Source organism: Mesorhizobium sp. WSM4830, assembly GCF_055811495.1.
Window position 1 is genome coordinate 51601 of the sequence record NZ_JBVVQI010000001.1, and the last position, 110708, is coordinate 162308.

Annotated in this window: 116 protein-coding genes (2 of these 116 only partly in view); 52 read left to right on the plus strand and 64 right to left on the minus strand. The window is 63.2% G+C overall.

Annotated features, from left to right (window positions below):
- The 5 genes in view from AC0L2Y_RS00345 to AC0L2Y_RS00365 are tightly spaced (at most 14 nt apart) and all read right to left on the minus strand, a layout consistent with a single transcriptional unit that may run on beyond the window.
- On the minus strand, positions 1–717 hold the 5' portion of the coding sequence (locus tag AC0L2Y_RS00345) for a TIGR04290 family methyltransferase (protein WP_473552875.1). The gene continues 45 nt to the left of window position 1, outside the view; only the first 717 of its 762 coding nucleotides appear in the window; it begins with the start codon at positions 715–717; its stop codon lies beyond the left edge, outside the window.
- A gap of 2 nt (positions 718–719) precedes the next feature.
- Positions 720–1520 (minus strand): nucleotidyltransferase family protein, encoded by an 801-nt coding sequence (locus AC0L2Y_RS00350; protein ID WP_473552878.1) that lies wholly within the window; start codon positions 1518–1520, stop codon positions 720–722.
- A complete protein-coding gene (locus tag AC0L2Y_RS00355; protein ID WP_473552879.1) occupies positions 1520–2623 on the minus strand; it encodes a CgeB family protein in 1104 nt (367 codons plus the stop codon). Before AC0L2Y_RS00355 ends, AC0L2Y_RS00350 begins: the two co-directional genes overlap by 1 nt.
- Positions 2624–2637: 14 nt before the next feature.
- Positions 2638–3234: a histidine phosphatase family protein gene (locus tag AC0L2Y_RS00360; protein WP_473552883.1), complete on the minus strand. Its 597-nt coding sequence runs from the start codon at positions 3232–3234 to the stop codon at positions 2638–2640.
- On the minus strand, positions 3231–4334 hold the full coding sequence (locus tag AC0L2Y_RS00365) for an inositol-3-phosphate synthase (protein WP_473552885.1): 1104 nt from the start codon (positions 4332–4334) through the stop codon (positions 3231–3233). The genes AC0L2Y_RS00360 and AC0L2Y_RS00365 overlap by 4 nt, the downstream gene beginning before the upstream one ends.
- 159 nt (positions 4335–4493) lie before the next feature.
- On the opposite strand from AC0L2Y_RS00365, the gene AC0L2Y_RS00370 reads away from it, so the two are divergent.
- Positions 4494–6326 (plus strand): hypothetical protein, encoded by a 1833-nt coding sequence (locus tag AC0L2Y_RS00370; RefSeq protein ID WP_473552886.1) that lies wholly within the window; start codon positions 4494–4496, stop codon positions 6324–6326.
- Here the strand turns inward: AC0L2Y_RS00370 and AC0L2Y_RS00375 are convergent.
- The 9 genes from AC0L2Y_RS00375 to AC0L2Y_RS00415 are packed head-to-tail and all read right to left on the minus strand — an operon-like array spanning position 6263 to position 15537.
- Positions 6263–6556, minus strand: coding sequence for a hypothetical protein (locus AC0L2Y_RS00375; RefSeq protein WP_473552888.1), 294 nt, complete (start codon positions 6554–6556; stop codon positions 6263–6265). The genes AC0L2Y_RS00370 and AC0L2Y_RS00375 overlap by 64 nt on opposite strands.
- A gap of 24 nt (positions 6557–6580) precedes the next feature.
- A complete protein-coding gene (locus tag AC0L2Y_RS00380) occupies positions 6581–7627 on the minus strand; it encodes a UDP-glucuronic acid decarboxylase family protein (protein WP_473552891.1) in 1047 nt (348 codons plus the stop codon).
- A 23-nt stretch (positions 7628–7650) separates the two neighbouring features.
- Positions 7651–8760 carry a CgeB family protein gene (locus AC0L2Y_RS00385; protein ID WP_473552893.1) on the minus strand — a complete coding sequence of 370 codons (1110 nt, stop codon included), beginning with the start codon at positions 8758–8760 and terminating at the stop codon, positions 7651–7653.
- A complete protein-coding gene (locus AC0L2Y_RS00390; protein ID WP_473552896.1) occupies positions 8757–9851 on the minus strand; it encodes a CgeB family protein in 1095 nt (364 codons plus the stop codon). Before AC0L2Y_RS00390 ends, AC0L2Y_RS00385 begins: the two co-directional genes overlap by 4 nt.
- Entirely contained in the window at positions 9848–10978 is a 1131-nt protein-coding gene (locus AC0L2Y_RS00395) for a CgeB family protein (protein ID WP_473552898.1), read from the minus strand. The genes AC0L2Y_RS00390 and AC0L2Y_RS00395 overlap by 4 nt, the downstream gene beginning before the upstream one ends.
- 2 nt (positions 10979–10980) lie before the next feature.
- Complete coding sequence (locus tag AC0L2Y_RS00400) at positions 10981–12081, minus strand: glycosyltransferase family 4 protein (RefSeq protein ID WP_473552900.1); 1101 nt, start codon at positions 12079–12081, stop codon at positions 10981–10983.
- Positions 12066–13358 (minus strand): TIGR04295 family B12-binding domain-containing radical SAM protein, encoded by a 1293-nt coding sequence (locus AC0L2Y_RS00405; protein ID WP_473552902.1) that lies wholly within the window; start codon positions 13356–13358, stop codon positions 12066–12068. Before AC0L2Y_RS00405 ends, AC0L2Y_RS00400 begins: the two co-directional genes overlap by 16 nt.
- Positions 13355–14434, minus strand: coding sequence for an NAD-dependent epimerase/dehydratase family protein (locus AC0L2Y_RS00410; RefSeq protein ID WP_473552905.1), 1080 nt, complete (start codon positions 14432–14434; stop codon positions 13355–13357). Before AC0L2Y_RS00410 ends, AC0L2Y_RS00405 begins: the two co-directional genes overlap by 4 nt.
- Complete coding sequence (locus AC0L2Y_RS00415) at positions 14431–15537, minus strand: NAD-dependent epimerase/dehydratase family protein (RefSeq protein WP_473552907.1); 1107 nt, start codon at positions 15535–15537, stop codon at positions 14431–14433. Before AC0L2Y_RS00415 ends, AC0L2Y_RS00410 begins: the two co-directional genes overlap by 4 nt.
- A gap of 257 nt (positions 15538–15794) precedes the next feature.
- Here AC0L2Y_RS00415 and AC0L2Y_RS00420 point away from each other — a divergent pair, with 257 nt between their 5' ends.
- The gene (locus AC0L2Y_RS00420; protein ID WP_473552910.1) at positions 15795–16064 is read left to right on the plus strand and encodes a hypothetical protein; all 270 of its coding nucleotides are present in this window, start codon (positions 15795–15797) and stop codon (positions 16062–16064) included.
- A gap of 24 nt (positions 16065–16088) precedes the next feature.
- Here the strand turns inward: AC0L2Y_RS00420 and AC0L2Y_RS00425 are convergent, their stop codons facing one another.
- Entirely contained in the window at positions 16089–16685 is a 597-nt protein-coding gene (locus tag AC0L2Y_RS00425; protein ID WP_473552912.1) for a response regulator, read from the minus strand.
- Position 16686: 1 nt separating this feature from the next.
- Complete coding sequence (locus tag AC0L2Y_RS00430; RefSeq protein WP_352660374.1) at positions 16687–16884, minus strand: hypothetical protein; 198 nt, start codon at positions 16882–16884, stop codon at positions 16687–16689.
- Between the two features lie 166 nt (positions 16885–17050).
- Here AC0L2Y_RS00430 and AC0L2Y_RS00435 point away from each other — a divergent pair, with 166 nt between their 5' ends.
- Both AC0L2Y_RS00435 and AC0L2Y_RS00440 read left to right on the plus strand, forming a co-directional pair.
- Positions 17051–20155 carry a CheR family methyltransferase gene (locus tag AC0L2Y_RS00435; protein WP_473552915.1) on the plus strand — a complete coding sequence of 1035 codons (3105 nt, stop codon included), beginning with the start codon at positions 17051–17053 and terminating at the stop codon, positions 20153–20155.
- Positions 20152–20511 carry a response regulator gene (locus AC0L2Y_RS00440; RefSeq protein WP_473552917.1) on the plus strand — a complete coding sequence of 120 codons (360 nt, stop codon included), beginning with the start codon at positions 20152–20154 and terminating at the stop codon, positions 20509–20511. The genes AC0L2Y_RS00435 and AC0L2Y_RS00440 overlap by 4 nt, the downstream gene beginning before the upstream one ends.
- A 67-nt stretch (positions 20512–20578) precedes the next feature.
- On the opposite strand, the gene AC0L2Y_RS00445 is transcribed toward AC0L2Y_RS00440, so the two are convergent.
- Positions 20579–22879 carry an FdhF/YdeP family oxidoreductase gene (locus AC0L2Y_RS00445; RefSeq protein WP_473552919.1) on the minus strand — a complete coding sequence of 767 codons (2301 nt, stop codon included), beginning with the start codon at positions 22877–22879 and terminating at the stop codon, positions 20579–20581.
- Positions 22880–23023: 144 nt separating this feature from the next.
- On the opposite strand from AC0L2Y_RS00445, the gene AC0L2Y_RS00450 reads away from it, so the two are divergent.
- From AC0L2Y_RS00450 to AC0L2Y_RS00470, 5 genes are all read left to right on the plus strand, one after another.
- Positions 23024–23242 (plus strand): hypothetical protein, encoded by a 219-nt coding sequence (locus AC0L2Y_RS00450; protein ID WP_254818791.1) that lies wholly within the window; start codon positions 23024–23026, stop codon positions 23240–23242.
- Between the two features lie 27 nt (positions 23243–23269).
- On the plus strand, positions 23270–23707 hold the full coding sequence (locus AC0L2Y_RS00455) for a GFA family protein (protein WP_473552922.1): 438 nt from the start codon (positions 23270–23272) through the stop codon (positions 23705–23707).
- Positions 23708–23840: 133 nt separating this feature from the next.
- Complete coding sequence (locus tag AC0L2Y_RS00460) at positions 23841–24014, plus strand: hypothetical protein (RefSeq protein WP_473552923.1); 174 nt, start codon at positions 23841–23843, stop codon at positions 24012–24014.
- Between the two features lie 136 nt (positions 24015–24150).
- Positions 24151–24330: a hypothetical protein gene (locus AC0L2Y_RS00465; RefSeq protein ID WP_473552926.1), complete on the plus strand. Its 180-nt coding sequence runs from the start codon at positions 24151–24153 to the stop codon at positions 24328–24330.
- A 3-nt stretch (positions 24331–24333) separates the two neighbouring features.
- A complete protein-coding gene (locus tag AC0L2Y_RS00470) occupies positions 24334–24552 on the plus strand; it encodes a hypothetical protein (protein WP_473552928.1) in 219 nt (72 codons plus the stop codon).
- 43 nt (positions 24553–24595) lie between these two features.
- Here AC0L2Y_RS00470 and AC0L2Y_RS00475 read toward each other — a convergent pair whose 3' ends face one another.
- Positions 24596–24871 carry a hypothetical protein gene (locus AC0L2Y_RS00475; RefSeq protein WP_473552930.1) on the minus strand — a complete coding sequence of 92 codons (276 nt, stop codon included), beginning with the start codon at positions 24869–24871 and terminating at the stop codon, positions 24596–24598.
- 444 nt (positions 24872–25315) lie between these two features.
- Here AC0L2Y_RS00475 and AC0L2Y_RS00480 point away from each other — a divergent pair, with 444 nt between their 5' ends.
- From AC0L2Y_RS00480 to AC0L2Y_RS00520, 9 genes are all read left to right on the plus strand, one after another.
- The gene (locus AC0L2Y_RS00480) at positions 25316–26032 is read left to right on the plus strand and encodes a GntR family transcriptional regulator (RefSeq protein ID WP_473552932.1); all 717 of its coding nucleotides are present in this window, start codon (positions 25316–25318) and stop codon (positions 26030–26032) included.
- On the plus strand, positions 26032–27126 hold the full coding sequence (locus tag AC0L2Y_RS00485; protein WP_473553661.1) for an LLM class flavin-dependent oxidoreductase: 1095 nt from the start codon (positions 26032–26034) through the stop codon (positions 27124–27126). The genes AC0L2Y_RS00480 and AC0L2Y_RS00485 overlap by 1 nt, the downstream gene beginning before the upstream one ends.
- Positions 27126–27671 (plus strand): flavin reductase family protein, encoded by a 546-nt coding sequence (locus tag AC0L2Y_RS00490; protein WP_473552936.1) that lies wholly within the window; start codon positions 27126–27128, stop codon positions 27669–27671. Before AC0L2Y_RS00485 ends, AC0L2Y_RS00490 begins: the two co-directional genes overlap by 1 nt.
- A gap of 89 nt (positions 27672–27760) precedes the next feature.
- Entirely contained in the window at positions 27761–28738 is a 978-nt protein-coding gene (gene dctP / locus AC0L2Y_RS00495) for a TRAP transporter substrate-binding protein DctP (RefSeq protein WP_473552938.1), read from the plus strand.
- Positions 28739–28815: 77 nt separating this feature from the next.
- On the plus strand, positions 28816–29328 hold the full coding sequence (locus AC0L2Y_RS00500; RefSeq protein WP_352488503.1) for a TRAP transporter small permease: 513 nt from the start codon (positions 28816–28818) through the stop codon (positions 29326–29328).
- 3 nt (positions 29329–29331) lie between these two features.
- Positions 29332–30642 (plus strand): TRAP transporter large permease, encoded by a 1311-nt coding sequence (locus AC0L2Y_RS00505; RefSeq protein ID WP_473552940.1) that lies wholly within the window; start codon positions 29332–29334, stop codon positions 30640–30642.
- 24 nt (positions 30643–30666) lie between these two features.
- Positions 30667–31380 carry a hypothetical protein gene (locus AC0L2Y_RS00510; RefSeq protein WP_473552942.1) on the plus strand — a complete coding sequence of 238 codons (714 nt, stop codon included), beginning with the start codon at positions 30667–30669 and terminating at the stop codon, positions 31378–31380.
- 43 nt (positions 31381–31423) lie between these two features.
- Positions 31424–32182, plus strand: a complete 759-nt coding sequence (locus tag AC0L2Y_RS00515; RefSeq protein WP_473552945.1) for an HpcH/HpaI aldolase family protein — start codon at positions 31424–31426, stop codon at positions 32180–32182.
- 12 nt (positions 32183–32194) lie between these two features.
- On the plus strand, positions 32195–33151 hold the full coding sequence (locus AC0L2Y_RS00520) for a C-terminal binding protein (RefSeq protein ID WP_473552947.1): 957 nt from the start codon (positions 32195–32197) through the stop codon (positions 33149–33151).
- Positions 33152–33382: 231 nt separating this feature from the next.
- On the opposite strand, the gene AC0L2Y_RS00525 is transcribed toward AC0L2Y_RS00520, so the two are convergent.
- The 8 genes from AC0L2Y_RS00525 to AC0L2Y_RS00560 all read right to left on the minus strand — a co-directional run bounded on the left by AC0L2Y_RS00525 (position 33383) and on the right by AC0L2Y_RS00560 (position 40711).
- On the minus strand, positions 33383–33862 hold the full coding sequence (locus AC0L2Y_RS00525) for a MaoC/PaaZ C-terminal domain-containing protein (protein ID WP_473552950.1): 480 nt from the start codon (positions 33860–33862) through the stop codon (positions 33383–33385).
- Between the two features lies 1 nt (position 33863).
- Entirely contained in the window at positions 33864–34940 is a 1077-nt protein-coding gene (locus AC0L2Y_RS00530) for a Gfo/Idh/MocA family protein (protein WP_473552952.1), read from the minus strand.
- The gene (locus tag AC0L2Y_RS00535) at positions 34933–35262 is read right to left on the minus strand and encodes an L-rhamnose mutarotase (RefSeq protein ID WP_023676093.1); all 330 of its coding nucleotides are present in this window, start codon (positions 35260–35262) and stop codon (positions 34933–34935) included. Before AC0L2Y_RS00535 ends, AC0L2Y_RS00530 begins: the two co-directional genes overlap by 8 nt.
- Positions 35263–35271: 9 nt before the next feature.
- Positions 35272–36384, minus strand: coding sequence for a mandelate racemase/muconate lactonizing enzyme family protein (locus AC0L2Y_RS00540; protein WP_473552955.1), 1113 nt, complete (start codon positions 36382–36384; stop codon positions 35272–35274).
- Positions 36385–36388: 4 nt separating this feature from the next.
- Positions 36389–37486 carry an ABC transporter ATP-binding protein gene (locus AC0L2Y_RS00545; RefSeq protein ID WP_473552957.1) on the minus strand — a complete coding sequence of 366 codons (1098 nt, stop codon included), beginning with the start codon at positions 37484–37486 and terminating at the stop codon, positions 36389–36391.
- Position 37487: 1 nt separating this feature from the next.
- On the minus strand, positions 37488–38354 hold the full coding sequence (locus AC0L2Y_RS00550) for a carbohydrate ABC transporter permease (RefSeq protein ID WP_352465970.1): 867 nt from the start codon (positions 38352–38354) through the stop codon (positions 37488–37490).
- 2 nt (positions 38355–38356) lie between these two features.
- Positions 38357–39253 (minus strand): carbohydrate ABC transporter permease, encoded by an 897-nt coding sequence (locus AC0L2Y_RS00555; protein ID WP_473552960.1) that lies wholly within the window; start codon positions 39251–39253, stop codon positions 38357–38359.
- Positions 39254–39394: 141 nt separating this feature from the next.
- The gene (locus AC0L2Y_RS00560) at positions 39395–40711 is read right to left on the minus strand and encodes a type 2 periplasmic-binding domain-containing protein (protein WP_473552962.1); all 1317 of its coding nucleotides are present in this window, start codon (positions 40709–40711) and stop codon (positions 39395–39397) included.
- Positions 40712–40868: 157 nt separating this feature from the next.
- Between AC0L2Y_RS00560 and AC0L2Y_RS00565 the strand changes: the two genes are divergently transcribed.
- Complete coding sequence (locus AC0L2Y_RS00565; RefSeq protein ID WP_473552964.1) at positions 40869–41657, plus strand: IclR family transcriptional regulator; 789 nt, start codon at positions 40869–40871, stop codon at positions 41655–41657.
- 67 nt (positions 41658–41724) lie between these two features.
- Positions 41725–42561: an amidohydrolase family protein gene (locus tag AC0L2Y_RS00570; RefSeq protein ID WP_473552967.1), complete on the plus strand. Its 837-nt coding sequence runs from the start codon at positions 41725–41727 to the stop codon at positions 42559–42561.
- A gap of 5 nt (positions 42562–42566) precedes the next feature.
- Here the strand turns inward: AC0L2Y_RS00570 and AC0L2Y_RS00575 are convergent, their stop codons facing one another.
- Genes AC0L2Y_RS00575 through AC0L2Y_RS00610 form a run of 8 tightly spaced genes read right to left on the minus strand, consistent with a single transcriptional unit; the run spans position 42567 to position 50104 of the window.
- Complete coding sequence (locus AC0L2Y_RS00575) at positions 42567–43532, minus strand: ABC transporter permease (protein ID WP_473552969.1); 966 nt, start codon at positions 43530–43532, stop codon at positions 42567–42569.
- 5 nt (positions 43533–43537) lie between these two features.
- Complete coding sequence (locus AC0L2Y_RS00580) at positions 43538–44488, minus strand: ABC transporter permease (protein ID WP_473552971.1); 951 nt, start codon at positions 44486–44488, stop codon at positions 43538–43540.
- Positions 44485–45228 carry an ATP-binding cassette domain-containing protein gene (locus tag AC0L2Y_RS00585; RefSeq protein WP_473552972.1) on the minus strand — a complete coding sequence of 248 codons (744 nt, stop codon included), beginning with the start codon at positions 45226–45228 and terminating at the stop codon, positions 44485–44487. The genes AC0L2Y_RS00580 and AC0L2Y_RS00585 overlap by 4 nt, the downstream gene beginning before the upstream one ends.
- A complete protein-coding gene (locus AC0L2Y_RS00590) occupies positions 45221–45958 on the minus strand; it encodes an ATP-binding cassette domain-containing protein (protein ID WP_473552974.1) in 738 nt (245 codons plus the stop codon). Before AC0L2Y_RS00590 ends, AC0L2Y_RS00585 begins: the two co-directional genes overlap by 8 nt.
- 57 nt (positions 45959–46015) lie before the next feature.
- A complete protein-coding gene (locus AC0L2Y_RS00595; RefSeq protein WP_473552976.1) occupies positions 46016–47203 on the minus strand; it encodes an ABC transporter substrate-binding protein in 1188 nt (395 codons plus the stop codon).
- 22 nt (positions 47204–47225) lie between these two features.
- The gene (locus AC0L2Y_RS00600) at positions 47226–48368 is read right to left on the minus strand and encodes an extracellular solute-binding protein (protein WP_473553662.1); all 1143 of its coding nucleotides are present in this window, start codon (positions 48366–48368) and stop codon (positions 47226–47228) included.
- Between the two features lie 20 nt (positions 48369–48388).
- Entirely contained in the window at positions 48389–49549 is a 1161-nt protein-coding gene (locus AC0L2Y_RS00605; RefSeq protein WP_473552978.1) for a CaiB/BaiF CoA transferase family protein, read from the minus strand.
- A gap of 3 nt (positions 49550–49552) precedes the next feature.
- Positions 49553–50104: a MaoC family dehydratase gene (locus tag AC0L2Y_RS00610; RefSeq protein WP_352660477.1), complete on the minus strand. Its 552-nt coding sequence runs from the start codon at positions 50102–50104 to the stop codon at positions 49553–49555.
- 190 nt (positions 50105–50294) lie between these two features.
- On the opposite strand from AC0L2Y_RS00610, the gene AC0L2Y_RS00615 reads away from it, so the two are divergent.
- Positions 50295–51392 carry a lactonase family protein gene (locus tag AC0L2Y_RS00615; protein WP_473552981.1) on the plus strand — a complete coding sequence of 366 codons (1098 nt, stop codon included), beginning with the start codon at positions 50295–50297 and terminating at the stop codon, positions 51390–51392.
- A 7-nt stretch (positions 51393–51399) separates the two neighbouring features.
- Here the strand turns inward: AC0L2Y_RS00615 and AC0L2Y_RS00620 are convergent, their stop codons facing one another.
- Positions 51400–52113 carry a GntR family transcriptional regulator gene (locus tag AC0L2Y_RS00620; protein WP_473552983.1) on the minus strand — a complete coding sequence of 238 codons (714 nt, stop codon included), beginning with the start codon at positions 52111–52113 and terminating at the stop codon, positions 51400–51402.
- A 258-nt stretch (positions 52114–52371) separates the two neighbouring features.
- Here AC0L2Y_RS00620 and AC0L2Y_RS00625 point away from each other — a divergent pair, with 258 nt between their 5' ends.
- The 6 genes from AC0L2Y_RS00625 to AC0L2Y_RS00650 all read left to right on the plus strand — a co-directional run bounded on the left by AC0L2Y_RS00625 (position 52372) and on the right by AC0L2Y_RS00650 (position 58335).
- Complete coding sequence (locus AC0L2Y_RS00625) at positions 52372–53460, plus strand: ABC transporter ATP-binding protein (protein ID WP_352488532.1); 1089 nt, start codon at positions 52372–52374, stop codon at positions 53458–53460.
- 35 nt (positions 53461–53495) lie between these two features.
- The gene (locus AC0L2Y_RS00630; protein WP_473552990.1) at positions 53496–54782 is read left to right on the plus strand and encodes an ABC transporter substrate-binding protein; all 1287 of its coding nucleotides are present in this window, start codon (positions 53496–53498) and stop codon (positions 54780–54782) included.
- A gap of 236 nt (positions 54783–55018) precedes the next feature.
- Entirely contained in the window at positions 55019–55927 is a 909-nt protein-coding gene (locus AC0L2Y_RS00635; protein WP_473552992.1) for an ABC transporter permease, read from the plus strand.
- Between the two features lie 4 nt (positions 55928–55931).
- Positions 55932–56750, plus strand: coding sequence for an ABC transporter permease (locus AC0L2Y_RS00640; RefSeq protein WP_473552995.1), 819 nt, complete (start codon positions 55932–55934; stop codon positions 56748–56750).
- A gap of 2 nt (positions 56751–56752) precedes the next feature.
- A complete protein-coding gene (locus tag AC0L2Y_RS00645) occupies positions 56753–57493 on the plus strand; it encodes an aspartate/glutamate racemase family protein (RefSeq protein WP_473552996.1) in 741 nt (246 codons plus the stop codon).
- Between the two features lie 5 nt (positions 57494–57498).
- On the plus strand, positions 57499–58335 hold the full coding sequence (locus tag AC0L2Y_RS00650) for a GNAT family N-acetyltransferase (protein WP_473552999.1): 837 nt from the start codon (positions 57499–57501) through the stop codon (positions 58333–58335).
- Between the two features lie 51 nt (positions 58336–58386).
- On the opposite strand, the gene AC0L2Y_RS00655 is transcribed toward AC0L2Y_RS00650, so the two are convergent.
- The 6 genes from AC0L2Y_RS00655 to AC0L2Y_RS00680 all read right to left on the minus strand — a co-directional run bounded on the left by AC0L2Y_RS00655 (position 58387) and on the right by AC0L2Y_RS00680 (position 63327).
- Positions 58387–58533: a hypothetical protein gene (locus AC0L2Y_RS00655; RefSeq protein ID WP_023716676.1), complete on the minus strand. Its 147-nt coding sequence runs from the start codon at positions 58531–58533 to the stop codon at positions 58387–58389.
- Between the two features lie 76 nt (positions 58534–58609).
- Positions 58610–59902 carry an NAD(P)/FAD-dependent oxidoreductase gene (locus AC0L2Y_RS00660; protein WP_473553001.1) on the minus strand — a complete coding sequence of 431 codons (1293 nt, stop codon included), beginning with the start codon at positions 59900–59902 and terminating at the stop codon, positions 58610–58612.
- Positions 59899–60882 (minus strand): branched-chain amino acid ABC transporter permease, encoded by a 984-nt coding sequence (locus AC0L2Y_RS00665; protein ID WP_352564867.1) that lies wholly within the window; start codon positions 60880–60882, stop codon positions 59899–59901. The genes AC0L2Y_RS00660 and AC0L2Y_RS00665 overlap by 4 nt, the downstream gene beginning before the upstream one ends.
- On the minus strand, positions 60879–61787 hold the full coding sequence (locus tag AC0L2Y_RS00670; protein WP_473553003.1) for a branched-chain amino acid ABC transporter permease: 909 nt from the start codon (positions 61785–61787) through the stop codon (positions 60879–60881). Before AC0L2Y_RS00670 ends, AC0L2Y_RS00665 begins: the two co-directional genes overlap by 4 nt.
- The gene (locus tag AC0L2Y_RS00675) at positions 61784–62533 is read right to left on the minus strand and encodes an ABC transporter ATP-binding protein (RefSeq protein WP_473553006.1); all 750 of its coding nucleotides are present in this window, start codon (positions 62531–62533) and stop codon (positions 61784–61786) included. The genes AC0L2Y_RS00670 and AC0L2Y_RS00675 overlap by 4 nt, the downstream gene beginning before the upstream one ends.
- Positions 62530–63327 (minus strand): ABC transporter ATP-binding protein, encoded by a 798-nt coding sequence (locus tag AC0L2Y_RS00680; protein ID WP_473553007.1) that lies wholly within the window; start codon positions 63325–63327, stop codon positions 62530–62532. The genes AC0L2Y_RS00675 and AC0L2Y_RS00680 overlap by 4 nt, the downstream gene beginning before the upstream one ends.
- 126 nt (positions 63328–63453) lie before the next feature.
- Here AC0L2Y_RS00680 and AC0L2Y_RS00685 point away from each other — a divergent pair, with 126 nt between their 5' ends.
- The 6 genes from AC0L2Y_RS00685 to AC0L2Y_RS00710 are packed head-to-tail and all read left to right on the plus strand — an operon-like array spanning position 63454 to position 67833.
- Positions 63454–64191: a GntR family transcriptional regulator gene (locus AC0L2Y_RS00685; RefSeq protein WP_473553011.1), complete on the plus strand. Its 738-nt coding sequence runs from the start codon at positions 63454–63456 to the stop codon at positions 64189–64191.
- Complete coding sequence (locus AC0L2Y_RS00690) at positions 64188–64676, plus strand: DUF3830 family protein (RefSeq protein WP_473553013.1); 489 nt, start codon at positions 64188–64190, stop codon at positions 64674–64676. The genes AC0L2Y_RS00685 and AC0L2Y_RS00690 overlap by 4 nt, the downstream gene beginning before the upstream one ends.
- Entirely contained in the window at positions 64677–65036 is a 360-nt protein-coding gene (locus AC0L2Y_RS00695) for a TIGR04076 family protein (RefSeq protein ID WP_473553015.1), read from the plus strand.
- Positions 65033–66088, plus strand: a complete 1056-nt coding sequence (locus AC0L2Y_RS00700) for an aldo/keto reductase (RefSeq protein WP_473553017.1) — start codon at positions 65033–65035, stop codon at positions 66086–66088. The genes AC0L2Y_RS00695 and AC0L2Y_RS00700 overlap by 4 nt, the downstream gene beginning before the upstream one ends.
- An 8-nt stretch (positions 66089–66096) precedes the next feature.
- Positions 66097–66525, plus strand: coding sequence for a DUF4440 domain-containing protein (locus tag AC0L2Y_RS00705; RefSeq protein WP_473553019.1), 429 nt, complete (start codon positions 66097–66099; stop codon positions 66523–66525).
- Between the two features lie 48 nt (positions 66526–66573).
- Complete coding sequence (locus AC0L2Y_RS00710; protein WP_473553022.1) at positions 66574–67833, plus strand: ABC transporter substrate-binding protein; 1260 nt, start codon at positions 66574–66576, stop codon at positions 67831–67833.
- A gap of 72 nt (positions 67834–67905) precedes the next feature.
- Here AC0L2Y_RS00710 and AC0L2Y_RS00715 read toward each other — a convergent pair whose 3' ends face one another.
- The 3 genes from AC0L2Y_RS00715 to AC0L2Y_RS00725 all read right to left on the minus strand — a co-directional run bounded on the left by AC0L2Y_RS00715 (position 67906) and on the right by AC0L2Y_RS00725 (position 70048).
- The gene (locus tag AC0L2Y_RS00715) at positions 67906–68712 is read right to left on the minus strand and encodes a sigma-70 family RNA polymerase sigma factor (RefSeq protein WP_473553025.1); all 807 of its coding nucleotides are present in this window, start codon (positions 68710–68712) and stop codon (positions 67906–67908) included.
- A 121-nt stretch (positions 68713–68833) separates the two neighbouring features.
- A complete protein-coding gene (locus AC0L2Y_RS00720; RefSeq protein ID WP_473553027.1) occupies positions 68834–69373 on the minus strand; it encodes a dihydrofolate reductase family protein in 540 nt (179 codons plus the stop codon).
- Between the two features lie 135 nt (positions 69374–69508).
- The gene (locus tag AC0L2Y_RS00725) at positions 69509–70048 is read right to left on the minus strand and encodes an Lrp/AsnC family transcriptional regulator (RefSeq protein WP_473553030.1); all 540 of its coding nucleotides are present in this window, start codon (positions 70046–70048) and stop codon (positions 69509–69511) included.
- A gap of 48 nt (positions 70049–70096) precedes the next feature.
- Between AC0L2Y_RS00725 and AC0L2Y_RS00730 the strand changes: the two genes are divergently transcribed.
- Positions 70097–71278 carry an MFS transporter gene (locus AC0L2Y_RS00730; protein ID WP_473553032.1) on the plus strand — a complete coding sequence of 394 codons (1182 nt, stop codon included), beginning with the start codon at positions 70097–70099 and terminating at the stop codon, positions 71276–71278.
- Between the two features lie 49 nt (positions 71279–71327).
- Positions 71328–71756, plus strand: coding sequence for a GNAT family N-acetyltransferase (locus AC0L2Y_RS00735; protein ID WP_473553035.1), 429 nt, complete (start codon positions 71328–71330; stop codon positions 71754–71756).
- Here the strand turns inward: AC0L2Y_RS00735 and AC0L2Y_RS00740 are convergent, their stop codons facing one another.
- From AC0L2Y_RS00740 to murA, 9 genes are all read right to left on the minus strand, one after another.
- Entirely contained in the window at positions 71757–72887 is a 1131-nt protein-coding gene (locus AC0L2Y_RS00740; RefSeq protein ID WP_473553038.1) for an anhydro-N-acetylmuramic acid kinase, read from the minus strand. It abuts the gene before it with no gap.
- A gap of 5 nt (positions 72888–72892) precedes the next feature.
- The gene (locus AC0L2Y_RS00745) at positions 72893–73894 is read right to left on the minus strand and encodes a serine hydrolase domain-containing protein (RefSeq protein ID WP_473553040.1); all 1002 of its coding nucleotides are present in this window, start codon (positions 73892–73894) and stop codon (positions 72893–72895) included.
- Between the two features lie 70 nt (positions 73895–73964).
- Positions 73965–75713 (minus strand): ABC transporter ATP-binding protein, encoded by a 1749-nt coding sequence (locus AC0L2Y_RS00750; RefSeq protein WP_473553043.1) that lies wholly within the window; start codon positions 75711–75713, stop codon positions 73965–73967.
- Positions 75710–76549, minus strand: coding sequence for an ABC transporter permease (locus tag AC0L2Y_RS00755; protein ID WP_473553045.1), 840 nt, complete (start codon positions 76547–76549; stop codon positions 75710–75712). The genes AC0L2Y_RS00750 and AC0L2Y_RS00755 overlap by 4 nt, the downstream gene beginning before the upstream one ends.
- Positions 76549–77508, minus strand: coding sequence for an ABC transporter permease (locus tag AC0L2Y_RS00760; protein WP_473553048.1), 960 nt, complete (start codon positions 77506–77508; stop codon positions 76549–76551). Before AC0L2Y_RS00760 ends, AC0L2Y_RS00755 begins: the two co-directional genes overlap by 1 nt.
- A 33-nt stretch (positions 77509–77541) precedes the next feature.
- Positions 77542–79062, minus strand: coding sequence for an ABC transporter substrate-binding protein (locus AC0L2Y_RS00765; RefSeq protein ID WP_473553050.1), 1521 nt, complete (start codon positions 79060–79062; stop codon positions 77542–77544).
- A gap of 99 nt (positions 79063–79161) precedes the next feature.
- The gene (murQ, locus tag AC0L2Y_RS00770) at positions 79162–80085 is read right to left on the minus strand and encodes an N-acetylmuramic acid 6-phosphate etherase (protein ID WP_473553664.1); all 924 of its coding nucleotides are present in this window, start codon (positions 80083–80085) and stop codon (positions 79162–79164) included.
- A gap of 189 nt (positions 80086–80274) precedes the next feature.
- Positions 80275–81162 (minus strand): glucosamine kinase nucleotide-binding domain-containing protein, encoded by an 888-nt coding sequence (locus AC0L2Y_RS00775; RefSeq protein ID WP_473553053.1) that lies wholly within the window; start codon positions 81160–81162, stop codon positions 80275–80277.
- A complete protein-coding gene (gene murA / locus AC0L2Y_RS00780) occupies positions 81159–82415 on the minus strand; it encodes a UDP-N-acetylglucosamine 1-carboxyvinyltransferase (protein WP_473553056.1) in 1257 nt (418 codons plus the stop codon). The genes AC0L2Y_RS00775 and murA overlap by 4 nt, the downstream gene beginning before the upstream one ends.
- 186 nt (positions 82416–82601) lie before the next feature.
- Between murA and AC0L2Y_RS00785 the strand changes: the two genes are divergently transcribed.
- Positions 82602–83450 carry a MurR/RpiR family transcriptional regulator gene (locus tag AC0L2Y_RS00785; protein WP_473553058.1) on the plus strand — a complete coding sequence of 283 codons (849 nt, stop codon included), beginning with the start codon at positions 82602–82604 and terminating at the stop codon, positions 83448–83450.
- A gap of 43 nt (positions 83451–83493) precedes the next feature.
- On the opposite strand, the gene AC0L2Y_RS00790 is transcribed toward AC0L2Y_RS00785, so the two are convergent.
- Positions 83494–83802 carry a FadR/GntR family transcriptional regulator gene (locus AC0L2Y_RS00790; RefSeq protein ID WP_473553665.1) on the minus strand — a complete coding sequence of 103 codons (309 nt, stop codon included), beginning with the start codon at positions 83800–83802 and terminating at the stop codon, positions 83494–83496.
- Here AC0L2Y_RS00790 and AC0L2Y_RS00795 point away from each other — a divergent pair.
- The 3 genes from AC0L2Y_RS00795 (at position 83775) to AC0L2Y_RS00805 (ending at position 86430) form a co-directional block, all read left to right on the plus strand.
- Positions 83775–84293 (plus strand): zinc-binding dehydrogenase, encoded by a 519-nt coding sequence (locus AC0L2Y_RS00795; protein WP_473553666.1) that lies wholly within the window; start codon positions 83775–83777, stop codon positions 84291–84293. The genes AC0L2Y_RS00790 and AC0L2Y_RS00795 overlap by 28 nt on opposite strands.
- An 85-nt stretch (positions 84294–84378) precedes the next feature.
- Entirely contained in the window at positions 84379–85488 is a 1110-nt protein-coding gene (locus tag AC0L2Y_RS00800; protein WP_473553060.1) for a carbohydrate kinase, read from the plus strand.
- Positions 85489–85500: 12 nt separating this feature from the next.
- Positions 85501–86430 carry a pseudouridine-5'-phosphate glycosidase gene (locus AC0L2Y_RS00805; protein ID WP_473553063.1) on the plus strand — a complete coding sequence of 310 codons (930 nt, stop codon included), beginning with the start codon at positions 85501–85503 and terminating at the stop codon, positions 86428–86430.
- Positions 86431–86465: 35 nt separating this feature from the next.
- On the opposite strand, the gene AC0L2Y_RS00810 is transcribed toward AC0L2Y_RS00805, so the two are convergent.
- From AC0L2Y_RS00810 to AC0L2Y_RS00840, 7 genes are all read right to left on the minus strand, one after another.
- Positions 86466–87881, minus strand: a complete 1416-nt coding sequence (locus AC0L2Y_RS00810; RefSeq protein WP_473553066.1) for an FAD-binding oxidoreductase — start codon at positions 87879–87881, stop codon at positions 86466–86468.
- An 81-nt stretch (positions 87882–87962) separates the two neighbouring features.
- Entirely contained in the window at positions 87963–89243 is a 1281-nt protein-coding gene (locus AC0L2Y_RS00815) for an amylo-alpha-1,6-glucosidase (RefSeq protein ID WP_473553068.1), read from the minus strand.
- Between the two features lie 40 nt (positions 89244–89283).
- Positions 89284–90324, minus strand: coding sequence for an ABC transporter ATP-binding protein (locus AC0L2Y_RS00820; protein ID WP_473553070.1), 1041 nt, complete (start codon positions 90322–90324; stop codon positions 89284–89286).
- A gap of 21 nt (positions 90325–90345) precedes the next feature.
- The gene (locus tag AC0L2Y_RS00825) at positions 90346–91188 is read right to left on the minus strand and encodes a carbohydrate ABC transporter permease (RefSeq protein WP_473553073.1); all 843 of its coding nucleotides are present in this window, start codon (positions 91186–91188) and stop codon (positions 90346–90348) included.
- Positions 91185–92030, minus strand: a complete 846-nt coding sequence (locus AC0L2Y_RS00830; RefSeq protein ID WP_473553076.1) for a carbohydrate ABC transporter permease — start codon at positions 92028–92030, stop codon at positions 91185–91187. The genes AC0L2Y_RS00825 and AC0L2Y_RS00830 overlap by 4 nt, the downstream gene beginning before the upstream one ends.
- A 71-nt stretch (positions 92031–92101) precedes the next feature.
- The gene (locus AC0L2Y_RS00835) at positions 92102–93370 is read right to left on the minus strand and encodes an ABC transporter substrate-binding protein (protein WP_473553078.1); all 1269 of its coding nucleotides are present in this window, start codon (positions 93368–93370) and stop codon (positions 92102–92104) included.
- Between the two features lie 38 nt (positions 93371–93408).
- Positions 93409–94452 carry a LacI family DNA-binding transcriptional regulator gene (locus AC0L2Y_RS00840; RefSeq protein WP_352489458.1) on the minus strand — a complete coding sequence of 348 codons (1044 nt, stop codon included), beginning with the start codon at positions 94450–94452 and terminating at the stop codon, positions 93409–93411.
- Positions 94453–94679: 227 nt separating this feature from the next.
- On the opposite strand from AC0L2Y_RS00840, the gene AC0L2Y_RS00845 reads away from it, so the two are divergent.
- The 10 genes from AC0L2Y_RS00845 to AC0L2Y_RS00890 all read left to right on the plus strand — a co-directional run bounded on the left by AC0L2Y_RS00845 (position 94680) and on the right by AC0L2Y_RS00890 (position 106422).
- Complete coding sequence (locus AC0L2Y_RS00845) at positions 94680–95654, plus strand: sugar-binding transcriptional regulator (RefSeq protein WP_023676028.1); 975 nt, start codon at positions 94680–94682, stop codon at positions 95652–95654.
- Between the two features lie 44 nt (positions 95655–95698).
- Positions 95699–97144: an ABC transporter substrate-binding protein gene (locus AC0L2Y_RS00850; RefSeq protein ID WP_473553081.1), complete on the plus strand. Its 1446-nt coding sequence runs from the start codon at positions 95699–95701 to the stop codon at positions 97142–97144.
- A 152-nt stretch (positions 97145–97296) separates the two neighbouring features.
- A complete protein-coding gene (locus AC0L2Y_RS00855) occupies positions 97297–98220 on the plus strand; it encodes a carbohydrate ABC transporter permease (protein WP_292653833.1) in 924 nt (307 codons plus the stop codon).
- 9 nt (positions 98221–98229) lie between these two features.
- Entirely contained in the window at positions 98230–99087 is an 858-nt protein-coding gene (locus AC0L2Y_RS00860; protein WP_023676025.1) for a carbohydrate ABC transporter permease, read from the plus strand.
- A 4-nt stretch (positions 99088–99091) separates the two neighbouring features.
- Positions 99092–100210 (plus strand): ABC transporter ATP-binding protein, encoded by a 1119-nt coding sequence (locus tag AC0L2Y_RS00865; RefSeq protein WP_473553084.1) that lies wholly within the window; start codon positions 99092–99094, stop codon positions 100208–100210.
- Positions 100207–101331, plus strand: coding sequence for an ABC transporter ATP-binding protein (locus AC0L2Y_RS00870; RefSeq protein ID WP_473553086.1), 1125 nt, complete (start codon positions 100207–100209; stop codon positions 101329–101331). The genes AC0L2Y_RS00865 and AC0L2Y_RS00870 overlap by 4 nt, the downstream gene beginning before the upstream one ends.
- Positions 101331–102893 (plus strand): FGGY-family carbohydrate kinase, encoded by a 1563-nt coding sequence (locus AC0L2Y_RS00875; protein WP_352489462.1) that lies wholly within the window; start codon positions 101331–101333, stop codon positions 102891–102893. Before AC0L2Y_RS00870 ends, AC0L2Y_RS00875 begins: the two co-directional genes overlap by 1 nt.
- Positions 102894–102900: 7 nt before the next feature.
- Positions 102901–103941, plus strand: coding sequence for a 2-hydroxyacid dehydrogenase (locus AC0L2Y_RS00880; RefSeq protein WP_473553089.1), 1041 nt, complete (start codon positions 102901–102903; stop codon positions 103939–103941).
- A gap of 19 nt (positions 103942–103960) precedes the next feature.
- Positions 103961–105478, plus strand: a complete 1518-nt coding sequence (locus AC0L2Y_RS00885; protein ID WP_473553090.1) for a glycerol-3-phosphate dehydrogenase — start codon at positions 103961–103963, stop codon at positions 105476–105478.
- Entirely contained in the window at positions 105478–106422 is a 945-nt protein-coding gene (locus AC0L2Y_RS00890; RefSeq protein WP_473553668.1) for a sugar phosphate isomerase/epimerase family protein, read from the plus strand. Before AC0L2Y_RS00885 ends, AC0L2Y_RS00890 begins: the two co-directional genes overlap by 1 nt.
- Positions 106423–106457: 35 nt before the next feature.
- Here AC0L2Y_RS00890 and fba read toward each other — a convergent pair whose 3' ends face one another.
- Positions 106458–107522: a class II fructose-bisphosphate aldolase gene (fba, locus tag AC0L2Y_RS00895; RefSeq protein ID WP_352489465.1), complete on the minus strand. Its 1065-nt coding sequence runs from the start codon at positions 107520–107522 to the stop codon at positions 106458–106460.
- Between the two features lie 253 nt (positions 107523–107775).
- On the opposite strand from fba, the gene AC0L2Y_RS00900 reads away from it, so the two are divergent.
- The 3 genes from AC0L2Y_RS00900 to derI are packed head-to-tail and all read left to right on the plus strand — an operon-like array spanning position 107776 to position 109779.
- Positions 107776–108540 carry a DeoR/GlpR family DNA-binding transcription regulator gene (locus tag AC0L2Y_RS00900; protein ID WP_352489466.1) on the plus strand — a complete coding sequence of 255 codons (765 nt, stop codon included), beginning with the start codon at positions 107776–107778 and terminating at the stop codon, positions 108538–108540.
- Between the two features lie 10 nt (positions 108541–108550).
- Positions 108551–109309, plus strand: a complete 759-nt coding sequence (locus tag AC0L2Y_RS00905) for a triose-phosphate isomerase (protein WP_473553092.1) — start codon at positions 108551–108553, stop codon at positions 109307–109309.
- A 26-nt stretch (positions 109310–109335) separates the two neighbouring features.
- Complete coding sequence (gene derI, locus AC0L2Y_RS00910; protein ID WP_473553094.1) at positions 109336–109779, plus strand: D-erythrulose-4-phosphate isomerase; 444 nt, start codon at positions 109336–109338, stop codon at positions 109777–109779.
- Here derI and dhaL read toward each other — a convergent pair.
- Positions 109776–110414 (minus strand): dihydroxyacetone kinase subunit DhaL, encoded by a 639-nt coding sequence (dhaL, locus tag AC0L2Y_RS00915; RefSeq protein WP_473553096.1) that lies wholly within the window; start codon positions 110412–110414, stop codon positions 109776–109778. The two genes, derI and dhaL, sit on opposite strands and share 4 nt — an antisense overlap.
- Positions 110415–110423: 9 nt before the next feature.
- A protein-coding gene (locus AC0L2Y_RS00920) for a dihydroxyacetone kinase subunit DhaK (RefSeq protein ID WP_473553098.1) crosses the window boundary here: on the minus strand, positions 110424–110708 show its 3' portion. It continues 723 nt past the right edge of the window; the window shows 285 of its 1008 coding nt (coding positions 724–1008); its start codon lies off the right edge, out of view; its stop codon occupies positions 110424–110426.

The following is a 110708-nucleotide window of genomic DNA, read 5'->3' on the forward strand; positions in this document are numbered from 1 at the left end:
GGCCGGCGCGTCGGCGGTGCGGCAGAAATAGACCTCCTGCTCGGGTTGCAGCACGATCTCGAAGCCGGCGCTGCGCAGCATGGCTTCGGTGCAGGCGCGATTGGGAATCCACCAGTTGGTCGGGTCGTCGGCGTAACGATGCTCGATGAAATGCAGCTTTGGGAACTCCGGCCGGTCGAACAGGTCGTGAGTCCAGAAATGATAGTTCTGCTCGAGCGCCGGCACGTTGGTGCTGCCACGCTGCATCGACTGGAAGATCATCAGGTCGTCGGCGACATGCTCCCGGATCAGATCGAGAGCGAGCAAAGGATGGCGCAAGTGGTAGAGCACGCCCATGAACAGCACGATGTCGAACCGCTCGCGCAGCGCGCCAACGTCGTAGACCGAGAGCTGCCGGAATTCGATGTCGCAGTCCGCTACCTCGGCGGCAAAGCGCGCCTGCGCCAGGTAAGCCTCATCGAAATCGATGCCAAGCACGCGGCCGGCGCCGCGGCGTTTCATCTCGATCGAATAGAAACCCGCATTGCAGCCTATGTCGAGCACCGCCTTGCCGGAAAGATCGGCGGGAATCGCGTCGGCGAATTTGCGCCATTTGATTAGCGGATAGTTGCCAAGGAAATGGTCGGGAGCGGTTTCGATGCCGGCCAGTTCCATATTGTGGAACCATGGGCCGAGCGCGTCGATACGGCGGCGGATTTCGGCATCGGAATGCAGCATGGCTAGCCTCCTTCGCCTGCGAGGATAGGAACGTGCTGGTGGCCTGGCAGCGTAATGGCGGCTTGGTCGTCCTTGGTACCGGCGGCGCTTTCAAGCAGCCGCAGTGCGGTGCGGTAGCCGTTGAAGGTGCCGACGTCGACATAGGCGTTGCCTGCCTTGATGCCATAGGCTTCGCCTCCGGCGGCGAGATAGGCGTTGACCAGCGTGCCGATGTATTCGTCGCACCGGTCCCGTTCCCGCCACAGCGCGGCGAGCCGGTGAAGGGTGCGGCCGGGCATCTTGAACGCACCCCAGATCCAGTTCGATTGGGCATTCTGCTGCTTGACCTGGATTTGCTTCACCCGATCGTCCTGGTCGACAACGACGGCATCGAAGAACTCCGGCTGGTCCACCGGAAACAGCAGGAAGGACAGGCCGTCGTCCGGGAGGGCCAGGAAACCGTCTTCGGGAAACCAGATTGTATCGGGCAGCCCGACCAGAACGGTCTCGTCGGCTGCGACGAGCGGCGCGGTGCGGAAGATGGCGTCGCAAAGGCCGACCGGAGAGGGCTGCACCACAAACAGTGCAGTCGCGTCGGCATAGCCGGCAGAATAATATTCGAGGATATCCGACTTACCCGAGCCGATGACGAAGCAGATCTTGTCGGCCCCCGCGCGCACCATGCGGCGCACCAAATATTCACTGACCGCGCAAGGCCGCTCGGTGTTGCCGTCGATGCGGCTGCCGACCGGCAGAAGCTCCTTCGAAAAGCCGAGCGGCTGGATGCGGCTTCCCCGTCCGGCTGCGGGCACGATGCCCAACATCAAACTGCCTCCTTCAACGGCTCGCCATGCGTGGAGCCGTGCAGTGCATCGGACAGGATGCGGTCGAATTCCTTCGCGCGCCGCGCCGAGGTGTGTTCGTCCAGCACCCGCTCGCGCGCACGGCGGCGGATCGCGTCAAGCTCGGCGTCGGACAGGTCGAGCGCGGCGACCACGTCGTCGGTGCTGTTGGCCACGACGATCTCTTCACCGGGCCGGAAAAAGGCCTCCAGTCCGGGCCATGTGTCGCTCACCATCGCAGCACCGCAAGCGGCGGCTTCGAACAGCCGGCCGGAAGGACACCAGCCCCGTTCGGCCATCGCCTCGCGGGTCACGTTCAGGGTCAGTCGTGAAGATGAAAAGAAGGCGGGGTGGTCGGCCGGCGGCAGATGCCGGACGAAGAAGATATTGTCGCTCCACGGGAATTCTTGCGGATATTGTGCGCCGCCAATGATGAAGCGGCGATCCGGCAGGCGCGCAGCCGGACTGACCAGCAGCCTTTCGACCCCGGCCTGGCGGTCTGCCGCATAGGTCCCGAGATAGGAAAGGTCGCCGGCAAACTCCGGCCTGGGCGGGGCGGGCCGGTGTCGCTCTGGATCGACGTGGCCGTAGAGCGGCATGACGCGGCGTGCACCCAGCATCGACCTCAATGCGTCGATCGCGGTTCCTCCCGTGTAGCTCAGCACGAGATCGAAATCGCGAAGCCCTTCCGGCCCGAAATAACCCGGAGGCTCACCTTGTTCGATCCGGGCCAGCGTCACCGGCGTGTCCAGATCGTAGAACACCTTCAGCCCGCGACAGGCCTGGTGGGCAAGGCGCGACGCGCTCACGGCATCGGGGCAATACGAGGTGACGATGACGACATCGGCCTCGTTCATCGCCTGCTCGGCAACGTGCTGGACGTCCTCCCAGTCCGGGTAAAGGACAAGGCTGCCGCCATCCAACTGGTCGAGGTCGCGCGTCCCGGCATAATAGGGAGTGTTGCGTTCAAAGAAGGTGATGGACCAGCCCAGCCCGGCCATCGCCCGGATCAATCCGCGCCACAGCGTGGCGTGCCCATTGCCCCACGACGATGTCACGGTAAGACCGAAAATGACCATGCGCATCCGGCAATTCCTCGTCAGGCAGCTTCGTTGAGTCTAATCAGCTTCGACCCCCAATCTCCCCAAACAACCGTGGTGATCGACGCTGGGTCGATATCGAAGCGAAAGCAGTTCCCCAGCGACAGGCCGAGCACTTTGCACACGGCGGCCTTGATGACATCGGCATGGCTGACCAGTGCAACGCACTGGTTCTGGTAAGTGCCGCGGACCTGCTCGATCAGCGAGACGACGCGTTGCTGCACGTCCAGCATGGTCTCGCCGCTCGGTGTTCTCGCCTGCTGGCGCTGGTCGTTCCACACCCGCCAGTCGGCATCCTGGTTCAACTCCTCGAAGGTCTTTCCCGACCAGGTGCCGAAGTCGATCTCATCGAGTTCCTCGCGGATCACGATTTCACCGGCATTGCAGGCGAGCGCGATCGGATTGGCCGTCTCCTGCGTGCGTTCGCGCGGGCTGCAGAAGATTGCCGCTATCGCCTCGCGTGCCATGCGGTCTGCCAGGTGCGAGGCCTGTGCCTTGCCGGCTTCGCCGAGGCACACGCCAGCCATCCGTCCGGCAAGATAACGGCCGACATTGTCGTGCGCGGCGTGGCGCACCAGAAAGAACGTCGTCGTCATTCCGCGGCATCGAGCATCGGCTCGTCCTTGCCGGCGATGAAAGAGAGCGTGCGCTGGCGGGCTTCCGCGTCGGTGAACTGCTCGGGCGGCGATTTCATGAAATAGCTGCAGGGACCGGTCAGCGCGCCCGCGATACCGCGATCGAGCGCCAGCTTGGCGCAACGCACCGCATCGATGACGACGCCGGCCGAATTGGGCGAATCCCACACTTCCAGCTTGAGCTCGGCATTCAGCGGCACACCGCCGAAGGTCGTGCCTTCGACCCGGATATAGGCCCACTTGCGGTCGGTCAGCCACGGGACATGGTCGCTCGGCCCGACGTGAATATTGCCGGGCTCCAGAGGAACGTCGATCTGGCTGGTCACGGATTGCGTCTTTGAGATCTTCTTCGATTCCAGCCGCTCGCGCTCCAGCATGTTGAGGAAGTCGGTGTTGCCGCCGAAATTGAGCTGGTAGGTGCGATCGATGCGCACGCCGCGCTCACGGAACAGGTTGGCGAGCAGCCGGTGGACGATCGTCGCACCGACCTGGCTCTTGATGTCGTCGCCGATCAGCGGCAGGCCGTGCTGCTCGAAGCGTCGGCGCCACTCCGGCCGCGAGGCGATGAAGACGGGTATGCAGTTGACGAAGGCGCAGCCCGCCTCGAGCGCGCACTCGGCGTAAAAGCGCGTTGCCTCCTCCGAACCGACTGGCAGATAGGACACCAGGATTTCGGCGCCGCTCTCGGCGAGGATCTTGCCGACGTTGGCGACCGGCTCGTCGGCCTCCTCGATCTCGTCGCGCAGATATTTGCCGATGCCGTCCAGCGTCGGTCCGCGTTCGACGCGAGCGCCGACAGGCGCGACATTGGCAAAGCGGAAAGTATTGTTCGGCGCGCTGTAGATCGCGTCTGCCACATCGCGTCCGACCTTTCCCTTGGCGACATCGAAAGCGCAGACCACCTCAATGTCCTTGACGTGGTAGCCGCCAAGATCGGCATGCATCAGCCCGGGTATGGGTTCATTGCTCCTTGCGTCGCGGTAATAGGTGATGCCCTGTACAAGAGAGGAGGCGCAGTTGCCCACGCCTACTATTCCGATCCGAACTTTCTTCGATCCCACGAAACCGCTGCCTATGCTGTTGAAGGTAAGTTCTTCGTGCCAAACCACCTGCCTCGCTGATTGTTCCTTGCCGGCTGCAAAAATCGTGCAACCGATGGTGGATCAAAGTAGCGCCCACCGAGTTTGTGCAGCTGGGAGTGAGGCCAACCGGGACCGACAATGATCGTCTATGGCGACCACAAGCAAATGCGGAGCGCGCGATATGTTCGCGCCTCGGCCTGCGAAGCGGCCGGGCACATTGCGGACATGCCAAGCGGGATCGGACGGCACGCAGCACTGGTCGGCCTGTTCATCAAGGCTTCGGAATTGGTCCAGGGCCTTGCCGACGCGGAATTCGAGGCCAACGGCACGGACAGGATTTCCCCGCAGCGGATCGTGGGCGCGAACCTCCTGGTCGGCTTGGCCCGGGACGTGGGCAGATCGTGGGACGCCGGATTCGCTATCGACGGCCCGGTCGATGCCGAAGTGCCGCGAATGCTGGCCGAACTCGATTGCGATGGCGAAATCCTCATCGGCACGGCCGAGGGCTACGCCCATTACGCGCTCTATCCGGAGAGCTATTTCGTCGCCGCACGGCAGTCGGGTCTCGATGCTAACACATGCGTGATCGGCATCCGCAGCATCGGCCTGGGGCTGGCAGCGATGGTGGCGGCGGCCATCGGCGCACCGGCACCCGTCAGCGTCCGACCGGCCGGTCATCCGTTTCGCCGGCGGCTTGCCGCCGATCCAGAGTTGATCGGCGGCTGGAGGACAAGGCCGTCGGCCCATTTCGCTGTCGTCGATGAGGGCCCAGGCCTGTCCGGCAGCTCGTTCCACGCCGTCGTCACATGGTTACAAGCGCTGGGCATCGGTGCCAGGCGCTTCCATCTGTTCCCCAGCCATTTGGGTGGCCCGGGTCCCGAAGCATCGGCGGACGGCCGTGAGGCGTGGACTGTTTGCCAAAAACACACGGCGGATTTCGAGCGGACTTTCACCACTGGATCCGCTGTCCCGGCGCTGCGGGATTGGGTGGCCAGGACGATCGGCAGCACAGCGGTCAAGCTGACGGAAACATCCGCCGGGGAGTGGCGTCACTTGCACTATGGCTCGCAGGATCATTGGCCCCCCGTCCACCGTGGCTTCGAGCGGCGAAAGTTTCTTGCTTCTGCGGCCCGGGAAAAATGGTCGGTCAAATTCGTCGGCCTCGGTGAAATCGGCAGGCACAAGGCCGAGACTGCAAGGAGGCTGCATGATGCAGGCTTTGGCCCGGAAGTCGCCGGGCTGTGCCATGGCTTTCTCGTCGAACGCTGGATCGACGGAACAACGCTGGACCGGGCAAGGCTTTCGAAAGAAAAAGTAGTCGCGCATCTCGGACATTATCTGGCCTGGCGCGCAGCCAATCTGCCCGCCTCCGAGCCGGGCGCCTCGCTGGAGGCGCTTGCCGACATGGCCGTGCAGAATACAAGTGAGGCGCTTGGCGAAGGCCGTGCCACGGAGTTGCGGAACTGGTCCTCGAAACAGGTTCCACCCAAGACCATGCAGCGGGTCGAGATCGACGGGCGGCTTCATCCGTGGGAGTTCATCGTTTCGCGCAGTGGAACGCTCGTCAAGACGGACGCCCTCGACCATTGCCGATCGCACGATCTGATCGGCTGCCAGGACATCGCCTGGGACATTGCCGGCGCCCGTGTCGAGTACAGCCTCTCCAATGCAGCGACTGCGGCAGTGTGCAAAGCTGTCGAGGCGACTACGTCTCGTCCCGTCGATGCCAATCTGGTCCACTACTACGAGCCCTGCTATCTCGCCTTCCAGCTTGGCTTGTGGAGCATGGCTCAGCGATCGGGCGATGATCGGGAACAGATCCGGCTGGCGGCCGCGGCAAGGCGTTACGCTGCCGCGCTGCTTCGCTTCTTGGAAAGCCAAGGCGACCTGCCGCCGCTCGAGCGGGATCAGTCCAGCCGGCGCAGCATATCCGCTTCCTTTTCGAGGATGGCCGCTACCTCCTCGCGCTGAAGATGCGTCAGCATCAGACTCACGCAACATTCCAGATAGGTGATGGAGGCGCGCCGCAGGAAGGCAGCCGTCTCTCTTGCGGCCATTTGCTCGATGTCTTTGGCAGATCGTTTGGGATGCACAATCGTCTCCACGCCGGTACCTTGGCAGAACCAGAAGCTGGACGGGTTGTTCCCGCGACGAGAAAAAGTGACCAAATCCGAAACGAGGGCGCTTTCCGTCGTGACCAAGCAGCGGCCAGACGCTCCCCGCCATCAGGCCGTCAGATTTTGCAGCCGGCCTGATGCAGAACGCACGGCGGGGGCAATTCGACGTCTTCTGTCGATCATCTGCGCCGCCTCAAGCTCGGCAAAATAGCCGATTGTGCGCATCAAACCCTGCCTGAGCGGCACTTTTGGCGACCAGCCGAGAAGCTTCCTCGCGCGGGAAATGTCGGGTTGCCGACGACGAGGATCGTCTTGCGGCAGCGGCAGGAATTTCAAGCCCGATTTGGTTGCGGTCATGCCTCTCACCAGGCTCGCCAGTTGCAAGATGGTGAACTCCCCCGGATTGCCCAGATTGACGGGCTGCCGCGGATTGGGATCGACCTCCATCAACCGCATCAAGCCGTCGACCAGATCGGAAACATAGCAGAACGACCTGGTCTGCAGTCCATCGCCGAATATCGTCAGCGGCCGTCTCTCGAGTGCCTGCATGATCAGATTGGAAACGATCCGTCCGTCCGCAGGGTCCATCCTGGGACCATAGGTGTTGAAGATGCGCGCGACACGGATATCGGCCTTTCCCATTCTCAAATAATCAAAGCACAAGGTTTCGGCGGTGCGCTTGCCTTCGTCATAGCAGGCGCGGGGGCCGATGCAGTTCACGTGGCCGACATAGTCTTCCTTCTGCGGATGCTGTTCGGGATCGCCATAAATTTCGCTGGTGGACGCCTGCAGGAAGCGGGCGCCGTTGCAGGCGGCGAGCTCCAGCAGATTGAGCGTCCCGATGACACAAGTCCGCGTCGTGTGCACCGGGTCGGCCTGGTAACGCGGCGGCGAGGCGGCGCATGCCATGTTGAAGATGCGGTCCACCGGTTCGCCAAGCTCCAACGGCCGGCAAATGTCTTGCTTGATCAGCCGAAAATCCGGACGATCGGCGATCGATGCTATGTTGTCCATGCGGCCGGTAAGGAAATTGTCGACGCAGATCACGCGCCAGCCTGCCTGGAGCATTGTCTCGCAAAGATGCGAACCGAGGAAGCCTGCGCCGCCGGCGACAAGCACGGTCCTGGTCCGTTGCGCCTTTCTTGATAGCTGCATCTCTATCTTCTCCCGTCTGCGGGTCATGCTGCGCTCTCGACGTCCAGATCGAGAACAGAACGTGGCGATTTGGCCTGCGCCAGCAGCGAAACGAATTCGCGGGCTCTTGCGATGCTTGTGTGAGCTGCCAGGATGAGCACGCGCGCCTGCTTGGCCATGGCAAGCCGGGCGCCGTCGGATTCCCCAGACAGGATACCGATTACGTCCTCGGTCCTGCGCGCCGTGTGGATCGTCCGCTCTGGAAACAGGCTGTCCAGTCCGGCCCAGCTATCGCTGATGATCGCCGTGCCGCAGGCGGCCGCCTCGAAGAGTCGCACGCTGGGCGACCATCCGGCCGCGATCATGGAACTGCGCGTGATGTTCAAAGTGTAGCGTTGGCGGCTGTAAAAGGCGGCGTGATCTGCCGGCGGCAGGTGTTCGATGCGATCCACATTGTCCGGCCAGGCGATTTCGCGCGGATATTGCGAACCTGCCACGACGAAGCGGCGCTCCGGCATGCGACGCGCCGGTTCGAACAGCAGGGCCTCCAGCGTCGCCTGGCGGTCGAGGCTGTAGGTGCCGAGATAGCCGAGATCCCAGCGGATTGGATCGCCGGTTCCGTGATGCCGCTCCGGGTCGACGGAGCAGTAGAGCGGCTCGGCGCGCCTGGCGCCGAATTCCGCCGTCAGACGGGCAAGCGTCGGCCCGCCGGTGAAGGAGAAATAGACGTCGAAATACGGGACCTGCCGCCTGGCAATATACTCGCAATCATCGGTTGAAAGCTTTGCCAGCGTGACCGGCGTGTCGATGTCGTAGAAGCAGAACTGACCCGTGCACAGCGATGCCACGACGTCGATGATTTCAGGGCCTTCAGGAACGAAGGAGCCGACGACCACGATATCGGCCTCGCCCAGGCAGCGCGCAAAATTGCGGCGGAGATCATCGGTCGTTTCGTAGTAGCGCAGGGCGCAGAACTCGGGATCGCGCAGGTCCCGGTGACTTGCGTACCACGGCACATCGCGTTCGAGAAAAGTGACGCGGTGGCCGAGTTCGTGGAGACCTTTGAGCAGCCCCCGAAAGGTGGTGGCGTGGCCGTTTCCCCAGGATGAGGAGAGCGACAGGCCAAGAAAGACGATGTCGAGCGGCTTCGTCATTCGGCCGCCTCCACGGTCGGACGCTCGAAATGGCGCCTGAAGATGGCGTCGGCCAAAACGGCCCGTGTCGTATAGGTATGTTCGCCAAGCACCCGCCGAAGCGCCGACGCCCCGATCGCCTTGGCCCGTTCGGCGCTAAGGCCTTGCATGATTTCGGCGACATCGTCGCCATCGCGCGCGACCAGGATTTCCTCGCCGGGTTTCAGGAACAGGTCGACACCGAGCCAGGCGTCGGTGATGAGGCATGCGCCGGCGCCCGCCGCCTCGAAAACGCGCGTCGCAGGTGAAAAGCCATTGGCCGCCATGCTGTCGCGGCTGATGTTCAGCACCGCCTTGGCCGTGACGTTCAATGCATTGTGGTCGCGCGTGCCGACATGGCCGAGCCATCGGACATTGGCGGGCATCTGCTTGTCGCCCCAGCCCGATCCGCCGAGCAGGAAGCGCTGATCGGCCGAGCGGCCGGCCGGGTCGAGGAAGAAGGCCTCGACGCGCGCCTCGCGGTCCGGCAGCCGGTTGCCGAGAAAGGCGAGATCGCAGTCGAAGCGCCTATCCTTGCCGACCGGATGATGCGTTTCCGGATCGAGCGCATTGTAGATCGGCACGCATTCGGCCGCCCCCATTGCCCGATAGGCCCAGACCACCGGGTCGCCGCCGCCATAGGTCAGCACGAGGTCGATTTCCTGCAGCGCGCGATGCAGCGGATGGTCGGGCTCGTCGCGCAACTGGCCAAGCGTCGCCGGCGCATCGACATCCCAGAATACGGTGAGCGCATCGGCACGGGCGTGATCGAGCACCGCCCGCAACAGCGCGTCGTCGGCGAAACCGACGCCACTCGCCTTGACGACGACATCTGCCTCCGCCGCCCGCGCCGCCACCTGCATCATGGCATGCGGAGTGGCCTCGTAGACGACGACGGCACACCAGTCGGGCGCCTCGATATCGCGGTTCTTCTGGCGATCGTAGACGTCCGGCTCGTAGAAGGTGATGTCATAGCCCAGCCTTGCCAGGGCCTTGAGCAGTCCACGGTAATAGGTGGCCGCGCCGTTCCAATAGGACGACAGCAGGCTCGACCCGTAAAATGCGATCTTCATTCGGCGGCCTCCTTTGCAAGGATCGTATCGGCGGCTTCGCGGTGCCCGCATTCGGCGAGCACGCCGAACAGCTCATCCGCCCGGTGCCGGCATGTGTGCCGTGAGCGAATAGTCTCGAGGCCCGATGTCGCCAGAGAAGCGGCGAGATCCGCGTCACGCAGCACGGCGCGAAGATGATGCCGCATCTCGAAACCGGTGTTTGCAAACAGGAAATCGGTGCCCGGCCTGAACAGACGTTCGACATCGGACCACGGCGCCGAAACGAGTGGGATGCCGCAGGCGAGCGCTTCGAACATGCGGATGGTCGGGATGCCGGGCAGGCTTTCGCGATATGGACGCCGCGGGATGTGAACTGTGATGCGGTTCGCCGCGAATGCCTTCGGCACGTCGGCATTGGCGATCCAGCCTTCGTAGCGCAGTCCGGCGGCCGCAAGGTCGGCGAGCGCCTCGCGCGGATAGCGAACGCCGTGGACGGTTCCGCTCAGGCCGAGCTCACGCACCGGGTCGACCAGGAACTCGCTGATTTCGGCAGTGCGCTCGTCGTCGCCCCAATTGCCGATCCAGATAAGGTCGGAACTACGCTCGATTTCAGGATAGGGCTGGAACAGGTGGTCATCGGCTGCCTCGTGCCAGGTGAAGACCCGCTTGCCCCATCCGGCGCGGAGATAACTTTCCCGCAGCGCCTCGCCGAAGGCGAGCACGCCGTCATAGTGTTCAAGCCGCAAGGCGGAAATCGCTTGCGTGGCCGAGATGGCGCGATGGTGCGTGTCGTGGAACAGCAGCGTGAAACGCCCCCCAATTGCTTTCGCCCTGCCCAGCCGCGCGACAAGGTCCGGCGCGGTCCACTCATGCACGATCACCACATCGGCATCGGAGATCCAGGCTTCGTGGTCGAAGGCGGCGTCATAGGTGACCGGCATCAACTCGGGAAAATCCTTCCGGAATCGCTCGATCGCGAAGGACCCTTTCTCGGCCAGCAGGTTCGACCGGCTCCAGCCGTCGGCGGGCTCCAGCGCAATCGCCTGGTGCCCGCGCGCGACCAGCTCGCGCATGATGCCGCGCAGGAAATGTGCGTTGCCGTGGTTCCAGTCGGAAACGATCGAATGGGTGTAGAATAAAAACCGCATGATCAACTATCCGCCATGGTGGCCAGGGCCGCCTTGTCGTAGACGCCGCGCATGGCGGTCGCCTGTCTTGCCAATGAAAATCTGCGGCTTCGGCGGGCCGCTGCCTCACCGAGTTCTCGGCGGCGCTGCGCGTCGCTGCAAAGGCTGTTGATGCATCTGGCGAGATCGTCCGAATCGCGGGCGTCGTAGAACATGGCCGCGCCGCCCCACAATTCGCGATAGGTCGAGATATCGGCGAGCACCAAAGGCGTTTTCGACATCGCGGCTTCCAGCGTGGCCAGGCCGAACGGTTCGTAGAGCGACGGCGATACGAAAATGCCAGCCCGCGCCATCAGCAAGCGCACTTCCTCGTGTGGCACCGGCCCGACGGGAACGGCGTGGCTGAAGCCAACATGCTGGCCGTCCGGGCCTTGCAAGGAGCCGGCAACGAAGATCGGCCACTGCGTCAGGGAGGCGGCCTGGTCCAGTACCGCCGCATTCTTTCCTTCGTCCCACCAGCGCGCGGCGGCGAAAACGACCGATTCTGGTCTTTCGCTCTTGGGGCCGGGCCGCGCGCCGTTGCCGACGACGCTCAGCCGCGTGATCGGCCCATAGCAGGTTTCCAGCATGTCGGCATGGCTGCGGCTCGGTGCAACGACAATGCCTGCTTTGTCGAAACCGCGCCGGTTGCGGTCCTTCTGCCAGGCCCATTCGCCGTCCGCCGCCTGTCCTTTGACGGCGTGGAACCATGTCACCACGCAGGAATGCGACACCGCCACGACCGGGCAGGGCACATCGAGCCCCGCCGCCTGCGTCGGCGCGTTGAGATGGACGACGTCGATAGCGTAGTCACGGATGAGTGGATGCAGCTCCTGCTGCAATGCGTCGAGGTCGTGCTCGTTGCGGGTCATCCAATCGGGCGGCGTGTTGAGCCATGTCAGCGCCGCGAACGACTGGGCTTCTTCGGCCTGCTGCGTGGACGGTTGCGGACCAAGCCCGGCAAGCACGACGCTGTCGCCGCCGGCGACCAGTTGCCTGGCCAGATCGAGCGCATAGCGCCAGACGCCGCCAACGGCATCGACAGTCATCAGGATACGCCGCGGCGGGCTCAGTGTCCGCAACATGTTGCCTCCAATTCGGCCAGCGGACGCGGACGCTTCTCCTGGATGTCGCTGAACGTTCGGAAGGATGCGAGATAATGTTCATGCGCGCGCTCCCAGGCGAGGTCGTCGGGCTCGCCCCAAAGTTCGCGGTAGCTCGGCGAACTCGGATAGGGATAAAGCGGCACCGGCTCGTTGGCCCAAACGCCGTTGTCGATCAGGTGCTTTCGCCAATAGTCGACCAGCGCGGGGTCGTCCTCGACCACGCCGATCAGATTGGCCTGCACGAACGGCACGTGGCGCCTTGCGTCGACCAGCAACGCGGCCAGTTCCTCGGTGCCCAGCCGGCAGCGTTTTGCCAGCATGGCGCGGCCCTCCACCGTCAGGCTTTCGAGCCCCGCTTCGATCGAGACGCAGCCGGCGGCGCCGAGCAGTTTCAGCAGTTCCGGCTTCCAGAGGTCGATACGCGTCTGCACGCCGAATTTCACATCACGATCGACCAACGCTTCCAGCAACGCCTTTTGCGGCAGGAAGATCTCGTCGATGAAGTAGATGTAGCCGACGCCCTGTGCGATCAGCCGGTCGATCTCTGCGATCACCGCCTCGTGGTTCCTGCGGCGGTAGGCATCGCGGAAATCGATCTTGGCGCAGAAGCTGCAATTATACGGGCAGCCGCGCGACGCCTCGACCTCGGCCCCGAAACCGACCTGGTCGTCGTCGAAGCGGTGATGATGATGCTGATGCGCGGCAATCCAGTCCGACGGCCATTTGAGCGCTGGGTGATCGATGAACGAGCTGGCATGGACGCCGCCGTTCGAGACCAGTTCTCCATCCTTGAAATGGGCGGTGGACGGCACAGCGCTCCAGTCTTCGCGCCGGGCAAGTTCCGCGACAACTTCCTCGCATTCGCCGCGCACGACGATGTCAACGCCGAGCTTGCGCAAAGTCGGCGTCGGCGTCGCCGAACCATGCGGCCCGACGGCGACGGTGCGGCCGCCGCGCCCGGCAAGATGGTTGAGGAAATCGGCCGGCACGCGCAACTCGGGCGGTGCGCAGCGCCAGAACAGGTAGGTCGGCGCGGTGCTGACGACGGTCATGTCAGGCTCGAAGGCGGCGACGCGATCGGCTAGCGCGGCGTTGTCGAGCTTCTGGATCTGCCCGTCCAGCATCAGCGCATCGTGGCCGGCGGCTTCGAGCAGCGCTTTCGAATAGCCGAGTTCGAGCGGCAGATGCGGCTGGCGGCAGCCGAAATAGATGCTGTCCTGGTACGTCCAGGACGGATTGACCAGAGCGACCTTCATGCCACGTACCTCGCCGGTTCGGGATGCGGGTCGAGGCGATGACGCTGCAGCCAGTCGGCGAGGTCGCGAATGCCGTTTTGCCACGAGACGTGCGCTTTCCATCCCAGCGCCGCCTCGATCGCGCGCGTGTCGGCGACGAAGAACGGTTGATCGCCAGTGCGTTCGCGGTCGTAACGAATCGGAACGTCCCGTTTCGTTACGTCGCGAATCTCCTTCAGCAGCATGCGCAGGCTGACGGCGTTTTCCGGTCCGCCGCCGAGATTGAATGCCTGGCCCTTGACCGCCTCGATCCGGTCGAGCACGGCGCGGTAAGCCGCGACCGCGTCGGCAACGTGGAGGATGTCGCGCACCTGCTTGCCGTCGCCATAAATGGTGATCGGCCGGTCGGAGAAGGCGCTAAGCAGGAAATGGGCGACCCAGCCCTGATCCTCCGTCCCGAACTGGCGCGGGCCATAGATGCAGCTCATGCGCAGCACCGCCGTCGGCAAATCGTATGACTTGGCGTAGTCGAGGACATATTGGTCCGCCGCGCCCTTGGAGCAGCCATAGGGCGTGCAGAAATCGAGGCCGCGCGTCTCGTCGATGCCGTGCGCACGGATGGCCGCGTCGCGAGGCACGTATTTGGCGTCCTCTTCGCGCATGGCGAGATCGGCGAGGCGGCCGTAGACCTTGTTGGTGCTGGCGAAAACGACGGGGATGCGCTTGCCGGTGCGGCGAGCGGCTTCCAGGACGTTGAACGTTCCGCGCAGGTTGATGTCGAAATCCTCGTCCGGCCGAACCAGGCTCGTGGTGACGGCGGTCTGCGCGGCAAAGTGGAAAACCGCCTTCGAACCAGCCACCAGCGGCATCAGCGCCTCGGCGTCGCGGATGTCGGCTATTTCGACGGTGAGGCGGCTGCCGTGCCTTTGCGTCAGCCATTGCAAGTTCTGCTCGACGCCGGGACGGCTCAGATTGTCGATGACCAGCACCGGCTCACCGTCCGACAATAGGCTGTCGGCGAGATTGGAGCCGATAAAGCCGCTGCCGCCGATAATGGCGACGGGCGCTTCGCGAAAATTGTGTGAATCCGGTCTCATGACACCAGCCCTCGCGCTTCAAGTTCCCGCTTCATCTCGGCGCTGCGATCGATGGCGACGGTGTTGCGCACCCATGCGACGAAATCGCCGAGCGAATGCTCCAACCGGTACTGCGGCTGGAAGCCGAGCAGTTCGCGCGCCTTGGAGATGTCGGCAAAGCAGTTGCGGATATCGCCGGAGCGTGCCTTGCCGAGGATTTCCGGCTGGCGGCCAGGCACGCCCATTGCTTCGGCGAGCAGCCGGGCGACGTCGCTGACCGCGTAGGCTCGCCCGCTGCCGATGTTGATGACGTGGCTGCGTGCCTGGGGCTGTTCCAGCGCCAGCCGGAAGGCGCGGGCAACGTCGCGCACATGCACGAAATCGCGCTGCTGCTCGCCATCCTCGAAAATCAGCGGCCGCTGGCCATTGGCGATGCGCGAGGCGAAGTTCGCCAACACGCCGGTATACGGGTTCGAGAGCGCCTGTCCGGCGCCGAAGACATTGAACAGGCGCAGCGCCACCGCGTCGACGCCATAGGCTTCGCCGAAGATCAGTACGGCGCGTTCCTGGGCGTATTTTGTCAGTGCGTAGATCGAGGCGAGGTCGACCGGTTTCTGCTCGTCGGTGGGCAGCGGCGACAGGACTTCACCTTCCGGCGACAGGGGATTCCATTGGCCGCTGCGGATGTCGTCCGGCTGCCGTCTTGCATTGTCGATGCGCCGGCCGTCTGGCGTGGCGTAGAGACCCTCGCCATAGACGCTCATCGAGGAAGCAACGACGATCCGTTCGATCGGCCGTTTGATCAGTGCCTCCAGCAACGTGGCGGTGCCGAGGTCGTTGGCGCCGACATAGCGGGCGATCTCGTACATGGACTGGCCGACGCCCACTTCAGCCGCCAGGTGAATGATCGCGTCGACATCCTCGACCGCCTCTGTGATGGCGTCGCGATCGCGAACGTCGCCTTTGATCAGCTTGGCGCCCGCCGGCAGGCTGATTGCCTCGCCGCCATGCACCTGGTCCAGCAGCACATCGAGAATTGAAACTCCATAAGCATGTTCAACGAGTTCCTGGGCGACGTGGCGGCCGATAAAACCGCAGCCTCCCGTGACCAGTATACGTTTCACGACAACTCCTCATATGAATGGCTTTGCCGCCCCAAACTTCCGGGCGAAAGGTTTGTTCCCTTGCTTCAACAAAGTTCCCGGAGCGCCGCGCTCGCGAAAAGCATCGTTGCCTTGGGCACGGGAACATCGAAGCGCGCTTGGTGTTAGGAGCCATAGTCGACCAACCGCGCGCACATGCCGGCCGGCGATGCATCTGCTGGTTGCAGGAAGGCGGACCGGGATCTCGCGGTGTGCGGTGGAATCGAAGGGAGATTGGAATGTCTGAATCGAAGACGACCACCGATCATGATGAAATCCGCCGTTGGGCCGAGGATCGCGACGGCCGGCCGGCGGTGGTGCGCACCAAGGGCGAGGGCGGCATACTGCGCATCGACTTCGGCGAGCCTGAAGAGACGTTCGACCCCGTCGAATGGGATGAGTTCTTCAGGATATTCGATGAGAACGAACTGGCCTTCCTCTACCAGGATGAGACCAGCGGCGGAAAAACCAGCCGCTTCAACAAATTCGTCGAACGCAGCCGGAAGTAAGGTCGCGGCCAACAGCGGCTGCGGTCAGTGCAGCAGGTTTGGCCCGCGTGCCCTGACGATGCTTCGCATGATGCCGTTGAGCCAGTCCTCGGTGGAGGAGCCGGATCGTCTCTTGTCGATTTCGCCGATGGCCTGTTCGAGCGTTCGCTCGACCAGCCGGTCGGAGGCCTCCACATCTCCCAGCAGCAGACGCGCCGCGAGCCTGAGCTTGGGAAGCAGCGAAAATACGTCATCCGAGGGCTCCGACGCTCGAGCTCCTTTCGACGACGACGTCTCGGCTGGGAAGAGAGCATCGAAAACAGCCTGGCCGTCCGAGGATTTTCGGAGGCTGCTGGCATACCGAAGGCGCTCGGGAATAACGATGTCTTCATCGCCGCTGAAAAACACGAACGGCACGCCACGGCGCATCAGTTCGTCGGCGATCGGGAATACCCGTCGTCCGTTGAGATTGACGTCCAGGATCGCGGCCTCCGCCTCGTCCGTATGTTTCGATGCCTGTTCGACTGTCGCCACCGGGCCAAGCACGACGGCGCCCATCTTGCTGAAATAACGTGCAAGATCGCCCGCCAGCATCCATTCGTCTTCGACGATCAGGATATGCAAGCCTTGCAGGTCGCGCACCTCATTGTTCCTTCTTCCTGCGGGATTTACGGCTGTCGGCGCGGACTTCTGCAAAGTGGCGAGCCAGTACCTCTTGCAACCGTTCCGCGAGCGCGAGCAGGCGAGGCGGAATATTTTCAGAAACCGGGAACTTGGTCAGATCCGGCGAAGGCAGCAGGATTCGCTTTGCCGGCTTTATTTCAGGTGATCGTTTTGCCATTGGAACCGCCTCCAAAGTCAAATGTTAATGCCCACCGGCGGTACTTTGTTCCGTTGGTGGACTATTTACTGGCCTCAGGCCCGGCCCGGTCTTAATCTGAGGCGCGATTTGGGTCTAAGGCCCGATTTGACGGCTTTGTGTTTGCGGCTGTTACCAGGGGCTTGGCGTGGCATCCCAGAATGGAAGATTTCCAATTGTCGGCGTCGGTGCATCGGCCGGCGGCATTCCCGCGATGGAGGGCCTGTTCAAAGGGCTGACCGACGGCACCGGCATGGCGTTTGTCGTCGTCACCCATCTCAGCCCGGAACGGGAGAGCCTGCTGCACGAGGTCATCCGGCGTTACACCGAAATGCCGGTCGTCGTGGCCGAGGAGGGCGTGACGGTCCAACCCGACCAGGTCTATGTGATGCCGCAAAACGTCGTCCTCACCATCCGTAAGGGTGCGCTTTCGCTGCGCCGGCCGAATACGCTCAACCGGGAGCGCAAGCCAATCGACATCTTCTTCAGCGCATTGGCCGAGGACCAGGGCGAGTATGCCGTCGGCATTATCTTGTCGGGTGGCGATTCGGACGGCACGCTCGGCGCCAGGGCAATCAAGGAGCATGGCGGGCTGACGATTGCCCAGGCGTCCAACGGGTACGGCCCCCGCAACCCGGACATGCCGCAGAGTGCGATTTCGAGCGGCCTGATCGACATAGCGGCGCCCGCCGAGCAGATCGGTGCAAAGCTTCAGGCGTTTGTCCGCGGCTTCGATGTGCTGAGTGGACTGGCCGAAGCGGATGACGAGCACAAGGCCGACCTGGATCGGGCCCGCGATGAAATCTACGCCATTTTGCGCAGCCATTCCGGTCACGACTTCTCCGGCTACAAGACCAAGACGTTCCTGCGTCGCGTAAAGCGGCGCATGCAGATCACGCAGCTGCAGTCGATCACCACCTACATAGAACGGCTGAAGAGGGACACCGACGAGGTGGCGAAGCTGTTTCGCGACCTGCTCATCAACGTCACCAGCTTTTTTCGCGACGCCGAAGCGTTCAAATTGCTGGAGGAAAAGATCATACCGCAGATTTTTGAAGGCAGGAACGCCTCCGATTCGGTGCGTGTCTGGGTGCCCGGCTGCGCCACCGGCGAGGAGGTGTTCTCGATCGGCATGCTGATGCGCGAGCGCATGGAAAAGCTTTCCGCGCCGCCGCGCGTCCAGATATTCGCGACCGACATCGATGAGCGGGCTCTCGCCGTGGCGCGTGCGGCGCGTTATCCCGAAGCGCTGCTGCACGGGCTATCGGCAAAGCGCAGGCAACGGTTTTTCCACAGCGACGGCGAGAGCTATGTGCTCGGCAAAGAGGTGCGCGAACTGTGCATTTTTTCCCCGCACAGCGTTATCCGCGATCCTCCTTTCTCGCGCATGGACATGATTTCGTGCCGCAACCTGTTGATCTATTTCGGCCCGCAGATCCAGAACCGGGTCATCCCGATCTTCCATTATGCGCTGCGGCCGGGCGGTTATCTGTTCCTCGGCACGTCGGAGAGCGTCGGTCAGCACGGCGACCTGTTCGCCACGGTCGACAAGAAGCAGCGGATATTCCAGGCGCGGGAACATGCCACGCCGCGGCCGCTGGTCCTGATCGGCAATGGCCGCACGGGTGCCCTTCCGGTCGGAAGCGGCGGCTCGAAGAAGGACGCCGCCAGCCATTCACTGCGTCAGGCGATCGAGGCTCAGGTGCTGGAGCGGTTCGCCCCGCCTCACGTTCTGGTCAATGGCGATGGCGACATCGTCTACTATTCGGCGCGCACGGGCAAATATCTGGAAGCGCCGCAAGGCGCCCCGAGCCGGCAGTTGCTGACCCTGGCCCGCCGCGGGCTGAGACTTGAGCTGCGCGCCGCATTGCGGGAAGCAGCCACGACGCGCCGCACGGTCGTTCGGGAAAACATAGCGGTCGAGGAAGACGACGGACAGCTTCAGTTCATTACGCTGACAGTCGAGCCCTACACGGAACGCGGCAAGGGCGAGCCCCTCTACCTCGTCCTGTTCAATTCGGTGGCACAGCCCCGGATGCGTTCCGAGCCGGCACGCGAAAACCGCGGCGCCGACGACGCAGCCGATCTCGAACGGGAGTTGCGCGACACGCGCGAACGGCTGCAGTCGACCATCGAAGAATACGAAACCGCGCTGGAGGAGGTAAAGTCTTCGAACGAGGAACTCGTCTCCGTCAATGAAGAGGCGCAGTCGACCAACGAGGAGCTTGAGGCCTCGAAGGAGGAGATGCAGTCGCTCAATGAAGAGCTCAACACCATCAACGCGGAGCTCACCGGCAAGATAGAGGAGCTCGACCGCGCCAACAGCGACCTCAGAAACCTGTTCGAAAGTACGGAAATCGCCACCATCTTTCTCGACCGCAACCTTGTGGTGCGGACCTTCACTCCCGCCGCATCATCCTTCTTCAATTTGCGTCTTTCCGATGTCGGCCGGCCACTGACCGATCTTTCGAGTCAACTCGACTACCCCGAGCTGAAACGGCACATCGAGGCGGTGTTCGAGACCGGAGAGACCCTGAACCATCATCTTGCGCGCGACCACAACGGCCGGTCTCACCTGGTTCGCATCAATCCCTACCGGGACAAGAGCGGCAGCATTCAGGGCGTGGTCGTGACGCTGATCGACGTGACGACGCTGGCGCAGGCGGAAGAGCGTCAGCAGGTGCTCATCTCCGAGCTGAACCACCGGGTCAAGAACATGCTGGCGGTTGTCGCCAGCATCACCAACCGGACGCGTGAATACTCGGCGTCGAAAGACGAGTTCGCCGAAGCCTTGATCGGTCGCCTGCAGGCAATGTCACGAGCCTACAGTCTGCTCTCGCGTGAGAGCTGGACGGAAGCCTCTGTCGAGGAATTGCTGCACCAGGAACTCGATCCTTTCGGGCCTGAACGGTTTAAGCTTGATGGCGAGAGAGTGAGCCTCAAGCCAGCACAAGGGCTTTCTTTCGGCATGGCGATCCATGAGCTGGCGACCAATGCCGCCAAATATGGTGCACTGTCGAAGCCAGCCGGGCGGATAGTTGTTAAATGGTCGGTGGTCGACGGGACCTTCAAGCTCACCTGGCGCGAGAAGGGCGGTCCCCGGATCAAGGAGCCAACCGACATCGGCTTCGGCCTAACCCTCCTGCGCGGAGAAATTGGCTACAGGCTGGGCGGAAAGGTTGAAACAACTTTCCACTCAAATGGTTTGGAGGCGCATATTGCATTCCCTCTGACCCGCGAGGGCTCGTCGTGACCGGACAGATGCGCGTGCTGATCGTCGAGGACGAATGGCTGATTGCCGACGACGCGGCGGCCTACCTGCGCAAAGCCGGCCATCAGGTGGTTGGACCGGTTTCGTCGGTAACGGCAGCCCTCCGGCTCGTCGGCGAAGGCGGCATCGACGCGGCGCTGCTGGATATTCAGTTGAACGACGAGACCAGCTATCCGATCGCGGAAGCGTTACGGACGCGCGGTGTTCCGTTCGCCTTCCTCTCCGGGTATGGCGAACGCGAAATTCCGGCAGGTTTCCGCACTTGCAGGATCGTGCAGAAGCCGGCGAGCCAGAGTGCGATCCTGAATGCCGTGGATGAACTCGCGCGAGCCTGCTGAGGTCGCGATTTGAAAGTCGCGCCGGGTCACATCGGCGTGGTGCGTGCCTGCCGCGAACAACGAACGCCTATGGCAAGATCCGCACCGGTACCGATTTGACTGCCGGAACATGAGCCTTCTCGGCTCTGTGCCACAAAGGAACCAATGGGTTGAGCTCGGGATAGTAACCGGCGCAATTTCCCTCCGGCACCGAGAAAGGCGTGATGCGCAGCCCGTGCACGCGGCGCTCCACGCCATCATGCGCATTGGCTTCGAGATCGACCTCCTGTCCGGCGCTCAAACCGAGGCGCTGGATATCCTTTTCATTCATTAACAGCACCATACGTGTGCCGCTGATGCCGCGCAGCCGGTCGTTGTAGCCATAGACGGTCGTGTTGAACTGATCGTTGGAGCGCACCGTGATCAGTGTCAGCACATCGCGGCCGGCGACATCGATGTCAGGGTCGGTTTCAAGGCCGCTTGGCAGCTTGAAATTGGCCTTCTTGTTCGGCGTCTCCCACACCCGCTTGCTCGCCTTGATGTCGCGATGGAAGCCGCCGGGCGTCAGGAAGCGCTTGTTGAAGTCGCGGAAATGTTGGGGATAGCAGCGCTCGATCTCGTCGCGGATGCGCGAATAATCCCCAACCCACTCATCCCATGGGATCGAACTCCTGCCCGGCACTGTCGCCTTGGCGAGCTCGGCGACGATCCTGGGCTCTGAAAGCAGATGCGGCGAAGCCGGAGGTCGCGATCCGAACGAGCCGTGGATGCAGGCGGTGGAATCCTCTACCGACACCCTCTGATCGCCGCTCGCCTGATGGTCTCTTTCCAGCCGCGACAGGCAAGGCAGCAAATAGGTTGTCCGGCCGGCGATCAGGTGGCTGCGGTTGAGCTTGGTCGCGATCTCGACATGCAGGTCGAGCCCACGCCAGGCTTTTTCGACCAGGCCGGTTTCCGGAACGGCCCGCACGAAATTGCCGCCCAGCCCGACGAAGCCCTTGACCGATCCGTCGATGACGCCTTCGCAGGTCTCGACCGTATCGAGACCTTTTTCGCGCGGCGGTTCAAAGGCGTAGAATTCGGCGAACTTGTCGAGCGGGACGAGCTCGGGTTTTTCCGATATGCCGACCGTGCGCTGCCCCTGGACATTGGAATGGCCGCGCAGCGGCGAAATGCCGGCGCCGGGTTTTCCGATATTGCCGCGCATCATCAAAAGGTTGCACAGCATCTGGACGTTCTCGGTGCCGTGCCGATGCTGGGTCAGGCCCATGCCGTAATTGCCGATCACCGCGTTGGCATGGCTGTAGACCTCGGCGACATGCTCCAGATCGGCCTGTGCGATGCCCGATCGTGCGACGATATCGCTCCACTGGGTGTTGCGCAGGAAAGCTTCGAACTCGGCGAAGCCATGCGTGTGCTCGGCGATGAAAGCCGTATCGAGGACACGCGTCCTGCCGCTTTCGCGGGCGGCATCGTCGAGCGCCAGCAACGCTTTGGCGATGCCCGTCATCGCGGCGATGTCGCCACCGGAACGAACCTGGAAGTAATCGCTGGACATTTTGGTGCCCGGCCCGGGCGACAGCATGTCGATGGGGTTTTGCGGGTTCTTGAAGCGCTTCAGTCCCCGCTCGGGCAACGGATTGAAAGTGAAGACGGGCACGTTGCGTTGACGTGCCTCCTGCAGCGGATGCAGCAGGCGCGGCGCCGTCACCCCGGTGTTGTGCCCGAAGAAGAACATCATGTCGCATTTCGCAAAGTCTTCGAGCTGCACGGTCCCGACCGGCGAGCCGATCGATTCCGGCAAGCCGACCGAGGTCGATTCATGGCACATGTTGGACGAATCGGGCAGGTTCGAAGACCCATAGATCCGCGCAAAAAGCTGGTACATGAACGAGGCCTCGAGCGAGGCGCGGCCGGAGGTGTAGAACACCACCGATTTCGGATCGAGCCGCCGCAATTCGGCAGCTATGTCGCGGAATGCATCGTCCCAGGAAACCGGCTCGTAACGGTCGACGGCGGCATTGTAGCGCATGGGCGCGGTAAGCCTGCCCTGCTTCTCCAGATCGTGGTCCGGCCAATCGAGCAAGTCCGCCACCGAGTGCTCGGCGAAGAATGCGGGTTCGCAGCGCAGTTTGGTCTGGTCCCACATCGTCGCCTTGGCGCCGTTTTCACAGAACTCGAAAGGCCTGGGCTGGGCTGGCTTTGCCCATGAGCAAGACACGCACATATAGCCGTCGGCCTTGTTCTGCTTGAGCAGCGTGCTCCATATCCCGGACAATAGCAGGCCTTCGCCTCGCGCCTTGCGGACCAGGGATTTGAGCGATCCCCAGCCGCCTGTCGGGTGGTCGTATTTCTTGGTTTCGATGCGATCGGTTACGGCGGGTCTCATGCAAGCCACTCCCTGTAGAAGAGCACTCATACGAACCCGCGGTGAGGCTGAATGTTCCCGGCCGGCTCCGTCCCGTCACGCCGTCCGTCTTACCGGAACCATTTCTGCCATCGTTTGTTCGGCTCGGAGAAAGGAGCCGTGCGAATGGAGCGACGTAACGCGTTAATTGCAATGGTGATTTCGGCCATCATCATCGTCGGCTTTCTCATAGGCTTTTTGTACGGCGATATGGGCTGGCAAACCTCGCCGCTCAAAAGAGCCCCTGAGCAGAACCAGGGTGGCAATGCTCCAGCCGACACCTCGCCTGCCGCCGGCATCAAGAAGAACCCCAAGGAAAATACCGAAATGCCGGGCCAGCAATGAAGGCCGGTCCAGCAATGAAGTTAGCCAATGCTACGAACTGAGACGGGTTCCTGTTTTTGCGGCGCCATAACGGCGCAAATGCGCGGCGAGCCGTTCTGGGTTTGCTCCGATCATGATGACGACTGTCGCAAGGCGATAGGAAGCCCGCTAACGGTGTGGGTCGGTTATCGGCCTTCTGAATTCACATTGCTCACCGGCACACCGAAGACCTTTTCGAAAACCCCCGGCGTGCTCCGGTCCTTCTGCGCGGATTGCGGAACATCGATCGGCTATGTCGACCAGGGCCTGCCCGACGAACTCTATCTGGCGATCGGCTTTCTCGATCACCCCGAACGGTTTCCGCCACAGGCCCACGCATATTGGAACATGAGGCTTCCCTGGGTCGAGTTTCCAGACGAGCTGCCGCGGGTCAGGACGTATTCGAGGCAGCGCGACCCGGCGTTCGGAAATCCGGCAGACCGCTAGCTTTCGATCCCCTCGCTGGTTGGAAAACGTGCCATTCGGGCTTGCGTACGAAAACGACGATTGGCGCGCGGCCGAAAACGCGCAATTATCGGCCGATGGGCCGCCGTTTGGATCACAAGCTCGATTGCAAGGCGTGCGGGACGATCCTGATGGAGATTCCCGACAACCGAAGGATTCGACGCCGATCTATTGCAGCAATTGCGGCGCCTATCTCGGCGAATGGGGCGATCTGCAGGAGGATTTCTTCAGGCAGGCTTTCGGCGCCCAGGCCTTCGATCTGAACAACGGAAACATCATCAAGAAATAGTCCTGGATTGTGCCGGCCTCCCGCCGGCCAAGCCACGGCCTGTGGACCCGACTCGTTGCGGCAACCGCCCTTCGTATCGGACCCTGGGGAACCTTTCTCCCGAGCCGCTTGTTTGGGTTGCGGAAGGAGACACGCCATGAGCACAAAACCTCCCCCTGTGCCGCCGAAGAATCTGAGCCCGAAGGGCGCCGGCGACAAAAAATCGGTAGCGGCCGACCAGGCACTGCAATCCACCGTTCCGGATCCCGACAAGCAGGGCCAGCAAGGCAATACGAAGGTAAACACCACCCATCAAGGCAACGTCCAAGATCGCTAGGCCATGTCCACGTCGAAAAAAACGCCTGCCAGCATCCGCCAGGGCGGTCCTGGCGCCGCGCACGAAAACGCCAAGAAGCCGCTGAGCGTCGAAAAGCCGCCCGCCGCGCCCGACCGTCGCAGCCACAGCAAGGTCTCCGGCGGCGGCGGCGAACGCGACAGCCACCATACCCACGACCCCGAAAAGAAAGGCGACACCCGGCCCGCGGATCAGGACAAGTGAAGTCGGGCAGCGAGGCGGAGATCGGTAGAGTTCGAGCGAAATGTCAGCGGGGACGTCGCGCCAAAGCAATCGGCACGACATTGTCGACATTTACTACCGGGACCATCGGCAAGTCGAACAGCATCGCAAGCCCCCGCGTCGCGGCCATTTCCACGATCAGCTCCTCGATGGATTGATCGGTCAGGCGGGTCTCGATGCTCCGCCGGATCATCGCTGCAAGCTTATGGACCGGCACCGGCACCGACTTCGCCCGGTCGTCGAGCAGCTTGCTGATCTCTATCACGACGTCAGCGTCGATATTCCTGGGCAAGTCTCGCACAAGCGCCTCCCCGCCAAACGAAACGAAAAGCCCGCCGCACCTTTCGATACGGCGGGCGATCCAGTAGTGCGCACCGGCGAGGGGATCGGGTGGGCGTGCCGGCGCGCGCAGATCGCAAGTAATTTTAGTTAAATCCGCCAGCTTCGATGTGTCACGGGAAAACGTCTGTACGTTTTTTACCGAACCGCGCCGATCGTCAGCTGTCCCGCCGTCGCGCGGCGTGGCAGCACGGATGGCGCGATCCTCTGCCCTCCGGACAGCGAACTCAAACAGTATACACTATAAACTTAAAACATCTTGCCAGGCGATCCAGCCTGTGCTCCACTTCGCATTGGAACGTGGCCTGCAGATCGAATTCTATCGACATGTGGCTGCATTTCAACGGATCACTGCGGGAAGACCAGCCTCAAACGATATACGAAATCTTCGCATGGGAAGGCGTGGATGACGGAAACGATAGAGCTCAAACGAGTTGGCGATGGCAATCTGCGTGCCCAGGTCTATCAACAAATCCGGCTGACCATTCAGCATGGCGATTTGGCGCCTGGCCAGAAGCTCGTAGATGTCGACATTGCCGCCCAGCTCGGTATTTCCAGAATGCCTGTCCGCGACGCCTTGATGCAGTTGGTGCATGAGGGCTACCTCGTCGGCACCACACGCGGCTTCACGCTACCCACACTTACCGCAACGGATGTCGCCGACATCTTTGAGGTCCGCCGCTTGCTCGAGCCGCGTGCCGCCGCACACGCTGCGCGGACACTTGACGCCGCTGGCCTCAAGACGCTGGCAGCCGCGCTTCGGGAGGCGGAGGCTGCGGCCGCAGCCGGCGATGCCGACCGCTTTTTCCAGGCCAATTCGGCATTCAGGAATTGTTGGCTCGGTGCCGTCGAGAACGAGCGCCTTTCACAAACGATTGCCCGCTTCGCCGACCACGTGCTCGTCGTCCGTTTAAGGACGCTGTCGCACCAGCCGACACAGGCCGTCGTCGTGGCCGGGATGCGCGCCATCTACGAGGCATTCGTCAAGCGCGACGCCGTCGCCGCCTACGACCGCATGACGCACTTCATTCAGAACGCCGAGGAGCGTTTCATGAAGCTGAGCCCACCGGCTCAACGTTCCAGCGGTGAAGGTGAGAGCATGTCGCAGCGGGGGAAATCATGATCAGGAAGCAGCACCCGCTGAAAGGGCCGAACCGGTTCAAGCTCGGCGTCTTTTCCATGAACGCCGATGGCGGCCTGGCAATGACCACCGTCCCCGAGCGCTGGCGCGCCCGCTGGGAGGACAATCTCAATTCTGCCTGCATCGCCGATCGCGCCGGCCTCGAGTTTCTGCTGCCGATCGCCCGCTGGCGCGGCTTCGGCGGTTTGACGCATGTGCGGGAATGGTCGTTCGAGACTTTCACCTGGGCGGCGGGTCTTGCTGTCGCCACGGAAAACATCGGCCTGTTCATGACGGTGCATGTGCCGCTGGTTCATCCGCTGCAGGCTGCAAAAGCGCTGGCGACGGTTGACCACATCTCCAACGGGCGTGCCGGCTTGAACATCGTCTGCGGCTGGAACCCGGACGAGTTCGCCATGTTCGGGCAGACGGTCGGCGATCGAACCTACGATCAGGCCGAGGAATGGATCAACATCATCGTGCGTGCCTATCAATCGAGGGAGCCGTTCGACTTCAGCGGCGAGTTCTATGATCTGAAGGGTGTCGTCAGCCGGCCGCCGAGCCTGCAGGCGCCGCGACCGGTGACCATGAACGCCGCCTTCGGCGCGCCGGGGCGCAACTATGCGGCGCGCCACTGCGACTATCTGTTTTCGACTTTTTCCGAAATCGCCGACGGCCGTGCGCATGTGGTCGACATCACCAACCGAGCGGCCGAAGTCGGACGCGAAGTCGGCGTCTATACGGTCTGTCATGTCGTCTGCCGGGAGACCCAGCAGGAAGCCGAGGATTATTACCGGCACTACGCGCTGGAATGCGCGGACGAAGGCGCTGTCGACGAGCATATGCGCAAGAAGAAGGAATTCGCGAACTCGCACGACGCGAAGGCCTTCACCGAATATCGGCAGAGGTTCGCCGGCGGTGCTGGAACCTTCCCGCTCATCGGCACGCCGGAAAAGATCGTCGACGACCTCACTGCGATCATGGAACAGGGTTATTCCGGCGCCGCCCTCACATTCGTCAACTACACCTACGAACTGCCCTTCTTCTGCGACCGCGTGCTGCCGCTGATGCGCCAGGCCGGGCTTCGAGTAAATTGATGCCGGCGGCCGCCATTCCGACGCCGTGGGTGCATGGGCACGACGCCATCAATCCGCGCGCCTTCAAGCAGGCGATGCGGGCCGTGGCGGGCTCCGTCGCCATCCTCGCCTCGGAGCATGACGAGATCGGCTTCTGCGGTATCACGGCGACGGCCCTCTGCTCGTTGAGTGCCGAGCCGCCGTCCCTGCTGGCCTGCGTCAACCGCAGCAGCACCTTTGCCTCGGCCATTCGCGAAGGCTTGCCCTTTTCCGTCAATCTGCCCGCCGGCGACCAGGAGAACGTTGTGCGTGCCTTTGGCGGCTTGACCAAAGCCAGGGGCGCCGCGCGGTTCTCGTCCGGATCATGGGTGCGCGGCGAAACCGGCGCGCCCTTGCTTGTCGGCGCGCGGGCAATGTTCGAATGCCGGGTCGCCGAAATCATCGTGCGGGCGTCGCACATGATCGTCATCGGCATCGTCTCAGGCGTCGCGCTGGATCGCGCTCACCGATCGCCGGTCTTCTACGCGCGTGGGCGGTTCCTGACAGTAGGAGATGATGTCAACTAACCGCCGTTCGTGTGGCGGCGCAGCGTGCAATTTCAGATCGGCCCGATGATGGGCCCCGGCGAAGTGAATCTATCAGAGGGAGTACGGCAATGCGCATTTGGAAATCCCTTGTTCTGGCGGCAGTCATGTCGGGTGTAGCGGGTATCGCCACGGCCGAAGAGGTCGTCCTCAATGCCGTGCATTTTACGCCGACGCAGAACGGCTACGCCCAGAGCTTCCTGAAGTTCGTTCAGAAGGTGAACGAAAAGTGCAAGGGCGTGGTCCAGATCAACGTGCGTGGCGGGCCGGAGGTCATTCCACCGATCCAGCAGGGCGCGGCGCTCAGGAGCGGCCTGATCGATGTGATCGACACACCGGCAGGGCAGTTCCTCGAGCTCGTGCCCGAAGGCGAGGTGTTCTCCGCATCGACGAAGACGCCGTGGGAGGTTCGCGAGAATGGCGGCTGGGACTTCATCAGCGGGATTTTCGAGAAGAAGGCCAATGCCCATCTGCTGGCGCATGTCGACGCGGGCTCGGGCTTCAACGTCTTCACCATCGATGAACCCAAGCTCAACAGCGAAGGCAGCATCGACTGGAGCAGCCTGAAGATCCGCTCGTCGCCGCTCTATCGCGATTTCCTCGAATCCCTGGGCGCGACGGTCATCGTGCAAGCGCCGGGGGATGTCTATACCTCGCTCGAGCGCGGCGTCGTCAATGCCAACGCCTATACCGTATTTGGTTATGCGTCCTTCGGCTGGGACAAATTCACCAAATACCGCGTCGATCCGCAATTCTTCAAAACCGACGTGCTGATCTCGATCAACAAGGCGAAATGGGACACGCTGTCGCCCGAGGCGCAGAAGCTGCTTGCCGAAACGGCCGTCGAGTACGAGCGCGCGAGCTATGACGCCAACCTTGCCGAGTCCGAAAAGCAGGCACAGGCGATGATCGCCGGCGGGCAGAAGGTGATCAGCTTGACCGGCGCCGGCCGCGACAAATTCCTGGCGGCTGCCACGCAGGCGAGCTGGGCGAGAATGGCCAAACGCGATCCCACCAACATCGATCAGTTGAAGAAATTCTTTCAGTAGCCCAAGCCGAGGGTGCCTTGTGTGCCTCCATCAAAGCTGGGCCAAGGGGACGAAGGTGGACATGAGGGTCGTCGGGCATGGATAGATTGTTTGCAGCGATTGGGAGGCTGAGCCTGGCGTTGGCGGCGGCGGCAAAAGTGGTGCTTGGCCTCATCATCGTCGCGGTGGTTGCTGATGTATGCGTCCGCAATCTGGGCCTGAGGCCGCTTGCCTGGGCGGTGTCGGCGACGGAATACGGCCTGCTCTACGCGGCATTCCTGCCGATGCCCTGGCTGGTCCACAGCAAGGGCCATGTCTTCGTCGAGTTCCTGCGCAAGGCGCTGCCGGTGCGGGCACGGTCGGTGCTTGAAAAGCTGGTCTACCTCGCCTGCATCGGCGTCAGCCTCTACCTTGGCAGCGTCGCTCTGTCGTCCCTGACAAGTGCCGTTGCGGGCGGCGAATATGAAACGCGCAGTTTCGATATGCCGAAATGGCTGGTGTTTCTGCCCATCATGCTCGCCTTCTACCTCTCGGCGCTGGAATGGCTCAGATATCTGCTCGGCCGTGACACGCTGTACACGCTCGATCCGCTGGAAATGGAAGGGCTCTGACCGGTGGCCTGGCTGTTTCCATTCGCCGTGCTCGTTGGCACCATCCTGGTGTTGATGGGGCTTGGGCTGCCGGTCGCCTTCGCGTTCTTCGTCACCAACGTGATCGGGCTGTACCTGTTCTTCGGCGGTTCGATCGGCGTGACGCAGATGGTCGCCAACTTCTCCGACGCCGTCTCGACCTATGCGCTTGCTCCGCTGCCGATGTTTCTCGTCATGGGCAGCCTGTTCTTCCGCTCCGGCCTGGGCGAGAAAGTCATCTACGCGCTCGACCTGTGCGTCGGCAATCTGCGCGGACGCCTTGCCTATGTCGTCCTCGCCGCCGGCACGATCTTTTCCGCGCTGTCGGGCTCGAGCCTCGCCAATACCGGCATGATGGGCTCGCTGATGGTGCCCGAGATGCTGAAGCGGGGCTACAAGCCGCATATGGCCTACGGCCCGGTGCTTGGCGCCGGAAGCCTTGCCGTCATCATCCCGCCATCCTCGCTCGCCGTCTTGCTCGGCTCGCTGGCCCAGATCGACGTCGGCGCGCTGCTCATAGCGGGGGCTTTGCCCGGGCTGCTGCTCGTTGTCATGTACGCGGCCCTGATCTTCGCACAGACCAAGATCGATCCGGACGCCGCTCCCCACTATCCGGTGCCCGCCGTCCCCGCGGCCGAGAAGGTGAGGGCGGTCGCCGTCAACATCATTCCGATGAGCGTCATCGTGTTCATGGTGGTCGGCACGATCATCCTTGGGATAGCGACGCCGACGGAATCGGCGGGACTCGGCTGTGCAGCCGTCGTCGCCTTGTTGTTCGTCTACCGGCGGTTCAGCTGGTCGGTTGTCTGGAAGTCGCTGGACGATGCGATGAAGGTCACCGGCATGACCTTCCTGATCATCTCGGCTTCGACGACGTTCTCGCAGATATTCGCCTTCTCCGGCGCCTCCAACGGCTTTATCCAGTTCATCGTGGGCTACGATCTTGGACCGTATCCCATGCTGCTCATGATGGTGCTCGTCATCCTGCTGCTCGGCATGTTCATGGATCAGGTCTCGATGATGCTGATCACGCTGCCGATCTTCCTGCCGATCGCCCAGCAATTCGGCTACGAGCCCGTATGGTTCGGGCTGATCCTGCTGCTCGCCTATGAGGTCGGCTTCACCACGCCGCCCTTTGGTCTGCTGCTGTTCATCATGATCGGCGTTGCGCCGAAAGGCACATCGCTCAAGACGGTTGCCATGTCAGCGGCGCCTTACATCGCGCTGACGCTTTTGCTGATCGTGCTGATTGTCCTCTTTCCGCAGATCGCTCTCTTTCTTCCGAATTTGATCTAGTCGAACTCGATCCAGAGGTTCCACATGCGCTTTGCCTATCTTGCCTTCTTCCATGATGACCGCGAGGCAAATTTGGCCATCGCCGGTGAAGATGTTGACGCTGTGCGCCGTGTGATCGCATCGACGCCGGGCCTTGCGCTTGCAAACATCTATCTGCCCGAAGTGGCGACGGACATGTTCAACAACGATGGTCCACCGCCGGTCTTTGGCTTCCAGCTCTATTTCGACGAATTGGCGGACATGGAGGCGGCGCTGGCGCCGTCCGGCCATCTGCAGGCGCTTGCCGGACCGGGTATGCTGTCGAGCATCGCCGGTTCGAGGCCGACGCAACAGGCAATGTGCGTGCGTCCGTTTCCCGTCGACGACGCTGGCGTCAAGACGTCCGGGCTGCCCTGCAGCTATCTTGTCCACTATCCCGGGCCGGCCGAAGACATGAATGTCTGGCTCCACCACTACGTGACGCACCATCCGCAATTGATGCGGGGCTTCCCCGGCATTCGCCACATCGAGGTTCTGTCGCGACTGGATTGGTGCGGTTCGCTGCCCTGGCCGCGGATCGACCATATGCAGCGCAATCGCGTCATGTTCGACAGTCCCGCGGCATTGACGCACGCGCTGCAATCGCCGGCGAGGCTGGAGATGCGCGCCGACTACAAGACATTCCCGCCGTTTTCAGGCGGCAGCCGGCATTTCCCGATGTCGACGGAAGCCGTGCATCCTTCGTCAAGGGCCACATAGCGCAAACAGGTTTTGCCGACGCCGAAAAATTTCTGGAGATTTCATGTACGACTTTCGCAAGAAATGTGTTTCTCTCGATCGCCTCATCGGCACCTTCTGCGCCATCCCGCACCCTGTGGCGGTAGAAGTGGCGGCCGCGAGCGGGGTCGATTTCCTGTGCATCGACTGGGAGCATTCGCAGATCGGCCGCGAACGGCTCGAGGATCTGGTCCGCGCCGCCGATGTCCACAAGGTTCCCGCGATGGTGCGCGTTCCCGGCCACACGCCGGAGTGGATGGCGGCCGCGCTCGACGCGGGCGCGTCGGGCGTCCTGGTACCGCGCGTCTCGACGGCCGAGCAGGCCCGCATGGCGGTCACGGCCTGCCGTTACCCGCCGGTCGGCGCACGCGGTGTCGGCCCAGGCCGCGCCGCCGGTTATGGCTATATGATTCCGGACTACCTCAAATCGGCCAACGAGGTCCTGACGGTCGCCATCCAGGTCGAGACGGCCGAGGGCCTCGCCAATATCGACGACATCGTCCAGGTCGACGGCGTCGACGTGATCTTCATTGGCCCCGGCGACCTCTCGGTCTCGATCGACGCCATGGGGCCGGCCGGCCAGGACAAGCTCAATGCCGCTATCGTCAGGATCGCGGCCGCAGTGCGCGCAGCCCGCAAGGCCGTCGGCATCTTTCGTCCTTCGGCGGATGATGTCGGCAAATGGTCGCGGCACGGCATCAGCTTCTACATGCTCGCCAGCGACACGATGTTTCTCGGCGCCGGCCTTGCCGCCGGTGTCGTCTCGGCGCGCAGCGCCTCATAGCAAGAGTTTGCCATGAAGATCATCAAGACCGACGGCGTATTGTCAGTCGAGGAAGAGCAGCTGCGCTACCTCGACGGCTTGAGCGCCGAGTTTGTCGAAAAGACGCTGCTCACAGAAGATGCCCTGATCGAACACTGCCGCGACGCCGACGCATTGATGGTATTGCGGGAGCCGATCACGGCTCGCGTTTTGGCGGAACTGAAGAGGCTCAAGGTCATCGGCCGGTTCGGCGTAGGGCTCGACTCGATCGACGTCGAGGCCGCCAGCTGTGCCGGTGTTCAGGTGACCTACGTGCCGGACGCCAATCTGGTTGAAGTCAGCACCCACGCCATGGCCCTGATCCTGGCCTTGACGCGCAGGCTGAAGCAGTTCGACAGCGCGGTGCGCGCCGGCCGCTGGGCTGCAATGACCGACGGCGCCGGCATCATGCGGCCCGACAGGCAGATCCTCGGCCTGATCGGCTTCGGCCAGATCGGGCGGCTGACTGCCGAGCGGGCGCGGGTCTTCGGCTACCACATCATCGCCTACGACCCGCACATGCCGGCAGAGCGCATCGCGGCCGGCGGTGCCGAACCGGTCGGCTTCGACGAGCTGCTGGCCAGGGCCGACATCGTCTCGCTGCACGTTCCAGCGACACCGGAAACCAGAAACATCATGTCGGCACAAGCCCTGTCGCGGATGAAGCAAGGGGCGATACTCATCAACGTGTCGCGCGGCGGCCTGGTCGACGAGGTCGCCTTGGCGGATTTGATCCGGAGCGGCCATCTGGCAGGCGCCGGCATCGACACGTTCGAGCGGGAGCCGCCTTCGCCCGACAATCCGCTGCTGGCGCTGGACACCGTCCTGGTCAGTCCACACGCGGCGCACTACTCGACCCAGTCTTACGCGGAGGTTCGCAACAAGGTGTTTGCCGATGTCGCATCGGTCCTGCGCGGCGGCAAGCCGGTCTATCCGGTCAACCGGGTATGACCAATTCCCGATGTCGGCGCCGCCCCTCATCCGCCTGCTCTCTCCCGCTCCGCGGGCGAGGAACCCAAGTCCTGCAAGCCGGCGTTCGCAAGGCGATGAGGGGCGGCGCAAACCTATCAAGATTGTCCGGATTGCCACATTTTGTTCTTGCTTTGTGCCGGCAGCTATGCTACTAATTTGGGTATGGTGCTGATTCGGACCGAGGACCCGCCGCAAGGCGGTTTTTTGTCTTTAGGTTTCGGCGCCATCCGTCGAGGCTCTGCTCGGCTTGTCGCGGCGCTCGACAATGTAGATGTGGTCGGCGACCAGCACCACGTCGCCATGCTGGTTGATCACCTCGCAGCGCTCGACGACCCGGCCTGAATCGGGTCGCTTCGGGTCGTCCTCCTTGGCCGAGATGGTGGTGCGGGTCCTGATCGTATCGCCGATGAACACCGGCTTGATGAAGCGCAGCCGGTCGTAGCCATAGGAGAAAGCAACCGGGTTGACGACGCTTGCCGTCAGCCCGACGCCGACCGAAAAGACCAGCGTGCCGTGGGCAATGCGCTGGCCGAACGGCGTCGTCTTCATGAACTCGGCGTCCATGTGGTGGGGAAAGAAATCGCCGGTATGGCCGGCATGGACGACGAAGTCGGTCTCGGTGATGGTGCGCCCGCTGGTCATGCGCGACGAGCCGATCCGGTAGTCCTCGAAATAAACAGTCTGCTCCATGTCAGGGCCTCGCCGCGATCGGTGTTGCCGGCGCCGCGCTCGATTGATAGGCGGCTTCGACCAGCGCCATGGTGTTCCAGCCGTCCTCGACGGAACTGACAAGCTCGGCGTCCTCGCCTGACGCGTAGCGCTGGACATTGGCCATGCGGCCGGCAAAGGCGTCCGGAAACCATGCGCCGACGAGCGGAACCGTAATCCAGTCCGTGCCGCCTTTGGGGTAGATTTCGAGAATGTCCGGCTCGCCGCGCGGATAGTCGAGGTTGACGCCCAGTTTGAGGTAGGCGGCGCCTTCGGTGCCGCAGATGCGGAATTCGCAGGCCTGGTGTTTTCGACCGAACTTGTGATCGTGGTTGATCGACAGCGCACAGCGCACCGTGTCGCCATAGTCGAGGATCGCGCTGGTGCGCGTTTGCGCAACCTTATGGCCGGGGTGGCCGAGCGTCTTGGCGTGAACCCCCTTGGGGTCGCCGAGCAATTGCCGGATCAGGTCGAGATAATGGATCGAATGCATGGCGATCTCGACGCGCGGCGCCTGCAACAGGAATTCCCAGAGCTGCCAGGGTGTCGCCAGCGCCAGCCATGCGTCGAAATCGACCACGTCGCCCAGCCAGCCCTTGGCGATCGCATCCCTGAGCGCCAGCATCATCGGTGCGAAGCGCAGCTGGAAATTCACCGCCGCCTTGAGGTCTTTGGAGCGGCAGATTTCGAGGATCTCGGTCGCCTCGGTGAGATTGCTGCCCATTGGCTTCTGGATCAGCGCCACCGCACCATCGGGCAGCGCGCTGAGCACGCCGGCATGATAGGCCGGCGGCGTCGCCAGATCGAAGATGGCGTCCTTGATTGCAGCGGCTTCCCCGACCGACCGGTAAGCGGTGACGCCCCATTTCTGCGCCAGTTTTTCCGCCTTGGCCAGGTCGGGGTCGAAAAGCCCGGCAACCGGGAAACCGGCTTTCCCATAGGCCGGGAAATGCGCATCGCCGACGATCGAGCCGGCGCCGAAAATCACGATCGGCCTGGGCTTTGACGGCTGTGCCCAGGCCTGGGAGAGCGAGGAAGGATCGAAAATGTCATCAGTCATAGTGGAAGACTTCGTCCATCGACGCCCACCACTCGCCCTCCTTGCGGGTCGGCAGTGGCTCCTGGCACGGCATGCACAGCGCCCACCATTCCTGCGTCGTGGGATCGGCAGCCATCTTGGCCATGTCGGCGGCATAGTCGGTGCCGTGGTACTCGAAGGTGCTGAACAAAAGGTGCTCCGGCTCCCTCAGATAAATCGAATAATTCTTGATGTTGCAGGCGGAAATCATCTTGAGGACGTCCGGCCACACGGCAGCGTGAAGCCGCACATACTCGGCGACTTTCTCCGGCTTGAGGCCGAGCACCATTCCCATTCGCTGCATGTCCGCCTCCTATTTCACTATCGTCGTGGTGAATTCCGCGATGCTCTTCGCCTTGATCGCATCCCAGTCCCAGTCGATGCCGATGCCGGGCTCGTCCGGCGCCAATGCGTGCCCGTCCTCGATACGCATTTTCTTGCCGGTCAGCTCGTCGAGCTGGGGAATATACTCGACATATCTGCCGTTCTGAACGGCGCATGTCAGGCTGACATGCAGTTCCATCAGGAAATGCGGGCAGACCGGTATGTCGAACGCCTCGGCTGCATGCGCCACCTTCAGCCACGGCGTGATACCGCCGATGCGACCGACATCGACCTGCACGATCGAACATGCGCCCTTTTGCATATATTCGCGGAAATGCCGGATCGAATAGAGCGACTCGCCGACGGCGATCGGCGTCGATGTGGCACTCGACAGCCGCACATGGCCGTCAATGTCGTCGGCCGGCAGCGGCTCCTCGATCCAGGCGAGGTCGAGTTCCCGCAGGCGCTCGGCCCGGCGGATTGCCTCGTCGACCGAAAAGCCCTGGTTGCAATCGGTCATGATCTCGTAGGAGTCTCCAACCGCCCGGCGCACCGCCGTCAGCCGGGCAAGATCCTCGGAACCGTGCGGCTTGCCGATCTTGACCTTCGAGCCGCGAAAACCCTTGGCCTTGGCGGCCAGCGCATCCTCGACCAGCGCCTCGGTTTCGATATGCAGCCAGCCGCCTTCTGTCGTGTAGAGCGGGCAGCGGTCCTTGGCGCCACCGGCCAGTTTCCACAGCGGCAGGCCCTGCTTCTTCGCCCGCAGGTCCCAAAGGGCAGTGTCGATGGCCGCGAGCGCGATTGCCGTGATCGCGCCGATCGTCGTGGCGTGGGTGGCGAATTCCAGCTCGTGCCAGATCGCCTCGATCATGTCGGCGTCGCGGCCGATCAGCCGCGGCGCAAGGTGGTCGGCCAGCAGTCGCATCACCGAGGAGCCGCCGGTGCCGATCGTATAGCTGTAGCCGGTGCCGACCGCGCCGTCGGCGTCGGTGATGGTGACGATCGGTGTTTCCTGGCTGACAAAACTCTGGATGGCATCGGTGCGCTTGACCTTAGGCACCAGGTCGACCATCCGCAGTTCGATTTTCTCGATCTTTGCCATGATTTTAACCTCGCAATGTCTTGCCTGTTTCGGCAGAAAACAGATGGGCCTGCGACAGGTCCAGGCTCATCTTGACCCGGTCGCCGGCTTTGAGCGGCTTTGGATTGAGCATCCGCGATACCCAGTCGCTGCCGTTGAATTCGGCGAACACCAGCGTTTCGTTGCCGAGCGGTTCTGTAACCGTCACCGGCAGTTCCACCTGGTGCACGTCGACCTCTTCGCCGGAGCTGATGCCGTGCCCCGTCGGATAGATGTCGTCGGGCCTGAGGCCGAACACGACTTTGTCGCCGGTTCCGACATTTGCCTTGAACTGGCTGGGCAGGGGCAGCCTCTCGCCGCTGGCGAACAGCAGCTGTCCGTCGTCGACGTCAGCCTCATGCAAATTCATCGGCGGCGAGCCGATGAAGCCCGCCACGAAGCGGGTCTGCGGCCGGCGGAAGACCTCGTCGGGCGTGCCGACCTGCTCGATGAACCCGTCGCGCATGATGACGATGCGGTCGGCCAATGTCATCGCTTCGACCTGGTCGTGGGTGACGTAGATCACCGTCGACCGGACCTTGGCGTGCAGTTTCTTGATCTCGGTGCGCATCTGCGTCCGAAGCTTGGCGTCGAGATTGGAAAGCGGCTCGTCGAACAGGAAGACGTCGGGATCGCGCACGATGGCGCGGCCCATGGCGACGCGCTGGCGCTGTCCGCCGGACAGCTGCGACGGCCGGCGGTCGAGCAATTGGTCAAGGCCGAGAATGCCCGATGCCTCTGCGACACGGCGGTCCATTTCCTCTTTCGCGGCGCCGGCAATCTTCAGCGAGAAGCCGAGGTTTTCGCGCACCGTCATGTGCGGATAGAGCGCGTAGGACTGGAACACCATCGAGATGTTGCGCGACCGCGGCGGCAGGTCGTTTACCATGCGGCCGCCGATCTCGATGACCCCGTCGCTGATCGCCTCGAGGCCGGCGATCATTCGCAGGGTTGTCGACTTGCCGCAGCCGGACGGCCCGACCAGCGCGATGAACTCGCGGTCGGCGACCTCCAGGTCGATGCCGTGCACCACCGCCACCGGACCGTAGCTCTTGGTGAGTTTCTTGAGCGATACAGTTGCCATGTCAGCCTTTCACCGCGCCGGAAGTGAGGCCGCCGACGAGGTGTTTCTGGACGATGAAGGTAAGCGTGAGCGCCGGTATGATCATGACCACGGCCAGCGCGCACATGCCGCGCCAGTCGATGGTGAATTCGGCCGTATAGTCGAGCAGGCCGACCGGCAGGGTCTTGGAGTTGATCGAGCGTGTCAGCTGCGAGGCGAGCGCGAATTCGTTCCAGGAGGTGAGGAAGGCAAAGATGCCGGCCGAGGCAATGCCGGGGCCGGCGAGCGGAAACTCGACCTGCCAGAAGGCCTGCCAGCGCGTGCAGCCGTCGATCTGCGCGGCTTCGGCGAGGTCCTTTGGCACCTGGCGGAAAAAGCCGTCGATCAGCCAGACGGTGAACGGCACGTTGAGCGCGACATAGACCAGGATCAGCCCGAAATGCGTATCGATGATGCCGAGCCGCGCAAAGACGAAGAACAGCGGCAGCGACAGCGCGATGCCGGGCACGGTGCGCGTCAGCATCAGGCCGAGGAACATCGCCGACTTGGCGCGGAAGCGGTAGCGCGCAAAGGCATAGCCGCCGGCCATACCGATGACGATGGCGATCACCGTCGAGGTCACCGAGATGATCAGCGAATTGCGGAAGTAGTCGAGCACCGGAATGCCGCCCTGGCCGACGCCGCTGAACATGGCGATGTAGGCGTCGAGCGAGAGTTGCTGCGGGATCCACACCGGCGGCTTGGCCATGATCTCGACAGTCGGCCTGAGCGACGACAGCACGATCCAGATGCCGGGCAGGCAGATGACCAGCATGGCCAGGAACAGTCCGATGCCGTGAACGATGCCGAGCGCTTTGTTGCCGACGCGATGCAGGCTGTTCTGGTCCATCCTCACCACTCCGCCGCGATCTGCGTGCGCGCCGCGGCGAGCTTGCGGTAGAAATAGACGGTGAACAGGATGGACAGCAGGATCGAGAAATAGGCCATGGCATTGGCCATTCCCATCCTGGCGTCGCTGTAGGCGGTGCGGGCGATCAGCGTCCAGACCAGTTCGGTGCGGCCGGCAGGGCCGCCGTCGGTCATGATCTTGACGATGTCATAGGCGCGCGCGACGTCGAGCGAGCGGATGGTCATGGCGATGAAGGCAAACGGCATGATGAACGGCCAGGTGACATAGCGGAATGTCTGCCAAGGCGTACAGCCGTCGACGCGGGCGGCCTCGACCGGTTCGCGCGGCATCGCCAGCAGCCCGGCAAGGATCAGGATCGCGAACACCGAAGTCGACGACCAGATCTCGGCGATCAGGATAGCGATGAAGGCGAGATTGCCGTCGATCAGCCACGGGATGGCGCGGTCGGTCAGGCCGAGCCCCTGCAGGGCGTTGTTCACCAGTCCGATATTGTCGTTGAACATGAATTTGAACTGGAAGCCGACGAGGATCGGCGAAAACATCATCGGAAACATCATGATGGTCCGCAGGATCCGCTGGCCGCGCGATGCCTTCTCCACCAGCAGTGCAAGCCCGAGCCCGATCAGCATTTCCAGGTTGAGCGCCACCGTCAGCAGCACCACGGTGCGGGCAAAGGCGACCCAGAAAGCGCGGCTGGTCAGGATGGCGACGTAGTTGCGCGCGCCGATGAAGACCCAGAACGTCTCCGGCCTGGTCAGCCGGAACGGCGTGAAGCTGGAGTAGAGCGATAGCAGCAACGGCACTACCACCACAGCCGCCAGCACGATCACAGCCGGCAGCAGGAGCAGCAATGGCGGCGAAGGTCTCCAGCCTTTCATGGCGATCCGGTTCTGGTTGGTGCCCGGACACCGTAGGCCGCCATTGGCGAGCCGGGATCAAGACAAAGCGTGTTGCGCATGGTTCGTAAAAAGTTCGGGGGCGCCGCTCTTCGATGAGCGCGGCGCCCCTTGGGAGAATGGTCAAAGCTTGCCGGCGTCTTCAAGAATCTGGGTAGCCTTGGCGGCAGCGTCGTCCAGCGCCTGCTTGGAGGTCTTGTCGCCGAGGATGGCGGCCTGCAATTCGGGATAGACGGCGTTGGAGATTTCGATCCATTCGGGTGTCTGCGGCACGGCAAAAGCGTGCTTTGCCTCCTCCTGGAAAGCCGCCAGCACTTCCTTCTTGTAAGGATCGCTGGCCGCCTGCTGGATATCCCAGTCCCACACCGCCGTACGGGTCGGCAGTGGGCCGCTTGCCGCCTCGAGCTTCTGGCTGTCCTCATTGGTCAGGAACCAGACCAGCGACGCCGCAGCCTCCTTGCTGGCGCAGTTCTCGGTGACCGAAAATCCGTGGTGCCCCGACCAGCCGGTGCGAATGCCGGCCGATCCCTTCGGCGCTACCTTCACCCCGACATTGCCGGCGACCTTCGACGACTTTGGATCATTGAAGAAGCCTGCCCAGCCTGGCCAGTCGAGGTTGATGGCGACGGTACCCGAGGCAAAGCCCTGGCCGAGATCGTCCCAGAGATAGTTGGTGGTGCCGGCCGGCACCGCCTTGGCCTTGTAGAGATTGACGAACCAGTCGAGCGCGTGCACGCCGGCTTCCGAGTTGAAGGCCGGCTTGCCGTCCTTGTCGAGGTATTCGCCGCCGTCGGCGATGAGCATCTCGTAAAAGCGGCCGTTGATCGCCTCTTCCTTGCCGGCGAACTGGGTGCCGTAGAAATCCGGCGGGCTGGCGAAGAATTCCGCCTGCTGGGCGACCTCGTCCCAGGTGTCGGGCGGTGTCAGCTCCTTGCCGTACTTGGCCTTGTAGGCGGCCTTCTTGGCTTCATCCTGATAGAGGCTCTTCTGGTAATAGAGCGCCGAGACGTCGAATTGTGCGCGCGGCAGCATCACCAGCTTGCCCTCGAGCGTCGAGGCCTTGATCGTCGACGGCACGAAGGCGTCGATCTCCTCCTTCGGCAGCAGCTTGTTGAGGTCGGTGTAGATATCAGGATATTGCGGCGCGAAGGACGAGTGGTTCGAGCCGACGCACCAGTTAATGCTGCCGGAGGCGATGTCCGACTTGATCTCCTTGTCGAGCTCGAAGTGGTTCTTCTTCGAGATCACGTTGACCTTGGCGCCGGTCAGTTTTTCCCATTCGCCGATGCGCGCGTACAGCCCTTCATATTGCTGGCCGCCGATCAGCTTGGCGTCGATGGTGACGCCGTCGAATTTGCCGGGCAGTTCGGCAGCAAGGGCACTCGCACCCATTGCGAGCAGCGTTACGCCGGCCGACAGGCCGCAAAACAGTTTAGTCATTGGTATCCTCCCAAGAGTCTGCGTCGATCCATAGCGAGGGCTGATCGGCAGCTTCATTCATATACAAACAAAATATTTATAGGATCGTCAAGCCGAAAGTTCTTCCGGAAGCAACCGTTATGCGTATATGAAATGTGAAATTCACTGGAGAAGCCCAATGGCAGAGGACGAGGAAGACGAGCGCTATCGAGCCCCGGCGTTGGACAAGGGGCTCGACATCCTCGAGCTGCTGGCCGGCGTCGATGGCGGCCTGACGCAGGCGGAAATCGCCAAGAAACTCGACCGCAGCCCGAACGAGTTCTATCGCATGCTGGATCGGCTGGTGCGGCGCGGCTATGTCACGCGGCCGGATGGCGACCGTTATTCGCTGACGCTCAAGCTGTTTGGCCTGGCGCAGCTGCACGCGCCGGTGCGCCGGCTAGCCTCCTATGCGACGCCGCTGATGCGCGAACTGGCCGAAACCACACAGCAGGCAAACCAGCTGGTCGTCTTCGATCGCGGTTCCGCCGTGGTGATCGCACAGCAGGAGGCGCCGGATTACTGGGGCATCTCCATCCGCGTCGGCTCGCATATCAGCCTGTTCGACACCGGCTCCGGCCACGTGTTGCTGGCGTTCCGCCCGCCGGAAGAGCGGCAGATGATGATCTCAGAACATCTGCGCAGCACCGACAAGCCACCGCAGTCGCCGGAATTCTTTGCCCGCCTCGACCAGATTAGGGAACGCGGCTACGAGATGATGGCATCGCTGCAGACGGCCGGCGTGTTCAACCTGTCGACGCCCGTTCTCGGCTCGGACGGCAAGGCGATCGCCGCACTGTCGATCCCCTACATTACCCTGGTCAACGCACCCAAGGCGCCCGACATTACCAGGACGATCGAGCTGTTGCTGACGGCGACCGAAAAGCTGTCGCAACTGGCGGGATCGACCGTCAAGCAATCGCGATGAATTCTTATTTGAATGAAGAATTTCTCCGTGAGATGATCTCGAAGTCGCCAAGGAGGAGCGCGCCACCATGATCTTCGACACCCATCTGCACCTGATCGACCAGTTCGCGCTGCGCTACCCCTGGCTCTCCGGCGTGCCGGCGCTCAACCGCGATTTCTCCTACGACGAATATGCACTCCAGGCGCGCCGGGCCGGCATCGAGGGCGCATTGCATATGGAGGTCGATGTCGATCCAGCCGACATCGAGGCCGAAACCAGCCGTGTCAAAGCGCTGTCGCAGCAGAAGAACAGCTTGCTACGCGGGGCAATCGCCTCCTGCCGTCCGGAAGAGCCCGGCTTTGCCGCCTATCTCGAGCGCCAGCGTGCCGATCCTTTCGTCAAAGGCTTTCGCCGCGTGCTGCACGTCATGCCGGACGAGCTTTCGGAAGGCGCGCTGTTCCGCGAAAACATCAAGCGGCTTGCCGGCAGCGGCCTGACCTTCGACCTTGTCGTTCTGCCGCACCAGATCCCCAAGGCGATTGCACTCGCCGACCTCGCGCCGGATGTGCAGTTCGTGCTCGACCATTGCGGCGTGCCCGATATCAAGGGCGGTGCCGAGCACCCCTGGCGCGAGCACATGGCGGAGATCGCGCGGCGCCCGAACGTCGTCGGCAAAATTTCCGGTGTGGTCGCCTATGCGGATGCCGGATCCTGGACTGTCGAAACGCTGCGTTCCTATGTCGAGCACACCATCGAATGCTTCGGCTGGGACCGTGTCGTCTGGGGCAGCGACTGGCCGGTCTGCACGCTTGGCGGCGGGCTTGCGACCTGGATTGCGACAACGCACGCGCTGCTCAGCGGCGCTAGCGCTGACGAACGGCAAAAGCTGCTGTCCGCTAATGCGAAGCGGCTGTGGAGTTTGTAGGCGCCTCAGATTGTCGCCGACACGTGCCGCTCGCGGCCGTAGAGCGAAACCAGGAGCACGATGACCAGGCCAAGTGCCGCCTGCACCGTTGACGGCCTGAAGCCGAGGCCGATCAGCAGCGTGTTGATCTCCGTCAGCACCAGCACGCCGGCGATGGTGCCGAAATAGCTGCCGCGGCCGCCGACAAGGGCGGCGCCGCCGACCACCACTGCCGCGATCGTCTGGAACAGATAGGGCTGGCCGACATCGCCATAGGCAGAGCCGGTGAAGCCGAGCAGCAGCACGCCGGCCGCGGCGGCAAAGAAGGCGCTCGCGGCATAGGTGACCGTCCACATGCGGACTGGATCGATCAGCGCCAGCGGCGCAGCACCTGGGTTGCTGCCGAGGGCATAGAGACGGCGGCCATATGGCGTACGCGCCAGTACCAGCGCTACCAGCAAGGTCAGCACCACGACGCATGGCACCAGCCCCGGCACCGGCAGCGGTCCGACCGAACCGCCGATCGAAACGAAGGCGGAAACCGCAGCAGGCGCCGATCCGGATGGAAAGCCGCCGGTCCACAACAGCACGGCACCTTGCACGATCATGCCGACGCCGAGCGTGACAATCAGCGGGTGGATGTCGAGCCCGCGCGAGATCAGGCCGTTCAGCGCCCCGATCAGTATGGCGAGCGCGACGACGACCGCGCAGACAAGAGCAAAATTCCAACCGCTGCCGTAGAGCTGTGCGGCAACGACATTGGCAAAGCCGATGATGAAGGGGATCGACAGATCGATGCCGCCCAAGATGACGACGAGGGTCTGGCCGATCGATGCCACCGCCAGCAGCGAGGCGATCACCAACAGTGCCCGGATGGCGAAGGGCTGGGAGTAGCCCGGAATGAGCAAGGTGCCAAGGAGATGCAAGGCGACAGCGACGGCAAAGGCACCGGCGACGCGGGCATTGGTGGATTGGAACCAGGTCTGGCGCATGCTTCTCAGCCTTTCCGCCCTGATAGCCGCTCCTGCAGCGCCGTCATGATCACGGCCACAACCAGGATCGCACCATAGGCGATCTGCAGCACATAGGTGGAGACGTTGAAGGCGGTCAGCACGCTCTGCAGCAGGAAGATGTCGATGGCGCCGATCGCGGCCCCGGCGAGCCCGCCGCGCCCGCCGGCAAGGCTGACGCCGCCGAGCGCCACCGCGGCGATCGCGATCAGCGTGTAGGTTGGCCCGATATTGGGGTCGGCCGAGCCGATCAGCGCGGTCAGCATCAGGCCGGCACAGGCGGCGAGAATGCCGGTCATGACATAGGCGATGAAACGCACTTTCGTCACCGGAACGCCCGCCGTGTAGGCGGCGCGGTCGTCGCTGCCCACCGCCATCAGCTGGTTGTAGTAAGGCGTCTGCCGCACCAGCCACCAGAACAGGAAGATCAGCGCTAGCGGCAGCGCCGACCAGGGTCCGGCCATTGCCTTCAGCCAGCCCGGCGCCGGCCCGATCGGCGCCGGCAGGACAGTCAGCGTCATGCCGGTGAGGATCAGGTAGGTGCCGAGCGTCGCAACGATCGGCTGGATGCGGACGATGGTCGCCAGAAAGCCGTTGGCGGCGCCGACGATCGCGCCGATCAAAAGCGCCGCCGGCACAATGACCAGCGGCGAAGACATCCCAAGCCTGAGGAACAGCAGCTGGATCACCATTGCATTGACGAAGCCCATCAATGGCCCGACGGAAATGTCGATGCCGCCGCGCCCGGCGAGGATCACTGGAGCCGAGGCGAGCGCTGCGCCAACCAGCGGCGCGGCGAGCCCGATCAGCGCGCCCCAGGCGGCAGGATGGAAGCGCGCCGGATTGAGCAGCAGATTGACCGCGATCAGGATCACCAACAGCACTGCCGCAAAGCCCGCGCCGCGCCATCGCGCCGCCATGCGCCGCAAGCCGCTCATGCGGCGCGCCCGAACATGGCGGCGATCACCGCATCGCTTTTCATTGCGTCTCCGGTGATTTCAGCCGCCACCTGCTGTTCGCGGAACACCAGCACGCGATGGCAAAGCAGCAGGATCTCCTCGATCTCGCTCGACAGGATGACCAGAGCCATGCCGTCCGCCGCCAGTCCACGAAACACATCGTAGAGGACATGGCGCGTCGCCACGTCGACACCGCGCGTCGGATCGTTGAGCAGCAGGATCGCCGGTTCCAGCGCCAGTGCACGGGCCAGCAGCACCTTCTGCTGATTGCCGCCGGAGAGCGTTGTGATCGGGGCGTCCGGCTGTGGCGCGACGATGGAGAGTTTTTCGCGATAAGCGTCATAGCGCCGCCGCCGTGCGGCGAAGCTGAGCAGGCCGAAACGTATATCGCGCGACAGCGTCGAGACGGCAAAATTGTCGAGCACCGATTGCGTCGGGAAAATGCCGGTGGTGCGCCGGTCGCGCGGCAAATAGGCGATGCCGCCGGCGACTGCCTTGCGGAAATTGATGATCGCGCGCGCTCCGGTTGGCGCCTCGACGGTCACCTCGCCGCCAGCCGGGCGTTCCAGGCCGGCCAGCACTTTCAGGAACCGCTCCTGGCCGTGGCCGTCGAGGCCGGCAAGGCCGACGATCTCGCCCGGCGCAATGGTTTGCGTCACGGGGCTTGCGCCCGGCGCGATCACCAGGCCGCGCACCGAAAGGCTGGCGCGATCAGCCATGCGCCAGTTCCGCCGCCGTGCGTGGCGCCATCGCCCTGAGAAGTTCGGATGCGGTGGACGTGCCGCGTTCCTCAGTCGTCACCACGCTGCCGCCGCGCAGCACGGAAATCCGGTCCGAAAGCGCCATCACCTCGTCCATGCGATGGGTGATGAACAGGATCAGGCAGCCTTCCGAGGCAAGCTTGCGCATCATGGCGAAAACCGCCTCGCGATCGGCAAAGTCTAGCGCCGCTGTGACCTCGTCGAGGATGAGAATGCGCGGGCTGCGTACCACGGCGCGGGCGAGCACCACCAATTGCTGAACCGCCAGCGGCAATTGCCCGGCCAACTGGTCGAGCGGGATCTCGGTCACTGCGAAGCGCTTCAGCACCGCTTGCGCGCGTTGCCGCCGCTCGGCGCGGGGCACCGTGCGCGTCAGCAGGCCGTCGAGGCCGAGCAGGATGTTGTCGGTCACCGAACGGTCAGGCGCGATCAGCACTTCCTGGAACACGGTGGCGAACCCGGCGCCCTGGAAGGCCGCCGGCGAGAGGCCGGTGAAGGGCGCTCCGTCGAGCAGGATCGCGCCGCTGTCCGGCTGGACGATCCCCGACAGCAGCTTGACCAGCGTGCTCTTGCCCGAACCATTCTCGCCCAGGATGGTGTGGATCGTGCCGGCACGGAACGCAATGGAGGCATTGGCCAGCGCAATCGTTTCGCCGTAGCGCTTCGAGATGGCCTGGACTTCCAGCATGAGCAATCCTGATGGAGAAAGCCGGCACCGCTGGTGCGGAGCCGGCTTTCATAAATGCTACTTGGCGCAGGCGTCCGGCACCTTCGAATAATCCCAGCCCTTGGTCGGTGCCGGATTGGCGAAGTAGGCATCGAGCCATTCCTCCGGCATCGGATCCTTCGGCGGGACCGGGAAGATCGAGACGGCGTCCGGCGTCATGCAGTCCTTGTACCAGGTGCCGAGGTCGGCATTGTGCACCGGCGGAATCGGGATCAGCAGCGTGTTGAGCTTGGGCTTCTGCCCATCCAGCATGCGCGTCCCGACACGAAACAGCGTCTCGGCCGTCCAGTGCGGCAGAACCGCATGGCCTTCGAAGCGGTATTTGTCGGGATTGGCCTTCCAGTAGCCGAGCGCATCTCCGGTGATCGAGCCTGTGATCAGCGGGGCAGGGCGGCCGGCCTCGGCAAAGGCCTCGGCAACGACGCGGCTTTCGCTGCCGGTCGTCCACACCGCATCGATCGGCGCCGGATTGGTGGCGATCGCCTGCAGCACCGCCGTCTTGGTGACGTTAGCGGTCCAATTGCCGTTGACGCTGCGCGAGACCTTGAGCTTTGAATTTTCGGCCAGCGCCTTGTCGGCGCCCTGGCGCTCCTGCACGACGATCGGGTGACCGGCAATGCCCTCGACCAGAAGCACGCTGCCGCCGTCCGGCATCGCTTTGCCGATCGCCGTCATCATGTCATAGCCCCAGCGCGCATAGTTGGAATCGACGTTGATCGCATTCGGGCTGGTCACTGACCCAGCTGCCGTGATGAAGGGGATGCCGGCTTTGGCTGCGGCATCGATGGCATCGTCCAGCGCCGTGGCCGAGCCGGGGATCGAGGTGATGATCGAGCATTTCTTGTCGATGAAGGCGCGGATCTGGTTGATCTGCTGACTGGCGTCGTTGTTGGAATCCGACACCTCGAAGCTCGCCACGGTGCCGTCGGCGATCAGGCCGTCGACCAGCCGCTTCAACTCCTTGGTGACGGTGACGCGCCACGGATTGCCCTGGTAGGACTCAGAGTGGCACCATTTCCACGGCTTTGGCGGCGGCGTGAAATTATCCCAGGCCGACGGCAGCACCTTCTGAGGCGCGCCGTCATATTGCGCCTTCAGTTCGGTCGGCAATCCAGCAATCACGCCCGAAACGTCTTGAGCGCAGGCTATGGTCGTGACCGATGCAAGTGCGGTTGCGGCCATAAGGCCGCGGATCAGGCTGTTCATGTTCTCCTCCGTTCGCTTGTTTTCAGGCTCCTCCGCCGGCAACGCCGGACACCTGCGTCGAAAGGCTCTCCCGAAACAGGCGATTGAGATCGGCAACGACGCGAGCCGCATTGTGCCTTTCGCTCAGGCCGAGATTGATGCGATCGGACGCCGCCTGCTGGAACGCCATGTAGCCGTCATGCCGCGGCCTGACCCAGGCACCTTCGAGCGTGGCCCGCGTGTCCTTGTAGAAATTGCCGGCGGCGGCATTGACGGCGGCATCCTCCCAGGCCGCGGCGTGGCCGGGCTGGCCGCCGGCCGCGGCGTAGAGGCCGCGCTGCACCTCGCCGCTGGCGATCCAGTAGGCGAAGTCGATGGCTGCCTGCCTGGCCTTCGAGAAGGCCGACACGGCGAGGCCGGTCCCGCCGAGCGCCGAGCCTTTGGGGCCGGCATTGCCTGCGACCGGGATATCCGCGAAAGCCAGGCGGTTGGGTCGAAACCCTGCAATGGCATAGGAGACGTAGCCATAGATCAGCGGCGCGCAGGCGATCCGCGAGCCGGATCCGGCCATTTGGTCCAGAACCGCGATCGGATCCATGCCAAGACAGGCCGGGTCGACGAGGGCTGCGATCTCGCGCATCATCTCGAAGACCTGCTTGCCCGTTGCCGGATCCACATGGTCGCCAGGGCCTTCGCCGGCGGGCCGGCCGAGATTGCCGGCAATCGTGTAGAACGTCATCAGCGAATGCGGCGGCCTCAGCGGCAACAACACGTGGCCTTGCCGCGCCAGATCGAGCGCGTCGGCCCAGCTCGCCGGCGCGGCCGAAAGCATGTCGGGCCGCCAGGCCTGCACCTGGCTCGCCGCGTCGATCGGAAACGCCCACTGCCGGCCTTGCCAGTTGTAGCTCGGAAAGGACCGGCCGACACTGCCCGCCGCAAGTGCCGCGCGTTCGGCTTCCCGGCCGGCGACATCGAGCGGCGTCAGGCAGCTCTCGGCGGTGATCTGGCCGACATGCGGATGGTCGATGACGATCAGATCATAGCCACGAGCCAGTTCCTCGACCGGGAAGGATTCGAAATCCTGCAGCGAGCGCTTGCCCCATTCGATTACGACGCCGGTCCGTTCCGTCCATAGCGCCGAACAGGCGACCAACGGGTCATAGCCGCGCGGATGGCTCCAGGTCATGCCTTTGAGCGTTAGGTCGCTCACAGCCCGAACTCCGCGCGGATCTTTGCGCTGTGCTCGCCGATGCGCGGCGCGGCCCGCTCGACCTTGGCGCGGATGCCGTCGACCCTGAGCGGCGAGCGCGTGGTGAGGATCGAAACGTCATCCTCGCGCGTCACCGTCTGCAGCATGTCGAGGACCTGGAAGCCTTCGCTGGCCATCATCTCCGGCCATGTCAAAACCTTAGCGCACCAGATGTCGGCAGGCTCGAGAATGCCGAGCCACTCGTCGACCGTCCTGGTCGCGATCTTTTGCGCGATGACCGCCTTGATCTCGTCGCGGGCGGTGAACCAGGTCGACGGCTGGTCGCGGTAGGGCGCAAGTTCCTCGAGCCCGAGGAGATCGGCGAGTTTCGAGATCGGTGTCATCGCGATCGCCAGATAGCCGTCCTTGGCCGGATAGACGCCGTAGGGCGCCGACAGATAGGCGTGCGCGCTGCGGAAGCTCGACCGCCGCGGTAGCCGGCGCCCGTCATTGAGATGCGTGGTCAGCACCTCGAACTGGAAGTCGACCAGCGCTTCGAGCAGGCTGGTCTCGACGTGGCTGCCCTTGCCGGTCATGCCGCGCCGCACCAGTGCCGCAAGAATGCCTTGCGCGGCGGCGGAGCCCGCCAGCATGTCGGCGATCGCCAGCCCGAAGGGCACCGGCCCCTGGTCCTCGTCGCCGTTCAGCCACATCACGCCGGAGCGGGCCTGCGCCAGCAGATCCTGCCCGGGCCGTTTGACCCACGGGCCTTCCTCGCCATAGCCGCTGATCGAGGCATAGACCAGGCGCGGATTGATCTTGCGCACCGCCTCGTAATCGAAGCCCAGGCGTTCGATGACGCCGGGCCTGAAATTCTGGATCAGCACGTCGGCCTTGGCCAGCAGGCCGCGCAGCGCCGCAAGGTCAGCCTCGTCCTTCAAGTCGATTGCAAAGCTTTCCTTGGCGCGGTTGATCGCGTGGAAAATAGTGGAATCGCCGCCGATCTCGGTGTCACTGAGATAGAGCCGGCGCGACAGGTCGCCGCCATCCGGCCGTTCGATCTTGATGACGCGAGCACCGAGGTCGAGCAGTCTGAGCGAGCAGTAGGGCCCGGACAAGAACTGGCTCATATCGACAACGATGAGCCCGGTCAGCGGCAGTTCGGCAATGGCCGCCATTGCCTATTTCTCCGTCTTGCCGGCGAAATCGGCCGGATTGCGGTACTTCACCGTCTGCAGGTGCTCGCAATAAAGCACGAGCTCGCCTTCACCCTTGAAAACTTCGTAGCTGGCGCGGATCAGCCCCATTTCCTTGTATTTTGGCTTCTTGTCGAGGTTGGAGCGGATCGAATAAATCGTGTCGCCGATGAACACCGGCTTGATGAAGCGCAATTTGTCGTAGCCATAAGAAAAGGCGTTGATGCAGTTGGTGGCGACCAGCCCGAGCCCGGCCGAGAACACGAAAGCGCCGGCGACCAGCCGCTTGCCGAAAATGCCTTCCGTTTCGGCGAACATCTGGTCCTGCACGTATGGATGGATATCGAGTACCAGCGTGTTGAAGAGATGGCTGTCGCCCTCGGCAATGGTCCGGCGCAGCGAGCGGATCTTCTGGCCGACCGGCCAGTCTTCGTAGAACCAGTTCTCCGCATTCCAGACAGGAAGGTCGGCATGATCCCTAGGCATATTGGCGGGGTGTGTCGATGCCACGCCCACGGTTGGCGCGAAACCGCTCATGACGGCTTCCCCGGGCAGCGGGAATCGTCCATCAGGGCGCGCCGCAGACCAGCGAAATGCATGATCGATCCTCCCGTCAATCTTCTTTTGTGAATAGTATTTTCACATATGGGGTTGTGTTGCAAGCGAGTCTCGGCGAAATTTTGCCTGCTCCGTCGCGGCCAATGCCGGCGGAACAAGGGAGGAAGCGATGCAGAATGCCTGTCTGGTTTTCGTCGGCAGCCTCAATCGCGACGCCCCGTATTTTCAGGGCGCGCGCGGTGTCGGGTTGGGCGTCTACAGTTTCGACGAGGGGACGCTGGAGACAAAGAAACTGGCCGAGACGGAGGACATCGACAATCCGACCTTCCTGTCGGTGACGCCGGACGGCTCCCACGTTTACGCCAACTCCGAAGTGTTCACCTGGCGCGAAGGCGTGGTCTCGGCCTACCGTTTCGACAGGCAGACCGCCACGCTGTCCTACATCAACAAGCAGCCGACGCTGGGCAGTATCACGGCGCACAACACCATCACGCGCGACCGGACAAAGCTGCTGGTCGCCAATTACGGCATGGGCGAGGGCGGCCCCGATCGCTCGGTCGTGGTCTTGGGGCTGCGCGAGGATGGCGGCCTGACAGCGCCGTTGTCGAGCGTCGCGCATAGCGGGACCGGACCAGATCCTGCCCGCCAGGAGCGGCCGCATGCCCATAGCGTAACCGAGACGGTTGCCGGCGGCATGGCGATCGTCGCCGACCTCGGCATCGACCGGCTGGTGTCTTATCGCATCGGCTCAGACGGCAGCCTGACGAAGCTCGCGGCGTCGGCGCTCGCGCCGGGCGCCGGTCCGCGCCATTTGGCGCTGCATCCGGGCGGCCGCTTCGTGTTCGTCATGAACGAGCTGGATTCGACAGTCGTCTCGCTGGCGCTGGATGAAGCATCAGGCAAGCTTACGGTGATCGACAGCAAACCGGCCGTGCCGCCCGAGGCACGCGACGGCAATCACTGCGCCGACATCCAGATCTCGCCCGACGGCCGCTTCCTCTACGGCTCCAACCGCGGCCATGACAGCATCGCCGTGTTTTCGGTGGACCAGCAAGCCGGCAGCCTTGCCCTTGTGGGCTATACGCCTTGCGGCGGCGCCACGCCGCGCAATCTGGCCCTGACACCCTCGGGCGGCCATCTGTTCTCGGCCAACCAGAATGCCGACCGCATCTCGATTTTCGCCCGTGATGCCGCAACCGGCCGGCTGACCGACACCAGCCGATCCATCGACATTGGCACGCCGATGTGCGTGAGGATCGTGCGTTGACGTGATCTCAGAACTCGAGCGCCTGCCTGAGTGCCGGGCCGCTCCTGACGCGCAAATCGAGGTCGGCCTCGATATGGTCGATGTGGTGCAGCATCAGCGCGCTGGCGCGTTCGGTATTGCCGTTTTCCAGCGCCTCGAGGATCTGCGTGTGTTCGTTGTGGCCGCAGCTCGAGATACCCGAGCGGCCATAGAGTGCGATCACCAGCGATGAACGAGCGACCAGCTCCTCCATGAAGCGCTGCAGGATGACGTTTCCCGCGACCGACGCCAGAAGCAGGTGAAAATCCCCCGACGCCTTGATCTCCGATCGCCTTGCGTTCGGTCCGCGCTCGGCGATGAAACGGCCTTCTTCGTCGAGCTGAGCCTTGAACGCGGCGACATGCACCGGCGTCATCCGTCCGGCGGCGGCAATCGCGATGCCTGGTTCGATGAGGCGGCGCGAAGCAAAAACCTGCCGCGCCTCCTCCGGCGACGGATTGGCGACGAAGGCGCCGCGGTTGCGCTCGGTGCGCACCAATCCCTCGAAGGAAAGCATCTGCAGTGCGGCGCGCGCCACGGTGCGGCTGACATCGAACAGCGTGCCGACTTCGCCTTCGGAAAGCTTGGTTCCCGGCGCCAACCGGCGATCGACGATCGCGTCGCGCAACTGGTCGCGGATCGCCTGCGCGCGATCCTCGTTGACGGCCTCGATAGCAGGGAAAGTCTGGTCGGCAATGTTCATGGCGGTGATCCTGCGTACTTCTACCCTGAATCGCATCGCTTGGACGAGAGACAAAGTGAATACAGGGATTAAAAAGATTGCATACGATTTCTGCGAGGATCGGCGGCAATCGCCTATAATTTGTGCATTGCACAAGGATGCCGTATCGGCAGCCACGTAGATACAGCCCCGATTTCTTCGAGGATTCAGTCGGTTGGTGCGGCGGCGCGCAACTGGCACGCATGATGCTTTGGCTAATCCGACCAAAGGGGAAGCTGGATGTCCAAAGCCGCCGAAATCGACATTGTGTCCGTTTCGAAAGTCTATGGCGCGACGACTGCCGTCGAAGGCATCAGCCTGAAAATCCCTGCGGGGACCTATTGCTGCCTGCTCGGTCCGTCCGGCTGTGGCAAGACCTCGACGCTGCGCATGATCGCCGGGCACGAGAGCATATCGAGCGGCGATGTGCGGCTCGGCAACACAGTGGTTACCGACCTGCCGCCGGCCAGGCGCGGCACTGCCATGATGTTCCAGTCCTACGCACTGTTTCCGCATCTCGACCTGATCGACAATGTCGCGTTCAGCCTGAAGATGAAAGGCGTGGGCAAGGAGGAGCGCCGCGCCAAGGCACTCGACATGCTGAAGCTGATGCAGATGGAGGCCTATGCCAGCCGTCGTCCGGCGCAGCTTTCGGGCGGCCAACAGCAACGCGTTGCTCTCGCCCGCGCACTGATCACCGATCCCGAGGCGCTGTTGCTCGACGAACCGCTATCGGCGCTCGATCCGTTCCTGAAAATCCGCATGCGGGCCGAACTGAAGAAGCTGCAGACGTCGCTCGGCATCACTTTCGTCCACGTCACTCACAGCCAGGAAGAGGCGATGGCGCTGGCCGACCTGATCGTGGTGATGAACGACGGCCGTATCGAGCAGGCGGCGCACCCCCGCATCGTGTTCGAGCGGCCGGCCACTGCCTTCGTCGCCCGTTTCATGGGCGACCACAATGTCATCTCCGGCCGCGTCACCGGCAGTCGCGACGGCATGGTCGTTTTCGATGTGTCCGGCGGCGTCACGCTCGCCGCCAGCGGGCAGGGCAGGGAGACCGGGGAGCCCATCGATATCGCCATTCGCACGGACCACGTGCGCATCGGCGAGCCGCCGGCAGCCGGGCTCGGCTTCACCGGCATCGTTTCAAACGTCGAGTACCGCGGTTCGACCGTGAAGCTCTCGGTCAATGGCGCCGGCATCGACGATTTCACGGTGATCGTCGACGACACCAGCTTCTTCGCCAGGCCGGTTGCCGTCGGCGACGCCGTGCAGATCGCCTGGGACGCTGAGGACGCGATCGTCCTTGGCCGTCTCCATTCCTGAATCCAGCATAACCAACCAAAACAGGGGAACTGAACATGACCAAGACCACCGACAAGAAGACTGGAATATCGCGACGTTCGCTGCTCAAGACAGGTGCCGCCGTCGGTTTTGCCGCCGGTTCCGGCGCCATATCGGGCTTTCCGACCATCTGGGCGCAATCGAACATCACGCTGCGCCAGTTCGGCACCGGCGTGTCTAACCTCAATGCCATCGCCGACAAGTGCAAAGCCGATCTCGGCATCACGCTGGAGATGACGGCAACCGATTCCGACGCCGCCGCGCAGCGCGCCGTGACGCAGCCCGACAGCTACGACATCGCCGACATCGAATACTGGATCTGCAAGAAGGTGTTTCCGACAGGCGTCCTGCAGCCGATGGATGTCACCAAGCTGAAATACTACGACGAGCTGGTGCCGCTGTTCAAAACCGGCAAGCTGACGCCGGACAGCGTCATCGCCCAGGGCACCGCGCCGCACACGGTCGGTTACGTCGAGGCGCAGGACAGCAAGGCCTTCGCCAAGGCGCCGACCAATTGGTTCACCATGGTGCCGACGATCTACAATGCCGATACGCTCGGTATCCGCCCCGACCTCGTCGGCCGCGATATCACCACCTGGGCCGACATCATGGATCCGGCCTTCAAGGGCAAGACCGCCATCCTCAACATCCCATCGATCGGCATCATGGATGCGGCGATGATCATGGAAGCCACCGGCAATATCAAGTATGCCGACAAGGGCAACATGACCAAGGAGGAGATCGACAAGACGATCGATTTCCTCATCAAGGCCAAGCAGGACGGCCAGTTCCGCGCCTTCTGGAAATCCTTCGACGAGAGCGTCAACCTGATGGCTTCAGGTGAAGTGGTGATCCAGTCGATGTGGTCGCCGGCCGTGGCCGCGGTCCGCTCCAAGGGCATCGCGTGCCGGTTCCAGCCGCTCAAGGAAGGCTACCGCTCCTGGGGTGGCGGGCTTGGCCTGGCAGCCCACCTCTCCGGCGCCGAACTCGATGCCGCCTATGAATACATCAACTGGTACACGTCCGGCTGGGTTGGCGGCTATCTCAACCGCCAGGGCTACTACTCGGCCAACATGGTGTCGGCCAAGAAGTTCATGTCGGAGGACGAGTGGGGCTACTGGATCGAAGGCAAGCCGGCAAAGGGCGATATCCTGTCGCCGGACGGCAAGGTCATGGAAAAAGCAGGCGCCGTGCGTGACGGCGGCTCGTTCGAAGAGCGCATGGGCAAGGTCGCCTGTTGGAACTCGGTCATGGACGAGGACCGCTACATGGTGAAGCGCTGGAACGAGTTCATCGCTGCTTGATGCCAGGCGATAACTGAGATGTTGCATTCCTTCGCGCCCCCCTCTGTCCTGCCGGACATCTCCCCCACAAGCAGGGAGATCGGCTGTGGCTTTCTTCAGCACTCTTCGTCATACGGCGATGATTGGCGAAGGCCGGCTTGCAAGCCAATCTCCCCCCTTGTGGGGGAGATGTCCGGCAGGACAGAGGGGGGCGCGAAGGATCACAGCCCGGCAAAATACCACCGAGGCTGTTCCAGATGACAGTGGCACTCGATCAGCCCGCAACCATTGCCACAAAGCCGGCCAGACGTAAGCGCTCCTTAGCCGGCCTCGCACCCTATCTCCAGGCGGCACCGCTGGCGCTGATCCTCGGCGCGTTTCTCCTGCTGCCGATCCTGATGATCGCCGTGGTCTCATTCTGGGACTACGATTTCGCGGCGATGTACCCGGATTTCCTGACCACCAACTACGCCGACACGCTCGGCTCCTGGGTCACCTGGAAGACCTATCTGAACACGCTGAAATACGCCGCCATCGTTTGGGCGCTGACGCTGTTCATCGGTTTCTGGGTCGCCTATTTCCTCGCCTTCCATATCAGGACCACGGCCATGCAGATGGTGCTGTTCCTTGTCTGCACGGTGCCGTTCCTGACCTCCAACATCATCCGCATGATCTCTTGGATTCCGGTGCTTGGCCGCAATGGCCTGGTCAACTCGACGCTGGTGCAGATGGGGCTGGTCCCGAAGCCGATCGAATGGCTGCTCTATTCCGAATTCGCCGTGGTGCTGGCCATGGTGCATCTCTACACGCTGTTCATGGTGACGCCGATCTTCAACACGCTGATGCGTATCGACAAGTCGCTGATCGAGGCCGCGCGCGACGCCGGCGCTTCCGGCTGGCAGGTCCTGTGGAACGTCGTCATTCCGCTCGCCAAGCCCGGCATGGCGATCGGCACCATCTTCGTCGTCACCCTGGTGATGGCCGACTTCTCGACGGTGCAGGTGATGTCCGGCGGGCAGAGCGCCTCCGTCGCGCTGATGATGAAGAACCAGATGTCGCTGCTGCAATATCCGGCGGCGGCTGCCAACGCGGTCGTGCTCTTGGTACTGGTCCTGCTGATGGTCGCGGGCATCCTGCGCATCGTCGACATTCGCAAGGAGCTGTGAGACTTTGAGTCACGACAAGCGGACCCTCGAATTCTATGTGCTGGCGGCGTTCTTTGCGCTTTTCGTGCTGTTCCTCTACGGCCCGCTTTCGGCGATCCTCATCCTCTCCTTCCAGGGCGAGAACGGCGGTTTGACATTTCCGTTGAACGGCGTTTCGCTGCACTGGTTCGCCAATTTGTTCGAGCGCCAGGCGGTCGGCGACTTCGGCGGCAGCTTCAAACGCTCGCTCATCCTTGGCCTGATGGTGATGGTCGTCACGGTCGCCGTGTCGCTGCTTGCCGGTCTGGCCTTCCGGCAGAAATTTCGCGGCGCAACCGCACTGTTTTATCTGGCCGTCGCCAGCCTCGTCGTGCCCTCGATTATCATCAGCCTCGGCATCGGCGTTGTCTTCCAGCAGATCGGCTTCCGTCCCGCCTGGTACACGTCTGCCTTAGGCGCCCATCTGACCTGGACCTTGCCTTTCGGCGTGCTGATTATGTTTGCTGTCTTCAACCGGTTCTCGCCGGCCTACGAGGAAGCCGCGCGCGATCTCGGAGCATCGTCCTGGCAAACCTTCGCGCACGTCGTGCTGCCGATGATTGCACCCAGCCTGATCGGCGTTGGCCTGTTTGGTTTCACTTTGTCATATGACGAGTTCGCCCGCACGCTGATGACCGCGGGAACCTTCAACACGCTGCCGCTCGAGATCTACGGCATGACGACCAATGTGACGACACCGGTGCTTTATGCGCTGGGCACCGTGACGACCGTGTTTTCCTTCCTGGTGATCCTGCTGACGCTCGGCGCGATCGTCTATGTCGGCCGCCGCCGCGAGCGTGCCTGACAGTGCAGATCCTTGTCGTCAATCCGAACACCACCGCCAGCATGACCGACACTATTGCGGCGGCGGCCCGATCGGTCGCTGCTCAATCGACGAAGATCGTTGCTGTCACCTCGACAATGGGCCCGGTTTCGATCGAAGGCTATTACGATGAAGCGCTTGCCGTACCCGGCCTGCTGGTCGAGATCGCCGCCGGCGAACGCTCAGGCGCGCAAGCCGCGATCGTCGCCTGTTTCGACGACACCGGCCTTGATGCCGCGCGCGCCATGGCCAACATTCCGGTCATCGGCATCTGCGAGGCCTCGCTCAGCACGGCCTCGTTCATCGCCCAGCGCTTCACCGTCGTCACCACCACCGGGCGTTCGCGCGTGCCGGTCGAAGGGCTGGTGCAGCGCTATGGTATGGCGGGGCGCGCGCGCGTGCGCGCCGCCGACATCCCGGTTCTTGCCCTCGAAGATCCGGCGTCCGACGCACTCCTGAAGCTGCGCGACGAGATTGCGCGCGCCATCGACGAGGATTGCGCCGAGGCGATCGTGCTCGGCTGTGCCGGCATGGCCGACCTGGCGGTGGCGCTGCAGCGGGAATTCGGGCTTCCGGTCGTCGACGGCGTCGGCGCTGCGGTGAAACAGGCCGAGGCATTGATCGCGCTTGGCCTGACGACATCCAAGCGCGGCGCCTATGCAAGCCCATTGGCAAAGCCCTATCATGGTGCGCTGAAATCCTTCGCGCCTGGTGCCGCCGATTGATCGCAATGCCCCGAACGATCCGAACGCTCGCACGTGAAGAAGTGGAAACCCTTGTCGATTGGGCGGCGGCGGAAGGCTGGAATCCCGGCCTCGGCGACTCCGCGCTGTTCCAGGCAGCCGACCCGCAGGGCTTCATCGGCGCCTTTGTCGACGGCGAACTGGCGGCCGGTATTTCGGCCGTTGCCTATGGCGAGGATTTCGGCTTCATCGGCCTCTACATCTGCCGGCCGGACAGGCGTGGCCAAGGCCACGGCAAGGCCGTTTGGGATGCCGGCATGGCGCGGCTCGGCAAGCGCACGATCGGCCTCGACGGCGTCGTCGAACAGCAGGCCAACTACCGCAGCATGGGCTTTGCGCCGGCCTACCGGACGATCCGGTTCATGGGGTCACCGAATGTCCCGGCAGCCGCCGACAACGACATTCGCGCCCTAGGGCCGGAACTCGTGCCGGACATACTGGACTATGACCGCCGTTTCTTCCCCGGCCCGAGGCGATCATCCCTGGAACACTGGCTGCGCCCGCCGCATATCGCGCTTGCGATCCTCAAGCACGGCGCCATTGCGGGATACGGCGTCGCGCGCCAATGCCGGGACGGCTGCAAGATCGGCCCGCTCTTTGCCGACGATCTGGACGCGGCAAGCCATCTCTTCACCGCGCTCGCGCACATGTCCGGTCCTGGAAACGTCCATCTCGACGTTCCCGAAACCAGTGGACAATTTGCAGATTTGCTGTCGTCCGCCGGCCTTCAACCGGGCTTCGAGACCGCTCGAATGTACAAGGGAAAGGCGCCGCAGCTCATGCAGTCCGGGGTTTTTGCGATAACGACGCTGGAGTTGGGGTGAGGCGGTGCAAGCCGACTTCCAGCGCAAAGTCGGGCAACAGGAATATGTGATCTACTTTTCCTGAACTGAAATGCCGGAATCGTCGATACGAAGTTCCACGCCTTTCGGCTTAGTCTCCTCGCGATAAACGTAAATCCCCAACGCAATGACGGCGACGACCAAAGCGCCGATGATGAGATAAAGATAGTTCTGCTTCATCCGCTGTCGTTAACAACATGATGTGGGCGAGTCTAGCAGTTCGGGTATCAGGACGGCGGACGGACACGCACGTCGATCAGCGATCCAGCCGGTCGCGCAGCATGCTCCAGGGGAGGACCATGTTTGGTGCATGCCGTATCAGGCTGTGGAACGGGATCGGCGACGGCGGCGCAAACGGCAGCGGCAAATCCTGAGGCTTTGTTCGATCAACCCAATCTGCAAGCACCTTGCCCATGGCGGTGGTCATGGCAATGCCGCGACCGTTGCACGCGAAGCCCGCAATCAAGCCGGGGCCGAGATCGACGAGGTGGGGCAGGAAGTCGGGCTCGACGGCAGCCATCCCCGACCAGCTATATTCAAGCGGCGGGATTTCCGGGAGATCGAGATGCTTGGCGAGCCGTCGCCAGATCGCCCGCGGCACCCGCGTGTCGGCACCGGGGCCAAAAACATGCATGCCGCCGGTGATCAGCCTGTTTCCGCTGTCGAAGCGGAAGGTGAAAAGATTGCGCCTGGTGTCGCCGACGCCTTGCCCGCCCGGAAGCAACCGGGTGCGTGTTTCGCGCGGCAGCGGCGCCGTCGCGATCTGGAAGATTTTCAGCGGGAAATAGGTTCGCTGCAGCGCGCGATCCAGCGCGCCGCCATAGGCGTTGGTGGCGACCAGCACTTTTTCGGCACGCACCGAACCGGCGGCCGTCTTCAGAGCCCAGCCACCCCCTGTCCGGTCGATCGATTTAACCCGTGTATATTCGAAGATGCGGGCGCCGGCCTTTTCCGCCGAGTCGGCCAGCCCGCGCGCATATTCGACCGGATTGAGGACACCGCCCGACCTGTCCATCCAGCCGCCGAGATAGCCGCGAACACCGGTCAGCTCCTCGGCCGCCTGACTATCCAGCGCAATAGCCGGCCTTCCGCGTCGTGCCCATTGTTCGGCGCGCGATCTAGTTTTTTCCAAAGCGGCCGGCGAATGGGCGGGTTGTATCCAGCCGCTCTGGACTGCATCGCATTCGATGGCATGCCGCTTGATCAGGTCGAAGACGAGGTCGGCGCCGCCGGCGGCGAAATCGACAAGGCGTTCGCCGCGTTCGGGCCCAAGCTGGGCAATGATATCGTCGGGGTCTCTTTTCGCGAAATTCGGCACGACAAAGCCGGCGTTCCTGCCGGTCGCGCCCCAGGCGATGGTTTCCGCCTCGAGGACGGCGACCGCGACGCCTTTCTCGGCGGTGTGCAGCCCGGTGGAAAGGCCCAAGAATCCGCCGCCGACAATCGCCAGATCGACATCGAGTGCACCTTCGAGAGCCGGCCGGTCGCGGCGGTTGCGGCCGACCGCGTGCCATAGCGAAAGGCCGCGTGGCACGGCAATGCTGCTCATGACCTTGCAGCGCTCTCGTCTGGTGTCACTTTCGTGCTCTTGCCAAACCTCACACGCCGCGGCCTGTCGCCGAACAGGCCGTTCGGCCTGACCAGCAGGATGACGCACAGCATCACGCCGATCGCCACGATCTGCAGCGAGGCGGCGCGGGCCTGTTGTTCGGGCGAGAACAACACACTCGTCAAGGCTCCCGATCCGGCCCATATCGCCCAGACCAGGATGCTGCCGATGACGGCGCCGATGTTGCTGCCCGAGCCGCCGACGATCAGCATCACCCAGACCTGGAAAGTCAGCGCCGGCAAATAATTGTCCGGAGCGATGAAGCCGGTGAAATGCGCCTGCAGCGCACCGGCAAGCGCCATGATGGCGCCGCCGACGGCAAAGGCCTGGACGCGGTAGAACCGCGCGCTTTTGCCTAGGGATATCGCGGCCCGCTCATCCTCGCGAAGCGCCCTCAATACACGCCCCCACGGGCTGCGCGACAGATGCTCCAGCGCGAGATAGACGATCAGCGTCATCACCGAGACGATCGCAAGGTTCGAAAGGTTGAACAGCAACGGCGTTTCGGCAAGACCGCCGAACGGACGCGGAATGAAGCCGATGCCGAACGGGCCGCCGGTCAGCTTCTGGGCATTGAGCGCTACCAGTTGCACGACGACGGCGACGCCGAAAGTAGTGATCGCCAGATAGTCCGATCTCAGGCGCAGCGTGGCGATGCCGGTGATGGCGGCGGCGACACCGCCAACCAGCATGGCGCCGAGCCAGCCGACAAGGATCGGCAGACCGAAGCCGCCCAGTCGCGCGGCATCGTCGGGCGTGGTCAGCAGCGCCGAGGTGTAGGCACCGATGGCAACGAAGCCGGCGACCCCGACATTGAAAAGCCCGGTCAGCCCCCATTGCAGGTTGAGCCCGAGCGTGACGAGCGAAAAGATCAGCGCGGTGGTCAGGAAGAAGGCGCCGTAGCCGAGCAGATCCATCAGCGTTCCCTCACTCCGAAAAGGCCGATGGGCCGCATGAACAGCACGGCCATCAGGATGATGAACGAGACGGCCGCCCGCCATTCGGCGCCGATCAATTGCACGGCACCCGCTTCGGCCATGCCGATGATCAAACCGCCGAGAACGGCGCCGGGCACGCTGCCGATGCCGCCGAGGATGGCGGCCGCGAAGATCGGCAGCAGCATCTCGAAACCCATGAACGGGCGGATCTGGATGAGAATGCCGATCATGACGCCGGCGACGCAGGCCAGCGCGCCGCCGATGATCCAGGTGACGCGCACCACCCTGGCGACGTCGATGCCGACGATGCGGGCAAGTGCCGCGTTCTGGCTTAATGCCTGCATCGAGCGGCCGATCTGGGTCCGCGTCATCAGGAGATGCACGCCAAGCACCAGAATGGCGGTCAGCAGCAGCAGCGCGATCTGGTCCGGGGTGATGCGAATGCCGAAGCCTATCGGCATGGCGATCTGGATGGCCCGGCTGAAATAGGTCGGCCGCGAGGTGAAGATGAATTCGAGCAGGCTTCTCAGCGCCATCGAGGCGCCGAAGCTCGCCATCACCACGATGATCGCCTGGCCCTTGGCCCGTAGCCGCGCGAACAGCACCATGTCGAGCGCCAGCGCCAGTAGGCCGGTGGCCGCCATGCCGATGATGAGCGCCGCGATTAGCGGCCAACCGAAGGAGAGGGGCGCGATCGGCGCGATCTTGCCGAACATCGCGCCGATGGCGCTAACCACGGCCAGCGTCGCATAGGCGCCCCAGGCCATGAAGTCGCCATGGGCGAAGTTCGAGAACCGCAGGATCGAATAGGTGAGTGTCACGCCGATGGCGCCGAGGCCGATCATCGACCCTGCCAGCAGTCCGTCGACGACAAATTGCAGGTTCATGCCGCGCCTCCTTTCCCTAGCTCACGGCGGCGCTGGCCAAGGTAGAGCTCGGCGACGACCGGGTCGTTCCAGAGCTCGGAGGCGACGCCCTGGTGCCGGTCCTTGCCCTCGACCAGCACATAGGCGCGGTCGCCGATGGCAAGCGCTGCCTTGGCGTTCTGCTCGACCAGCAGGATGGTGACGCCGGACTTTCGGATGCCGGCCAGCATCTCGAACACCATCGATACGAATTTCGGCGACAGGCCGGCCGACGGCTCGTCGAGCACCAGCACCTTGGGATGGACGATTAACGCCCGCGCGACGGCCAGCATCTGCCGCTGTCCGCCCGAGAGATTGCCCGCCGCCGTTCTGCGCTGACGGGCGAGATCGGGAAAGGCCGCATACATTTCCTCGATGCGGGCGGGGACCTCGCGCGGCCTCAGGATGCCGCAGGCGACCCTTAGATTGTCCTCGACCGACATCAGCGGGAAGATGTTCTCTGTTTGTGGCACGAAGGCAAGGCCAAGGCGGACCATGGTGTGGGCGGGCGACGCCGTGATATCCTTGCCGTCCAGCAGCACCGTGCCGCCGGTGATCGGGACAAGGCCGGCGATTGCCTTGATAAGGCTCGACTTGCCGGCGCCGTTGGGACCGAGAACGACGACGATCTCGCCCTGGTCGACGGTGATCGAAGCGCCGCGCACGATCGGAACGCCAGGCTCGTAGCCGGCTTCGAGATCGCGGACATCGAGTACCCTTTGGCTCATGCCGCGCCTCCGAGATAGGCCTCGATGACGCGTGGGTCGCGCGCCACCTCCTCCGGGGTGCCTTCGCACAGAAGCTGGCCGCTCGCCATGACCAGCACGCGGTGGCAAAGCCGCGCCACCATGTCGATATTGTGCTCTATCAGCAGGAAGGTGATGCCGCGCGCATTGATGTCGCGGATGCGGTCGATAATGATCTCGAGCAGGGTTGCGTTGACCCCGGCCGCCGGTTCGTCGAGCAGGATGATCGCCGGATCGGCCATCATCACTCGGGCCAGCTCGAGCAGCTTGCGCTGGCCGCCTGACAGCACGCGCGCCGGCTCGTGTGCGAGGTGAGCGATGGTGACGAGTTCGAGTAGTTCGATGGCTCTTGTCTCGGCAGCCCTTTCTTCGGCAGCGACCCGCCGAGGGGTCAGGAAATTGGCGAGCAGTTTTTCTCCGGCCTGCCCTTGCGCGGCAAGCATGACGTTTTCGATCAGCGTCAGCTTAGGCAAGGGCCGGGGGATCTGGAACGTGCGGCCAAGGCCGCGGCCGATGCGGCGATGGGCAGCTTCCCCCGACACCGATACGCCGTTGAGAAGGATTTCGCCGCTGGTCGGCAGAATGCTGCCGGCCAGGAGGTCGAACATCGTGGTCTTGCCGGCGCCGTTCGGGCCGATGAGGCCAAGTATTTCGCCCGGCCGGACGTCGAACGAGACATTGTTGACCGCGACCAGGCCGCCGAAGCGTCTGACGACGTTCCTGGCCGTGAGGACCGGCGCGCGGATCTCCTCCTGCCGTTCCGTCGTGTCGCTCATCAATCCCTCTGGCCGAAAAGCGATCTTCGTCGCCTATGATTTGATTTGTGATCACACTTGCTTTGATCACGCTATTCGGCTTTAATTTCTTCCGCAAGCCTAAAACGGCCACGACCGGGATTGCCCATGCAGAAGGCCGCCATCGAAAAGAACAATGAGGTGATCGCGGCCCAGCTTACGCCGGTCGGCCGCGAGACCGTGCAGGATCGCGTCTATTCGGAGCTGCGCCGCGCCTTGATCGGCGGCCTTTTCGAGCCGAGCCAGGTTCTGACGATCCGCGGCCTCGCCGACGCGCTGGTCACCAGCACCATGCCGGTGCGCGAGGCGCTCGGACGGCTGATCACCGAGAAGGCTCTGGAGGCGCTTCCCAACCGCTCGGTGCGTGTGCCGCCGATCACGCTGGAGCGCATCGACGACCTCTTGCGGGCTCGCTCCCTGATCGAGGGTGAAGCGATCGCCCTGGCCGCCACGCGCATGAACGCGCGCCAGATTGCTTCGGTCGAAGCCATGCTCGGCGAGTGGGACGAGATGCGGGCGCTGAAGCACAAGAAGGATATCGACCGCGAGGCCACGCTCAACCAGAGCTTCCACTTCGAAATCTACCGCTGCTGTGGTTCCGCCGTGCTGATCCCGATGATCGAGAGCCTGTGGCTGCAGTCGGGGCCATGCATCCGCGTCGCCATCTACGCTTTTTCAGACGCTGGGGAAGTGGATACGGCCCATTACCACCGCAGCATCGTCGCAGCGCTTTCCAGGCAGGATGCAAAAGCGGCGCGCGAGGCGCTGGTGGCCGACATCAGCCGGCCTTTCGCTTTCCTGCGCGACAAACTTCAGTCCACAAGCAAGGAAGGATTGAGGGCATGACGGCGCCTGGCATCAGCATCACCGAGCCGCGCTCACAGCTTTCCGTGACCGCGCTGCTGTTGCCTGAAAAGGCGCCTGACAACGCCGCCTTCCTGCTGGCCTATCTCGAGCAGCCGCGCGTCGTTGCCGGCATCCATGCGATGTGGACGGGGCCGGAAATCTCCTGCCCGGTTCCAGCAGCCGAACTTGAGGGCCAAACCTATGCCCGGCCCTTGCCGGCGGAGAACGCAACGCTGACGCCGCAGCCGGGCGACATCGTGTTGTCCTACGTGCCGCCGCGTATGTGGGGTGGCAACCCGAATGCCATCTTCGATATCGGCTTGTTTTATGGACAGGGTGCGCGTCTGCTGTTCCCGATCGGCTGGCTTGCCGGGAGCGTCGTCGCGCAGGTGGTGGTTGAGGAGCGCGATAAATTCGCAGCCGCTTGCGGCGTGATCCGCCGCAACGGCGCCTGCGACATCACCTTCACCCGGGTGGAGATCTGAATGGCTGAGACCGACGACAGTTTCGAACTCTTCGACCTTCGCGTTGAGGCGGTTATCCCCGAGGACAAGCCGATCTATTGCGGCGCCAAGCCCGGTGACTATTTCGAGTTGAAGGGCGAGATGCTGTCGATGCCGGCGGGGCAAGGTTTCTCGATCTATTCCATCGCGGCCGTGTTGCCGCTGCTGGCCGCAAAGCAGCGCCCGACCCACAGGAACGACTGGATGACATCGGACGCCGAGATCGCCTGTCCGGATCCCAATTGCGCCAGCCGGCTGCGGATCATCAGGACCGGCAAGCGGCGGTTCAGCCATGCCGAAACGACGGCGGTGCCGCTGCCGAAGGAGAATGACCGGAGATGACCGCCAAGGCTTTCGAGCTCAGCCCCGGCTATACGATCTCGCGGGTCATTCGCGGCGGCTGGCAGCTTGCCGGCGGGCACGGCGCGATCGACCGCCAACAGGCGGTGACCGACCTGATCGCCACCTTCGACGCCGGCATCAGGACCTATGATTGCGCCGATATCTATACCGGTGTCGAAGAGCTGATCGGCGCGGCGCGCCTGCGCCTTGCCAATGAGCGTGGCCTCGACGCTGCCACCAAGATGAAGGTGCACACCAAGCTGGTGCCTGACCTCGAGCGGCTTTCCACGATCAGCCGCGACTACATCAGCAGCATCGTCGACCAGTCGCTGCGGCGGTTGAAGACTGAGCGCCTCGATCTTGTGCAGTTCCATTGGTGGGACTATTCGGTGCCCCGCTATGTCGATGCGATGGGCTGGCTCGACGAAATCCGCAGGGAAGGCAAGGTGCGCAACATCGGCACCACGAACTTCGATACGCCGCGGCTGGCCGAGATCCTGGCCGCAGGTGTGCCGCTGGTCAGCCAGCAATTGCAATACTCGGTGCTCGACCAGCGGCCGGCCAACAGCCTTGCAGCACTCGCCAGCCGGCATGGCGTCAGTTTCCTCTGCTACGGTTCGGTGGCGGGCGGCTTCCTCAGCGAAAAATGGCTTGGCGTTACCGAGCCGCAGACGCCGCTCGAAAACCGGTCGCTGGTGAAATACAAGCTGATCATCGACGACTTCGGCGGTTGGGAGCTTTTCCAAGAGTTGCTTCGCACACTGAAGGCCGTCGCCGACCGCCACGGCGTCGATATCGCCACCATCGCCAGCGCCTGGGTGCTGGAGCAGCCGCAAGTGGCGGCCGTCATCGTCGGCGCCCGCAACCAGGCGCACGCCCTTGCCAATGCCAGAATCATGGACATCGCGCTCGATGTCGACGACCGGGCGAGGATTGCTGCCGTGATCGCGCAAAGCTGTGGGCCGCTGGGCGACGTCTACACATTGGAACGCGACCGTCACGGCCGCCACGGCTCGATCATGCATTATAATTTGAATGCAGGCAGGAAATGAACGCGGCCATGGACGAAAAGCCCTCCTTGCTTTCCCGCGCCAGCGCCGAGGTGGTCGATCTCCACCGCTTCTTCGTCGACTGGTTCAATGCGGCGAGTGCGGACAATGCAGATTTCAGGCGCTTCGAGCGCGTCATGGGCGAAGGCTTCTGCATGGTTGCGCCGGATGGCCAGGTCCTCGATCGCGACGCGGTGCTCGACCATGTCAGGGCAAGCCGCGCCAGCTGCGACGGCGATTTCAGTATCTCGATCGAGGATATCCGGGCCGGCTGGCAACAAGGCGACATGATCGTCGTCTGTTACATCGAAGCACAGCAGCGCGCCGGCAAGCACAGCCGCCGCCGCTCGAGTGCGGTCTTCACCACCAGTTCATCGGCGCCCAACGGCGTCGAATGGCGACATCTGCATGAAACCTGGCTGCAGATGCCGGAAGACTGAACAGGCTCAAGGCGTCAATGAGAGTCATGTAACGAAAGGGGAACAACAATGAAAAAGACCATACTTCAGATCACCAGTGCGCTGGCTCTGGTGACAGCGGCCGGTGCAGCGCAGGCCGCCGATTGCAAGATCACAGTCGGCCTCGTCATGGAACTGACCGGTCCCGCCGGCGAATACGGCCAGGCCGGCGCCAAATCGGTCGAAATGGCCTTCCGCGATATCAACGATGCGGGCGGTGTGCGCGGCTGCGATCTAGCGACCGACACCCGCGACAGCCAGAGCCAGGGCAACATCGCGGTCGATGCCGCGACACAACTCGTGCAGGTCAAGAAGGTGCCGGTCATCATCGGCGGCATCATTTCCTCGGTGTCGATCCCGATCCTGACCTCGGTCACCGCTCCGGCCAAGATCGTCCAGGTGTCGCCTGCTTCCTCGTCGCCGACACTGACGGCGCTTGGGCGCGACGGCAAGACCAACGGCATCTTCTTCCGCACCATCACATCTGATGCGCTGCAAGGCGTCGCCGCCGCCAAATACGCTATCGACAAGGGTTTCAAGAAGCTGTCGGTCATCCACGTCAACAACGATTTCGGCGTCAACATGGTGGCGGAATTCTCACGCGCCTATAAGGCGCTCGGCGGCACCATCGTCTCCGACACGCCCTACAATGAAAAGCAGTCGAGCTATGCCTCGGAAGTGACCGCGGCGATGGCCGGCGAGCCCGACGGGCTTTATCTCGTCAGCACACCTGTCGACGGCGCAACCATCGCCCGCACCTGGATTTCGCAGGGCGGCGTCCAGAAGTTCCTGCTCAATGACGGCATGAACAGCCCGGACTTCATCGAATCCATTGGCGCAGATTACCTGAAGGATGCGTACGGCACTTCATCCGGCACCAGCCCGACCGCATCGACCGAGTATTTCACAAAGAACTACAAGGAATTTTCGGGCATCGAACCGTCCAATCCCGCAGCCGACCGATCCTATGATGCCGGCGCCATTGTCGGCTTGGCAATCGCCATTGCCGGCTCCGAGGATCCAGCCAAAATCAAGGACGCGATGTACAAGGCGGTCGATCCGGCCGGTACGCCGATCTATGCCGGCAAGGACGAGTTCGCCAAGGCGCTCGGCCTGATCAAGGAGGGCAAGCCGATCCGCTACGAAGGCGTCATCGGTCCGGTCGCCTTCGATAAGTATGGTGACATCACTGGCCCGTTCCGGCTCTGGAAGATCGTCGACGGCAAGGTGACGACCGACGGCGAAATGACGACGGATGACGTCAACGCCTTGCAGGCGAAGCTTCAGTAGACTGCCTATGTCTTGTCCGGCATCGATCCCCTTCCATTGAGGTCGATGCCGGACAGTTGCATGTCCTGCCGGTTAGCCCGGCCCGGAAACGACCACCGCACCAGCGGCCGGTATGATCCAGGGGCAGGCATAGTAATCGGTGATGCGATTTATGATCCTGCCAGCGGCTTCGATCCGAACGGGATGGGCCGGCTTCCAACCGTCTTCGCCATGGTGGAGCACGAGCAGCACTGCCTCGCCATCGATCTCGCCAATCGCCATTTTCCAGGCCGTCGAGGCTCTTTCGTATTCGACGAAGTAAGGTGATTCCGACAGCCTGCCCTTGAAACAATCCGCGACTTGCAATTGGGCATCCGCGCTGGTCAGTGCCCGTACCCCGTCCCAGTCGCGGCGGTTGAACAGTTCGACATAGCGCCTGAGCAATTCCAGAAGTTCCGGATCGCTTTGGCGCTCCGAACGCACGATCGGCTCGCCCGACAAGGCAGCCAATTTCGAGCGGCCACGGCTCAACGCAGCCTTGACGCCACCCACGGTCGAGCCGACGAGATCGGCAGTCTCTTCCAGCGAATAGTCGAAGACATCCTTGAGCAGGACGCAGGCGCGCTCCTTGGGCGGCAGGTGAATCACCAGCCGTTCGATCGCGCGATCGGCACCCTGGCCCGCCGGCTCGACCAGCAAGATGATCTCATCCTCGGCGAAATTGGCCTCAGCCTGCTGGCGCACCTGCCGGCTTCGCAGGAAATCGATGCAGCGATTATGCGCGATGCGAAACAGCCAGGGGCGAAGGGCGCTCGCATCGTCCAGCGTCTCGATCTTCCGATAGGCCTCGAACAGCGCCTCTTGCATGACATCTTCGGCGTCGAGCGCCGAACCGGTCATGCGTGCGCAGTAGCGGTGCAGCCGGCCACGCAAAATGCGCGACCGTCTCCAGGAAGCCGGCGTAGCGGACGTCGAAAAGCCCTGTCGGGTCAAGTCTTGGCTGCATCTTTATGATACACGATCACAGCGGGACATAGGTCAGCGTAATGACGCCGTTCTTGAAGCGGTGCGTATCTATAAGCTCCAGCTTGACCAGGGACGGCTCGACATCCTGGAAAGCGCGTTTGCCATGGCCCACACGGGTCGGCACGATCGAGGGTTGATACTCGTCGACAAGCCTGTTGGCGAGCAGCGCCTGGTCGAGATTGCTCACTCCATACTTCAATATGTTGCCGCCGTTTTGCTGCTTGATCCCAGCGATCTCGGCAGCGACGTCGCCTTCGATCAGCGACGCGTTCCAGCTCACTTCCTTGAGGCTGCGCGACGCGACGAGCTTCTTCAGCCCGTTCATGCGGTCCATGTACTTGCTGCCTTTGACCTGCGGCCAGCGCGCCGAAAACATTTCATAGGTGACGCGGCCGAGCAGGAAAAAATCCGCCTCGCCGGCCTTTTCATAGGAGTGCTCCTTCATCTCCTCATCGAAGAAGGGTGACGCCCACTCCATTGGTGCCTCGATGACGCCGTCCAGCGAAATGAAGCTGCCCACTATCAATTTTCTCATCGCGTGTCTCCGGTTGCGCAACAGACATCCCGTCGGACCCAAGGAACCGGCGAAAACGAAACCGGCCCGATCCACAGGATGCAGTGCCTAAGACGTTCCCGGTTCGACTTTGGATACGCGTGAGGATCGTTTGAGTTAATAGACAGGCTTGGCCATGTGCCGGGGCGTCGGCCACTCCGTCGTAATCCCCGGCTGCACCGGCCGCTCGAGATAGGTCGAGAGCACGACGTAGCTTCGCGTCGAGGTGACGCCGGGTGTTTCGTAGAGGCGCGACAGCAGGCCTTCGAGTGCTCGCGTGTCCTCGGTGCGGACCTTGATCAGCATGCATGTGTCGCCGGCCACCGAATGGATCTCCTCGACTTCGGGGTGTTCGGAAATTGCCATCAGCTCCGGCGTCTTTCCCCATCCCTTCGTGTCGATATGGACGAAGGCAAGCAGCGGCTTGTGCACCGCCTTGGGATCGATGATGACCGCGGTGTTGCGGATGGCGCCGCTGCGCCGGAGGCGCTTGACGCGTTCATGGGCTGCCGGCGGTGAAAGGCCGACGCGGTCGCCGAGCTCGGCATAGCTGATCGTGGCGTCGTCGACCAGAACGCCTAATATTTTTCGGTCGGTTGCATCGATATCGCGGGCGGCAGGCCTGTTCTGCGGAATGCCATCTGTTTCTTCATCCATATTAAAATTCCCGATTGATGCAGAATTTAATACGGCCATTATTGCCATATGTCGAACACTGATCAAGTCGCCACATTCGCAGCGGCCCCCAAGCCGCCAATCCCGGCACTAGCTTACCTGCTGACCGGGTGCATTGCCGTGATCGGCTCGAACTCGCTGGTGCTCGGTCCGATCGCACCGGCTGTGGCCGCATCGTTCGGCACAAGCGTGCCGGCGGTTATGATCGCGTCCGCCGCGTTCGGGCTCGGTACGTCGGCAAGCGCCTTGTTCCTGGCGCGCTACATCGACCGGCTCGGCGCCCGCCGCATGCTGCAAGCGGCGTTGCTGCTGCTGGCAATTGCGCTCGTCGCCAGCGCCGCTGCGCCGACCGTGCCGGCGCTGATCGCGGCCCAGCTTCTCGCCGGCATCGCTGCAGGTGTCGCCATGCCGGCAATCTACGCCAGCTCCGCCGCGATTGCGCCGCCCGGTCGTGAAAGCGGCACCATAGGCGTCGTGCTGACCGGCTGGACGCTAAGCATGGTCGCCGGCGTTTCGCTGTCGGCCGTACTTGCCGACCTGATGCACTGGCGCGCCGTTTTCGCGGCGGTCGCGGTGCTGGCAGCACTCGCCTTGGCCAGCCTGTCGCTGACGTCGTTGAGCGATGTCAGGAAGTGCGGTCCGGCGCCGACGCCGCTGGGCGCCTTGAGCGTTCCCGGCATCGTGCCGCTTCTGGTTGCCTGCGCCGCCTTCATGACCTCGTTCTACGGCGTCTACGGCTATCTTGGCGATCACCTTCACAATGGCTTGGGGCGGCCGGTCAGTGCCAATGGGCTTGCCGCGCTCGCCTATGGCGCCGGCTTTGGTGCGGCGGCACTTCTTGACGGCGTTATCGACCGCCTGGGCCCGCGGCGTGTCATGCCGTTCGCCTATCTGCTCGTCGCGGCCGTCTATGTCGCGATTGCTGCGGCAGGTGGCAGCTTCGGCCTGACCATAGCGATGATAGCCGTCTGGGGCCTTGCCAATCATTTCGGGCTGAACGTCCTGGTGATGCGCCTCTCGGCGCTCGATCCTGCGCGCCGCGGCACGATCATGGGTCTGAACAGCGCGGTCACCTATCTCGCGGTGTTCGTCGGCACCACGGCGTTCGGACCGCTTTATTCCACATTCGGTTTTGCGGCATCCGCGATGGTTGCAGCCTTGCTCATGCTGATCGCTGCTGCGGCAGCGGCGTGGCGTTCACCGAAGCTATAGCGCAGCCAGGCTTGCGTGTCGGTCCGGTCCTTCGATAGATGCTTGATGGATGGACAATACAACGCTTGAGACAACCGCCAATCCCCTGCCGCAGGAACTCGCTTTTCTCGGGGAGCGGCTTGCGGCGTTCAACGACAGTGATGTCGGCGCCTCCTGCAGGAAGGCATTGGCCGTGTTCGTGCGCGATGAGCACGGCGGTATTGTCGCCGGTATCTCGGGATATACCGCCTGGGGCTGGCTGTATGTGCAATGGCTCTGGGTCGATGAAAAACTGCGCGGCCAGCGCATGGCCGGCCGGATGCTCGAGGCGGCCGAGAGGGAGGCGATCGCGCGCGGCTGTCACGGCGCCTGGATCGACACGTTCAATCCCAAGGCTGCCAAGGCCTATGAGCGCCAGGGCTATCTGCCCTTCGGCGTGCTTGCCGATTTTCCCGTCGGCCGCAGCCGTATCTTCCTGCAGAAGAGATTGTTGGCTTGACTAGCCGGCAAGGCGTCCACCGCGCATCGGCCGGGGCACGCCGGTCGTGCTGGGGAAGCTGATCGGCAAGCCCCTAAGCACCCGCACTGCCAGGAAGGCAAAGCACTCCGCCTCCACCGCATCGCCCTTCCAGTCCATCGCCTCGGCCGGAACCGCTTCGACGCCGGCGCGGCTGGCAAGCATGGCCACCATCGTCGGGTTGTGGCGACCGCCGCCGCTGACCACCAGCCGCTTCGGCCGGTGTGGCAGAAGATCGAGCGCCTTGCCGACGGCGGCCGCGGTGAAGGCCGTCAGCAGGGCTGCGCCATCCGCGGCGTTCATTCCGCCCGCCATCGAGGCGCCGAAATCGAAACGGTCCAGCGATTTCGGGTAGGGTTTGGTCAAATACGGATGCTGCAGGAGCTTGGCCAGCCGTGCCTCGTCGACCGTGCCGGCGCGGGCAAGGGCGCCGTCGCGGTCCATTTCGCCGAGCCCCTTCGACTTGATGAAGTCGTTCAGCGGTGCGTTGGCCGGCCCGGTGTCGAAGGCGATGACATTGTCCTTGCCGTCCCACCAGGTGATATTGGCGACGCCGCCGAGATTGAGCACCGCCGTGTCGCCGCTGGCGTCGGCTTCGCGCAGCAGCGCGGCGTGATAGGCGGCCGAGAGCGGCGCACCTTGTCCGCCGGCGCGCATGTCGGCCGAGCGGAAGTCATAGGCAACTTTGGTGCCCAGGATTGCGTGCATCAGCTCGCCGTCGCCGAGCTGGCGGGTCTGGCCCAGTCGGCCCACTTGCGGGGCACGGTGCAGCACGGTCTGGCCGTGGAAGCCGACGACGCCGATGTCGGCCATGGTCAGGCCGTGGCTTTCGACAAGATCCTTGACCGCCGCGGACTGGGCGCGCGTCAGCGCCTCCTCTGCTTCGTGGAAGATTGCCGGTTCCGGCCCGGTGAAGTTCCACCTCCTTGCCTGCCTAAGCGTCTCTTCCAGCAAGGTCCGGATCGACTGCGGGTAGGGGGCCAGCGTGTAGGTGCCGAAATCCGCGATCCGCTCGCCGTCGGTCTTGATCAGCGCGACGTCGATATTGCCGTCCAGCACGGTGCCAGTCATCAGTCCGACGGCCCAGATTGGTTCGCCATTTTTCGGATTCATGATTGTCAGGCTCCATTGACGAGATCGCCGACCGCTTGCCGTAGCGCTGCGATCCCGCTGTTGAAATGACGTGTCGGATGGATCCGGTTGGTGAGCAAGGTCCAGGCTCTGCCTTTGTCAAAGTCGACCCACAGCCCGACACCGGTAAAGCCGGTATGCCCGATGGTTTCGGGGCTGCACAGCCGGCCGCCGGACCAGCCTTCGTAGGGCAGCTCCCAGCCATGGGTGCGGGTTGCCGACAAGGGCGTGCGCATCAGCGCTATCGAACTCGCGGATGCGCCGCTCCCGTCCAGCAGCCCTTGCACAAAGTCGAGGACCGAAGCCGCCGTTCCGAACAGGCCGGCGTGACCGGCACCTTGCAATGCCGAGCAATTGTCGTCGTGGACTTCGCCTGACAGCACGCGATGGCGCCATGTGCAGTCTTCTGTGGCCGCCGCTCCATCCGGTTCGGTGGAGAACGCGAAGCCCGGACCGGGATCCATGTCGCGAATGGTCTTGCCGGACAGGCGCTCCAGGGCGAAGCCGAGCAGGATGAAGTTGATATCGGAATAGACCGGCTCCCCGACTTGCCATTCGCGCTGCAGGACAAAGGCGCGCAACAGCTCGGGATCGCGGCCATAGGTGTAGATTGGAGCAACGGCGGGAAACGGCGTCTGATGGCCGAGGCACTGGCGAAACGTCACCTTCCGCTCCCAGGCTTTTTCGTCATATTGTCGAAGGTCGGGCAGGACCGAAATCAGTGGCGCGTCGAGGTCGATGACACCTTCTTCCGCCAGTGCCAGGATACGCGGCGTGGTGAAGATGACTTTGGTCAGGGATGCCAGATCGAACCAGGTCTCGGCATGCATCGGCCGCACCGTCGGCACGCGCTGGGCTGAGCCGATTGCCCGGACGATGCGTTGACCGTCCCGGTCGACTATGCCGAGCACGCCGCCCGGAATGCGCGACGCAGCCACGGCCGCTTCGAGCGGGGCGAATGCGCGGTCGAAGAGATCATGGTCGATCAATTGCGGCCTCCGTCTGAACGGCAGCGAGGAGGCTGTCGGCCTGACTCTGCATGCTTTCGGGTGATAATCATCACAAGTCCACCCGCGCTCTATGATCCGGCCCGAATTGCTGCCAATTGGCTGGGCCTGGCTCAAATCCCGGCGGACGCACGAGCGAGGGGACCTGGCGCGTGTCGAGCTCGAAACGTTCATGCCGCCGGTCTATGGAGGGAACGGCCGCGATAAGCTGTTTGGTATAGGAGTGCTTCGGCTCCGAGAGCACCGATCTGGCATCGCCGATCTCGACGATCTGGCCGGCATAGATGACCGCAATGCGATGGGCGATCCGCTCGACGACAGCCATGTCATGCGAGATGAACAGATAGGCCAGCCCGAATTCACGCTGCAGCTCGATCAAAAGCTCCAGCACCCTGGCCTGCACCGACACATCGAGCGCCGAAACCGCTTCGTCGAGGACGACAACCGAAGGATTGAGCATCAGCGCGCGAGCGATGCACAAGCGTTGCCGCTGGCCGCCGGAGAATTCGTGCGGATAGCGCTGCAGGCTGTTCTCCGGAAGGCCGACGCGTTTCAACAGCGCGGCCATTTTCGCCCTGGTTTCAGCAGTTATCCGTCCGCCGGTGGCGATCACCGGCTCTGCGAGGATGCTTTCGATGGTGAGTCTGGGATTGAGCGAGCCATAGGGATTCTGGAACACCATCTGCACGGGAAGCGCGCTCTGCCCGGCGGCGGCCTTGCGCGTGCTGGCCGAGATTGTGCCGCGCGTCGAGCGCACCAGCCCCAGAATCGCGCGGGCGGTGGTGGACTTTCCGGAACCGCTCTCGCCGACGACCGCCAATGTCTCGCCCGGCATCAGCTCGAAATCCACACCGTCCACCGCATGGATGGCACCGCTGGTACGACTGAGAAAACCACCCTTGACCGGAAATCGCACTACGAGGCCATCGACCTTCAGCGCCGGCTCGGCAGCTTTTTGCTTTTCACGTTGCGCGTCCCTGCGTGTCGCACCGCCGCCGGCGAAATGCGGCACCGCATGTAGCAGATGCCGCGTATAAGGATGCCGCGGGTCGTCCAATATCTGGTTCAGCCCGCCCTGCTCGACAGCTTCTCCGCTTTGCATCACCATGATCTTGTCGGCGATGCCCGCAACCAGACCGATGTCGTGGGTGATGAAGATCATCGACATCCCGGTTTCCTGCTTCAACTCGGCGAGCAGCGCCATGATCTGCGCCTGCACTGTAACATCCAGCGCCGTCGTTGGCTCGTCGGCAATGAGCAGGCGCGGGTTGCAGGCAAGCGCCATGGCGATCATCACCCGCTGCAGCATGCCGCCCGAAAGCTGGTTGGGCGTGTATTTCAGCCGCCGTGCAGCGTCGGGAATACGCACGCGGTCGAGCGCGTCCTTGGCCGCCGCCGTCGCTTGCCGACCGGTCAGGCCGCGATGCAGGCGAAACGATTCCTCGATCTGCCTGCCGATGGTCAGCACCGGATTGAGCGAGCTCATCGGCTCCTGGAAGATCATGCCGATTTCGCCGCCGCGGATCTTCGTCAGTTGCGGCTCGGCCGCGGCGGTCAGGTCGAAGATGCTGTTGTCGGCCCGCCTCAGCTTGATCGAACCCGCGGTGATGCGGCCGCCGCCATAATCGACAAGGCGATTGATCGACAGCGCGGTGACCGACTTGCCCGAGCCGCTTTCGCCGACGATGGCCAGCGTTTCGCCGTCGGCGAGATCGAAGCTGACACCGCGCACGACCTCATTGGCTTGCGGGTTGCGACCGAAGCCGACGCGCAATCCGCTGACGGACAGCAGGGGGATCATGCGATCGATCTCCGCATCTTCGGGTCGAGGACATCGCGCAACGCATCACCGAGCAGGTTGAAACCGAGGATGCTGATCATGATCGCCACGCCCGGGAAGATCATCAGCCAGGGAGCTGTCTCCATCAGATTGCGGCTGTCGCTCAGCATCAGGCCGAGCGAGGCGGCCGGCGGCTGCGTGCCGAGCCCGAGGAAGCTTAAGCCGGCTTCGGTCAGCAGTGCCCAGGCCAACGCCAGCGTCACCTGAACCGTCAGTGGCGCCACCAGATTGAGCAGCAGATGCCGTGTGACGATATAGCCCGCACTGCTGCCGAACGTGCGGGCCGCGTCGACGAACTCGCGCGCCCTGAGCGATAGAGCCGGACCTCGCACGACGCGCGTGAATATCGGCGTGTAGACGATGGCGATGGCAATGACGCTGGTCGAGGTTCCCGGTCCCGCAACCGCGACGATCAGCAGCGCCAGCAGGATCGCCGGGAACGCCAGCAGAACGTCCATGATGCGCATCACCAGGCCGTCCCAGCGGCGCCCGAACCAGGCTGCCGCCAGCCCGAGCACGATGCCGGCCAGTGTCGCGACGGCGACCGAAAAGAAGGCCACGATGAAGGACTGGCCGATCCCGGTCATCAGCCGGCTTGCGACATCGCGGCCGAATAGATCCGTGCCCATCCAGTACGTGCTGTCAGGCGCATGCAGCCGCTCGACCCGGTGCTGCGTCAGCGGGTTGTCCGGCGTCAGCCCCAGCATGCCAAGTATGGCAAGCAGCAGATAAAGCGCAACGATGGCACCGCCGATGCGGCCGCTGGTGTGCGCAAGTATAGCCCGCAATGTCGCCATCAGTGCTCGCTTAGCCGAATACGCGGATCGAGCGCGACATAGGCGAGGTCGACTAGGAGATTGACGATCATGAAGTTGAAGGCGATGAACAGTACGCTTCCCTGCACCAGCGCATAGTCGCGCTGCAGGATGGCGTCCAGCACCATCCGGCCGAGACCGGGCAGCGCAAAGATCTGCTCGACGATGACTGCCCCGCCCAGGAGATAGCCGAACTCTATGCCGCTCAACGTCACGACCGGGATGAGCGCGTTGGGCAAAGCATGCCGCCAGATGACGCCGCGCGCCGAAACGCCCTTGCTGCGCGCCGTCCTGACATAGTCGTCGCTGAGCACATCGAGCATCGCCGAACGCGATATGCGGGTCACCGAAGCCGCGAAGGCAAAACCGAGCGTCACGGCGGGCAGTAACAACTGGCCTAGATTGCGCAGCGGATCCCGCCACAGCGGCGAAAACTCGCCCATCGCCGGCAAAACGCCAAACCCCGCCGACAGCGTGTAGATGATCAGCAGGGCAAGGACGAAGTTCGGCGTCGACTGCCCGATCATTGCGGCAACGCGCACGCCGAGGTCGGACAGCTTTTCATTATGGGTGGCGGCAAAAATCCCGGCCGGCATGCCGACAACCAGGGCGATGACCATCGACAGCAGGGCGAGCTCCAATGTTAGCGGGAAACGCTCGAGGACGACGTCGAGCACCGGCCTGCCATAGGTGGACGAAATGCCGAGATTACCTTGGAAAAGACCAAGCAGCCAGCGCCAGTACTGGATGAACCAGGGCTGGTCGATGCCGAAATAAGCTGCAAGCGCATCGCGCTGCTGCGGCGTCAGCAGGCCGGCTTCGGTCCCCAGCATTGCCGTGATCGAATCGCCCGGAACCATCCGGATCGCCAGGAACACCACGATGGACACGCCAAGCAGGACGAGAGGGAAGGTCGCCAGTCGCCGCATCAGATAGTTCACGCGAAGAACATCCTCTCGTCCGGCATCAAAGAGCTACTGGATCGTCACCTTGGCGAGGCTGAACAGCGAACCTGTCGGCACCGGTTCGAATCCTGCGATATTCTTCTGCTGTGCCGTGTAGCTGTAGGACGTGTAGAGCCAGATCCAGGGCGACATCTCGGTGATGTGCTTCTCGAAGTCGGCGAAGATCGCTTTGCGCGCCGCCGGGTCGGTCTCGGTGCGGCCCTTCTGCATAAGGCTGTCCAGCGTGTCGTCGATATAGTTCGCGACCTTCTGCAGATTGCCCGTCTTGGTCCAGTAGCGGTTGTACATAGTGTAGGGATCGGCCCTGCCGCCGTTCAGCGCGATGGCCATGTCGAAATCACCCTTCAGCCAGGCATCGACATAGACATTGAGCTCCATCATCTTGATGTCGAGCTTGACGCCGATTTCTGCGAGTTGCGACTGGATGACCTGGGCTTCCGCCGCTGCCGTCGGCGGCTCGCCGGTGGCGCCGATCACGGTCGCCGAAAAGCCGTCGGCGTAGCCGGCCTCAGTCATCAACTGCTTGGCCTTCTCAATGTCGCGCTTATAGCAGAACAACTTGCTTGGATCGGTCGCCAGCGCCGGGATGGTCAGCGGGCCGGTGACCTTGCCTTCGCCGAGCGAGGCGGTGTCCAGCACTTCCTGCCGGTCGATGGCGCAGGAGATCGCCTGACGCACCTTGAGTTCGGTCATCGGCTTGCGGGAAGGATTGAGCTGCAGCACGTGATAGGCAAGCACCGGCACGCGGTTCAACTGCAGGCTGGCTTCCTTGGGCACCAGCGTGGCGACAAGCGGGTCGTTGAGCAGGGCAAAATCGATCTGCTTGGTGCGCATCGCTGCCAGGATCGCCGTCTCGTCCGGCAGCACGCTGATCTCGATGCCGTCGACACCGATCGTGCCGCCCGCCCAATCCTTGTTGGCGACAAGCACTTCCTTGGAATTCGGATCCCATTTCTCGAGCTTGAAAGGACCTGAGCCGATCGTCGTCGTGCCAATCGAGCCGGCCGTGATTTCGCTTGCCGGGACGATCGCCGCATTGACGTCGCTCATCGCCGTCAGGATCGGCACATCCGGCTGCGAGAGGTGGAACACGACGGTGGCTGGATCGGGCGTGTCGATGCTGGCGATCGAGAGAAAGTTGGCGCGCGCCGCAGCACCCGTCTTCTCGTCGAGTATGCGCTCGAACGATGCCTTGACGTCGGCCGAGGTCACGGCGGCGCCGTTCTGGAATTTTGCTTTCGGATTGAGCTTGAAGCTCAGCTCCTTGCCGTCCGGCGAGAACTGCCATGAATCGGCAATCGCGGGCGTGATTTGCAGGTTTGCGTCGAGCCGCACCAGCGGTTCGTAGATCAGCTCCAGCAGCCGCAGTGAGGAGAATGCCGTCTGCTTGTGGGGATCAAGACCGGTGGCGTCCTGCGACCACGCCATGTGCAGCGTCGCCGCACTCGCCTGCACCGGGAGCGCGGCGAGGCCAACCATTGCCGCGAGCGTCATGCCGGAAAGCAGTTTCTTGCCAATGTACCGTACCATTGTCGTCTCCCATTATCGTTAAACGTGATGCCTTGCAGTTCCCCGGACCGCTTCAAAGGGACACACGCCCCGGAACATCGGCCCAGTATCCATGCGGTCTTACACCGTCTTTTCGCCTATCGCCTTGCGCAGGAAACCTCCCGCGTTGGCAAGCGCCTTACGTGCTTCTTCGACACCCATGCCGGTGATCGTCACCAGGATTGCCAGTTTTACATCATTGCCGGTCTGGTCGAGTGCCTGTCGTGCCTGCTGTGCCGCGCAGCCGGTCGTCTGCATCACGATCCTGACCGCCCTGGCGACAAGCTTCTTGTTGCTTGGATTGAGGTCAACCATAAGGTTCTGATAGCTCTTGCCGATGCGGATCATGCTGGCGGTAGACAGCATGTTGAGCACCAGCTTTTGCGCGGTTCCCGATTTCAGCCGGGTCGAGCCGGTGAGGACCTCCGGGCCAACCACCGGGGAGATGGCAATATCGGCAATGCCGGCAATGGTCGATCGAGGATTGCAGGACAGCGCCACGGTGGTGGCTCCCACCTGCTTGGCATAGGTCAAGCCGCCGATGACATAGGGTGTGCGTCCGCTGACAGCGATGCCGACCACCACGTCGTCGGCGGTCAGCTTGATGTCCTGCAGCGCCTTTATTCCCTGTTTCGGATCGTCCTCGGCGCCTTCCGCAGAGTGCACCAGTGCGTCGACACCGCCGGCGATCAGGCCCACAACCATGTCCTCGGGTACGCCGAAGGTCGGCGGACATTCCGAGGCGTCGAGGACGCCGAGCCGGCCGCTGGTGCCGGCGCCCATATAGACAAGGCGTGCACCCTTCTGGAACGCGCTCACGATCCGGTCCACGACCGCAGCAATATCGGGGATGACCTTCTCGACGGCTGCCGCAACGCCTTTGTCCTCGTCATTGATCTTGCGCAGCACCTCGAGGGTCGGCAACAGATCGATGTCCATCGTCTTCGGGTTCCGGTCCTCGGAAACCAGCCGCTCCAGCTCCGACATCAACCCTTGTTCGACCACTTCGCTTACTTTCAAGTGCGACTGCGAGCAGGACTGTGGATGCCCGCGGCAAGCGGCGTCCAGTGCCTGCACCTGGCCGTCGGCTCCGTACCGGCTGCGCCGGCTCTATTTTGTTAACTTTTTAGAATTCGATATTCCCTGTGTCAACGGAAAGCAGGAATATTATATTCCTTGCCGGGCAAGGCATCACTAGCGGCAGAGCGATTTTCTGGCCAGGATTATGGCTCCCGAAACCGCGTCGCCGTCGGCCGGCTTCAGTCGTCGGCGGACGTCGGGAGCGAGCCATGGCTCAAGCGGGCTGGACAAACCTCCGAGCAGCGTTACCCGCGGCGCGCCTTTTTCGAACAGCACCCGCACGAACGTGTCGATCTGCTCGGCAGCGCCCTGCACGATCCGCCGACCGGCCGGATCGCCCTGGTCGGCATGGCGGATCACCATCGGCGCCATGGCGGCATAGTCGGTCGCGCTGGCGCGGTCCATCCAGGCCACCGCCTCGAACGGATCGTCCTTGAAGCGCTGCATCACCTCGGCCAGCAGCGCCGTCCGCTCATGCCGGCCGTCATGGGCTCGCAAGGCAAGCTGCACTGCCTTCAGTCCGAGATCGGCGCCGCTGCCCTCGTCGGAAATCGGAAAACCGTAGCCGCCGACGCGCAGGTCTCGCCCTTCGACAAAGCCGAGCCCGATCGAACCGGTCCCGGCTATGACGATAGCGCCGTCTTGACCCGAATGCGCGCCAAAGCAAGCCGCGATGCCGTCGCTGACGAAGTCGATGGTCGCAAAGGGATGTTCGATGCCACGAAACGCCTCGAGCGCACCCTTACGGCCGATACCGGCAACACCGACACCGGCGCGGATTCTGGCGATTTCCGCCGCCGCGAACCCTGCCTCGTCGATCGCCGCGCCAAAGGCTTTGGCAATCGAGGCCCAGGCCGCCTCTATACCGAGCCGCGTTGTCGCCGGGCCCGACAGGCCTTGCCCGAGCACGGTTCCTGCCTCGTCTTCGACACGCGCCCGGCAGCCGGTTCCGCCGCCATCGACGCCCAGGAAATAATGCGGAGACGCCGTACGGGTACTCATTGCCTTATTCGTTCGATCTGGGCGCCACACAGCCGAAGCTTGCGGTCCAACTGCTCGTAGCCGCGATCGAGATGATAGACGCGGTTGATCGTCGTCTCGCCCTCCGACACCAGCGCTGCCAGCACCAGCGAGACTGAGGCGCGCAGGTCGGTCGCCATCACTTGCGCGCCCTTCAGCTTCTCGCCTCCGCGCACCAGCGCCATGGTGCCTTGCAGCTTGATGTTGGCGCCGAGCCGCATCAGTTCGGGCACATGCATGAAGCGGTTCTCGAAGATCGTCTCGCGCAACAGCGAAGCGCCCTCGGCACAGCACATCAACGCCATGAACTGCGCCTGGAGATCGGTCGGAAAGCCCGGATAAGGCTCCGTCGTCACGTCGACCGCCTTGAGCGACCCGTCTCTCGATACGATCAGCCCGCGGTCGCCCGGCCATATTTTTACACCGGCTGCTTCGAGCAGCTGGACGACGGATGCCATGTGCTCGAGCCGCGCATGGGTCAGCTCGAGCTGGCCGCCGGTGATAGCCGCTGCGACGGCATAGGTGCCGGCCTCTATCCGGTCCGGGATGATGTCGTGCGTGGCGGCGCGCCAGTCTGTGCTGCCCGCGATCAGGATACGGTGCGTGCCGGCGCCCTCGATCCGCGCGCCCATGGCGTTCAGGCAGGCGGCAAGATCGGCCACCTCCGGCTCGCGCGCCGCATTGAGGATCTCGGTTTCTCCCTTTGCAGTCGTCGCCGCCATTATAGCCGTTTCGGTAGCGCCGACCGACGGCGAGCTCAAAACGATGCGCGCGCCTTTCAGTCCGCCCGGCGCAGACGCGACGATCAGTCCGTTTTCGATCGCGATATCGGCGCCAAGTGCGGCAAGTGCGGTGACATGCATGTCGACCGGCCGTGCGCCGATGGCGCAGCCGCCAGGCAGCGAGACCCGGGCATGGCCGAAGCGGGCAAGCAGTGGACCGAGAACCAGCACCGTCGCGCGCATGCGCCTGACTGTATCGTAGCTTGTCTCCCTGGAGACGGCAGCACTGGTATCGATTGTGGCAGCATGCGCCGATCTGGTGACTTCGGCCCCATGAAGGCCGACGACGCCAAGCATGTTGTCGACATCCGTCACCTCAGGCAGGTTGGTCAGCTGCAGCGGATAGGGGTTGAGCAACGCCGCCGCTATTTGCGGCAAGGCCGCGTTCTTGGCGCCGGAGATCGTCACCGCGCCCTCAAGCCTGTGCCCGCCGACGATCCGCAATTTGTCCATGGCTCTGACCTAATCCCGAGCTGTCGCCGAGTCTACGATCTTTCATATCCGAATTGTCGACGTGCCCGAAGGCTGGGCCGCAACCGCACCAGTCGAGATTTGATGGATCATTCTTGGCTGTCAATCAGAGACGGAATAATTTATTCCTTGGCTTGGCATTGTCGATGATAGGCAATGGGGGAACGCATGTCCGTCCTGAAGAAGATCGAGGCCAAGCTCGAAATCATGGCGCCCGGCGACCGCGAGATCGGTCGGTATATCGTCGATAATCCCGACCAGATGCTCCGTCTGTCGACGGCGGCGCTTGCCGCCGAGATCGGCCGCAGCCAGTCGAGCGTCGTCAAGTTCAGCCAGAAGCTCGGCTATGACAGCTATCAGGAGCTTAAGCTCGCCGTCAGCGAGGCCAAGTCGCAGGAGTGGCACGTGCCGGCCGGCATGATCCACGGTTCGATCGAGGTCGGCGACAGCTATCTGGTCATCCTGCGCAAGCTGATCGGCAGCAAGCTTTCGTCGATGCAGCAGACCGTCGCGGCCAACACCGAGCAGGAAATCGGCAAGGCCCTTGAAGCCTTGAACGGTGCGCGCCGCATTCATTTGGCTGGCGTCGGCGCATCCTCGCTGGTGGCGCGCGATTTTTCCTACAAGCTGATGAAGCTCGGCCGCAACGTGCTGCACGACAGCGACAGCCATGTGCAAATGGCCAATGTCTCGACGCTTGGACGAGGTGACGTGCTGTTCGCGCTCTCCTATTCCGGGGCGAGCATCGAAACCCTGCGGATATCCGAACTCGCTCGCAAACGTGGCACCACCGTTATCGCCGTCACCGGACTTCGCGACAATCCGCTGAGCCGGGTTGCCGACATTCGCCTCTACACGATCGCCGATGAAGAGCGCGCGCGCTCTTCATCGATAACCGCGCGTGATGCACAACTGACGCTAACCGACCTGCTGTTCATCCTGCTCGTGCAGAAGCAGCCTGACGCCAATGAATACGTCCACAACAGCGAATTGGCCGTCTCGGTGCTGAAGGCTTAGTCGTTGGACGCGTCTCACCCGCCCTCCTTGACCAGTGCGTTTACTAGCGACCCAGAAGGTTGCGCTCGACTGTCTTGAGATGGGCGAGCATCGCCTGGTTGGCGCTTTCCGGATCACGGCGCAGCAATGCATCCAATATCGTCTGATGCTCGTCGCAATAAACGCGCCTGCGCTCCTCCGAGAATGAGCGCTTTTTCATTTCGAACCAAGGCGATTGGTTGCGGATAGTGCGCATGAGATTGTGGATCTCTTTCAGGAAGTCATTACGGCAGCAGGCGAAGACGCGGTGGTGGAACTCGGCGTCCCAATGCCGGCGCCGGCGGCATCGGCCAGCTTTTGGTGCAATGGGCACGCCATCTCGGCGCAACGGTCATTGCAACGGTGTCGAGCGACGATAAGGCGCGTATTGTCGAACGCCTCGGGGCGCATCATGTCATTGTCTATTCGCGTGAGAATTTCACTGAGGCCGTCATGCGGCTGACGGGAGGCGTCGGCGCCGATGTCGTCTACGATGCGGTCGGCAATGATACGTTCGGCGGCTCGCTGGCGGCGCTTCGCATTCGCGGTCACCTCGTCAGTTTCGGTCAGGCGTCAGGGCCGATCGGCAATTGGGACATCGGCCGCTTTGCATCGAAGTCGATCACCATATCGCGTCCCAACTACGCGCATTACACCGACACGCCCGAAAGACTGGCCCCGCACGTCGAGCGGTTTTTTGCTGCGCTACGACAGGGTGTCGTCAGGATTGAACCGCCCAAGCGCTACAGCCTATTCGATGCCGGCGACGCTCACCGCGACCTCGAAGCCAGGCGAACGACGGGCGCATTGGTGCTGGTGCCGTAGCCGACACTCGGTCGAAACAAATGTTGACAATGTCATCTGTTGTTGCGACAGCGTTCAGCCTCGAATTTGACGGCCGGGTGGCACAATGGACGACCTTGGAGCACAGGAACAAGCGGTTCTCGACCTCATTGCGGCGAACCCGTTTGCCGGCCAGCAGGATATAGCAACCGCGCTCGGCATCGCCCGCTCGACGGTCGCAGCCCACATCGTGCAACTCGTCAACAAGGGCTACATTCTCGGCCGTGGTTACGTCTTGCCGACGTCCAAGCGCATGGTCTGCGTCGGCGGCGCGGTGCTCGACCGCAAATACCACGCCAGGAAGGATCTGATTTTCGAGACGTCGAACCCGGTCGACGGCTATCGCAGCTTCGGCGGGGTTGCCCGCAACGTCGCCGAAAACCTTGCCCGCCTCGGCGTCGACATAAGCTTCGTCTCGATCGTCGGCGACGATGAAACCGGCCGCTCGCTGGTGCGGCACCTGCGCGATCTTGGCGCCGATGTCAGCCAGGTCATCACCACCACGGAGCGGCCGACGGCGGAATACGCGGCCATCCTCGACCGCAACAACGACCTCGTGCTCGGCATTGCCGACATGGAGATCTTCGATCTGTTTTCGTCGTCCTATCTCGACCGCTTCTGGCCGCATCTGGCTTCGGCGACATGGGTGTTCATCGACTGCAATCTGCCGGCCGCGACTATCGCAGCACTGATGTCGCGCAAGCAGGGTGCGCGCTTCAAGCTCGCAGTCGACACGGTATCGGCGCCGAAATCAGCGCGCCTGCCGAAGGACCTGACCGGCATCGATCTTCTGTTCACCAATCATGACGAGGCCAATACGATGCTCGGCATGACAGATGCCGACAGGCGGCTAACGCCGGAGGAGGCAGCGGCAGCGCTGCGCGGGGCCGGCGCCGGCGAGGTGATCGTGACCGTGGGCGCGCATGGATTTGCCGTTGCGACCGAGAGCGGTGTGACGACCATGCACTCCGTCCCGGCGCAGCCCGTCGATATCACCGGCGCCGGTGACGCGATGATTGCCGGCACTCTGTACAAGGTGCTTTCGGGTGAGCCGGTCGCTCATGCCGTGCGCACCGGCGCGCTGCTTGCCACACTGACCACCGAGAGCGAATCCAGCGTCCATCCCGATCTGTCGCCGCGCTTCCTTGCCGCCGGCATGTATCGCGTTCCTGCCTGAAAGCGAGATGATATGAAACCTTCCCTTGTCCACTTGAACGACGAAGTCGCTACGGCGCTTGATGAAGGCCGCGCCGTGGTGGCACTGGAATCGACGATCATCACCCACGGCATGCCCTATCCGGCCAATCTGGAAACTGCTCGCGGTGTCGAGACCGTGGTGCGTGAAAACGGCGCCGTTCCCGCCACGATCACTGTGGTCGCCGGCAAGATCAAGGTCGGACTTGACGACAATGAACTGGAAGAGTTGGCAGCGGCAAAGGGCGTGGTCAAGGCTTCCGGGCGCGATCTCGCCGCCATCATGGTGCGCGGCGGCTCGGCCGGAACCACCGTCTCGGCGACGATGCGGATTGCCGCTTTAGCTGGGATCGGTATTTTTGCGACCGGCGGCGTCGGTGGCGTGCATCGCGGCGCCGAAGCCACTTTCGATATCTCCGCCGACCTGACCGAACTCGGCCAAACCGGCACGACCGTTGTCTGCGCCGGAGTCAAGTCGATCCTCGATATTGCGAAGACGCTGGAATATCTGGAAACGCAGCGCGTGCCGGTGATCGCATACCGGAGCGACGATTTTCCGGCCTTCTACACCCGCTCCAGCGGGCTCAGGGCCGATCATCGCCTCGACACGCCCGACGAGATCGCGCGAGCCATGCTGCTGCATGACGAGATGGAATCCGGCACCGGCATTCTCGTCGCCAACCCTATCCCAGAAGCGGACGCGCTCGATCCGGCGTTCATCGACGGCACGATCGCAGCGGCCGTGGCTGAGGCCGAGAAGCGCGGCATCGGGCGCAAGGAGCTAACGCCGTTTCTGCTCGCACGCATCAATGAGCTTTCGCAGGGCCGCAGCCTGAAGGCCAACATCGCGCTGGTCCGCAACAACGCCGCGCTTGCTGCCCGCATCGCGGTTGCGCATGCGGAATTAAAGGGCGCGACCGGATAGAGGCAGCACCCGGCCAGCGCTACCTGCCTTCGATTTCAGCCCGGCGCGAGGTCGAATATGCGCCCGGCATTGAGGATGTTGTTCGGGTCGAAGGCTGCTTTCAGGCGGCGCATGGCCGCGATCTCTGCATCGCTGCGCACAAGGTGCAGCCATTCCTTCTTGTCGAGGCCGATGCCATGCTCGGCCGAGACGCCGCCGCGGGCGGCGGCAACACCGCGGTACACGACGCCGTATGCGGCCGCCGGATCCGCGGTGCGAACCTGATAATGCAGATTGCCGTCGCCGAGATGGCCGAAGACGTAGATGTCGGCGCCAGGGTCGACGGCCCTGATGGCGGCTTCTGTTTCGCGCAGGAAAGTCGCCATTCTCGCCAGTGGGATGCTGAGATCGACGCCGATCAGGCCTGCCATCGAAAACAGGAAACGGTTGACCTCCTCGCGCACCGCCCAGAGCGCCCGGAATTCGCGCGGCGATTGCGAGACGACCACGTCGTCGATCATGCCATCTTCAACCGCCTGCATCAGCACCGCGGCAAAACGTTCGCCGTCGCGGTCGGGCTCGCTGCCCTGTATCTCGGCAAGCACATAGACGGGCGAGCCGGCGGGCAGCGGCGCCGGCGCCTCCATTCCGGCGATCATGGCGCCATAGAGCGGTGCGAAATTCACCTCATAGGCCGACAGCAAGGGCCCGAGCTTTCGCTTGAGCAGCGCAAGCAACGTGATCGCTGCGTCCAGCGAAGCGAGCGCGCAGAAGGCGTTGACCTCGGTGGCTGGCTTCGGATGCAGCCGCAGGGATGCGCGCGTGACCACGCCGAGCGTGCCCTCGCTGCCGATGAACAATTGGCTGAGATCGTAGCCGGAGTTGTCCTTCGCCAAACCCTTGAGCGAGGTCAGGATACTGCCGTCGGCAAGCACCGCTTCCAGCCCAAGCACCTGCGCCCGGTACATGCCGTAGCGCAGCACGCGGATGCCGCCGGCATTGGTGGCGACATTGCCGCCGACGGTGGCCGATCCGCGCGCTCCGATGTCGACGCCGAACAGCAAGCCGGCCTCATCGGCGGCGTCCTGCACCGTTTGCAGCGGCGCGCCGGCCTCGGCGATGATGGTCGCCGCCTCGCGGTCGAGGGCTTCAACGGAAGTCATGCGCTCCAGCGACAGCACAGCTTCGCCGGGTTGGATGCGAGCGCCGCCGGCGAGCCCGGTCCGGCCACCTTGGATCACAAGCCTCTGCCCGATTTCATTGCACAGGCGCAGTATGTCCGACACCTCGCCGGCAGTGCGCGGTCGCAGCACGACCTCCGGCCGCGCACCGGTCTTGCCGTCGGGGTCTTCCCTGTAACGCGGCCCGGCCTCATCGGCCGAGACGATCGCCGACCGATCCAGCCGACCCTCAAGTCGCGACAGAAGCTCGGCGGTCAGCGGGGACAGAGCGCTCACGGATGTTGTCGTCATGCGCCGCTCCTGCAACAGGCCGACGATAGACATGGACTGCTGTTTGTCAAACCTGTGCGGGACTGCCAATCGTGGACGGCCTCAGGCTCTGCCTTTCAGGAACTCGATCACCATCGCTGCGGTCCAGGTGAAGCGATTGCCGCCGAGCGGCTCGCCACTGAGGGGATCGTAATATTCGGCAAAACCGCTCTCGGCGATCAGCTCGAGACTGGATTGCGTGATCCGTTGTGCGATTTGGCTGTGGCCGGCGGCGGCAAGGCCGTCGGCGATCATGTAATTGACCACCAGCCAGACCGGGCCGCGCCAATAGCGCTTGGCATCAACGCGGGGATCATCGAGATCGTGCGAGGGGACGATGTAACGCGCCTTGCCGGCGATGCGCTCGATCGTTGCAGCGATGGTCGCTGCCCGGCTTTCCGGGATGGCCGAAAACACCGACAGAATGCCGCCGACCGACGCGCTGTCAACGAGCTTTCCGGCCACTCGGTCGAAACAAATGTACTGGCTATGCGCGTCGCTCCACAGCCGTTCCATTGCCGAAAGCCCCTTTTCGGCACGGGCGCGGTTGGCCTTGGCGATCTTCATTTCGCCAAGTGTCTCGGCGAGATCGGCAAGATCGGCAGCGGAACGGATCAAGATGGCGTTGAAGCCGGGATCGACGACCTGGAATGGCGAGGCATCGTGCAGTCTGGCATTCTCCCAGCCAAGCCCGCGGAAATGCTGCAACAGCCAGATATAGCGGTCATACTGTGCCTCGGTTGGACGATGCGCCGGATCGGCGTGCAGGATGTCGCGGCGGGTGTAGGGCTCGACGCCTTCGGTCGGCACGCGCTCGAAGGCGTCGTCCCAGTCAATCGAGTTGTCGCGGCCGGACTCCCATGGGTGGATTATGGCGACCAACCCTTCGCCGTTCGGGTCGCGATTTTCGTAGAACCAGCGGTGCCAGATATCGATTTTTGGCAAGAGCGCACGGGCGCGCTCGGCCGCCAGTTTCTTGTCCTTTGCCCGGTCGAACAGGCGGCGCACGGCAAAGCCGGCGACCGCCGGCTGGGTGATGCCCGAGGTGGCGGTCGGGCGGTCCGTTCGCCAGACCTCAGGTCCGGGGAAATAGCCGTCGCTCCAGACATGGAAGACGATGTGCGGCACCATGCCGTCTGGCCACTGGTGGGCGAACAGCGTGTCGATCTCGGTCCAGGCCCGAGCCTCATCGTAGTGGGCAAGACCGAGCGCGGTCAGGCAGGAATCCCAGTTCCACTGGAACGGGTAGAGGCCCTTGGTCGGGATGGTGTAGTCGCCGTGGTCGTTTTCCCTGAGCACCTCGACGGCACGGGCGATGGTTTCGTTGACGGCAAGAGAGATCATTGAAGCGTTCGTACTTTCGAGATTGAGGGCGTTGGCGGGATCAAAGGGCGTTGGTGGTTTCAGGATCGAACCAGCGGATGCGATCGGCTTTGGGCGCAAGCCGCAAGTGATCTCCGACGGCGACCGCGGCGTTCGATTCGAGGATGGCGCGGAACAGGCCGCCCTCGACATCGCAGGTGACCAGCGTGTGCGGGCCGAGCGGCTCGACGACGCGCACGGTGGCATGCAGCCCCTCGTCACCTGGATCGACATCTTCGGGGCGAATGGCGAATTCAATTTTGTGCTTGTCGAATTTGGGGCCAGGCAGCGTCAGCCCGGCGACGGTCCAACTGCCGTCTGCCGCCTTGGTCGCTGGGATGAAATTCATCGGCGGGTTGCCGATGAAGGAGCCGACGAAGCGGGCCGCCGGATTGCGGTAGACCTCTACCGGCGAGGCGGCCTGGACGATACGGCCCTGATGCATGACGGCGATGCGGTCGGCGAGGCTCATCGCCTCGACCTGGTCGTGGGTGACGTAGATGGTGGTGGTCTTGGACGCAGCGAGCACGCCCTTGAGCTCGGCGCGCATTTCGAGCCGCAGCAGCGCGTCGAGGTTCGACAGCGGCTCGTCCATCAAGATCACGTCAGGCTCCATCGCAAGTGCCCGGGCCACAGCCACGCGTTGGCGCTGGCCGCCGGAAAGCTGGCCCGAATAGCGCTTCAAAAGCTGCTCGATATGCATAAGCTCTGCAGTGCGGTTGACGCGCCCCTCGATCTCCTGCTGCGGCAGCTTCTTCATGCGCAGGCCAAAGGCGATGTTTTCGAAGACGGTCAGGTGCGGAAAGACGGCGTAATTCTGGAACACCATGGCTATGCCGCGCTCGCGCGGCGGCAGATGGTCGACGCGGCGGCCGCCTATCCAGACCTCGCCCTGGCTTGGCGTTTCCAGCCCGGCGACGATCCTCAGCAGCGTCGTCTTGCCGCAACCCGAGGCGCCAAGCAGCACCATGAATTCCTGGTCGGCGATGGTCAGGTCGATCGAATGCAGCGCGGTGAAGCCGCCGAAACGTTTTGCGACCTGCTTAATGGCGATCTCAGCCATCGGCGTTCTCTTTTGTGCGCGTCATCGGTTGGCGATCCCCCACATGGCGAACAGATATTTGCGAACGGCGAAGATGAAGATCAGCGCCGGGATGACCAGTGCCGCGCCACCGGCGAATTTGAGGTAGAGCGGCGATTCGCCGAGGCTCTGCAGCAGGAAGGCGGTCAGCGTCCGGTTCTCGATGGTGAGCACGGCGGCGGCAAACACCTCGTTCCAGGAGATGGTGAAGGCAAATACCGCCGATGCCGCGATACCCGGCAGCGCGAGCGGTAGAATGATTTTTCGGAATGCCTGCAATCTCGTGCAGCCGAGCGTCCAGGCCGCTTCCTCCAGCTCGACGGGAATGCCGGAGAACAGCGAGAAGGTGATTAGCACCGCAAACGGCAGCGCCAGCGTGGTGTGGACCAGCGCCAGCCCGATCGCGGTGTCGTCGAGGCCGGTGCGGATGAACATCACCGCCAGCGGCAGTGCCAGCAGCGGCAGCGGAAAGGCGCGGGTCATCAGCACCAGGAAACGGAACGTCTCCTTGCCCGGGAATTCGAATCGCGACAGCGCGTAGCCCGCGGGTGCGCCGAAGCCGATCGAGAGGAGCATCGTCAGCGTGGCGACGAGGACGGAGTTCCACAGTGCCTTGGCGACACCGGCGAAATTGATGAAGAAAGAAAGGCTGCCGAAATCGAATGACGGGAAGAAGCGCTTGGGAAAGGCGGTCACCTCTTCCGGCGACGACAGTGCGTTGACGATCAACAGATAGATCGGCAGCAGCACCCAGACGCAAAGCAGGATGACGGTGGCGACCAACAACCAGTTGCCGGCTTTGCGGGCCTCAGGCGCGGCAATCGAGAGCTCCGCGACGGTGCTCATATGCGAGCCTCCTTCGGCACACGCAGCACCCGCAGGAAGAACAGCGTGAAGCCGATCGAGATGGCGAGGATGAACAGCGCCATGGCGGCGGCGACATTGTGGTCCTGCAGCGTGAACTGCCAATTGTAGGTCTCGCCCATCAGCACCGGCAGATTGGTGCCGCCGAGTGCTGCAACCACGGCAAAGACCTCAAAGGCAAGGATGACGCGCAGGATGATCGCCGTCTGCAGGCTTGGGCGCAGCAGAGGCAGCGTGATCTTGATGAAGCGCTTCCACGGACTAGCGCCAAAAACCTCCGCCGCCTCGTAATATTCCCGGGGGATCAGCCCCATGCCGGCGACCAGAATGACCATCATGATGGCGGTCGCGCGCCAGATCTCGGCCAGCGCCACGGCAATGAAGATCGTCAGCTTGCTCTGGTAGCCGAGGAACATGACCGGCCTGTCGATGACGCCGAGATTGGAGAGCAAGGTGTTGAGGAAGCCGGACTGGTCGAAGATGGCGAGCCAGATCAGCCCGGCGGCGAGATCGGAGATGCCAAGCGGAATAGCGAAGATGTAAAGCGCAGCGCTGCGCCCGGCCGCAAGTCGCGACACCATCGTTGCCATCAGCAGCGCCATGACCAGCTGGATGGGCACGACGACGGCGCTGAGAAGCAGCGTGTTGCGAACAGTGACCGGAAACTTCCAGCTGCTGGCCATGGTGCGGAAATTGTCGAGTGTAAAGCTGCCGTCGCGGGTGAACGCCTCGAAGGCGACCAACACGAACGGGTAGAGGAAAAAGACGCAGAGGAACAGCGTCGCCGGCATCAGCAGCAGATAGGGCAGGGCCTTGCCGTGCATGGAGCGATCCCTGTTCGGCGTTTGAAAGGGTGGGCGCCCGGCGCGCTAGGTCCGGACGCCCGGGAGGATTCTTAATCGACCGGGCAGGCGCCTTGCGAGGGCTTGTCGGGCGCCCAGCACGGCGCCTTCGCCTCGTCGATGATCGCCTTCAGCGCCGCTGCCTGTTCGTCGAGTACGCCGTGCACGTCCTCGCCGCCGAGCACGATGCGCTCGAAGCTGTCGGTGTAGATTTGATTGAACTTGCCGCTGAGGCCGCCAAGTCCCATCGGCAGCAGCGCCGGCAGCGCATCCGGGGCACCGGTCATGGTGGCGATCACTGGGCTGAAGGCCTTTACCGAGGCCGGCATGTCGTCGGGCAGCTTGACGTCGACGATCGGGAAGAAGTTTGTCGCCTTCAGCGTCGCGATCTGGGTTTCCGGTTTCAGCATATAGGCGACCAGCGCCTTGGCCTTGTCCATGTCGGGCGAGGTCCTCGGGATAGCGACGCCGGCCACCACTGGCATGTAGCCGCGGCCTGCCGGGCCAGCCGGCGCCGGGAAGGCGACGAAGTCATCGGGTCTCTGGTTGAAGGCGTCGGCGAGGCGCGCGACGTGATCGAATGCCACCCAGACTTCGCCGGTCAGCAGCGGCTCCTGCATGAAGGCGTAGTTGGTCGAATTCGGGTTGGTGTATTGCCATAGTTCCTTGAACTTGTTCCACGCCGTCTCGGCCTCCGCCGAGCGGAACTTGGTCACCATCGAGCCGGTATACGATGGAAGGAGAAAACCCTCGAAGAAACGGTGCTTCAGCCCTTTCGGGCCGGCCGGAAAACCGAATTTGGGCGAACCGGTCTTTTCAGCGATGTTTTTCGCCCACTCGATCAGTTGGTCATAAGTGATGGTGTTGAGATCGGTGCCGGCCGGCAGATATTGTAGCGCCTGCTTGTTGGCCGCCATCAGAAAGGTGGCCTGCATCCATGGCAGGTACTTCTGCTCTCCGGTGCCGAGCATGCCGAGCTTCTTGTAGGTCTCGTTGACCTTGACGCCACCGAGATCGACGCCAGAGAGATCGACAAGGTTCGCGCCGACGGTGGAGAAGTCTCCGTGCAGGCCGCCGAGCACGCCTATGGTCCCGGAGCCGGCCTGCAGTTCGGCCTGAAGGCGGGTGAGCCAGGGCCCGTCCTCGGCGACCTGATAGTCGACCTGGCCATCAAACCCCTTCAGCACTTCGCCGCGCATTTTTTGCGTCTCTTCCACAGGTCGCGCCTGTGTCGACCAGAACAACACCTGCTGGGCTTGCGCTGCACCGGCAGCGAGCGACAGCGCCAGCATGGCGCCGGCCAATATCCGCAAAGCATTCATCGTCATCTTCCTCCCTGGGTTGCGCCGCGAAGCGGGCGTCAGTTCTGTCTTGTGGGTGCCGGGCCATGGCTTGCCCGCGAGACAAGTGTCGGCCGGACCAGCCGTGTCAGTGGCGCGTCCGGCCTGTCGCCGATGACGGTCAGCAGCATCTCGCCGATCTCGCGCGCGCACTGGCGGATCGAGGCGTCGAAAGTGGTTAGCCCCGGCGGCGCATAGGCTGAGGCGGCTATGTTGTCGAAGCCGATCACCGAAAGGTCGCGAGGAACGGCAAGGCCGGCGCGGGCAGCCTCTTGCATCACCGTCAGCGCCAGCTCGTCGAACAGCGCGACAATGGCCGTCGGCCGCTCGGTGGCGTGCAGCAGCCGGTTGATTGCCTGGATGCGGGCACCGCGATCGAACCGCGGCGCCGTCGCCACATCGAGCCTGACCGACGGGTCGCCTCGGCGGGCGATCGCGGCAGCGAGCCCATCCTGCCTGAGATGGCGAAACGTCATCGGCTCGGAAATCGTCACCAGGCCGAAATGGCGGTGTCCGATATCGTAGAGCATGTCGAAGGCCTCGCCGAATGCGTGCGCGCCATCGGTATCGAGCCAATGATAGGCAAAGTCACCGTCGAGCAGCCGGCCATGCGCGACGAACGGAAAATTGCGTTGACGCAGATAGGCAAGCCGCTCGTCGACCTCTGCGATGCGGGTGACGACGACGCCATCGGCGCGTCCGGATTCGACGACATGGCGAAGTACGGAAAGTTCCGACTGGCCCTGCGCCGCTGCGGCCAGGATCAGGTCGGAGCCGTGCGAAACCAGCCCTTCGCCGAGCCCTGTGACGAATTCGCCGAGGAAGGAATCGACCAGATTGGGGCCGCGGATCGGCAGCACCATGCCGACAAAACCGCTGCGGCCGGAGACCAGCGTGCGGGCTGCCGTGTTCGGCACATAGCCGGCCTGGCGCGCGGCCTCGGTGACACGTTGGCGCGTTTTCAAGGCGATCTGCTCGTGGCCGGCAAGGGCGCGCGAAACGGTGGTAATCGACAGGCCGAGCTGCGCGGCAAGTTCCTTAAGGGTCGTAACGCGGGCCGGCATCGTTCCTCCCGAACGAAGTTTGAAACGTTTGTAATGCGTCCAAGCGAAATTGCAAACGTTTTAAATGCGAATGGTCGGTGTTGTTTCTTGCCGGTTGGTTCGCGTGGCTCCTGTTCGGCCCCGACCGGCTGGCTCCCGGACAGCGATTTAAACGCAGCGGTTGCTTGACTCGGGCGATGCCTTGTGAAAAATTTTGCAGCAACTGATAAAAATATCAAAGGGCGGAAATGGTTGGTTTTGGTAACGGCCTGCTGCGCGACGATGAGACAGGTATGGCAGCCCGTGCCGCCTGGCTTCACTATGCCGGCGGCCTGACCCAGTCGGAGGTCGCCAAGCGGCTCGGCCTGACCAGCCTCAAGGCGCATCGCCTCATCACGAAGGCCAATCAGGAAGGCCTGGTCAAAGTCTACATCGACGGCGAAGTCTCAGAATGCGTGGAACTCGAGGACGAGTTGTCCGGCCGTTACGGTCTCGACTATTGCGAGGTAGTTCCGGACTTCGATGCCGAAGACCTGCCGCTCAAGGCGCTCGGCATCGCCGGCGCGCAGTTTCTCAAGCGCGAGATCGAACGCGGCGAGGAGGCGCTGATCGGCGTCGGCCATGGCCGCACGCTTGCCGCCTGCGTGGAATATCTGCCGCGCATATCGGCCGGCAGGATCCGTTTCGTCTCGCTGCTTGGCGGCCTGACGCGCAAGTTCTCGGCCAATCCGCATGACGTCATCCACCGCGTCGCCGAACGGACCGGTGCGGAGGCCTATGTGATGCCCGTACCGATGTTCGCCAACACGGTCGAGGATCGAACCGTGTTGCTCGGGCAGAAAGGCGTCAGCGATGTCTTCGACCTCGCCAAGTCCGCCGACTTGCTCATCGCCGGCATCGGCACCGCCGAGCGTGAGGCCTCGCTTGTCGCCACCGGTATGATCGAGAAGGGCGAGATGGAGGAGATCCGCCGCAACGGCGGTGTCGGCGAACTGCTCGGCCATTTCTTCGACGATGCCGGAAAGGCCGTTGCGACGACGCTTTCCGACCGGGCGCTGGCACTGGCGCGCGAAGACATCAGCAACCGCAGGATTGTCGCCGTCGCCGGCGGCAAGGTGAAGGTTCGCGCCATCAAGTCAGTGCTGGAGGGCCGCTATCTCAAAGGCTTGATAACCGACGAGCGGACGGCGCGATCGCTCGTGGAACAGACGCCGGTCGGGTAGCCGGCAACCATTTCGTTGAAACTACCCTGTGGAGGAGAAGAGAAATGCATGAGAAAGAGAAAGACCTCATCGACGCATTCCTGCGTGGACAAGTCGACCGCCGTGGGCTGATCAAGGGCCTCGGTGCAATGGGCCTTGCCGCCAGCACCGCCGGTACACTGCTCAATTCCGGGCAGACCCGCGCCCTGGCGGCTGATTTCGACTGGCAGGCGCACAAGGGCAAGACCATCAAGCTGTTGCTCAACAAGCATCCTTACGCCGATGCGATGATTGCCAACCTCGACAATTTCAAGAAGCTGACCGGCATGGAAGTCGTCTATGACGTGTTCCCCGAAGACGTCTATTTCGACAAGGTTACCGCCGCGCTGTCGGCCAGCTCGCCCGAATACGATGCCTTCATGACCGGCGCCTACATGACCTGGACCTACGGCCCGGCCGGCTGGATCACCGACCTCAACGAATGGATCAAGGATCCGGCCAAGACCAACCCGAAATATGCCTGGGACGACTTCCTGCCAGGCGTCAAGAATTCCTGCGCCTGGAACGGCCAGCCGGGCGGCGCGCTCGGTTCGGAAGACGCCAAGCAATGGTGCATTCCGTGGGGCTTCGAGCAGAACAACATCACTTACAACAAGGGCATGTTCGACAAGGTCGGCGTCAGCGTTCCCGGCAATATGGATGAGATGGTCGCTACGGCGGCGAAACTTACCAAGGATGTCGGCGGTGGCGTCTACGGCATCGGCGTGCGCGGCTCGCGCTCCTGGGCAACGATCCACCCGGGCTTCCTGTCGGCCTACGCCAATTTCGACCAGAAGGACCTGAACGTCTCGGCTGACGGCAAGCTGTCGGCCGCGATGAGCACCGCCGAATCCAAGGCTTTCCACAAGCAGTGGGTTCAGATGATCCAGGAGAGCGGCCCGAAGGACTGGTCGACTTACACCTGGTACCAGGTCGGCACCGATCTCGGTGCAGGTGCCTCGGCGATGATTTACGACGCCGACATCCTTGGTTACTTCATGAATGGCGGCGACAACAAGATGGCCGGTAAGCTCGCCTTTTCGGCATTCAAGGCCAATCCTGCCGCCAAGGCGCCGACGCCTAACATCTGGATCTGGTCACTGTCGATGTCCAACTTCTCGAAGGACAAGGACGCCACCTGGTACTTCATGCAATGGGCATCCGGACCCGAGCACGCGTTGTTCGGTGCGACCAAGATGGACTTCGTCAATCCGGTTCGTCAGTCGGTCTGGAACGACCAGATGTTCCGTGACAAGCTGAACAAGAGCTATCCGGGTTATGTCGAAATGTTCGACGTCTCGGCGCCGGGCGCCAGCATCAAGTTCACTCCGCAACCGCTGTTCTTCGATCTCACCACCGAATGGGCGGCGACGCTGCAGAAGATGGTGGCCAAGGAAGTGCCGGTCGACGAAGGCCTCGACAAGCTGGCCGAGAGCATCAACAGCCAGCTCAAGGAAGCCGGGCTCGGCTAGGCCGCGGCCAAGGCTGACCCGTCCGCGGGCCAGCCTCTGAGATGTGATACGTTTGCGACGCGGTCCCGAAAGGTGCCGCCTGCTCGCCCGACCGGCCGCCTTGCTCCCTTGGGCGGCCGGGACGGCGAAGCAACAGGATGACGGAGCAGCCGATGACTGCGGCAACAATACAAAGAAACAGGCCGTCGGGCTTCAGGATCAGCAAGCGGGTGCTGCCCTATCTCCTCAGCTTGCCGGCCCTGCTGGTCTGCATCGGCATCCTGATCCCGTTCTTCACATCGGTGGTCTATTCGTTCCAGCGCTACCGGTTAAGCCAGCCCTGGGCGCGGCAGTTCAACTGGGGCGACAACTATATCTCCTTCTTCACGGACCCGAAGTTCTGGAACACGCTGGAGATATCGCTGCTCTACGCCGGCATCACCGTTGTGCTCGAACTGCTTCTCGGTCTCGGCATCGCCATGCTGCTGCAGAAGCGTTCGACGCTGAACAACTTCATCTCGATCATGCTGTTGATGCCGCTGATGACGGCACCGGCGCTCGCCGCGCTGATGTGGAAGCTGATGACCAACCCCGGTTTCGGCGTGCTCAGCTATCTTGCCAGCCTGATCGGCCTGCAGGATTTCCGCTGGGCCTCGTCGCCGTCGACGGCGCTGCTCACCGTCGTTCTCGTCGACATCTGGGTCTACACGCCCTTCATCATGATCCTGCTGCTTGCAGGCCTGCGCAGTCTGCCGACGCAGCCATTCGAGGCGGCAGCACTCGATGGCGTGCCACGCAGCTTCGTCTTCTTCCGCATCACACTGCCGATGCTGACGCCCTACATCCTGACGGCGACTTTGTTCCGCCTGCTCGATTCCATCCAGCAGTTCGACATCATCTACGCCATGACGCAGGGCGGTCCGGGCGATACGCTGACCGTGTTCCAGGTCGAGGCCTATCTCAACTTCTTCCAGTCGACCAATGTCGGCCGCTCGGCGGCGCTGATGATCATCCTGTGGGCGATCACCTATTTCCTCTCGAACATTTTCATCAAGAACTGGCTGCGGCTGCGCGAACGCGCCCGCGGCCAGGCATAGGAGGCTGGCGTGGAACACACCTCGCTTCTCGAACGCATCCTGCGCGGCATTGCCCTGGCGCTGGTCGTGATCTTCTTCATGTTCCCGATCGTCTGGATCCTGATGATGTCTTTCCAGACCAACGAGACGATCCTGCGGATTCCGCCACAGCTTGTCTTCGAGCCGACGCTCGCCAACTACACTGCCTTGATCACCGGCAAGCTGATGACGGCAGCCGGCACGCTCGACATCGCCTTCATGCGCAATCTCTGGAATTCCGTCTTCCTGTCGGTCACCTCGGTTGCCGTCGCGTTGCTGCTCGGCGTTCCGGCGGCCTACGCCTTTGCGCGGCACAAATTCCGCGGCTCGGAGGACATTGCCTTCACGCTGCTGTCGTTCCGGTTTGCGCCGGCGCTGCTGGTGCTCCTGCCGCTCACCCTCTATTTCCAGAAGCTCGGGCTGGCCAACACCTATATCGGGCTGATCTGGGTCTATCAGCTGATCTGCCTGCCGTTGATCCTGTGGATCGTGCGCGGTTATTTCGAGGATATCCCCGCCGATATCGAATACGCCTACCGCATCGCCGGCCATTCCTGGTTTGCCACCTTCCGCAAGATCGCGCTGCCGCTCGCCGGCCCAGGTATTGCCGCTGCCGGTCTGCTCGCCTTCATCTTTGCCTGGAACAATTTCGTTTTTGCATTGGTGCTCGCCTCGGCCGACAAGCAGCCGGTGACGGTCGGCGCGCTCGCCTTCATCACCTCCTCGGGCATCCAGTATGGCCAGATCTCGGCGGCGATCGTGCTGTCGATCACGCCGACGCTGGCGCTCGCGCTCTATGCGCAACGCTATCTCGTCGAAGGCCTGTCGCTTGGCGCGGTGAAAGGATAGTCCGATGGCAAGCCTCGAACTGCGAAACATCGTCAAGCGCTATAAAAGCCAGACCGTTCTCGACAATCTGTCGCTGACCGTCGCCGACGGCGAAACGCTGGTCCTGTTCGGGCCGTCCGGCGCCGGCAAGACGGTGCTGCTGCGGCTGGTGGCCGGCGTCATCGACCCCGACGAGGGAAAGATCCTCATCGGCGGCGAGGACATGACCGATCTCGACGCCGAGTTCCGCGGCGTCGGCATGGCCTTCCAGAACTTCGCGCTGTTCCCGCATATGACCGCGTTCGACAATATAGCGACTCCGCTGCAGGCGAAGCACTCATCGCAAGGCACGATAAAGACCGGCGTCGAGAGCGTCGCCAAGCTGTTGAAAATCGGCCATGTGCTCAGCCACAAGCCACGCGCGCTGTCCAACGGCCAGAAGCAACGCACCGCGCTCGCCCGCGCGCTGGTCGGCTCGCCGCCGCTGCTGCTGCTCGATGACCCCTTGCGCAACGTCGATGCCAAATTGCGCTTCGAGATGCGCCTCGAGCTGCCAAGGCTGCTCGCCGATCGTGGCGCGACCGTCATCTACGTCACCCAGGACTACAAGGAAGCGATGGCGCTCGGCGACCGCATCGCGGTTATGTCGCAGGGCGTCGTCAAACAGCTCGGCACGCCCGAGCAGATCTATCGCGAGCCGGCCAATGTCGAGATCGCCCGGCTGTTCGGCGACCCGACGATCAACCTTCTGGACGTCAAGCCGTCGCGGGACGCCAAGGGCATCTATGTCGGCCTGTCCAACGTCCAGGTCCATCTGGCCGGCGCTCATGAGGCGGCGGTCGGCCGCGACTGCGTGATCGGCTTGCGGCCAGAGGCACTGGCCTTTGTCGATGAAGGCACGCCCGGCGCCATCCCGGTGACGGTCGAGGCTGAGACGCCGCTCAACGAGAAGATCGTCACGCTGGTGCGAACCGTGCGCGGCCGTGAAATCCTGGTCTCGCGTCCGTCCGGGACGCCGGGCCAATCCGAAGGCCGGGCGCATATCGCCGTCGATAGCAAAAGCGCCGTGCTATTCGATCGGGCAAGCGGCGAGCGTATCGGCTCGAAAAACGTCGTTAATTTGCGCAGTGGAGAAGCGGCATGAGCCCGACCGCAATCACCATTTCGGGCGTCGACAAGTTCTACGGCCCGATCGACCGCGGCGTGCACGCCGTCAAGAACCTGACGATGGAAATCGCCAAGGGCGAGATCGTGGCGCTGCTCGGCTCGTCCGGCTGCGGCAAGACCTCGACATTGCGCATGATCGCAGGCTTCGAAGAGGTCTCGCGCGGAACCATCGCGGTTGCCGGCCGCAAAGTGCACACGTTGCCGCCGGTCAGGCGCAACGTCGCAATGGCCTTCGAGGGCTATTCGCTTTACCCGCCGCTGACCGTGCGTGAGAACATGGCCTTCGCCCTCAAGGCCGCCAGGCTGGCGAAGAGTGCGGTCGATGGAAAGGTTGCCAATATCGCCAAGCTGCTCGAGATCGAGGACATTCTCGAGCGCTATCCGAGCTCGATCTCCGGCGGCCAGCAGCAGCGCGCCAGCCTCGGCCGGGCGCTGATCCGCGAGGCCGACCTGCATCTGCTGGACGAGCCGATGGGCCAGCTCGAGCCACAGCTTCGCGCCGTGCTGCGCGGCCGCATCAAGCATTTCATCAAGGAGCGCGGCCTGACGGCGATCCTGGTCACGCACGACCAGACCGAGGCCAATGCGCTGGCCGATCGCATCGCTGTCATGGAGGGCGGGGTGCTGCAGCAGTTCGACACGCCTGACAGGCTCAAGGAGCGGCCGGCAAACCTGTTCACCGGTACCTTCGTAGGCGAGCCGCCGATGAATGTGTTCGAAGCCTATGTCGGCACGGCTGCCGGCAAGATCAGTCTCAAGCTGCCCGACGGGCTTTCGCTCGACTACGACAAGGATGCGTTCAGCGGCCCGGTTCGCGACGAATTGCTCAACCGGCAGCGCGTCGTCATCGGCGTCAGGCCCTATGCGGTCCGCCGCTCGAAGGATGGTGTGCCGGCGACGGTTTCGGCCAATCAATGGCTCGGCGACCAGACCCATATCGCCGCCGATTTCGCCGGCGGTTCGCTGGTCCTGGTCGAACATGACCGAACCCGCCTGGAGCTTGGCGCGCCAATCAAGATCAGCATCGATCCAAAAAACCTGCACGTCTTCGATCAGGCGAGCGGCAATGCCATTTCGCACGGCACGGAGCTTGCCTGATGCAGGATGTGCTGATCGGCATCGACGCCGGCACGTCTGTCATAAAATCCGTCGCTTTCGACACGGCGGGCCGGCAGATCGCGGCCGCCGCGCTGCCCAATAAATACGAGACACTGCCGGGCGGCGGCGCCGAGCAGGACCTGACACGCACCTGGGCCGATACCGCGACGACCTTGCGCGAGCTTGCCGACAAGGTGCCGGATCTCGCCGGCCGGACCATTGCCATCGCCGTGACCGGGCAGGGCGACGGTACCTGGCTGATCGACAAGGATGGTGAGCCGGTGGCCAAGGGCTGGCTGTGGCTCGACGCGCGCGCTGCCGCGGTCGTCGAGGAGATCCGCGCGCGGCCAGAGGACCGGCTGCGCTTCGAAAAGACCGGCAGCGGGCTCGCTGCCTGCCAGCAGGGATCGCAGTTCGTGTTCATGAAGCGCCACATGCCCGCGATGCTTGCCAATGCAGCGACGGCGTTCCACTGCAAGGATTGGCTCTATTTCAAGTTGACCGGCCACCGCGCCACCGACCCGTCCGAGGGCACCTTCACCTTCGGCGACTTCCGCACGCGCGGCTATTCAGATGATGTGCTCGAGGTACTCGGCGTCACCGATCTCCGGCATCTGTTGCCGCCCATCGTCGATGGCACAAGGCAAAGCACCTCGCTGTCGGCGGCAGCAGCCGATGCGACCGGCCTGCTCGCCGGCACACCGGTCGTTCTGGCCTATGTCGATGTCGCCTGCACGGCGCTCGGCGCCGGCCTGTTCGATCGCGAGCGCAAGCCGGGATGCTCGATCATCGGCTCCACCGGCATGCATATGCGGCTCGCCGAAACGCCGGACGAGGTTCTGCTCAACGAGGCTGCAACCGGCTACACGATGACGATGCCGGCACCGGGCGTCTTTGCGCAGATGCAGTCGAACATGGCGGCAACGCTCAATATCGACTGGGTCCTTGGCCTCGCCTCCGGCATTCTCGCCTCGCAAGGCATCACGCGGACCAATGGCGAGATGATCGCGCTGGTCGACCAGTGGATATCGTCGTCCGAGCCAGGCTCTCTGCTCTACCAGCCCTATGTCTCGGAGGCAGGCGAGCGCGGGCCATTCGTCGATGCCAATGCCAGGGCAGGCTTCGTCGGCATTTCGTCCAGGCACGGCTATGCCGACATGGTCCGCGCGGTGTTCGAGGGGCTGGCTTTCGCGGCACGCGATTGCTACGCCGCCATGGGGCCACTGCCCAAGGAAATCCGCCTGACCGGCGGAGCGGCCAGGAGCCCGGCGCTGCGCAAGATCTTGGGTGCTGCGGTCGGCGCCGACATTCGCACCAGCGAGCGCGAGGAGGCTGGTGCTGCGGGCGCTGCAATGATTGCTGCGGTCTGCGTCGGCCAGTACGCATCGATGGACGATTGCGTCAGTGAATGGGTCACGCCTTTGCTCCGTGCGGCCGAGCCCAGCGACCGGAAACTTGCCGTCGCCTATGAGGCGATGGCTCCGTCCTACACATTGGCGCATGAGGCGCTGCGGCCGGTCTGGCGTTCGATGGCTGCGTCCAGGCAAACCGACGTGAATTGAGAAGAGCATGCGCAAAAAGATTGCGATCATCGGCGACCGCTTCATGCTTCCGGAAGTGTTTCGCGAGAAAATCGAGGCGGCCTGCGGCGACAATATCGACATCCGCACCGTTGAGACCGCTTGGCCCGACGAGCCGATGCAATTCGGCAATGCCGCGCTTGGTCTGGACAAGGTCAAGGAGTATTTCGGCGATCCCGACGAGGTGGTGGACTTCATCGGCGACGCCGAAATCTTCGTCACCCAGCTTGCGCCGCTCTCCGAAAGCATGATGCAGCGCCTGCCCACGCTCAAGCTGGTTGCGGTGTCGCGCGGCGGGCCGATCAACATCGACATGGCGGCCGCCAAGGCCCATGGCATCACGGTGGTCAATGTGCCCGGTCGCAATGCCAGCGCCGTGGCCGAGTTCACCATCGGCGCCATTCTCGCCGAGACGCGGCTGATCCGCGTCGGCCACGAAGCCTTGCGCAATGGCGAGTGGCGCGGCGATCTCTACCGCGCCGACCGCACCGGCCGCGAACTCAACGAAATGACCGTCGGCGTCATCGGCTATGGCAATATCGGCACCAGGCTGGTTCGGCTGCTGCGCGCGTTCGGCTGCCGCATCCTGGTTTGCGATCCCTATGTGCAATTGAGCGCCGAGGACCGCAATGCCGGCGTCGAGCTGGTTGCGCTGGACGATCTCTTGTCGCGCTCCGATGTGGTCACGCTGCACTCCCGGGTCACCGAGGAGACGCGCGGCCTGATCGGCAAGGACGCCATAGCCCAGATGAAACCCGGCGTAATCTTCGTCAATACCGCGCGCGGACCGTTGGTCGACTACGATGCGCTCTACGAGGCGCTCGTCTCGGGACACATCGGCAGTGCTATGCTGGAGACGTTCGCCGTCGAGCCAGTGCCTGCCGACTGGCCGCTGTTGCAGCTGCCGAACGTGACGCTGACGCCGCATATCGCCGGCGCGTCGGTACGCACCGTGACCTACGCGGCCGAGCAGGCGGCGGAGGAAGTGCGCCGCTTCATCGCCGGCCTGCCTCCGGTCAATCCATGCTGACGACAGGGCATAGAGCGAGATGAGCGGTGAAACCGAAATCGTCGACCTCTTCGTCATCGGCGGCGGCGTCAATGGCGCCGGCATCGCGCGCGATGCGGCAGGCCGCGGGCTGTCGGTCATTCTTTGCGAGAAGGATGATCTCGCCGAGGGCACCAGTTCGCGATCGGGAAAGCTCGTCCATGGCGGTTTGCGCTATCTCGAATATTACGAGTTCCGCCTGGTGCGCGAGGCGCTGATCGAGCGCGAGGTGCTGCTGGAATCCGCGCCGCACATCATCTGGCCGATGCGCTTCGTGCTGCCGCACAGCCCCGACGACCGGCCGGCCTGGCTAGTCCGGCTCGGCCTGTTCCTCTACGACCACCTTGGCGGCCGCAAGCGGCTGCCGGCCACGCGTACGCTCGACCTGCGCACCGCACCCGAAGGCGCGCCGATCAAGGACGCCTTCAAGCGCGGCTTCGAATATTCCGACTGCTGGGTCGACGACGCCCGCCTGGTCGTCATCAACGCGCTCGACGCCGCCGAGCGTGGAGCCAGGATATTCACCCGCACCGCCAGCATAGCCGCCCGTCGCGAAAACGGCCTGTGGTCGGTGGAGATGCGCGACGGTCGAACCGGCGTTAGGACCACAGTCCGGGCACGGGCGCTGATCAATGCCGCCGGTCCTTGGGTCAATGACGTCATCAACCGCGTCGCTGGCCAGAACTCCAGGCGCAACGTGCGCCTGGTCAAGGGCAGCCACATCGTCGTGCCGAAATTCTGGGAAGGGCGGCAGGCCTATCTCGTTCAGAACAGCGACAAGCGGGTGATCTTCATCAATCCCTATCAGAACGACCTCGCGCTGATCGGCACCACCGACATTCCCTATGAAGGGCGGCCGGAGGACGTGACCGCCGATGCGAGCGAGATCGATTACCTGATCAAGGCAGTCAATCGCTACTTCAAGCGCCAGCTCGCACGAGGCGACGTCGTCTACTCATTTTCCGGCGTCAGGCCGCTCTATGACGACAATGCCGACAATCCGAGCGCGGTGACCCGCGACTACATATTCGAACTCGACGCACCGGCTGAACAGGCGCCGCTGCTTTCGGTCTTCGGCGGCAAGATCACCACCTTCCGCAAATTGGCCGAGCACGCGCTCGACCGTATCGCCCCGTTCATTCCGAAGATGGGCAAGCCGTGGACCTCGAAAGGGCACCTGCCGGGCGGCGATATCGCCAATGCCGATTTCGAGCAGTTTCTGGGCGACCTCGGCCATGAATTCCCCTGGATGCCGGCATCGCTGGCCAAGCATTACGGCAGGCTCTACGGCACAAGGACGCGCGATCTGGTCGGCGCGGCCACCTCGCTCGCCGAACTGGGCCGGCACTTCGGCAAGGATTTTTTCGAGCGCGAAGCCAATTACCTGTTCGAGCATGAATGGGCCGAGACCGCCGCCGATATTCTCGACAGGCGCACCAAGCACGGCCTGCATCTGTCCGCCGCGGAAAGAACCGCCTTCGAGGACTGGTGCTCGAGCCGGCTGGCAAAGGCCGGCTGATGGCCTTCACGCTTTCGCTCAACACCAATCCGCTGGTCAACCGCTTTGCCGAGCCGGACGACCTGATCGACGCGATCGCCTACCAGATCGGTATCAGGGACGTGCAGCTCACGCATGAATTCGTCAATCCCGGCTGGCCGGCGGCGACGATCGCGAAATTCGTCCGCCTATTCCGCTCCGCGCTCAACCGCACCGGTGTGCGCGTGACCTCCGCGATGACCGGCCCTTACGGCCGGCTCAATCATTTCGGCCATCCGGATGCCGACGTGCGGCGCTACTACGTCGACTGGTTCAAGACCTTTGCCGAAATTTCGGCTGAGTTCGGCGCTGCCGGCATGGGCACGCAATTCGCGATCTTCACCCATCGGGATTACGACGATCCTGAACGTCGCGCGCGGCTTTTCGACATCGCGCTGCAATGCTGGCGCGAGGTCGCCGAGCATGCCAAAGCAGCCGGCTTGACCTACCTGTTCTGGGAGCCGATGTCGGTCGGCCGCGAGTTCGGCCATACGATCGAGAGCTGCCGGGCACTGCAGCGCGAGATCGATGCCGCCGGCATGGCGATGCCGCTCAAGATGATGGTCGACATCGACCATGGCGACGTGACCTCGAGCAATCCGGCCGACATCGATCCTTATGCCTGGGCCGAAGCCTTTCCCCGGCAGTCGCCGATCATCCACGTCAAGCAGTCGTCGATGAACAAGGGTGGCCATTGGCCGTTCATTGCCGCCCACAACAAGGACGGCCGCATCACGCCGGAAAAGCTGCTGGCGACGGTTCGCCGTGGCGGCGGCGTCGACAACGAGATCTGCCTCGAATTGTCGTTCCGCGAGCGCGAGCCGGTCGACCACCAGGTCGTCGCCATGATCCGCGAGTCGGTCGACTACTGGGCGCCATTTATCGAGACCGGCAGGGCCGCAATTCTGCCGCGGCCTGGTGGATGAACAGGAGCCGACGCGGCTCCTGCTCATCCAGAACGTCAGCCGAATTTCGGGTCGAGGCTGCCGGACTTGTAGCGCTTGGCCATTTCCGACAGCGGCAGCGGCTTGATCTTCGGTGCGTTGCCGGCGGTGCCGAATTGCTCGAAGCGTTCCTTGCACAGCTTCCGCATGGCGGCCATTGCCGGCGTCAGATATTTGCGCGGATCGAATTCGCTCGGGTTCTCGGTCAGCACCTTGCGGATCGCGCCGGTCAGCGCCATGCGGTTGTCGGTATCGATATTGATCTTGCGCACGCCATGCTTGATGCCGCGCTGGATCTCCTCGACCGGCACGCCCCATGTCGGCTTCATCTGGCCGCCATATTTGTTGATGATCTCCTGCAGCTCTTCCGGCACCGAGGACGAGCCGTGCATGACGAGATGCATGCTCGGCAAGCGGCGGTGGATTTCCTCGATGACGTTCATGGCCAGCACGGCGCCATCCGGCTTGCGGCTGAACTTGTAGGCGCCGTGGCTGGTGCCCATGGCGACGGCCAGCGCATCGACACGGGTGTCGCGCACGAATTGTTCGGCCTGCACCGGGTCGGTCAGCAGCTGGTCGTGGCTGATGACGCCCTCGACGCCATGGCCGTCTTCCTGTTCGCCGCCGCCCATCTCCAGCGATCCGAGAACGCCGATCTCGCCTTCCACCGAGACGCCGCCCCAATGCGCCATGTCGACGACGCGGCGGGTGATGCCGGAATTATAGGCGTAGTCGGCCGGCGTCTTGCCGTCTTCCTTCAGCGATCCGTCCATCATCACAGAGGTGAAGCCGTGCTGGATCGCGGTGACGCAGGTCGCTTCGTTGTTGCCATGGTCGAGATGCATGCAGACCGGGATATCGGGATGGATTTCGACCAGCGCGTCGATCAGCTTGGCCAGCACCACGTCGTTGGCGTAGGCTCGCGCGCCGCGGCTCGCCTGCAGGATAACCGGCGATTTGGTCTCCTCGGCTGCCTCCATGATGGCGAGGCCCTGTTCCATATTGTTCATGTTGAAGGCAGGCACGCCATAGCTGTATTCGGCGGCATGATCGAGCAATTGTCTCAGTGTGATGCGAGCCACTCGGTAGTCTCCCGTATCCGGTTTCGAGCCAGTGTTTGCGGGCAGTCGGTTGTCGTCGAGCCCCTGATGCTTCTGGCCGGATTTCCGCGGCACCGCAACCGCTGGGCGCTCGGACGGCAGCAATTCTTGTTACAGCACGCGACCGGAAGCGTCATGATATCCCATAGAGATTTAACATTATCACAAAAAATGTGGTGGCTTGTACGACGTTTGCTGTTATATCGGAACCGGGTTGCACGGGAAAGCCGCGGGAATGAAGAGCGACGGCCGTCGGCAAGGCATCATGGATTTTCTGATCGACACCGGCACCGCCAGTGTCGACGATCTTGCTTCGCGCTTCGGCGTGTCGAAGATGACTGTCCACCGCGACCTCGACGAGCTCGAGGAAAGCGGTTTTCTGCGCAAGGTGCGCGGCGGCGCCTCGATCCAGCCGAGCAGCCTTTTCGAGAGCGATTTCCGCTATCGCCAGCGGCTGGCCGGCGACGAGAAGAAGCGCATCGCCGCCGCTGCCGTGACGATGATCGAACCGGGCCAGACGGTGATCATCGACGACGGCTCGACCGCGGGCGGCGTTGTTCGGCACCTTGCCGATCTGCGTCCGCTGACGGTGATCTCGAACAATCTGGCCGTCATCCAGGATTTGGCGGGCGTTGCCGGCATCAACCTGATTGCGCTTGGCGGCCAATACAGCAAGAAGTTTCACGGTTTCTTCGGCCTGCTCGCCGAAGACACGCTGAAATCATTGCGCGCCGATGTCGCCTTCCTGTCGTCGTCGGCCGTCCATGGTGCCTCTGCTTTCCATCAGGATCAGGAAGTGGTCCAGACCAAACGTTTGATGATGGCCGCAGCGGCGCGCAAATATCTGCTGGTCGATCATGGGAAATTCGGCCGCACTGCCTTGCACTTCCTGACCGATCTCAAGGCCTTTGACACGGTATTCACCGGCCGCGAGCCGCAACCGCAGATGCGCGCCGCGCTGGATGGTGCCGGCGTTTCGCTGACGGTGATCGCAGAGTAGGAGGGCACGTATGGTTTATTGGGTCGGCACCAGCTGGAAAATGAACAAGACGCTCGCCGAGGCGATGGCTTTCGCCAAGGCATTGGACACATTCGTGCCCGGTTTCGACGAACGCGTCCAACCTTTCGTCATCCCGCCCTTCACGGTGATCCGCGAGGTCAAGAAAGCGCTGTCGCCGACGCGCATCAAGGTCGGCGCGCAGAACATGCATTGGGCCGACGCCGGCGCCTGGACCGGCGAGATCTCGCCGGTAATGCTGAAAGACTGCGAACTTGATATGGTAGAGTTGGGCCACAGCGAACGGCGCGAGCATTTCGGCGAGACCGACAAGGCTGTCGGGCTGAAGACTGCGGCCGCGGTGAAGCACGGCTTGGTGCCGCTGATCTGTGTCGGCGAGACCCTGGCACAGCGCGACAGCGGGCAGGCCGCTGCGGTGCTGGCCCTGCAGGTGCACGGCGCGCTGCAGTTTCTCGAAGGCGCGGCGAAGGCGGCGACGATCCTGTTTGCCTATGAGCCGGTCTGGGCGATCGGCGACAAGGGCGTGCCGGCCAGTTCGGACTATGCCGACAGGCAGCAGGCGCTGATCAAGAAAATCGCCCGCGACCTGCTGCCGGTGGTGCCGCCGGTGCTTTATGGCGGCAGCGTCAATCCGCAAAATGCCGCCGAACTGGTCGGCCAGCCCAATATCGACGGCTTGTTCATCGGCCGCTCGGCCTGGCAAGCGGACGGCTATATCGACATCCTCAAGCGCGCCTCGGCGGCGATCTGAAGCATCGAACAGGAAGGAAACCGAACATGAAAATAGCTATTGGAGCCGACAGCGCCGGCAAGCCGCTGCTCGACGTCATTGCCGCTCACCTCGCCGCCAAGCCCGGCCTCACGGTCAGCGATCTCAGCCAGGCGGGCTACTATGCCGACCTGTCGCAGAAGCTCGCGCAGACTATCCTGGACGGCGAGAACGATCGCGGCATCCTGTTTTGCGGCACCGGCATCGGTGTATCCATATCCGCCAACAAGGTGCCCGGCATTCGCGCTGCACTCACCCACGACACCTATTCGGCCGAGCGCGCGGCAAAATCCAACAACGCCCAGATCATCACCATGGGCGCGCGCGTCATCGGCCCGGAACTGGCCAAGTCGATCGTCGACGCCTGGCTCGCATCGGAATTCGATGAGAAGGGACCATCGGCCGGCAATGTCCAGGCGATCGACAGGCTCGACGCGGCGAAACGGGGTTAGACCAGACTGTTCCACATCGCCCTGATGATCGTCACGGCCGACGCGGCGCCGGGGTCCATATGCCCGAGCGAGCGCTCGCCGAGCCGCGATGAGCGGCCCTTGGCGGCGATCATGTCCTTGGTCGCCTCGGCACCTCGTTCGGCCGCTGCAAGTGCAGCATCCAGGCTCTCGGACAGGCTCTTGCCGGCTTCCTGCGCGGCACAAGCTGCTTGCGCCGCCGGCAGCCAGGCGTCGACCATGGTCTTTTCGCCGAGCTCGGCCTTGCCGCGATCCTGGATGCCTTGCGCCATCGCCCGGAACATGGCGACGACGTCTGCGTCCTCTAGAATTGCCTTGCCTTTGACGGCGACGGCACCGCGCATGAAGGCCGTCGCATAGAGCGGGCCTGACGAGGCGCCGACGGCGTTGAGGAAGGATTTAGCCGCGGTGTTGAGCAGCGCCGTCGGCTCGGTCGCCGCGAGGTCGAGTTGCGCCAGTGCATCGCGCGCAGCAGTGAAGCCTAGTGCCATGGCGATGCCATGGTCGGCGTCGCCGATGACGCCGTCGAGCCGGCAGAGCCGGTCCTTGTCGGCGTCGATCGCCGCCGCGATCGCATCGAACATTCTTTTCAACCCGGCTGTGTCGATCGAGGTCATGACGCCCTCTCAGCCGGCACGGAACATGGCGCAGTCGCAGGGATGGTCGAGCATCGCCTGCAACTCGCCGTCGAGATGCATCAGCGTCACCGAGGCGCCGGCCATTTCGAGCGAGGTGCAGTAATTGCCGACCCAGGTCGCGTGGACGGAAACGCCGATATCGTCGAGCCTCTGCTTGACCCGCCGGTTCATGATGTAGAGTTCCATCAGCGGCGTCGAGCCGAGCGAGTTGACCAGCACCGCGACCTTGTCGCCGCGTGCCGGCGCCATCTCGTCGAGGATTTTGTCCAGCAT

Bases quoted from the DNA above. Each gene is read 5' to 3' on its own strand.
- AC0L2Y_RS00510 (WP_473552942.1), top strand. From the start codon at position 30,667: ATGCGCTTTGCCTATCTTGCCTTCTTCCATGATGACCGCGAGGCAAAT.
- AC0L2Y_RS00765 (WP_473553050.1), bottom strand. From the start codon at position 79,062: ATGGTACGGTACATTGGCAAGAAACTGCTTTCCGGCATGACGCTCGCG.
- AC0L2Y_RS00815 (WP_473553068.1), bottom strand. From the start codon at position 89,243: ATGATCTCTCTTGCCGTCAACGAAACCATCGCCCGTGCCGTCGAGGTG.
- AC0L2Y_RS00450 (WP_254818791.1), top strand. From the start codon at position 23,024: ATGGAGCGACGTAACGCGTTAATTGCAATGGTGATTTCGGCCATCATC.
- AC0L2Y_RS00865 (WP_473553084.1), top strand. From the start codon at position 99,092: ATGGCAAGCCTCGAACTGCGAAACATCGTCAAGCGCTATAAAAGCCAG.
- AC0L2Y_RS00625 (WP_352488532.1), top strand. From the start codon at position 52,372: ATGTCCAAAGCCGCCGAAATCGACATTGTGTCCGTTTCGAAAGTCTAT.
- AC0L2Y_RS00890 (WP_473553668.1), top strand. From the start codon at position 105,478: ATGGCCTTCACGCTTTCGCTCAACACCAATCCGCTGGTCAACCGCTTT.
- AC0L2Y_RS00545 (WP_473552957.1), bottom strand. From the start codon at position 37,486: ATGGCAACTGTATCGCTCAAGAAACTCACCAAGAGCTACGGTCCGGTG.
- AC0L2Y_RS00810 (WP_473553066.1), bottom strand. From the start codon at position 87,881: ATGACGACAACATCCGTGAGCGCTCTGTCCCCGCTGACCGCCGAGCTT.
- AC0L2Y_RS00610 (WP_352660477.1), bottom strand. From the start codon at position 50,104: ATGAGCGGTTTCGCGCCAACCGTGGGCGTGGCATCGACACACCCCGCC.
- AC0L2Y_RS00480 (WP_473552932.1), top strand. From the start codon at position 25,316: ATGACGGAAACGATAGAGCTCAAACGAGTTGGCGATGGCAATCTGCGT.
- AC0L2Y_RS00825 (WP_473553073.1), bottom strand. From the start codon at position 91,188: ATGAGCACCGTCGCGGAGCTCTCGATTGCCGCGCCTGAGGCCCGCAAA.
- AC0L2Y_RS00490 (WP_473552936.1), top strand. From the start codon at position 27,126: ATGCCGGCGGCCGCCATTCCGACGCCGTGGGTGCATGGGCACGACGCC.
- AC0L2Y_RS00620 (WP_473552983.1), bottom strand. From the start codon at position 52,113: ATGAACATTGCCGACCAGACTTTCCCTGCTATCGAGGCCGTCAACGAG.
- AC0L2Y_RS00685 (WP_473553011.1), top strand. From the start codon at position 63,454: ATGCAGAAGGCCGCCATCGAAAAGAACAATGAGGTGATCGCGGCCCAG.
- AC0L2Y_RS00695 (WP_473553015.1), top strand. From the start codon at position 64,677: ATGGCTGAGACCGACGACAGTTTCGAACTCTTCGACCTTCGCGTTGAG.
- AC0L2Y_RS00560 (WP_473552962.1), bottom strand. From the start codon at position 40,711: ATGACTAAACTGTTTTGCGGCCTGTCGGCCGGCGTAACGCTGCTCGCA.
- AC0L2Y_RS00595 (WP_473552976.1), bottom strand. From the start codon at position 47,203: ATGAACAGCCTGATCCGCGGCCTTATGGCCGCAACCGCACTTGCATCG.
- AC0L2Y_RS00800 (WP_473553060.1), top strand. From the start codon at position 84,379: ATGGACGACCTTGGAGCACAGGAACAAGCGGTTCTCGACCTCATTGCG.
- AC0L2Y_RS00650 (WP_473552999.1), top strand. From the start codon at position 57,499: ATGCCCCGAACGATCCGAACGCTCGCACGTGAAGAAGTGGAAACCCTT.
- AC0L2Y_RS00670 (WP_473553003.1), bottom strand. From the start codon at position 61,787: ATGAACCTGCAATTTGTCGTCGACGGACTGCTGGCAGGGTCGATGATC.
- AC0L2Y_RS00445 (WP_473552919.1), bottom strand. From the start codon at position 22,879: ATGAGACCCGCCGTAACCGATCGCATCGAAACCAAGAAATACGACCAC.
- AC0L2Y_RS00570 (WP_473552967.1), top strand. From the start codon at position 41,725: ATGATCTTCGACACCCATCTGCACCTGATCGACCAGTTCGCGCTGCGC.
- derI (WP_473553094.1), top strand. From the start codon at position 109,336: ATGAAAATAGCTATTGGAGCCGACAGCGCCGGCAAGCCGCTGCTCGAC.
- murA (WP_473553056.1), bottom strand. From the start codon at position 82,415: ATGGACAAATTGCGGATCGTCGGCGGGCACAGGCTTGAGGGCGCGGTG.
- AC0L2Y_RS00880 (WP_473553089.1), top strand. From the start codon at position 102,901: ATGCGCAAAAAGATTGCGATCATCGGCGACCGCTTCATGCTTCCGGAA.
- AC0L2Y_RS00605 (WP_473552978.1), bottom strand. From the start codon at position 49,549: ATGGCGGCCATTGCCGAACTGCCGCTGACCGGGCTCATCGTTGTCGAT.
- AC0L2Y_RS00870 (WP_473553086.1), top strand. From the start codon at position 100,207: ATGAGCCCGACCGCAATCACCATTTCGGGCGTCGACAAGTTCTACGGC.
- AC0L2Y_RS00855 (WP_292653833.1), top strand. From the start codon at position 97,297: ATGACTGCGGCAACAATACAAAGAAACAGGCCGTCGGGCTTCAGGATC.
- AC0L2Y_RS00835 (WP_473553078.1), bottom strand. From the start codon at position 93,370: ATGAATGCTTTGCGGATATTGGCCGGCGCCATGCTGGCGCTGTCGCTC.
- AC0L2Y_RS00905 (WP_473553092.1), top strand. From the start codon at position 108,551: ATGGTTTATTGGGTCGGCACCAGCTGGAAAATGAACAAGACGCTCGCC.
- AC0L2Y_RS00820 (WP_473553070.1), bottom strand. From the start codon at position 90,324: ATGGCTGAGATCGCCATTAAGCAGGTCGCAAAACGTTTCGGCGGCTTC.
- AC0L2Y_RS00710 (WP_473553022.1), top strand. From the start codon at position 66,574: ATGAAAAAGACCATACTTCAGATCACCAGTGCGCTGGCTCTGGTGACA.
- AC0L2Y_RS00635 (WP_473552992.1), top strand. From the start codon at position 55,019: ATGACAGTGGCACTCGATCAGCCCGCAACCATTGCCACAAAGCCGGCC.
- AC0L2Y_RS00500 (WP_352488503.1), top strand. From the start codon at position 28,816: ATGGATAGATTGTTTGCAGCGATTGGGAGGCTGAGCCTGGCGTTGGCG.
- AC0L2Y_RS00725 (WP_473553030.1), bottom strand. From the start codon at position 70,048: ATGGATGAAGAAACAGATGGCATTCCGCAGAACAGGCCTGCCGCCCGC.
- AC0L2Y_RS00845 (WP_023676028.1), top strand. From the start codon at position 94,680: ATGGTTGGTTTTGGTAACGGCCTGCTGCGCGACGATGAGACAGGTATG.
- AC0L2Y_RS00520 (WP_473552947.1), top strand. From the start codon at position 32,195: ATGAAGATCATCAAGACCGACGGCGTATTGTCAGTCGAGGAAGAGCAG.
- AC0L2Y_RS00575 (WP_473552969.1), bottom strand. From the start codon at position 43,532: ATGCGCCAGACCTGGTTCCAATCCACCAATGCCCGCGTCGCCGGTGCC.
- AC0L2Y_RS00395 (WP_473552898.1), bottom strand. From the start codon at position 10,978: ATGCGGTTTTTATTCTACACCCATTCGATCGTTTCCGACTGGAACCAC.
- AC0L2Y_RS00600 (WP_473553662.1), bottom strand. From the start codon at position 48,368: ATGACCTGGAGCCATCCGCGCGGCTATGACCCGTTGGTCGCCTGTTCG.
- AC0L2Y_RS00410 (WP_473552905.1), bottom strand. From the start codon at position 14,434: ATGAGACCGGATTCACACAATTTTCGCGAAGCGCCCGTCGCCATTATC.
- AC0L2Y_RS00420 (WP_473552910.1), top strand. From the start codon at position 15,795: ATGTCTGAATCGAAGACGACCACCGATCATGATGAAATCCGCCGTTGG.
- dhaL (WP_473553096.1), bottom strand. From the start codon at position 110,414: ATGACCTCGATCGACACAGCCGGGTTGAAAAGAATGTTCGATGCGATC.
- AC0L2Y_RS00370 (WP_473552886.1), top strand. From the start codon at position 4,494: ATGATCGTCTATGGCGACCACAAGCAAATGCGGAGCGCGCGATATGTT.
- AC0L2Y_RS00550 (WP_352465970.1), bottom strand. From the start codon at position 38,354: ATGGACCAGAACAGCCTGCATCGCGTCGGCAACAAAGCGCTCGGCATC.
- AC0L2Y_RS00740 (WP_473553038.1), bottom strand. From the start codon at position 72,887: ATGAATCCGAAAAATGGCGAACCAATCTGGGCCGTCGGACTGATGACT.
- AC0L2Y_RS00660 (WP_473553001.1), bottom strand. From the start codon at position 59,902: ATGAGCAGCATTGCCGTGCCACGCGGCCTTTCGCTATGGCACGCGGTC.
- AC0L2Y_RS00700 (WP_473553017.1), top strand. From the start codon at position 65,033: ATGACCGCCAAGGCTTTCGAGCTCAGCCCCGGCTATACGATCTCGCGG.
- AC0L2Y_RS00455 (WP_473552922.1), top strand. From the start codon at position 23,270: ATGCTACGAACTGAGACGGGTTCCTGTTTTTGCGGCGCCATAACGGCG.
- AC0L2Y_RS00565 (WP_473552964.1), top strand. From the start codon at position 40,869: ATGGCAGAGGACGAGGAAGACGAGCGCTATCGAGCCCCGGCGTTGGAC.
- AC0L2Y_RS00715 (WP_473553025.1), bottom strand. From the start codon at position 68,712: ATGACCGGTTCGGCGCTCGACGCCGAAGATGTCATGCAAGAGGCGCTG.
- AC0L2Y_RS00555 (WP_473552960.1), bottom strand. From the start codon at position 39,253: ATGAAAGGCTGGAGACCTTCGCCGCCATTGCTGCTCCTGCTGCCGGCT.
- AC0L2Y_RS00525 (WP_473552950.1), bottom strand. From the start codon at position 33,862: ATGGAGCAGACTGTTTATTTCGAGGACTACCGGATCGGCTCGTCGCGC.
- AC0L2Y_RS00840 (WP_352489458.1), bottom strand. From the start codon at position 94,452: ATGCCGGCCCGCGTTACGACCCTTAAGGAACTTGCCGCGCAGCTCGGC.
- AC0L2Y_RS00885 (WP_473553090.1), top strand. From the start codon at position 103,961: ATGAGCGGTGAAACCGAAATCGTCGACCTCTTCGTCATCGGCGGCGGC.
- AC0L2Y_RS00850 (WP_473553081.1), top strand. From the start codon at position 95,699: ATGCATGAGAAAGAGAAAGACCTCATCGACGCATTCCTGCGTGGACAA.
- AC0L2Y_RS00355 (WP_473552879.1), bottom strand. From the start codon at position 2,623: ATGCGCATGGTCATTTTCGGTCTTACCGTGACATCGTCGTGGGGCAAT.
- AC0L2Y_RS00675 (WP_473553006.1), bottom strand. From the start codon at position 62,533: ATGAGCCAAAGGGTACTCGATGTCCGCGATCTCGAAGCCGGCTACGAG.
- AC0L2Y_RS00730 (WP_473553032.1), top strand. From the start codon at position 70,097: ATGTCGAACACTGATCAAGTCGCCACATTCGCAGCGGCCCCCAAGCCG.
- AC0L2Y_RS00405 (WP_473552902.1), bottom strand. From the start codon at position 13,358: ATGAAGGTCGCTCTGGTCAATCCGTCCTGGACGTACCAGGACAGCATC.
- AC0L2Y_RS00680 (WP_473553007.1), bottom strand. From the start codon at position 63,327: ATGAGCGACACGACGGAACGGCAGGAGGAGATCCGCGCGCCGGTCCTC.
- AC0L2Y_RS00350 (WP_473552878.1), bottom strand. From the start codon at position 1,520: ATGTTGGGCATCGTGCCCGCAGCCGGACGGGGAAGCCGCATCCAGCCG.
- AC0L2Y_RS00390 (WP_473552896.1), bottom strand. From the start codon at position 9,851: ATGAAGATCGCATTTTACGGGTCGAGCCTGCTGTCGTCCTATTGGAAC.
- AC0L2Y_RS00805 (WP_473553063.1), top strand. From the start codon at position 85,501: ATGAAACCTTCCCTTGTCCACTTGAACGACGAAGTCGCTACGGCGCTT.
- AC0L2Y_RS00875 (WP_352489462.1), top strand. From the start codon at position 101,331: ATGCAGGATGTGCTGATCGGCATCGACGCCGGCACGTCTGTCATAAAA.
- AC0L2Y_RS00360 (WP_473552883.1), bottom strand. From the start codon at position 3,234: ATGACGACGACGTTCTTTCTGGTGCGCCACGCCGCGCACGACAATGTC.
- AC0L2Y_RS00655 (WP_023716676.1), bottom strand. From the start codon at position 58,533: ATGAAGCAGAACTATCTTTATCTCATCATCGGCGCTTTGGTCGTCGCC.
- AC0L2Y_RS00515 (WP_473552945.1), top strand. From the start codon at position 31,424: ATGTACGACTTTCGCAAGAAATGTGTTTCTCTCGATCGCCTCATCGGC.
- AC0L2Y_RS00830 (WP_473553076.1), bottom strand. From the start codon at position 92,030: ATGCACGGCAAGGCCCTGCCCTATCTGCTGCTGATGCCGGCGACGCTG.
- AC0L2Y_RS00540 (WP_473552955.1), bottom strand. From the start codon at position 36,384: ATGGCAAAGATCGAGAAAATCGAACTGCGGATGGTCGACCTGGTGCCT.
- AC0L2Y_RS00900 (WP_352489466.1), top strand. From the start codon at position 107,776: ATGAAGAGCGACGGCCGTCGGCAAGGCATCATGGATTTTCTGATCGAC.
- AC0L2Y_RS00775 (WP_473553053.1), bottom strand. From the start codon at position 81,162: ATGAGTACCCGTACGGCGTCTCCGCATTATTTCCTGGGCGTCGATGGC.
- AC0L2Y_RS00380 (WP_473552891.1), bottom strand. From the start codon at position 7,627: ATGCAGCTATCAAGAAAGGCGCAACGGACCAGGACCGTGCTTGTCGCC.
- AC0L2Y_RS00720 (WP_473553027.1), bottom strand. From the start codon at position 69,373: ATGAGAAAATTGATAGTGGGCAGCTTCATTTCGCTGGACGGCGTCATC.
- AC0L2Y_RS00430 (WP_352660374.1), bottom strand. From the start codon at position 16,884: ATGGCAAAACGATCACCTGAAATAAAGCCGGCAAAGCGAATCCTGCTG.
- AC0L2Y_RS00400 (WP_473552900.1), bottom strand. From the start codon at position 12,081: ATGTTGCGGACACTGAGCCCGCCGCGGCGTATCCTGATGACTGTCGAT.
- AC0L2Y_RS00785 (WP_473553058.1), top strand. From the start codon at position 82,602: ATGTCCGTCCTGAAGAAGATCGAGGCCAAGCTCGAAATCATGGCGCCC.
- AC0L2Y_RS00530 (WP_473552952.1), bottom strand. From the start codon at position 34,940: ATGACTGATGACATTTTCGATCCTTCCTCGCTCTCCCAGGCCTGGGCA.
- AC0L2Y_RS00735 (WP_473553035.1), top strand. From the start codon at position 71,328: ATGGACAATACAACGCTTGAGACAACCGCCAATCCCCTGCCGCAGGAA.
- AC0L2Y_RS00705 (WP_473553019.1), top strand. From the start codon at position 66,097: ATGGACGAAAAGCCCTCCTTGCTTTCCCGCGCCAGCGCCGAGGTGGTC.
- AC0L2Y_RS00385 (WP_473552893.1), bottom strand. From the start codon at position 8,760: ATGACGAAGCCGCTCGACATCGTCTTTCTTGGCCTGTCGCTCTCCTCA.
- AC0L2Y_RS00590 (WP_473552974.1), bottom strand. From the start codon at position 45,958: ATGCTGGAAGTCCAGGCCATCTCGAAGCGCTACGGCGAAACGATTGCG.
- AC0L2Y_RS00470 (WP_473552928.1), top strand. From the start codon at position 24,334: ATGTCCACGTCGAAAAAAACGCCTGCCAGCATCCGCCAGGGCGGTCCT.
- AC0L2Y_RS00755 (WP_473553045.1), bottom strand. From the start codon at position 76,549: ATGGCGACATTGCGGGCTATACTTGCGCACACCAGCGGCCGCATCGGC.
- AC0L2Y_RS00750 (WP_473553043.1), bottom strand. From the start codon at position 75,713: ATGATCCCCCTGCTGTCCGTCAGCGGATTGCGCGTCGGCTTCGGTCGC.
- AC0L2Y_RS00465 (WP_473552926.1), top strand. From the start codon at position 24,151: ATGAGCACAAAACCTCCCCCTGTGCCGCCGAAGAATCTGAGCCCGAAG.
- AC0L2Y_RS00585 (WP_473552972.1), bottom strand. From the start codon at position 45,228: ATGGCTGATCGCGCCAGCCTTTCGGTGCGCGGCCTGGTGATCGCGCCG.
- AC0L2Y_RS00690 (WP_473553013.1), top strand. From the start codon at position 64,188: ATGACGGCGCCTGGCATCAGCATCACCGAGCCGCGCTCACAGCTTTCC.
- dctP (WP_473552938.1), top strand. From the start codon at position 27,761: ATGCGCATTTGGAAATCCCTTGTTCTGGCGGCAGTCATGTCGGGTGTA.
- AC0L2Y_RS00535 (WP_023676093.1), bottom strand. From the start codon at position 35,262: ATGCAGCGAATGGGAATGGTGCTCGGCCTCAAGCCGGAGAAAGTCGCC.
- AC0L2Y_RS00580 (WP_473552971.1), bottom strand. From the start codon at position 44,488: ATGAGCGGCTTGCGGCGCATGGCGGCGCGATGGCGCGGCGCGGGCTTT.
- AC0L2Y_RS00630 (WP_473552990.1), top strand. From the start codon at position 53,496: ATGACCAAGACCACCGACAAGAAGACTGGAATATCGCGACGTTCGCTG.
- AC0L2Y_RS00615 (WP_473552981.1), top strand. From the start codon at position 50,295: ATGCAGAATGCCTGTCTGGTTTTCGTCGGCAGCCTCAATCGCGACGCC.